A 115,343-nucleotide genomic window follows, 5' to 3' on the forward strand; every position below is an offset into this window, starting at 1 on the left:
TGCTTCTGCGTGAAATAGGAACTTCCTATGCTTACCCGGCAGAGCTTGATTTCTTTGATGAAGACCGGGAGGTGTAAGAATGATTCATATCGGTGTGCTTGGAGAACAGCTTTCTCATTCATTGTCGCCCGACATTCACCGGTATCTGATGAAAGAAGAGCGGCTTCCATGCAGCTATCATGTGCTGGAAATGGAGAAGGAGAATATACCGAAGGTTCCGGAGCTTATGAAGATGCTGAATATCCGGGGGTTAAATGTGACGATTCCATATAAGGAAACTATGATGGAATATGTGGATGAGGTCAGCCCTCCGGCAAAGGAGATTGGAGCGCTGAATACCATTTGCTTGAAGGATGGACGGACATACGGCTATAATACGGACTATATTGGAATATTGAGAATGTTCCGGCAGAGCAGAATTTCTTTGAAGGGGAAACGTGTGCTGATATTAGGAAACGGCGGGGCGGCGAGAGCGGCAGCCGTGGCGGTACATCATGCCGGAGCGGCCAAGATTACAGTGGCAGGAAGAAGAAAAGATGCATTGGATGAACTTAGGACACAGTTTCCTTTTATAGAAACGGTAACCTACGACGCGATTGACCGTGGCGATATTATTATCAATACAACACCTGTGGGCATGTACCCCAAGGTGGGGGTGAGCGCAGTTGGGAAGGAAGTGCTGCGGAGGTTCCGGGTGGCTGCCGACATCGTGTATAATCCACTTGAGACAGAGTTCTTAAGGCTGGCCAAAGAGGAAGGGCTCCAAGTGGTCACGGGACTGCGGATGCTGATAGATCAGGCAATCGGTTCCCATGAAATTTGGTTTGGACATCAGATGAAAGCTGAAGTAAGCGATGCACTGCACCGACAGCTGGCAGCCACCGTGAAGGCAGTGTAACGATTGAGATGGGCATGTTAAGAGAAAAAACACCGGGACAACCGAACGGCAAATTGAATGCCGCCGGACGGTCCCGGTGTTTTATAACATAGGAAACTTTATCTGCGGTTCTGACGCTTTGCCAGAAGCTCATGAATCTTGTCCGTAGGATTCAGTACGGCGCTGATTGACATATCATGATTTAAGGAATCAATGATTAGTGCGAGGAATTTGCTCATGTCGGCCTTGACAAAATACGGTTTGTCATACAATTCCGGCGGGAGATAAGTCAGATTGGTGGTAATCAGCCTGTCCAGATATCCCTTTTCATAGTATTCGTCAAACTTCGCAAAACCGTCTGTAAAAAGTCCGAAAGTGGTACAAACAAACACCTGTGAGGCGCCGCGGTCTTTTAACTGCTTGGTAACATCCAGCATACTTTCGCCGGAAGAAATCATATCGTCCACGATAATTACGGTCTTCCCCTTAACATCATCACCAAGGAACTCATGCGCTACGATTGGGTTTTTGCCGTTGATGATAGTAGAATAGTCACGGCGCTTGTAGAACATGCCCATATCGACGCCGAGGACATTGGAAAAATAAACAGCCCGCTGCATAGCGCCCTCATCGGGGCTTACAATCATCAGATGGTCTTTGTCCACCAGTAAGTCCGGCTCTGCCCGTAGCAGGGCTTTCATGAACTGATAGGGCGGGTTAAAGTTGTCAAATCCTTTCAGCGGGATGGCATTCTGTACCCGTGGGTCATGGGCGTCAAAGGTAATGATGTTGGACACGCCCATCTCCACCAGCTCTTCAAGGGCCAGTGCGCAGTCAAGGGATTCCCTCTTGGTACGCTTATGCTGACGGCCTTCGTATAAGAAGGGCATGATTACATTGAGACGGTGGGCCTTCCCGGTGGAAGCCGAAATAATACGCTTCAAATCCTGATAGTGGTCGTCCGGCGACATGTGGTTCAAGTGGCCGTTTACATTATAAGTCAGGCTGTAATTGCATACATCTACCATTATAAATAAATCTTTTCCACGGATACTTTCTCCAAAGATGCCCTTGGCTTCGCCCGAGCCAAAACGGGGGCAGGAACTCTTTGCCAGATAACTGTCTGCCTTGTAAGAAGAATAAATCTCAGGATCAAGGAAATCATTTAAAGATTCCTGACGGAATTTTACGATGTAGTTATCTACCTTTTCTCCCAATTTCCGGCAGCTTTCCAAAGCCGCAATTTTTAACGGTGCAACAGGCAGAGCCTGCTCCATAATTTCTATATTTGTCATGTGTGCCTCCCAAGTGAAACTTGTCTTCTGTTACTTTTATACCATTATTTCGCCCGTAAGGCAAGAAAGAGCGTGTAAAAAATTGCATTTTCCACTCAAATTTAGTATGATAACCTTACAGTAGAAAAGATAGGGAGTTTAAGCCATGAAGCACGAGCATATCATAAGCACAGTGGAAGAGGGCAGTATTGCATGGGAGCTGGGAATCGAACCCGGGGACAAGCTGCTGCAGATTAACGATGAAGTGATAGAAGATGTATTTGATTATCACTATTATATAAATGATGAAGAACTGACAGTTTTAATAGAAAAAGTGGACGGAGAAGAGTGGGAGCTTGAGATCGAGAAGGACTGTGAGGAGGATTTGGGCATCGAATTTGAGCAGGGACTGATGGATGAATACCGCTCCTGCAGAAATAAGTGCATGTTCTGCTTTATCGATCAGATGCCAAAGGGAATGCGGGAGACGCTGTACTTCAAGGATGATGATTCCCGCCTCTCTTTTCTGCAAGGCAATTATGTGACACTTACCAATATGAGCGACCACGACATCGACCGGATCATCAGATACCATTTGGAGCCGATCAATGTGTCTATCCATACGACAAATCCTGAACTGCGGTGCAAGATGCTCCACAATCGATTTGCGGGAGAGGCCCTTCAAAAGGTACAGAGGCTCTATGAAGCCGGGATTACGATGAATGGGCAGATTGTACTGTGCAAGGGCGTCAATGACGGTGAGGAGCTGGAGCGGAGCATCCGTGATATGAGCAGGTGGCTTCCGGTACTGCAGAGCGTGTCCATCGTTCCGGTAGGACTTACAAAGTTCCGGGAGGGATTGTATCCGCTGGAATCCTTTACGAAAGAGGATGCCCGGAGCGTGCTGCGCACCATCCACAGCTGGCAGGACAAGTTTTTTGAGGAGTATGGCATGCACTTTATTCAGGCCGGGGACGAATGGTACATTCTGGCGGAGGAGGAACTGCCCCCGGAAGAGCGCTATGACGGTTATCTGCAGTTGGAGAATGGTGTGGGGATGCTGCGCCTGCTTCTCGATGAATTTGAAGAAGTGTACGCGCATCTGGAGGGGGACGACAGGACTCGCCACATATCTCTGGCTACAGGAAAGCTTGCCTATCCTTATTTGAAGCAGATGCTGGATAAGATTGGAAGAAAATATCCAAAGCTTCAGACAGAGCTTTATCCTATTGACAATGAATTTTTTGGAGAGAAGATTACCGTATCCGGCCTGATTACCGGTCAGGACTTGACTGCGCAGCTGAAAGGAAAAGAATTAGGAGAACGGCTGCTCCTGCCGGCAAATATGCTGCGCAGCGGTGAGGACGTATTTTTGGATGATATAACGGTGGAGCAGGTCACTAGGACTTTACAAGTGGAGATAGATATTGTAAAATCAAGCGGTCAGGATTTTATAGAAGCAGTATTAGGTGAACGGATGGACGATATCCGCTTAACAGCGAAGGAGATAGAATATGAGTAAACCAGTAGTTGCCATCGTTGGGCGTCCCAATGTAGGGAAATCAACGCTTTTTAACGCATTGGCAGGAGAAAAGATTTCAATTGTAAAAGATACACCCGGAGTTACACGAGACCGGATATATGCAGAGGTAAACTGGCTTGACAGAGAGTTTACCCTGATTGACACGGGCGGTATTGAGCCGGACAGCAACGATGTGATTCTCTCACAGATGCGTGAGCAGGCGCAGATCGCAATCGACACGGCGGACGTCATTTTGTTTATGACAGATGTAAAACAAGGCCTTGTGGATTCGGATTCCAAGGTGGCGGACATGCTGAGACGTTCACAGAAGCCGGTCATCCTCGTAGTCAACAAAGTGGATAATTTTAAGAAACTGATGCCCGATGTCTATGAGTTTTATAATCTTGGTATCGGTGACCCGGTACCTATTTCTTCGGCGGAACGGATAGGAATCGGCGATATGCTTGACAAGGTCGTGGAATTTTTCCCGGAGGCAGACGGAGAGGAAGAAGAGGATGAGCGTCCGAGGATTGCCATTGTGGGTAAGCCGAATGTCGGGAAGTCTTCTATTATCAATAAACTGATAGGAGAAGACCGTGTAATCGTCTCAGACATTGCCGGGACGACCAGAGACGCCATCGACACGAATGTGGTGCATAATGGCAAAGAGTATGTGTTCATTGATACAGCAGGACTCCGGCGCAAGAATAAAATCAAAGAAGAACTGGAGCGTTACAGCATCATCCGTACGGTCACCGCGGTAGAACGGGCAGACGTGGTGCTTGTAGTGATTGACGCCGAGGAGGGCGTGACCGAGCAGGATGCTAAGATCGCAGGGATTGCCCATGAGCGGGGCAAGGGTGTAATCATCGTAGTCAACAAATGGGACGCCATTGAAAAGAATGACAAGACAGTCAAAGAGTATGAACATCAAGTGAGGCTGATACTATCTTTTATGCCGTACGCGGAGATTATGTATGTGTCCGCTGTGACCGGACAGAGGCTGCCCAAACTGTTCGATATGATAGACGTTGTCATCCAGAACCAGACGCTGCGTGTGGCCACCGGTGTCCTCAATGAGATAATGACCGAGGCTGTTGCCATGCAGCAGCCCCCGTCAGACAAGGGAAAGAGATTAAAACTTTATTATATTACGCAGGTGGCGGTAAAGCCGCCGACATTTGTCATTTTTGTCAATGATAAGGAACTGATGCACTTTTCTTATACCAGATATCTGGAAAATAAAATCAGAGAGGCATTTGGCTTTAAGGGAACTTCTTTGAAATTCTTTATCAGAGAGAGAAAGGAGAAGGACCGGTAATCATGGAGCGAGTTATCTGTTTGGTGATAGGCTATGTCTTTGGATTATTCCAGACAGGCTATATATATGGGAGAATGAACAATATTGATATCCGTAAACATGGGAGCGGCAATGCAGGTTCCACGAACGCGCTGCGTACCATGGGGGTCAAGGCGGGGGCGATTACGCTTTTGGGGGATTGTTTTAAGTGTATCGCGGCCGTGCTGGTCGTAAGAGGGATTTATGCGGGAAGCCATGCGGCTATTCTGCCGCTTCTGTCACTGTATGCAGGCTTCGGCGCGGTTTTAGGGCATAATTACCCGTTCTATCTTGGATTCAAGGGTGGAAAAGGGATTGCGGCTACAGGCGGCATGATTCTTGCCACCGATTTGCGCATGGCCGCACTGTGCCTGATAGTATTTGTCGTGATCGTGGCCGTGACGCGTTATGTTTCGCTGGCGTCTTTGACAGTGACGGTACTTTTTGTTGTGGAACTTGTGATTGCGGGCCAGCTGGGCGAATTCGCCATGAGTCAGGCGCATTTATTTGAAATGTATGGAATCGGAGTCCTGTTTATGGCTTCGGCATTTTTTCAGCACCGGGCGAATATCAAACGTCTCAGAGAAGGGACGGAGAATAAAATCGGTTCTAAGAAAAAAGAAAAATAAGGATGCTGTGAGGACATCCGGTATAGAAAGAAGGAGAATGATATGGCAAAAATTGGAGTAATGGGTGCAGGAAGCTGGGGAACCGCACTTGCTCTGCTGCTTGACAAAAACGGCCACGAGGTTACGGTCTGGTCGATCGATAAGGCAGAGGTGGAGATGCTGGCGTCAAAGCGGGAGCATGAAAGCAAGCTTCCGGGAGTGAAGATTCCGGAAAGCATTGTTTTTACCAATGAACTGGCAGAAGGAGTAGAAGGTAAGGATGTGGTCGTTCTGGCGGTACCGTCTCCCTTTACAAGAAGCACGGCCCGTAGCATGAGCCCCTTTGTAAAAGAAGGCCAGCTACTGGTCAACGTGGCAAAGGGAATCGAGGAGACAACGCTTATGCCTCTCTCAGACCAGATAGAGGAGGAGATTCCGCAGGCGGATGTGGCAGTGCTTTCAGGCCCCAGCCATGCCGAGGAGGTAGGAAGAGGCCTGCCCACTACGGTTGTTGTCGGCGCGAAGAAGCGGGCCACCGCAGAGTACCTTCAGAAGATATTTATGAACGAAGTCTTCCGGGTATATACGAGTCCGGATATTCTTGGCATAGAGCTTGGCGGCTCATTGAAGAATGTCATCGCGCTTGCGGCGGGAATCGCTGACGGTCTCGGCTATGGGGATAATACAAAGGCGGCTCTGATTACCCGCGGTATTGCGGAGATATCCAGATTGGGCGTGAAGATGGGCGGTAAGATAGAGTCCTTTACCGGGCTGACCGGAATCGGGGATTTGATTGTTACCTGCGCCAGTGTGCACAGCCGTAACCGGAAAGCCGGTTTTCTGATCGGACAGGGAAAAACAATGCAGGAAGCTATGGATGAGGTTAAGATGGTCGTTGAAGGAGTCTATTCCGCGAAGGCGGCTAAGAAGCTGGCGGCAAAATATGATGTCTATATGCCGATAGTGGATGAGGTGAACAAGGTGCTTTTTGAGGATAAGAAGGCGGAGGATGCCGTGAAGGAACTGATGCTCAGAGACGGAAGGATTGAACATCCGGATCTGCCTTGGACGGAGTAACGGTATGGATGGCGCAGGGTGTTCCCTGCGCCTTATCGCTTGTCAGGAAGGAGTGGGAAGGTCATGCTGGGACAGAGAGTCACAGTTACGGTGGACAGGCCCTTGGGCAGTGCGCATCCGGAGTATCCAGATGTGGTTTACCCTGTGAATTATGGATATATTGAAGGAATAACCGCAGGCGACGGTGAAGAACAGGATGCCTATGTCCTAGGATTGGATATGCCGGTGGGGGCTGTGGACGGTACGGTCATAGCGATTATTCACAGAGAAAATGACGTGGAGGATAAGTGGGTGGTGTCACCCGGAGATGTCAGATTCACAAAAACGGAGATTGCGGAGAAGGTTGCCTTTATAGAGCGATTTTTTCAATCTTGGATTGAGGTGCTGGACGAAGCTGTGACAGAAGGCATGGAGGCGCGTCAGAAGTGGAAATATGCGTTTGTAAATATAGAGTATGACGGTGAGGGCAGGCTGCTGCTTGGCGGGAATATGACGGAACACAGAGACGTCATTCAAGAATATGCCAGACGGGGGTACCGGTATGTTGGGATGGTGCCCACGACTTTGAACACATCGGGTTATTTTCGCAGAATGGATCTCATATTTGAAAAAGAATGTTTGAAATAATTATAGATTTAGGACAGCCGTTACGGCTGTCCTAAATCTATTTTTGAGATATTTTCTGGAAGACGCAAGTTATAATGCCTATAAGGCAAGGCGTGAATAATCTAGGATAGAGAGAGCTGAACATCATAAGACCACCTCTGATTCCGTCCAGAACAGCTAAACCTTCCGGTATAAGACCGGAAAAAAGACTGACGGCATAGGAACAGGCATATATCAGGATGAAAAATGTGATTCCTCTTCCGGTCTTAGACCATATGCCTCCCAATATAAAGAAAAAGGAACACAGTTCCCAGAGCACAACAACCGCACTAACCGCAAGATAGAGGATAAGCGTAAGGTTCTGCTCCTCGGATATAGAGCTTAATTCCCCGTAGGAGCCGTGCTCTGTCCACACGACGAATAATGTGAGCAGAATAATCAGTGCACTCATGACGACGGGAGCTATCCGCAGAACGGCTGAAACAACCTTCTCTACCAGTTTGGTTCCGGCGCGCATGGGAGCGCGCAAGGGGGAAGCCAGATCTGACGCAGGAGGGCGATCTGTGGCAGGGTTCCTTGGAGGTTCCCGGCGGACCGCTTTGGGCGAAGCTTTTTGTCGTTTGCGGCGTGGGGATTCGTATGGTTCTTCCTCATCAAAATCCAGAGAAATCTCAGGTAGTTCTTCTGAGTAAGTCACCTCAAAATTATCATCAAAATAATCTTCGTCAAATTTTCTGTTATGCACAATAAAAGTCTCCTTATTTGTTCATATCACCCCTCAAGTACATAGTATCTTACTATTTTCAAAGAGGAATGTCAACCGTTTCCACGCCGCACTTATTGTGCTTTAGTATGCTTCATATCAATAAATTCGATTTCCGGGAGAAGTTCAAAATAAAAATCTGAATAGACTGCCGCAAGCGCCTGAATACAAAAGTTTTGTACAATCTTGAATCGGTGTAAAGATACCTCATCTTTATCAAAGGTAATATAGACACTGATCCAAAGCTTACGGCCGGTACGGACAATATCGTAATGGAGTTTCTGATAGCCATATGCCTCCAATATGGGCCCTACAGTCTGTTTGATTTCCTCAACAGTCTCCTCTTCCGGGGGAATTAGAAATAAATCCCGTAGTCCTGTGATTACGGCTTTTATAGGAGTCGGTATCATAAAAATAGAAAGGACTATCGTTACGATCTGATCCAGATAAGGAATGAATCTTTCGAAGGGCCCGAAGGGGAGGAGAACCGGCGCGAAGAAGGCCAGCGCCATCCCCATAGAGGCAACGCTGTCAATCCGCCACCCGTTCATTTCCATTTCCACCAGAGGAGAGTTCATAATTTTGTTTTTTTGTCTCAGGTAGATGGACACCGAAACCCCTATGACACATGCAATCAGCTCGAACCATGCGATAGTGCCGAAGGATACGGTGCGCCCGCCGTGGAGCATAATTTCGATATTATTGACAATCAGGCCGATAGTTACAGCGGCCATTGTGGTTCCTTTTACTACCACGAACATAGACTCAATCTGCATATATCCGAACGGGTGCTTTTCATTGGATGGTTTGTAGAGGAGAGGTATCAGGAAAATGGAAGGAAGCAGCATGACAAATTCTACGCCGTCGTAGACCGCGTCCAAAAGTACCGCCTGAGAGCTTGTATAAATTGCCATGATAAGTTCGATGATTACGAAAAACATATTTCCGTAAAGGGAGACTGACATGGCGGATTTTTCTTTTTTTTGAGCTTTTGTGCCCACGTGCATAATTTCACCTCAATGTTTTTTGTATTGCAGGAATTGTGCTGTTATTCCCTACTTTTGTAATATATTTTACGATATTTCGGCGGGATTGACAAGAAAGTGAAACTAAACTGAAGGTTCAGTGTTTCTAAACTAATATGTTGGTCTAAAACACGAAAAGAGGACATAGACTGTATCAGCAGTCAAAGGGGGATATCTTATGAATACATTTCACTTATACAACGACATGAAAACGAGAACGAACGGAGAAATCTACATTGGGATTGTCGGGCCGGTGCGAACAGGTAAATCTACATTTATCAAACGTTTCATGGATGTACTGGTCCTTCCAAAGATGAAAGACGAGCATGCAAAAGCACGCACGCAGGACGAACTGCCACAGTCTGCGTCCGGGAAGACGATTATGACGACGGAGCCTAAGTTTGTGCCTAAGGAAGCCGCGGAGATAAAGCTTGCGGACGATGTGAACGTAAAAGTACGCCTGATTGATTGTGTGGGCTATATGGTGGAAGGCGCGGCGGGCCATATCGAAAACGATGAGGAGCGGCAGGTCAAAACGCCATGGTTTGATTATGAGATTCCGTTTACCAAGGCAGCCACCATAGGGACAAGGAAAGTCATCCATGACCACTCTACAATAGGAATTGTAATTACTACGGACGGAAGTTTTGGAGAACTGCCGAGAGAGAACTATAAGGCCGCGGAGGAGCGGACGATTCAGGAATTAAAAAGTATCGGGAAACCTTTTATCGTTCTCGTAAATACACAAAAACCTTATAGCGATGAGGCAAAGCAGGTGGCGGATTCTATCCAGCAGGAGTATGGTGTGATTGCTATGCCTGTGAATTGTGAGCAGCTCCGGGAGGAAGATATCAACCGGATTATGGAGCAGGTACTTTTTGCGTTCCCGGTATCGGAGCTTCGTTTCTTTATCCCGAAATGGGTGGAGATGCTGCCCAGAGACCATAAAATCAAAGCCGATATTTTGACATATGTCAGACAGCTGCTGGAGAATACGACGGAAATCCGGGACGCGGCTACGGGGTATGAGAAACCGGAAAGTCCATACATAACCGATGTGAAGGTCGCCGATATTTCTATGGATACTGGCTGCGTCAGCGTAGATATCCGTGTGGACGAATCTTACTATTATGAGGTCTTGAGTGAATTGACTGGAACGGAAATTTCCGGCGAATACGAATTGATCAGTACACTGAGGCAGTTGTCCCTGCTTCGAAATGAATATGAGGGAGTGAAAGATGCGTTTGATTCAGTAAAGATGAAAGGGTATGGAGTGGTCAGCCCTGTGCGGGAAGAGATTCATCTGGACGAACCTGCAATTATCAAACAGGGAAGCAAATATGGTGTGAAGATTCATTCTGAAGCACCGTCAATCCATATGATAAGGGCCAATATTGAGACGGAGATTGCTCCGATTGTAGGAAGCGAGCAGCAGGCGGAGGACTTGATCAAGTATATTAAAGAAGCTGCTGATTCACCGGAAGGAGTCTGGGGGACCAACATTTTTGGTAAATCCATTGAAGAGCTGGTGATGGATGGAATGAAAAACAAAATCACGATGATAAATGATGAGAGTCAGGTGAAGCTTCAGGATACGATGCAGAAAATAGTCAATGACTCTAACGGCGGATTAGTCTGTATTATAATATAAATTTATTTTTTGCTCATATTATGCACATAATATGGTGGAGGAACATAAGATAAATAAAAAAGGGGTTTCTGTCATGAATGGAGTATTTTGGGCATCGTGCGGTACCGGGTTTGCGTTTCTTATGACAACGCTCGGCGCCGCTACGGTGTTTTTCTTCCGCCGTAAAATCAGTGATACCCTTCAGAGAGTATTTATGGGATTTGCCGCCGGAGTCATGATCGCCGCATCGGTGTGGTCACTGCTGCTTCCGGCCATTGAAGACGCCAAAGGGCAGGGAGGTCTGGGCTGGACGGCTGCTTCCGGTGGATTTATCATTGGTGTTGTTTTCTTAATAGTACTGGATAAAAAGGTTTCCATGCTATATAAAATGAATGTGCATGCGCAGGACAATGGCTCGAGACAGACGACACTTTTGATTACCGCCGTCACGATTCACAATATCCCAGAGGGTATGGCGGTAGGTTTGGCATTTGCGCTGGCGGCTCAATTTCAGAATGATACGATGCTGTATGCCTCGGCTATGGCGCTGGCCATCGGTATCGGGGTCCAGAATTTCCCGGAAGGGGCGGCCATATCCCTGCCTTTGAAGCAGGAGGGGTTTACGGCGAAAAAGGCGTTTGTCTGCGGCAGCATGTCGGGAATCGTGGAGCCTTTGTTCGGAATAGGAGCCGTTCTGCTCGCGCAGAACATCAAGCCCTATATGCCGTGGCTTCTCTCTTTCGCCGCGGGAGCCATGATGTATGTGGTGGCAAAGGAATTGATTCCCGCGTCCGCGTCGGAGGATAATGACAAGGGAACGGTGGGGGTTATGGTAGGATTTTTGGTAATGATGATTTTGGACGTAGCGCTTGGATAAAAAAAGAGATATACTTATAATTAAAAGTAGGACGGCGGTCAATGAGCCGGGAAGGCAGGAGGAAGAGGATGAAGAAAGAATACGAAATGCTGAAGCGTTGCTGCGAATACTGCAGGACAAAGACGGACTTTATTCCAAGAATAGGTTTGGTGCTGGGCAGCGGTCTGGGAGATTTTGCGAAATGTGTACAGGTAGAATGCGAGATTCCTTATAAGGATATCCCGGGATTTCCGGTGTCAACGGTAGCCGGGCACGATGGCAGATATATTTTTGGCTGGATTGAGGATGTCCCGGTCGTCCTGATGAAAGGGAGAGTTCACTATTACGAAGGGTATTCTATGGAAGAGGTGGTAAGGCCAATTCGCCTTCTCAAGCTGTTTGGAGTAGAGATTCTCTTTTTGACCAACGCAGCGGGAGGAATTAATCTGGAATTTTCGGCCGGTGATTTTATGTTGATTACAGATCAGATATCCCAGTTTATTCCGTCACCTCTGCGTGGAACGAATTTGGAGGAGATGGGGGCTCGTTTCCCTGACATGAGCGAGATTTATAATAAGGAGCTCTGCGATATCATCAGACAGACTGCAAAGGCGGAGCAGATCAATTTGAAGGAAGGGGTCTATATTCAATTCCCGGGACCGAACTTCGAATCGCCGGCTGAAGTAAGGATGGCCGGGATTTTGGGGGCTGACGCGGTCGGCATGAGTACTGCGTGTGAAGGGATTGCGGCCAGACATATGGGGATGAAGACATGTGGAATTTCCTGTGTAGTCAATATGGGCTGTGGGATTCAAAAGACTCCGCTCAATCACGAGGAGGTGCAGGCCATGGGAAGAAAGCGTGCGCCTGAATTCCAGAGGCTTGTGAGGCAGTCTATCCTTAGTATGGGGAAATAGGGGGCAAATACATGAGACTCCGATTATATAATGCAAGAATTTTGACAATGGAGGAAGCGCGTCCCGTGTTTACGGGGGAAGTGCATGTGGAAGGGAGCCGGATCACCTGTGTGAAGCCGGTCCCTTCCGAAAAGGCGCAAACTGTCTCAGATATGTCCGGTGAGGGCAGCTTGAGTAGTAGAAGGGAAGAATGGGATAGGGAGATTGACTGTGAGGGGAACCTCCTTATGCCGGGATTTAAAAATTCGCACACTCATTCTCCCATGACTTTCCTGCGCTCAAGGGCAGATGACATGGAGTTGTCGGAATGGCTGAATGAGGTAGTATTTCCGGCGGAGGCCTGCCTGAATGATGAAGATGTTTACTGGTGCAGCCGTCTGGCTTTTTTGGAATATCTTACCAGCGGGACAACGGCTGTATTTGACATGTATTTTTATAGGGAACCTGTAATCAAGGCGGCAAGGGATGTGGGATACCGGGTGGTCTTTTGTGGGGCGGCAAATGATTTCTGCGAGTCGGAGCAGGAGATGAACCGGATGTTCGAACGTCTTGCGGGGGATGAACTGCTGCGTTTTCAGTATGGTTTTCATGCAGAGTACACAACAAGTGAACCGCTTCTCCGACGGATAGCGGCGGCAGCGAGGGCACGGAGCGCTCCGGTGTACACACATTGTGCGGAGACAAAGGCGGAGGTGGAAGAGTGCCGGCAAAAGACGGGGATGTCACCTCTTGCATATTTGGATTCGCTGGGCATGTTTGAAAACGGCGGGGGCGTGTTCCACATGGTTCATCCGGATGAATCGGATTATGAGATTCTGAAGGAAAGAGGATTGTATGTAATTACCAATCCGGCGTCCAACTTGAAGCTGGGAAGCGGCATTGCCCCGGTGGCGAGGATGCTGGAAATGGGGATACCGGTGGCGCTTGGGACGGACGGACCGGCCAGCAATAATTGTCTGGACATGTTTCGGGAGATGTTTTTGGCGACAGGGCTTCAGAAGGGGATAAGACATGACGCGAGAGCGGTGGACGCCAGAGAAGTGCTTAAAATGGCTACCATAAATGGCTCGTATGCGATGGGAATCAGAGACACGGATATATTGGCGGAAGGTAAGGCCGCGGATATGGTGTTGATTAATCTGGACAGGCCTAACATGCAGCCGCTTGCGGATATTACTAAGAATTTGGTCTACAGCGGTAGCAAGGAAAATGTAAAGATGACGGTAGTCGGAGGGAAAATACTGTACGAGGACGGTGAATTTCCCGGGCAGGATACAAGGGAAATCTACAGAAAAGTAAAGGAAACGGCAAACCGTATTGCATAAATAATTTGGAATGTGCTATACTGAGTAACACAAAAGAGAGGAGACAGGTCCATGAAAGTAGCAATTATTCCAGTGGATACATTAATATACCAGAAGTTAAAAGAGGATGTGGGATCTCCGGTCGTGAAGCGGATGATGGGGCAGGTCAGTTTTCGGACAGAACTTATACAGCCCGTTCCTAATGATAAAGAAGTTATACGAAAGATCTTAGCGAGAGTGGCGGATGCAGGGATTGCGGATTTAGTCCTGACAATAGGGGGGATTGGATGCCGTGAGAACGACTGGGTGCCGGAGGCGACGAAGGCGATTATAGAGAAGGAGATTCCGGGGATGGCGGAAGCTATGCGCCTTTATATGGTCAGAACAAGGAAACGCGCCATGCTTACCAGAGGGGTTGCGGGAATCAGGAGGAATACTTTGATTGTGAATCTTCCCGGCAGTCCTAAAGTCATCAAAGAATGTCTGGAGTACATATTGCCGGAGATTGTTTACACGGTAGAGGTGCTGCTGGGCGAACACGACGATATTAATGAATAAAAAGAACAGTCAGGACAGGGACAGTATGAAAGTAACGTATATTTACCATAGTGGGTTTGCGGTAGAGCTTGAGGAGCACATTTTTTTGTTTGATTATTTCAAGGGGAGTATCCCGGAATTTGACACGAATAAGAAATTGATTGTCTGTGCAAGTCATTTTCATCAGGATCATTATTCCAGAGAGATATGGAATCTTCGTGAGAAGTACCATAATATACAATACATTATGGCGAAGGATATACGAAGACTCGTGCCGAAGGAAGAGCAGCTTGGAGACATCATTTTCATGAAAAAGAGGGATTGCTTCGAAGGGGAAGGGTTTCGTATACAGACGCTCCGCTCTACGGATGAAGGCTCTGCGTTTCTTATCGAGTGTGAAGGAGAGACGATATACCATGCCGGAGATTTGAACTGGTGGCATTGGGAAGAGGAGAGTGACAAATATAATGCCGTGATGAAGCGGGCTTATCAGGATGAGGTTGCGGTGTTGAAGGATAGAGAGATAAGCGCTGCCTTTGTAGTGCTGGATCCCAGACAGGAGGAACAGTTCTTCTGGGGGCTGGACTGGTTTATGAGGCACACGGAGACGCAGCATGTTTTCCCCATGCATATGTGGGATAAATATGAAGTATACGATTGGCTGATGGAGAAAGAAGAATCAGCACCTTATCGGGATAAAGTTATCCGGATTGACAGGGAAGGACAGATATTTGAACTATAAAGGGCAGAGAAGGTAAGACAGTTATGAAAGTAAAGATATATACAGACGGCGCGGCCCGCGGGAATCCGGACGGACCGGGGGGCTATGGCACAGTATTGGAATATGTGGACGGCAGAGGAGAGCTTCACACAAAGGAGCTTTCACAGGGATATGTGAAGACGACCAATAACCGGATGGAGCTCATGGCGGTCATAGCCGGGCTTGAAGCTCTGAACAGGCCATGTGAGATTGAATTATACTCCGATTCGAAATACGTAGTAGACGCATTTAATCAGCATTGGATTGACGGCTGGCTGAAAAAGGGATGGAAGCGTGGAAAGAACGAACCAGTTAAAAACGTGGATTTGTGGAAACGATTATTAAAGGCTAAAGAGCCCCATAAAGTGACATTTATCTGGGTCAAAGGCCATGACGGACACCCACAGAACGAACGCTGCGATACACTGGCCACAACGGCGGCGGACAGCGGACAACTTATTGAAGACATATAGGGGACAGGTCCCAACGCGTTGGGACCTGTCCCCTTTGACAAGTTGAAGGTTTTGTGTTAAAGTATTCTGAGCAAGTAAGACAAGCGTTCGCGGCTGCAAGTGCCGAAAGGCCGCAGGCGAGGAAAGTCCGGGCTTCATAGGGCAGGATGCCGGATAACGTCCGGTGGAGGCGACTCCAAGGCTAGTGCAACAGAAATAAACCGCCTGTACAGGTAAGGGTGGAAGGGCAGTGTAAGAGACTACCGCCTGCACGGTAACGTGCGGGGCATATGTAAACCCCATCCGAAGCAAGACCGAAGGAAAACGATGTGGCGGCCCGTCACGTTTTAGGTAGGTCGCTTGAACCTGCCGGCGACGGCAGGTCTGGATAGATGAACGTTCAACGACATAACCCGGCTTACCGTCTTGCTTGCGCCCAACCCTAAGATTAATTCATTTGCATAAACGCTTCGATATCCTCTACGGTTTTTGGAATATTGCCGCTCAATACTTCACAGCCGTCCTTTGTCACAACTAAAGTATCTTCGATTCTAATTCCAATCTTTAAGTCATCAAAATACAATCCGGGTTCTAAGGTAAATACCATATCTTCCTCCAGAACAGCGTTGTCGTCACCGACGTCGTGAGTATAGAGACCGATGTAGTGGCCAGAACCGTGGAAATAATATTTCATAATATCCTCAGGCTTTTCAATCATTCCAAGTTTCATAAGCTCTTCGGCCATCACCTTCTTGCTCAACAGTTCCAGTTCATTTTTTGGCTGCCCCGGCTTTGTCGCTTCAATGGCGGCATCTAATCCTTTGAGCACAACATTATAAAGTGCTTTCTGCTGTTCTGTGAAATGTCCGTTGACCGGATAAGTCCTGCTGACATCGGACGCATAATACTTCCATTCGGCGCCCAAATCAAACAATATCATGTCACCGTCGGCCATCTTTCTGTCGTTAGCAGAATAGTGCATGGAGCATGCATTGATCTCAGAGGCGGCGATGGTGTCAAATGCGTGTTTGGCATTGTTCATCTTTAAGGAAAAATCAAAATACGCCTCCGCTTCATATTCATACATATCAGGTTTGATGTGACGCAGCATATTTTTAACGCCCTCTTCCGTAATCTCACATGCCCTGCGGTGGAGCGCAATCTCCTCGGCAGATTTTACCTGCCTCATCAATGCCAGATTATGGAAGGTATTGTGCATATGAATCGCCGGGTAGCTCTTCTGGATACGTGCCGCAAATTCCTGAGCAGGGCTCTGGTAAAATGGTACGCCCCAGGAAGCCAGATCCACATAGACATGTTCAATACGGTCCGGCCCTTTGAACAGAGGAATGGAGCCTTCAAACTTCTCCAGATACTGTACATTTTCTATGCCTGTCTCTTCCTGAACGCTTTCGGCAGTGTAAAAGATTCCCAGCCAACGTTTTGACCGTTCATCAGGATGGTCGATAAATAACGTCTCAGAAACCTTGCCCCCCATCTTTGTTATCATCAGAATGGCCTCATGCTGCGTAAAGCCCGTCAGATAATAGAAGTTAGCGTAGGGAGTAAAAGGATATACCTGATCCCCTTTGTCGCTTTTTTCTTTTCCAGAAAACACAAAGCCCATAGAATTATCCTGTAACAGCTCTGCATACCGCATCCGTCTGGACGCATGAAATTCTTTACTAATCATTGCATGTACCTCCTACATTATTATTTGTATAATTGTTAAAATATTTTTTCGCTATCTGAATGAAGTCCAAGGAATACGGGCTCAGATATGCGCCCTTACGGTATGCCAGCGTCGTGGCAGTGAAGGCTTCTTCGTCCCCCAGAGAGAAGCATACGGGGGGCTTTTGAAAAGTCATGCTGCGAATATAAGTTTCAGGCGCGAAACATATTCCTTGGTTCTCTTGAACAAGCAAGAGAGCCGCCTGCGTATTGCGGGTATAAAAAGGAACGCGGGGGTGGATGTGATGCTTTGCCAGCAAACGCTCGGTAATCGCTCCGGTCGTCTGCTCGGGAAAATGGAGTATTAGATTTTCCCCTTCTAACTTATCCCATGTAATGCGGGGATAAGAATCTTCAATATGGTGCAGATCAGGAAATCCTGCAGACAGTGGGTGGGATGGAGAGACGGCCAGAAGAATTTCTTCAGTCCCCAGTGTTTCGTATTCTAATTTGGGATTGGGACTGCATTCACTGAATATGGCAAAATCTATCTTCGTGTCCTCAAGAAGACGCTCTTGAATTCCGTAAGTCTCTTCAAAAAAATTCACTTGTATTCCGGGGTGAAGCTTATGGAAAGCAGGGAAAATCTGAGGAATCATACAGGAACTCCTCATCAACGGAAAGGCGATATTAATTTCACCTGCGTTAGATGTCACCAGATCCGACAATTCTTTCTCCCAATCCTTTGTAAGTGCCAGAACCTTAGAAGCATACTTCATATAACGCCGGCCCGCGTGGGTTGGAATATAACAGTTATCAATACGGTTGAACAGCTTAATATCCAAATCACGCTCCAGCTTTTTAAGATGCTTGCTGAGTGTGGGCTGGGAAATGTAAAGTTCCTGCGCTGCTTTGGTGATATTTTGATGTTTGGCGATGCATAGCACATAGTTCAATTCATGTATATTCATAAGGGTTCTCCTGTCAGGCGGTCTCCGATAATCCATACTAAGTCAAGTAAGTGGTTCCGGAAGGGGTATATTCTCTTTTGGAATGGATATCATAGTCAAGAGGAATTAGACTTTATATTGAGATTATCATACAATGAAAAGCGGAAAGAAGCAAGAAATACATAGGAAAAAAGAGGAGTGCAGCTTTATGAAAAACTGGATAGAAAGACAGTTCCGCTTATCGGAATTTCACACGAATGTAAAAACAGAATTACTTGCAGGTATTACAACGTTTGTGACCATGGCATATGTATTGGCGACGGTGCCTAATATGCTGGAATCTGCTGGGCTGGATAAACATGTAATGTTTACCGTTTTGATACTACTAATTATCGTGACGACCTGTGCCATGGCGCTCTACACAAACCGCCCCTTCGCGCTGGCCCCGGGACTTGGGAGCGTAGGAATCGTTACGGCGATGATGGCAAATGACGGAATTGCGCCCAATATTACGGCAGGCGTTATTTTCTGGAGCGGTGTACTTTTTATACTGATATCCTTTTTGGGACTCAGGGAAGCCGTTGTAAAAGTAATCCCGGTCAGCTTAAAACATGCTGTCAGCGCAGGGATTGGCCTGTTCATCGCACTTTTGGGGGCAAAAAGCTGCGGCCTGATTATTGCAAATGAGGCAAAAAAGAGTCTGGGATTTGGCGACCTGACTTCCCCCACCGTCATAGTGGCAGTGCTCGGGTTCGTCGTGCTTTTGATTTTAAAGACGCGCAAGGTTCCGGGAGACATGATTCTGGCAATCATAATAACTACGGTGATAGGGATTCCCTTCGGAGTAACTAAAATACCGGAGAGCTTTTTCACTATGCCGGCAGGTATCGGCGGCCAGTTTTTCAAAGTTGATTTTCTGGGAGCACTTGATTTCGCCTATATACCCTTTTTAATCGCTCTTTTTGTCCCGGATTTTTTCTCCACATTCGGGACGGTTCTTGGAGTGGGAGCGAAAGCCGGGTATTTGGATGAAGAAGGAAACCTTCCGGGGATAGACAAATGCTTTAAAGTGGACGCGCTTGCGACAAGTTTTGGGGCACTGTTCGGAATGCCGAGTATGACAACTTATCTGGAGTCGTCGGCGGGAGTAGAAGCCGGTGGAAAGACCGGGCTTACGGTCGTATTTACTTCCATTCTATTTGGACTCGCGCTGTTCTTAGCGCCGGCAGCGCTGATGATACCTTCTGCGGCTACCGCACCGGTGTTGATGTATATCGGCATCAATATGTTAGGGGCCATGAGAAATATCAAGTTCGATGAAACGACGGAGGCGTTTCCGGCCTATGTCTGTATCGCCTTCACGATATTTGGGAATAACATTGCGAACGGTATCTGCGCCGCACTGCCGACTTACGCAGTCATGAAAGTGGCGTCCGGGAAGGGGAAAGAAATCCGCCCGGTAATGTGGGTTCTTGTTGCTGTGTGCATTTTGTATTTTTATTCCATCCTCTGATAAGAAAAGGAGCTGTGAAATGGAAAAAGTAGACTTACTGATTAAAGATACAGAAATATTCAATGCCTATCTGAAAAAGTTTCTTCCGGCCGATGTCTACATTCTGGAAGACAAAATATATTTTGTCCATATGGAAAGCATCGCCGGAGAAAACTGTGGGCAGGAAACCTTGGAGGCTGAGCGGGTTATCGATGGCAGGGGCTACCGTATGATTCCCGGGTTTATCGATATACACATGCATATTGAGAGTTCTATGATGACGCCTGTCTCTTTCGGGGAGCGGGCGGCGCAGTGCGGTGTGACGACACTTGTCTCGGAACCACATGAGATTGCGAATGTGATGGGGATTCAAGGGGTTCATGAGATGATCAATGGGGCGAAGGACTCCCCCATTGATATTTTCTATGGGATTCCCAGCAGTGTACCCTCTACAAATGAAGAGCTGGAGACCACAGGGGGCAGAATCGGCCTTGAGGAGATGAAGCGCCTGATGGAGGAGGATGGAGTCGTCTGTGTAGGGGAAGTCATGAATTACCGCAAAATCGTTCAGGGAGAGGAACTGGAAATCACACGTTTTCTGGATTACCTGCAGGAAGAAAAGCCGCAGGCCGTGGTGGAAGGGCATTGTCCCACACTGAAAGGGCTGGAGCTCGCTAAATTCCTTTACAGGGGCATTGACGCAGACCACACAGAGCATACCCTTCAGGAAATCAAAGAGCGGTTTGCAAGTGGGATGTTCGTGGAACTGCAGGAGAAGATGCTGAAGCCCGAGATTATAAAATATATTGTAGAAAACCGATTGTACGAACATTGCTGTTTTGTGACGGACGACACGATGGCCGATGAGCTAAAAGAAAAGGGACAGCTGAATCATATTGTAAGAAAAGCGGCTTCTTTGGGATTCCCGGCCGAGGAGGCGGTCTACTGCGCCACCTATACTCCGGCAGTGAGAATGAATTTAAAGGACAGAGGAGCGCTGGCTCCGGGAAGGAAAGCGGACTTTCAACTTCTTAAAGCGGAAGAGTTCGAACAGTTTGAGCCGGCAGCCGTATTCAAGGACGGCAGGGAAGTCTACCGGAAAGGAGTATGTGAGCCTAGAAAAAAATTGTATGAATTTCCAAATGAGTTCTACCACAGTGTGAAGATACGGCAAACCAGCTTGGCCGATTTGGAGCCACACATTGAAACAGAGTGTGGGCAGGTCATGGTGCGGGTCATCGAAGTCAGTGATGGGTGTACACAGACAAAGGAAAAGCTGGTCCGTATGGAAGTAAAGGACGGCAGGCTCAGATGGGAGGACAGTGGCTGCATGCTGGCTGCGGTGCTGGAACGCCACGGGAAGAACGGTAATATAGGATACGGATTTGTGACGGGGGACTGCATAAAACGGGGAGCGGCAGCGACCACCTATTTCCACGATCATCACAACCTGCTGGTTCTCGGTGAAAACCGGCAGGATATGCGGATCGCGGCAGAACGTATTCTGCAAATGCAGGGTGGAATATGCACCGTGCTCGACGGCAGGGTTTCAGCCGAGCTGCCTCTTCCTGTCTGCGGCATATTGTCAGAGCTTCCTGCCGATGAAATCGGTGAGAAACTGGGGCAGGTAAGAAAGGGGCTGGAAGATTTGGGATATAAGCACTATAATCCTATTATGTCGCTCTGTACATTAGGACTTCCGGTAAGCCCGGCGTTGAAGCTTACAGATCGTGGACTCATTGATGTGGTAGCTGGAAGTACGGTACCCCTCATTGTGGAAGAAGCAGCGGGGTAACCTTGGAGATCTGCCTCAGGGACATATCCATGACTTACCATATCTCGACAAATTTCGTATATTCTATACCGATATTGTAGTTGTGTAAACTGAGCAAAGAATCATATAATTTTCTTGAGAAGAACCGGGCAGGTCCAGCTGCCCGGTTTTTGAATGTGACAAAGCCGAAGGGCTGTTGCTCAAAGAGGAATTGGAAGGAGACGAATGATGAAGAGAGTAAAAACAGCAGTGTCTTTCGTGCTGGCAATGACCGTTTTGCTGTCGGCTGCAGCGTCCGCGTGTGGGAAGGAGTCAAAGTCCGGCACATTGAAAGTGGGAGTCCGCGATGACGTTATGAATCTAGGGTATCTGAATCCGACGACGGGCCAGTATTATGGAATGGAGATTGATCTTGCGAGACTTCTTGCGGAGGATTTGGGATATGCAGAGGCAGAGTTTGTAACAGTGAAGCCAGATACGAGGAAGGACATGCTTCTCAATGGGGATGTGGACTGCCTGATAGCAGCGTATTCTATATCGGAGACCCGCTTGGAAAATTTTGATTTTTCGCCTGCGTATTATTCAGATTACACTAGGATTATGGTCGAGAAGACTTCTATGATAGGCAGTATCGAGGAGCTGGTAGGAAAGAAAATAGGTGTTCTCGACGGCGCTAATACAGCGCCGGAGCTTGCACAGAAGATGACGGGGATGGGACTCATAACAGCGGAGGATCCAAAAGGTACATCTCTGTTGAAAAAAGGTACATATGCGGAGCTCAGTCAGGCGTTGGAAGAAGGCACCGCGGACGCGGTGTGTATGGATGGCTGCATTGCCATAGCATATATGAATGATGATCGGGTATTCCTTGAGGATACGATTTATCAGGAAGATTATGGCGTGGCTACACAGAAGGATTCCAAACTAAGCAAACCTGTTGCTGAATCCATACAGAAGATGCTGGATGACGGCACGATTGCCAAATTGATAGATAAGTGGGATTAGGGGGAGCGCAGAATGTCTAAAAATTTAAGAAAAAAAGCAGTCGTCATGTTCTTGGTGGAGGCGGTATGTCTTGTCGTGCTTGGAGTCTTCTTGACCGTGATGCAGACAAATCTTTCTATCAGGAATCAGGGCAGAGATACAAAGGAAAAGATTCAGCAGATGCAGGGACTGATTGACGAAGCAGACAAAAAGGCAGTACAAAATGTGGAAAGCTACGATGAAGTATATCGCTCAAAGGCTGCCAGCATCGCTTATATGGCAAATAAAGACAAAAACTTTGCTTATACAGATGCCAAAATGAAAGAATTGGCTGACATGATGAATATAAGCAACATTATTATTATTGATAGGGAGGGTACTCCAATCGTTCAAGCTCACAACTCTAAGGCCGATTTTTCCTTCCAGCGTTTCAATCAGCTTAGAACGGTGTTTGAGACAGGGGAGCCATCAGAAGCGTTTGAGGTGGAAATAGGCGGGGATGTACGCCGGTATTATAGCGCCAAAATTGATGATGAGCGGGAGGCTGTAATCGAGCATGACCCGGAAGAGCTTCATCAGCTTCAGGATAATACATCTTCTTGGGAGAGTATTTTGAGTAAAGTGAGTGTGGGTCTGGATGGGTACACCTTTGCCGTCTCCAGTCAGGATTATACATTCCAGTATCATCCCGATAAGGATATGATAGGACAGGATGCCTTGATTGCGGGGCTTGATGTGGCAGATTTGGAGGATAATCATTACGGGTGGATGGAGATTGACGGTGAACGGTTCTATTGCGGAGTCAAACAAATCGACACCGACAATGCCTACGTTATCTGTGCGGTTCCAGAAAAAGAGATTGCTGCGTCTAGGAATATTACTGTAGGGATTGTGTTGTTTATCTTTTTTATTGTCATGACCATAGTAGTCATCTATGCGATTCTGCTTTTGAATGAGCAGGAGCAAGAGGGTGGGACTGGTACAAAAGACTTCAAGGTCTTAGGAGGTATCTATTTTAACAAGTTACTTTCCAAAAAACTTGCTTCCATAATGGTGGTGGGACTAATCTTTGTGCTGATTGTTTCCTTCTATATGCAGACATTGTTCTCACTGTCGCTGCATTCTATGAGCAACAATAAAAGAGTGCAGGATGTGCAGGAAACACTGGAACATAATGCAGACGACATTGAGCTTATCACTTCGCAATATAATAGACGTTATCTGAACAAGTGCCAAGTCGCGGCTTATATACTTGGAGGCAATCCACAGCTTCAGACAAGAGAAGAGCTGCAAGAGCTGAGCAAAGTTCTCGGAGTAGAATTTCTCATTGTTTTTGATAAGGATGGAAAAGAAGAGGTTACGGATTCTAATTATATTGATTTTGAAATCAGCGACGATCCGAAGGAGCAGTCGTACGAATTCAGAAAACTACTTCAGGGCGTGGAGTATGAGATTCAGGAGGCGCAGCCCGATGAAGTCTCAGGGGAGTATCATCAGTATATCGGCGTTGTAATGTACAGCGGGGACGGGGAGCCTGATGGGTTTGTCCAGATTTCTATTGTCCCGGATAAGCTGGAGGAGGCGTTGGCAGCCACGAAGCTTTCTTCTGTGCTGGACGGGGTGAAGACGGGAGTCAACGGTTTTGCTTTCGCGGTCGATAAAAAGGATAAGATTTTCACACACTATCCCAAGAAACGAATGGATGGGAAGAATGCTCTTCAATATGGAATGGAAGAGAAACAGTTCCGTGACGGATACAATGACTATATAACAATTGACGGACAGAAGTATTATGGCTCCTGTTTAGAGACGAGCACAGATTATGTGTATGTGGTAATACCAGATAAAGAGATGACAGGAACACGTCTTCCGGTTGCAATTGCAAGTACCGGGGTTGGCCTGCTCTGCCTGCTTCTTATTTTTGCGCTTTTAGCGTTCAGTCCTGAGAAAAAAGCCGGGGAAGAAAAAAATCAGGAGCACGGTGATGACGGCCCTATGGTTGATGTGGTGATGCCGGACGGAAGTGTGAGAAAGACAGAGGCGGCGGCAAGCCGCTGGGCAAATATCACCGTTAAATGGGGAGAGAGGACGCCGGAACAGCAAGTTGCAGCTGTGATGAAAGGGATGCTCGGGATTCTGGCGCTGGTTATCTGTGTGGCAGTCCTCTTTAAAGACAACTTTTTCGGGGAGGATTCGATTTTTCTCTATGTGCTGAACGGGAAATGGGAAAAGAGCGTCAATGTATTTGCTATAACAGGCTGTATCATGATTATCTGTGTGGTCAGTGTGGCGGTGATGCTCATACGCAAGGTATTGAAAATGCTATCCAGAACGTTCGGGGCCAGAGGGGAAACTGTGTGCAGGCTGATCAGCAGCTTCACAAAATACCTCGCAGTCATTGCGATTTTGTATTATTGTTTTGCCCTATTTGGAGTGGACACTAAGACGCTGCTAGCTTCTGCTGGGATTTTGTCGCTGGTAATCGGCCTTGGAGCCAGAACCTTAGTTTCCGATATTCTTGCTGGACTGTTCATCATCTTTGAAGGAGAATTCCAAGTCGGAGATATTGTTACGATTGGAGATTGGAGGGGAACGGTACTTGAGATAGGTGTGCGTACCACGAAGATTGAAGACCCGGGCAATAATGTCAAAATTATAAGCAACAGCGAAGTCAGTGGAGTCATCAATATGACAAGACGTAATTCCTTTACATCCTGTGATGTGGGAATTGAATACGGAGAGTCTTTGGAGAAGGTGGAAAATATTCTGGCCAAAGAGCTCCCGAATATTAAGAAAAGAGTTCCCACCATCAAGGAGGGACCATTCTACAAAGGGGTGGTATCTCTTGGAGATAACAGTGTCAATATACGTATTGTGGCACAGTGTAAGGAGGCTGACAGGATACAGCTTGCCAGAGATCTGAATAGAGAGATGAAGATTCTTTTCGACAAATATGAGATTAACATCCCATATCCACAGGTTGTTATCAATCATCCCAAAGAGCATGAAAAGGCGACAGAATGGGAAAAGATGCGCGCGGATGCATTCAACAAATCTCAGAAGGAAATGTCCAAAGCTCTGGGGGAAGAGAGTGAGGAACGTAATTAAAATTTAAAAGAACGACCCATAAGCCTGCAGGCTTGCGGGTCGTTCTTTTATGTGAGAAGACTTAGGACTGACTGCTGTCATATTTTTCCTCACAATATTTACAGCGGTACACTTCGTTTTCCTCATCGGTCAGAACAAAGACATGATCCAGCTCTTGTTCTATAGAAGTGATGCAGCGGGGGTTTTTACATTTTATTACATTCTTTATTTCCTTGGGAAGCCTCAGTTCTTTTTTTGATACAATCTGCTCATCGGAAATAATGTTCACGGTGATATTGTGATCTATGAAGCCGAGAATATCAAGATCAATGATATCGATAGGACATTCAATTTTGATAATGTCTTTTTTCCCCATTTTGCTGCTTTTCGCATTCTTAATAATGGCCACGCAGCAGTCCAGTTTATCGAGCCGGAGATGTTTATAAATCTCCATGCTCTTTCCGGCCTGTATATGATCTAATACGAACCCTTCCGATATTTTTCCGATATTCAATGTGTTTTTTACCACGAAAGGCACCTCCTTTTATTCTACTTTGATATTCAGTAAAGTGAGTATCAGTGCCATACGCACATATACCCCATATTGTACTTGCTTGAAATAGACAGCTCTTGGGTCTTCATCCACTTCAACGGATATCTCGTTTACTCTTGGGAGTGGATGCAGGACAAGCATATCTTCCGGCGCAAGCGTCATTTTTTTCTTGTCCAGAATGTAGAAATCCTTCATGCGAACATAATCTTCCTCATTGAAGAAACGTTCCTTCTGCACCCGGGTCATGTATAGCAGGTCCAGTTCTGGAAGCGCGTCTTCCAGACGCACGACTTCCTCATAAGGAATATGCTGTTTGTCCAGAACATCCTTTCTGACATAGCTGGGAAGGCGCAGTTCTTCCGGGGAGATTAATACAAATTCAATATTATCATAGCGAACGAGGGCATTAATCAAAGAATGAACGGTACGGCCGAATTTTAAATCGCCGCAAAGACCGATTTTTAAATGGTCAAGACGCCCTTTTAAAGAGCGGATAGTAAGTAAATCTGTTAAAGTCTGGGTTGGATGCTGGTGTCCACCGTCTCCGGCATTGATAACAGGTATCGTTGCGTGCTGGCAGGCTACCATAGGTGCTCCTTCTTTAGGATGGCGGATAGCACAGATATCTGCATAGCAGGAAATCATTCTTATAGTGTCAGAGACGCTCTCACCTTTTGTAGCAGAACTGGACGCCGCGGAAGAAAATCCCATAATGTTTCCCCCTAGATTCAGCATGGCAGCTTCATGGCTTAAACGGGTTCGTGTGCTCGGCTCATAAAATAGTGTGGCAAGCTTTTTTCCGGCACAGGCATGCGCGTATTTTTCCGGATGTGCCTCAATGTCGTTAGCCAAGTCCATAAGCTGGTTCAATTCCTCTACGGAAAAATCCAAAGGACTCATTAAATGTCTCATGAAAGAAACCTCCTTTATCTTATAATGACAATATATCATTATGTTGTTATTTCCTTTTACTATCATATACTAATTCAAGTATCATTTCAATAAAATTGTCATCAGTATAGATAAGAATTGTAGATTTTGCAGGAAAAATGTACTATAATAATATATTAGCGTATGAGAAAAGGAGAGAGACGATGGCCACGTTGGAAGAGATGAGAAAAGAACTGGATGTTATCGACGGGCAGATTACCTCGCTTTATGAAAAGCGTATGGAGATATGTGCCGAGGTGGCAGATTACAAGATAAAGAACGGCAGGAAGGTATTTGACCGGACGAGGGAGAACGAAAAATTGGCGGCGGTGGCGGCCGGGATGTCCACGGAATTTAATAAAAAAGGCATTAAAGAGTTGTTTGAGCAGATTATGTCTATGAGCAGGAAGCTGCAGTATCAGCGGCTGACCGATGCGGGGGCTCTGGGAAAGCTGCCCTTTATCGGTCTGGATAAACTAGACATGGAAGGTGTCCGTGTAGTGTTCCAAGGTGTAGAAGGCGCCAACAATCAGGCGGCGATGGAACAGTACTTCGGCAAAGATGTCAATTATTTTCATGTGGCAGCCTTCCGTGACGCCATGGAGGCCATAGAGGAAGGGAGCGCAGATTATGCGGTGCTTCCTATAGAGAACTCGTCTGCCGGTGCTGTCGTGCAGGTTTACGACCTGCTGGTAGAATTTGAAAATTATATCGTCGGGGAGACGGTCCTTCCGATTAGGCACATGCTGGCGGGAGTGAAGGGGACGACACTTTCCAGTATCGAGAGAGTGTACTCTCACCCGCAGGGATTGATGCAGACTTCCCGCTACTTAGACGCCCACGCCGGGTGGCAGCAGATTAGTATCGCCAACACGGCCGTGGCAGCAAAGAAGATGCTAGAGGACAAGGATGTTACGCAGGCGGCCGTGTGCAATGAATATGCCGCCAATCTGTATGGACTGGATATTCTGGCCCGCAATATCAACGATGAGACGGACAACAGTACTCGGTTCATCATTGTGACCAACCAGAAAGTGTTTTTGAAAAATGCCTCCAAAATCAGCATTTGTTTTGAAGTGCCCCACGAGAGCGGCTCTCTGTACCACCTGCTTTCCCATTTTATTTACAATGACCTCAATATGACGAAGATTGAATCACGCCCGGTGGAAGGAAGAAGCTGGGAATATAGATTTTTTGTGGATTTTGAGGGGAATATGGCAGATCCGGCCGTGAAAAATGCAATCCGAGGCCTCCGGGAAGAGGCGATGAACCTGAAAATTCTTGGTAATTATTAAAGATGGATGAAAGACGAAAGGGAGCAGGCATGAGAACAAATGAATTAGTATTGTATAAGTATATGGACCACGAAAATATTCTCAAAGACATGACCTTTTTGATGGAAAATGCGGATAATGGATATTATAATAAAGAAGATTTAAAAGGGCTGCTTTTTGAATGTGTGAGCGAAATTATTGATATGGCAAGCAGCTATGGATTCGAGGGGAACCTCTGGCACAACTATCTGACCTATCTTCTTGCGAACAGCGAAAATGCTTACAGCACGGCCTGCGAGATCGTGGGCGGGGTGGACGGGAGCATCAATAAAGCGGCGCTCCATGATTTTGAGATATTTAAGGAATTGTTCGACTATGAACTGGAAGAGATGGAGAGGCAGATTGGTGTGGAATGTATGGGGATGATTACCGATTACCACCACACGAATGGCCATGGGAAAGTGTTCAATACGCGAATCCGCAACCGCATCTGTGACTTGAGCAGGGCGCTGGGAAACGCAGGGAGTGCAGAAGAATTCAAAAAAATCGTGACCCAGTTCTATAAGGAATTCGGCGTTGGAAAATTCGGGCTTCATAAGGCCTTCCGGGTGGAACGGACAGAGGAGGGAGCGGAGATTATCCCTATCACTAAGATTGCCCACGTCCATTTGGATGATCTGGTCGGATATGAAAGAGCGAAGAAAAAACTGATTGATAATACGGAAGCATTTGTGAAAGGAAGACGGGCCAACAATTGTCTTTTATTCGGGGACGCGGGGACAGGCAAATCTTCCTCCATCAAGGCGATTCTCAATCAGTATTATGAGCAGGGACTGCGGATGATAGAAGTGTATAAACACCAGTTTCAAGACTTGAACGATATCATTGCCCAGATTAAGAACCGCAATTATAAATTCATCATTTATATGGATGATTTATCCTTCGAAGAATTTGAAATTGAATATAAATACCTCAAAGCTGTTATCGAGGGCGGCTTGGAGAGGAAACCCGATAATATACTGATTTATGCCACCTCGAACCGCCGCCACCTTGTCAGGGAGACATTTAAGGATAAGGCAGACCGTGATGAAGAGCTGCATACCAACGATACCGTGCAGGAAAAGCTTTCACTGGTGGCAAGGTTTGGAGTGACCATATATTTTGGCAAACCGGACAAGAAGGAATTTCAGAAAATTGTCAAGGCGCTGGCCCAAAAGAATGGGATACATATGCCGGAGGAAGAACTCCTTCTTGAGGCAAATAAATGGGAGTTAAGCCATGGCGGCTTAAGTGGAAGGACGGCACAACAGTTCGTCGATTACTTGCTGGGGCAGGAAATATGAAAAAGTATACAGCGCTGTTCCTTATGCTGACACTGATGCTGGCTGGCTGTACAGGGTGTGAAAAGTCTGAGAAAGTGCCGGCGCCGGAAACGGAAGAGAAAAAAGAGGACGTGGAAGAAACAGAGACCTATACCTTTGTGGATGTGCTCGGGGAATCATATGTAGCCGAGTTGAGGGAAGATGTCCCCGCCTGTACTTATGATTATGAGTACTTGACATGGGAGAATGGATACCCCTATTATAAGGATGAGGACGGCAAGGTGCTGTCAGAGCTCGGGGTGGATGTCTCAAAGTATCAGGAGGCCGTAGACTGGAATCAAGTGAGGGAGGCCGGAATGAGCTTTGCGATTGTCCGTCTGGGATTCCGTGGATACGGGGAAGAGGGAAAGCTTGTTCTGGATGAATATTATGAGCAGAATGTTCAGGCTGCGGCTGCCGCAGGTTTAAAAGTGGGCGTATATTTCTTTTCGCAGGCGGTGACCGAGGAGGAAGCCAGAGAAGAAGCGCAGTTTGTTTTGGAGCATACTGCCGGGTATACGATAGAAGGCCCCATCGTTTTTGATACGGAGGAAATCAAGGATGATACGGCAAGGACAGACAATCTTACCAGAGAAGAGATTACCCGCCACTGCATTGCCTTCTGCGAGGCGGTGGAAGAAGCGGGGAGGGAGCCGATGATCTATGCCAATATGAAATGGATGGCATTTACGCTGGAGCTTGAGAAGTTAACAAAATATGATAAATGGTATGCTGATTATGAAGCGGCACCTCAGTGTCCGTATGAATTTACTATCTGGCAGTACACAGAGAGCGGGACTGTCCCGGGGATTCAGGGGAATGCGGACATCAATGTGTGGTTTCATACATTATAAATGACAAAGAGAGGGAAAATTTATGAAGAAAACAGATGAGAAGTATGGCGCCTATGTGCAAATACTAAAAGAAGAGCTGGTTCCTGCAATGGGGTGTACGGAGCCGATTGCGCTGGCTTACGCGGCCGCGAAGGCGCGAGAAGTACTTGGAGCAATGCCGGACAAGGTCATGATTGATGCCAGCGGCAGTATTATCAAAAATGTAAAATCCGTCATCGTACCCAATACAAATCATCTAAAAGGGATTCCGGCGGCTGCAGTGGCGGGAATCATTGCGGGGAAGGCGGAAAAGGAACTGGAGGTCATCGCTTCGGTTTCGGAAGCGGAAATCGCGGCTATGAAAAAGTTCCTTGAAGAGGTTCCGGTACAAGTCCGCCATATAGACAACGGAATCACATTTGAGATTATCGTTACAGAATACAACGGTGAAGATTATGCAAAGGTAAGAATTGCCAACTATCATACGAATATCGTGCTCATAGAGAAAAACGGAGAAGTCCTTCTGGAGAAAGAAGTGCAGGGAGAGAGTGAAGAGGGGCTTACCGACCGCTCTCTTCTTGACATGGAGAGTATATGGGATTTTGTGAACACCGTGGATATTGAAGACGTGCGTGAAGTAATCGGAAGGCAGATTGCATATAATACGGCAATAGCGGAGGAAGGGCTTCGGGGCAACTACGGTGCCAATATTGGAAGTGTCCTTCTGGATATGGAGGGAGATAACCTCCGCACCCGTGCGAAGGCAAAAGCGGCTGCCGGCTCGGACGCAAGGATGAATGGCTGTGAACTTCCGGTCATTATCAATTCGGGAAGCGGAAATCAGGGAATGACCTGTTCCCTGCCGGTCATCGAATACGCAGAGGATATGGAGGCGGGCGAGGAGAAGCTCTACCGTGCCCTGACGCTTTCCAATCTCGTTGCCATCCACCAGAAGACAGGAATCGGACGCCTCAGTGCTTACTGCGGAGCAGTGTGCGCCGGCGCGGCGGCAGGGGCAGGGATTGCCTATCTCTGCGGTGGTACATATGAAGACATTACGCACACGGTAGTCAATGCACTTGCCATTGTTTCCGGTATTGTCTGTGACGGCGCCAAAGCGTCCTGCGCGGCCAAGATAGCGGCTGCAGTCGACGCGGGGATCTTGGGATTCAATATGTATAAGAGAGGCCAGCAGTTCTATGCCGGGGACGGAATTGTGACAAAAGGAGCGGATTCCACAATACGAAATGTAGGACGGCTAGGCAAAGAAGGTATGCGGGAGACAAATGAAGAAATTATTGAAATCATGGTAGGGGAAGACTGCTAAAGTGATAAAACTTCTCGAAAAGATGTTGACAAGAGAAAAAGTGCCCGATATAATAGCACTAGCTGATAAGGGAGTAGTTGGCGCGGCAGCGCAGTATTGTCAACATACTGATGAGCAGATCATCTGGCATTACTTTAAATAATGAGACTTATCCGTGGAACGCCACGGATAGGTCTTTTTTTGTAACGCTAGGAAACTTCGTTCCCTAGCGTTACAAAAACCCTCCGGGGGGGATGCGCACAATGTGCAGAGGAAAGCTGCTTCGCAGCCGCACATTGGCGCGCAAAGTGTACAAGTCCCTCATGAGGGAGGGATACAGGGAGGTGAAGTGGACTTGTCCACTTTATTCGAACGTAGGAAACTTCATTTAGAATTACAAGGAAGGATAAAGAATCATGAATTTAGTTGAATTGTTTTTAATTGCAGTAGGGTTGTCTATGGATGCATTTGCGGTATCTGTCTGTAAGGGGCTGGCCATGAAAAAATGTACGTGGGGGAAATCAATGATAGTTGGACTCTGGTTTGGCGTTTTTCAGGCGGGGATGCCATTGATTGGCTATGTACTGGGGGTGCAGTTCAAGGATGTGATTACATCGATAGACCACTGGATTGCGTTTATCCTTCTGGGCATCATCGGTGGCAATATGGTCAGGGAGGCGCTGAAGCCGGAGTGTGAATGTGAAGAAGAAGCGGACGAGGCCTTGGATATGCGGACTATGTTTGCGCTGGCAGTGGCCACCAGCATTGACGCATTGGCCATAGGTGTGACATTTGCGTTCCTCCGGGTCGACATTGTGCCGGCAGTAAGCTTTATCGGTGTTGTGACTTTGATGATTTCTATGATTGGAGTGAAAATCGGCAATGTGTTCGGCGGGAAATATAAAAATAAGGCAGAACTGGCGGGAGGCGTGATATTGATTCTTCTCGGAGCCAAAATCCTTTTGGAACATCTGGGTCTATTCTAAGCGTTTTTCGGGCGGATTTTGCATTGCATTTCATCGGTGGAATTGGTATACTGACAATTGGTAAAGTATGTGAATACAGGAGATTGAAATATGAAGTGGAATAAATTTAGATTAAAGACAACTACAGAGGCGGAAGATATCGTCAGCAGCATGTTGATGGATTTAGGTATTCAAGGGATTGAGATTGAGGACAGGCTTCCTATGACGGAGGAAGAAAAGGAGCAGATGTTTGTGGATATTCTGCCCGAGACCGGCGTGGACGACGGGGTAGCTTATATCAGTTTCTACTTGGAGGAAGACGATGACAAGGAGCGGATGCTGGCCGATGTCAAACGAGAATTAGAAGAGATGCGCTCCTACGTGGATGCGGGCGAATGCACAATTGAAGAATCCCAGACGGAGGATGTGGACTGGGTAAACAATTGGAAACAGTATTTCCACCAATTTTGTGTGGATGACATATTGATTATACCTTCATGGGAGGAGGTAAAACCGGAAGACGAGGGGAAGATGATTATTCATATTGATCCGGGGACTGCCTTCGGAACTGGTATGCATGAGACGACTCAGCTCTGTATCCGGCAGCTTCGCAAGTATGTGACAACGGATACAACGATTCTGGATGTCGGGTGTGGAAGCGGAATTCTGGGAATGCTGGCTCTGAAGTTCGGGGCTGCGTCTTCGGTAGGCACCGATTTGGATCCTTGTGCTATCGAAGCGACTCATGAAAATATGAAGGCCAATGGAATTTCTGGAGATAAATATGAGGTCATGATCGGGAATATTATCGATGACAAGACTATTCAGGATAAAGTAGGATATGAGGCTTACGATATTGTAGTTGCCAATATTCTGGCCGATGTGCTCGTACCTCTCACTCCGGTGATTGTGAATCACTTAAAAGAAGGCGGTATCTATATTACAAGCGGAATCATCGAGGACAAGGAAGAAACTGTCGTGGAAGCCGTAAAAGCGTCCGGTTTGAATGTGGTTTCCGTAAATCATCAGGGAGAATGGGTGTCGGTCACAGCCAGAAAGAGTCGGAAGGGGTAGAAGATGCATCATTTTTTTGTGACGCCGGAGCAAGTAATAGAAGACAGAGTTTATATCGTTGGTTCTGATGTGAATCACATGAAAAATGTGCTCCGCATGAAGACAGGTGAGCGGACAGAAGTCAGCGACGGCAATAACTGCAGGTATTTGTGCGAGATAACGGGATACGAAGACGATAAAGCTGTCCTGTCTATTCTGGAGAAAAAAGAAGCTGACACAGAGCTGGCTTCGCGACTATACCTTTTTCAAGGACTGCCCAAAAGTGATAAGATGGATTTGATCGTGCAAAAAGCGGTGGAGCTAGGGGCGTATGAGGTGATACCGGTCGCCACTAAGCGCTCTGTAGTAAAACTTGATGACAAGAAGGCGGCAAAAAAGGTAGAGCGCTGGAACAGCATAGCCGAGAGTGCGGCGAAGCAGGCCGGACGGGGAATCATTCCTAAGGTGAAACAGGTGATGTCCTACCCGGAGGCTTTGAAGTATGCGGAAATGCTTGACGTAACATTGATTCCTTATGAGCTGGCCCAAGGCATGCAGGAGACAAAAGCACAGATTGAGGCGATAAAAAGCGGGCAGTCGATTGGAATCTTTATCGGTCCGGAGGGCGGTTTTGAGGCGGCGGAGGTTTCGGCGGCGGTTGAATCCGGAGCGGCGGCAATCACCCTTGGGAGGAGAATACTGAGGACGGAGACGGCAGGACTGGCCATGTTGTCGGTGCTGATGTTCGTATTGGAAACATAGGGCGGAAGGAATAACAGGTGTTATTTTTCGGCATAAGATATAGAGAGGAATCGTTTAGGAGACAATAGAATGGAAATTTATCTGGATAATTCAGCTACGACCAAAGCTTATGAAAGCGTTCGGGATATAGTAGGAAAAGTGATGTGCGAAGACTATGGGAACCCTTCATCCATGCACCGCAAGGGCGTGGAGGCCGAGAGGTATGTCAAGGATGCACAGGAGACTTTTGCAAAACTGCTCAAGGTACAGGAAAAGGAGATATATTTTACTTCCTGCGGGACGGAGAGCGATAATTTAGCGTTGATTGGCGGAGCATGGGCAAACTGCCGCGCAGGCAAACATTTGATTACCACAGTGATCGAGCATCCTGCCATACTCAATGCCATGCGCTATCTTGAGGAAGAAGAGGGGTTCCGGGTAACCTATCTCCCGGTCGACGAGTATGGGAGAGTGCGTCTGAGTGCCTTGAAGCAGGCATTGTGCAAGGAGACCATTTTAGTGTCGATCATGTATGTGAATAACGAGGTCGGTTCTGTACAGCCGATCATGGAGGCTGCCAGTATAGTGAAGGCGTATAACCGCAATATTCTTTTCCATGTAGATGCGGTGCAGGGATTCGGCAAATACAGGATTTATCCTAAGAAAACCGGAATAGATATGCTTTCTCTGAGCGGGCATAAGATTCACGGGCCAAAAGGAGTGGGTGTTCTCTATATCAGTGAAAAAGCGAAGGTGAAACCGATTATATTCGGTGGAGGGCAGCAGAAGAATATGCGCTCCGGCACGGAAAATGTTCCGGGGATTGCAGGAATTGCGCAGGCGGCAAGGGAAATCTATACAGGGCTCGATGAGAAAGTAGCCCGGATGCGCGCGCTGAAACGGCGGTTCATAGAAGGAGTGGGGGAAATCGAAGACACCACAATCCATGGATTGTATGACGAGACCAGCGCACCACACATTATCAGTGTAGGCTTTGCAGGAATCCGGAGCGAGGTGCTTCTGCACGCGCTGGAAGAGAAAGGGATTTATGTGTCTTCCGGTTCGGCATGTTCTTCGAATCATCCGTCTGTCAGCGGTGTGCTGAAGGGGATCGGGGCAAAAAAGGAATATCTGGATGCCACGCTCCGGTTCAGTATGTCGGAATTTACCACACAAGAAGAAATTGACTATACGCTGGAATCATTATATAATTGTGTACCAATGCTGAGAAAATACACACGCCATTAACAGGAGGAAACAATGAAATTTCAAACTTTTTTGATAAAATACGGAGAGATAGGAATCAAGGGTAAGAACCGCTACATGTTTGAGGATGCGCTGGTAAGGCAGATTCGGTTCGCACTGAAGGACGTGGAAGGAGAGTTCCATGTATACAAATCTCAGGCGAGAGTGTATGTGGATTGTGAAGGAATCTATGACTGTGACGATGTGACCGAGGCTTTGAAAAGAGTGTTCGGAATTGTAGGTATCTGCCCGGTAGTGCGTGCGGAGGACAAGGGATTTGAACAATTAAAAAAAGATGTGACAGCTTATATGGATGAAGTGTATCCTGATAAGAATATCACATTTAAAGTGGATTCAAGAAGAGCAAAGAAAACATATCCAAAGACTTCAACTGAAATTAACAGAGATTTGGGGGAAGCGATACTGGAAGCGTTCCCGGAAATTCGTGTGGATGTACACAAACCGGACGTTATGCTGCGGGTGGAAGTGCGAGACGAGATTTACATTTATTCAGAGATTATTCCGGGGCCGGGAGGGATGCCGGTAGGTACGAACGGAAAGGCCATGCTGCTCTTGTCGGGCGGTATCGACAGCCCGGTGGCAGGATATATGATTTCAAAGCGGGGCGTGGGACTGGAAGCCACGTATTTTCATGCGCCGCCCTACACAAGTGAGCGGGCAAAACAGAAGGTAATCGATCTGGCAAAGCTGGTTTCACGGTACACGGGGCCGATTAAGCTTCATATCGTTAATTTTACGGATATTCAGCTCTATATTTACGAGGCGTGCCCGCATGATGAATTGACGATTATCATGCGCCGTTATATGATGCGGATTGCCGAGCACTTTGCCAAACAGGATGACTGCCTTGGACTGATCACGGGAGAGAGTATCGGTCAGGTGGCAAGCCAGACGATGCAGAGCCTGACCGCAACTAACGATGTCTGTACGCTGCCTGTTTACCGCCCTCTTATTGGGTTTGACAAGCAGGAAATCGTGGAGGTGGCAGAAAAAATCAACACCTACGAGACATCTATTTTACCGTATGAAGACTGCTGTACTATATTTGTGGCGAAGCATCCGGTGACAAAGCCGAATGTGGAGAGAATCAGAAAATCTGAAGAGAAACTTCAGGAAAAGATTGAGGAACTGTTTAAGACTGCGGTAGAGACAACGGAGACGATGGTTATTAAATAGTAAATAAGACTGCACTTTATGTGATGGGGAATTCCCTATCACATAACAAGAGAGAGCCTGACAATGTCAGGCTCTCGCATGGTTTCATTATTGAATGATGTATGGACTTAAGAGTGTCATGATCTCGTCCAGATTGTTGTCAGCATGGATATTCAAATCAATTGGTTTAGATAAATCCAGACTAAAGATACCCATAATAGATTTTGCGTCAATTACGTATCTTCCGGATACTAAATCAAATTCAGTATCAAATTTTGTAATATCGTTTACAAAAGATTTTACTTTGTCAATTGAGTTTAAAGAAATTTGAACAGTTTTCATTGGAAACTACCTCCTTGATTTCGTTGTCTATAGTTATATTACGGTGTGAGGGGTAAAAAGTCAAGGAACAAAACGCCGAAGAATGGGTTAATTTTTCGTTAAATGTTATAAAAAACAGAGGTATATATAAATGAGTACAACAAAGGAAGGATGGAAGATGAGAAAAGCAGCATTGCACAATCTGGGATGCAAAGTGAACTCCTATGAGACGGAGGCTATGCAGGAAATTTTAGAAAAAAAGGGATACGAGATTGTCTCCTTCCACGATGAGGCAGATGTATATATCATCAATACTTGTTCTGTTACAAATATGGCGGACAGAAAGTCCCGGCAGATGATACACAGGGCCCGCAGACAGAATCCGCAGGCAGTCATTGTCGCGGCGGGCTGTTATGTACAAGCTCTGACCGATGCGGGGGAAGTAGATGATAATATTGATATAGTGATAGGGAATAATAAGAAAAAAGACCTTGCGGAGATTCTGGAAGCTTATTTCTGTGAGCAGAAAGCCGCGCCAAGGACAGAGGTCATAGATATCAATCATACAGCAGAATATGAAGAGCTGCATCTTACTAAGACTGCAGAGCATACAAGGGCATACTTAAAGGTTCAGGATGGATGCAACCAGTTCTGTACCTACTGCATTATCCCATACGCCAGAGGGCGGGTCAGAAGCCGGGCAAAGGCGGAAGTCGTACAGGAAGTGTCTGCGCTTGCGGCTAACGGATATCAGGAGGTCGTACTGACTGGTATTCACCTGAGTTCCTACGGTCTGGACTTAAAAGGAGAGAATGAAAGCCTCCTGTCGCTGATTCAGGCGGTACATGAAGTGGAAGGAATCGAGCGCATCCGTCTGGGGTCTTTGGAGCCGCGTATCATAACGGAGGAATTTGCGGAGACAATTTCACAGATGAGAAAAATCTGTCCGCATTTTCATCTTTCGCTGCAGAGTGGATGCAACGCGACACTGCGGAGGATGAACCGCAGATACACAGCGGAAGAATACTATGAGAAATGCCAGCTTTTGCGGAAATATTTTCAGAATCCGGCCATCACGACTGATGTGATCGTAGGATTTCCGGGAGAGACACAGGAGGAATTCGAAGAATCTTTGGCGTTTGTCGATAAAGTAGATTTTTATGAGACTCATATTTTCAAATACTCCAGACGACGGGGAACAAAAGCGGCGGATATGGAGCATCAGGTGCCGGAGCAGCAAAAGGCCGCAAGGAGCGCGGTGATGCTGGAACTAAATGAAGAAAAACAGAGGAAATATGAGGAAAAATGGCTTGGGAAAACGGTGGAGGTTCTCTTTGAAGAGACAATCGTGCGGGACAACAAGACATATCAAGTGGGACATACGAAAGAGTATTTAAAAGTTGCTGTTGAATCTGAAAAATCATGGGAAAATCAGAGGAAAGAAGTGGAAATTGTGAATCTTTCACAAATTATACATTGAATTTTTTGGCATTTTATATTAGAATAAGAGTGAAGTATTGGAGGTCGTAAGATGAAAGATTTAACAAATACACAATTTTTTCAGGTTGAAACAGGGCCGCAGATTCAGGCTAAGGACATTCTGGAAATTGTTTATAACGCACTGGTCGAGAAGGGATACAATCCAGTGAACCAGATTGTAGGGTATATAATGTCAGGTGACCCTACATACATCACAAGCTATAACGGGGCAAGAAGTCTGGTTATGAAGGTTGAGCGTGATGAGATTGTAGAAGAATTGTTAAAAGCGTATATTAAGCATGAATTGTAGGAATACTGTGAATATGCGTATTATGGGGCTGGACTACGGAACGAAGACTGTAGGGGTTGCGGTGAGCGACCCACTTGGCATTACAGCTCAGGCCGTAGAGACGATTGCAAGAAAGTCGGAGAACAAGCTTCGCCAGACGCTGGCAAGAATTGAAGAGCTTGCAGAAGAATATGGTGTGGAGAAGTTTGTAGTAGGACTGCCGAAACACATGAACAATGATATCGGAGAACGTGCAGAGAAAGCTATGGAGTTCGGTGAGATGCTGCGTCGGCGGACCGGTCGTGAGGTCGTGATGTGGGACGAGCGTCTGACTACAGTAGAAGCAGAGCGGACACTAATTGAATCAGGAGTCAGGAGAGAGAACCGCAAGCAGTATGTGGATAAGATTGCGGCTGTTTTTATATTGCAGGGATATCTGGATTCGCTCGGCATGTAATGATGTCCGGAAGGTTTCCGGACAGGAAACGGGGCAAGGTATGAATAGTGAAAGGCTAATATTTACGTATGAGGATACCGGTGAACAGGTAGAGTTCTATATCGTAGAACAGACGAAAGTGAACGGTATTTCATATATACTTGTGACAGATTCGGAGGAAGAGGACGCGGAGTGCCTGATTTTGAAAGACACAAGCGCGCCGCAGGATACGGACAGCATATACGAGATCGTAGAGAACGAGACGGAACTGCTGGCTGTTTTAAAGGTGTTTGAAGAACTGTTGGAAGATGTTGACATTGAAATGTAAAGGGTGAGAACCTTTTTGTAAATAGAGCGTTACTGTCTGAAGAATTAAAGTTTGCGGTTTTGTGCAGGAGTTTCATGAAGGGAACTCTTTGTTCTCGTGCGGAAAAATGTGTAAGAGAACCGTGAATTAAAGTTCTTTTTACAGAACTGTTTCTATTTATCAGGTGTGAGGTACGAACGATTACATAAAAATTATTGGAGGTGTAAATTTGAAACGAACAAACAATTCAAAATTGAAAATCATTCCGCTGGGAGGTCTGGAAAAAATCGGAATGAATATTACTGTCTTTGAATATGAGGACAGTATTATTGTTGTGGACTGCGGGCTGTCATTCCCGGAGGATGATATGCTGGGAATCGATCTTGTTATACCAGATATCACGTATTTAAAGAATAATATTGAGAAGGTAAAGGGTGTAGTTATCACCCATGGTCATGAAGACCATATCGGGGCACTGTCTTATGTGCTGAAGGAAGTGAATATGCCTATCTATACTACAAAGCTTACGATGGGCATTATCGAGAAGAAGCTGACCGAGCATAATCTGCTGCGCACGACCAAACGAAAAGTGGTGCGCCACGGACAGTCGATCAATCTGGGAAAATTCCGGATTGAGTTTATTAAGACGAACCACAGCATTCAGGATGCGTCTGCGCTGGCCATATATTCTCCGGCCGGTATCGTAGTGCATACAGGAGATTTTAAGGTGGATTATACACCGGTATTCGGTGACGCCATAGATTTGCAGCGCTTTGCGGAGATTGGAAAGAAGGGGGTTCTGGCTTTGATGTCAGACAGTACCAACGCGGAGCGTCCGGGCTTTACACAGTCTGAACGCACGGTTGGAGCGACCTTTGACCGAATCTTTGCAGAACACAGTAACACCAGAATTATCATCGCTACTTTTGCGTCCAACGTGGACCGTGTCCAGCAGATTATTTCTTCTGCCTGCAAATACGGAAGAAAGGTGGTCGTGGAAGGGCGCAGTATGGTAAATATCGTATCCGTAGCCTCTGAGCTGGGATACTTGAATGTGCCTGAGAATACGCTGATCGAGATAGACCAGCTGAAGAATTATCCGCCGGAGAAGACTACAATTATCACAACAGGAAGTCAGGGAGAGTCGATGGCCGCCCTGTCAAGAATGTCCGCAGATATTCATAAAAAGATTACCATTATGCCGGGGGATACTATCATATTCAGTTCCAACCCTATACCGGGCAATGAAAAGGCCGTTTCCCACGTGATCAATGAGCTTTCCGCGAAGGGAGCAGACGTGATTTTTCAGGATGCCCATGTTTCGGGACATGCCTGTCAGGAAGAATTGAAGCTGATTTATTCTTTGGTGAAGCCGAAGTATGCGATTCCTGTCCATGGTGAATACCGCCACTTGAAAGCCAATGCCACTTTGGCCAAGTCTCTCGGTGTTCCGAAGGACAATGTATTTATTATGCAGTCAGGGGATGTACTCGCGCTGGACGACGACGGTGCGGAGATCGTGGATAAAGTCCATACAGGAGAGATTCTTGTGGACGGACTTGGAGTAGGAGATGTAGGGAACATCGTGCTCAGGGACAGACAGCATCTGGCAGAGGACGGTATCCTGATCGTAGTCCTCTCACTGGAGAAGGGAACGAACCAGCTTCTGGCGGGGCCGGATATTGTTTCCAGAGGTTTTGTCTATGTAAGAGAGTCCGAGGGACTGATGGAAGAAGCGAGACAGGTGGTGACCGAGGCAGTAGAAAAATGCCTGATGAGCCGTCACGCGGATTGGAGCAAGATTAAGCTTGTTATCCGGGATACTATGAACGATTTTATATGGAAGCGTACGAAGAGAAAACCGATGATTCTACCGATCATCATGGATGTATAGCAGAAAAGCGCAGGCCGGTGCGGCAGAAGAGATTCTGCTCCCGGCCTATTTATATCATAGGGAACTCTGTTCCTTTGTTATAAGAACCCTCCGGGGGGGATGCACACAATGTGCAGAAAGGATATCACATAATGATAGTAGAAGAACGCATGGTGTCGTATATCTGCTCCTTAGAACAAGAAAATAGCGAGATACTGGAGACGATAGAGAAGGAAGCATTGGATGCCAACGTGCCCATCATACGAAAGGAGATGCAGAGCTTTCTGAAGGTGCTCCTAGGAATCAAGCGTCCGGCTTCTGTGCTGGAGGTGGGCGCGGCGGTCGGTTTCTCGGCTATTTTGATGAGCGAACACGTACCGGCAGATACGAAAATTACAACGATTGAAAATTACGAGAAACGTATTCCTATCGCCAGAAATAATTTTAAAAGAGCGGGCAAGGAAGAGCAGATTACCCTAATAGAGGGGGATGCTATGGAGATATTGAAGACTTTGGACGGCCCCTTTGACTTTATTTTTATGGACGCGGCCAAGGGACAGTATCCGGCATACCTGCCGGAGATCCTGCGTATTTTGCAGGACGGGGGCGTGCTGGTATCTGACAATGTGCTGCAGGACGGAGACATTATTGAATCCCGTTTTGCGGTGGAGAGAAGAGACAGGACTATCCACAGCCGCATGCGGGAGTATCTGTATACTTTGAAGCATCATCCACAGCTTGAATCCTCTGTGATTCCGCTGGGGGACGGCGTGGCAGTGAGCGTGAAGAAAGGAAAAGAATATGGCGAGACATCCTGAATTATTGATTCCGGCAAGTAGTCTGGAAGTGTTGAAAACAGCAGTTATTTTTGGGGCTGATGCGGTCTATATCGGCGGGGAGGCGTTCGGGCTCCGTGCCAAGGCGAAGAATTTTTCGAGAGAGGATATGGTGGAAGGCATTGCTTTTGCGCATGAACACGATGTGAAAGTATATGTGACGGCCAACATTCTGGCGCATAATTATGATTTGGATGGCGTGAGAAAGTATTTTGAAGAATTGCGGGAGATAAAGCCGGACGCACTGATCATCGCAGACCCGGGAGTGTTTGATATCGCAAAGGAAGTGTGCCCGGAAATAGAACGTCATATCAGTACACAGGCCAATAATACGAATTATGGAACCTATAATTTTTGGTATCGGCAGGGGGCGAGCAGAGTCGTGTCGGCGAGAGAGCTTTCACTTCGGGAAATCAAGGAGCTTCGGCAGCATATTCCTGAGGACTTGGAAATCGAGACTTTTGTCCATGGGGCGATGTGCATTTCTTATTCGGGAAGGTGCCTTCTGAGCAACTATTTTACAGGGCGGGACGCCAATCATGGGGCGTGCACACATCCCTGCCGGTGGAAGTACGCGGTGGTGGAGGAGACAAGGCCCGGAGAATATATGCCGGTGTATGAGAATGAGCGGGGGACTTATATTTTCAATTCTAAGGATCTCTGTATGATTGAGCATATCCCGGAGCTGCTTGACGCGGGAATAGACAGTCTTAAGATTGAGGGCAGAATGAAGACGGCCCTCTATGTGGCCACAGTGGCGAGGACATACAGAAAAGCCATAGATGACTATCAGAAAGATCCGGAGCTTTACAGACAGAATATGCCGTGGTATCTGGACCAGATATCAAACTGTACCTACAGACAGTTCACGACAGGATTTTTCTTCGGAAAGCCGGATGAGAGTACTCAGATTTATGACAGCAACACATATGTGAAGGAATATACGTATCTGGGCATTGCGGAGGAGAGTACAGAGGGATTGATCAAGCTTTCCCAGCGGAATAAGTTTTCTGTGGGTGAAGAGATTGAAATTATGAAACCGGACGGAAGAAATGTGGCCGCGGTGGTGGAGCGGATACTGGACGAGGAGGGAAAGGAACAGGAAAGTGCGCCTCATCCTAAGCAGACACTGTATGTAAAGCTGAGTGCGAATGCAGAGACATTTGACATTCTTAGAAGAAAAGAGATGGATGAAAATGAATAAAAAAACGTTGAAACCCTATGTGGGAGTTTTACTTGTTATTCTTTGCGCGGCAGATATTTTCTGGCTGTCGGATCTCATTGGCAGACATTCCTACTATGCTCAGACAATTGTAGGCGAGCTGCTTTTAGCTGTGATAGCAGTCGTGCTCGTATTGCTTTTTCGGGCAGATATCAAAAAAGTGTTTCCGTTTGGAAAACCGGAGACAGAAAAAGCGGCCGGGACGCTGGTATTTTGGCTGGGGTGCTTCATTATAGCCATTGTGGCAAGTTCTATTCTTCTCGTCCTTTTTCCGGAGCAGATGCTGGAGACATCCCAGCAGAGTGGGATGTCCATGGGGAGCGGTTTCTTTATAGTGGAGTTTATATTGATTTGTGTACTTCCGGGAATCTGCGAAGAGCTGGCATTTAGAGGGGGGCTTCAGGGAAGCCTTGGAAGCATTAAGAATAAGTGGATTGTTATTGCCATCGTGTCGGTGATATTCGGAGCGTTTCACGGAAGCGTCTGGAGATTTGTGCCGACAGCAATTCTGGGGGCAGGCATGGCCTATCTATTGTATGAGACAGGAAACATGATATATAATATGATGTTTCATATGATAAATAATCTGATGCCGCTGCTCCTTCTCCGGGGATTATCCGGCCTGTTCGATATTTACAATGCTCCGGGACTGCGTAATATATCAGAAATGCCGGCGATGACAGGCGTTGAGTCTATGGGACAGTTGTCCTTGATGATTGTGGGCATGTATATAGTCTATGGGGCAGGCGCGCCTTTATTGATTTATATGGGGAATTATCTGATTCACGCCGGAGAACCGGGTTACCGAAAAGGACTGTTTCCGAAAGAAAAGAATCCACTGTTTACAGCACTAACAGTTTCTTGTTTTGGATTGATGGGATTTGGTATGATGCTGATGCTAGTGTTTGTAGTGAGGAATATGTAGCAGGAGGACTAAGGCGGTCCTCCTTTTTAGTTGTTGCGTGCGGCCGTCAGAAGAAAGGACGGAGTTTTTCGATAGCGCCTTTTTCAATGCGGGATACATAGGAGCGGGATATGCCAAGCTGTTTGGCGATTTCACGCTGTGTGTATTCTTCTTCATTATATAGGCCATACCGCATTTTTAGAACCATGCGTTCTCTGGCTGTCAGCTCTGACTCAACTTTAGAATAGAGAAGCCGGATATCATTTTTTTCTGCAATCCGCGTGCAGGCGTCGGTTTCTTCTGCCTCAATTATGTCGTAAAGTTGAATTTCATTTCCCTCTCTGTCGGTACCGATCGGCTCATACAGAGAGGTCTCACGGTTGGTCTTGCGCTTGCCTCTGAGCATCATGAGAATTTCATTTTCAATGCAGCGGCATGCGTAGGTGGCAAGCCGAGTGTTTTTGCCTGCGTTGAATGTTGTGACAGCTTTGATCAGCCCGATGGTGCCGATAGAGATGAGATCTTCGGTATCGTCTTCCAGATGCTGATACTTTTTTATCACGTGTGCTACAAGCCGGAGGTTCCGTTCGATCAGGATATGCTTGGCTTCTAAGTCTCCCTCTGTATATTTTTGCATATAATATCTTTCTTCTTCCGCACTGAGGGGTGGAGGAAATGATTTCAAGAGAAGCACCTCACAGCATATTTACTATAGTGTATGAAGGGACAAATTTCTACGTGCTTTTCCACTTAAGGAAATTTTAATAAAGAGGGTGCACTTGTATTCGGCGGAAGAATCCGATACAATATCTATACGAATCAGTATAAGAGAAAAGGGGGATGGGAGTGAAAAAGAAACAGATTGTCATTGGAAGTATATTGGCTTTGGCTGCCGCCATTTTAGTATGCGCGGTCATCCTAATTTACAGATATAGTAAAAAGGACGAAGACAGCAGGGCCCTGACAGCATCAGCAGGGAGGGAATCCATGGGTGTAAAGCATGCCAAAAGGAATATAGAGAAGATTACAGAAGTTACAAAAGCAAAGGACGAGGAGCGCAGGCGGGCGGAGGAAGAAAGGCTGGAGGCAGAGGCGGCTAAAAAGGCACAGGCAGCCTCAAAGATAGTGGCACTTGATCCGGGGCACCAGAGTTTTGCGATAGATATGAGCGCCAAGGAACCCAATGGGCCGGGCTCACAAGAAATGAAAGCTAAATGTACTAGTGGGACGACAGGTAAATATACCGGGATTCCGGAATATCAGCTGACACTCGATATTTCATTGTTGCTCCGCACCGAGCTGGAGAGCCGGGGATATCAGGTAGTGTTGACAAGAGAGGACAATGAGACGGCTATCAGCAATTCAGAGAGGGCCCTTATGGCCGCGGACTCCGGGGCGGATATTTATGTGCGGATTCATGCCAACGGTAGTGAGAACACCGGTGTAAGCGGCGCCCTTGCGCTCGTTCCGAGTGCGTCCAACCCCTATGTAGGGAGCCTTGCTGGCGACAGCTACACGCTTGCCGAGCTGGTGTTAAATGCATACTGCGGACAGACCGGATTCGCCAATAAAGGCATACAGATGAACGACACGATGACCGGGATGAACTGGAGCCGGGTTCCTGTCATGATACTGGAGATGGGATTTATGAGCAATGAGAATGATGATTACAGCATGGCGGATCGACAATTCAGGAGACAAATGGTGACAGGGATTGCCGATGGAATCGATCAATATTTTGGGATTAACTGACAGAAGCAGGGATTGACAAGTCCCTGCTTTTTCGATATGATAATTTTACAATTTCTAAAGGATTTCGGTTTTCTTTTAGCAAATCACAAGGCATATCGCCTAGTTTTCTAAGATTGGAATTAATGAGAAGCTGCACTTTTACGTCAAGTAAAGGAGCGAATATATGGGATTTTGCAGGGTGATTTCTGCGTCAGTGCAGGGATTTTGTGTGGAATTTGTGCAGGTGGAGGCCGACGTGAGCAATGGGCTTCCTGTGTTTCATATGGTGGGATATCTTTCTTCGGAGGTAAAAGAAGCGGCAGAACGGGTGAGAACTGCCATCCGTAATACAGGTATCCTGCTGCCGGCGAAAAAAGTGATTGTCAATATTTCTCCGGCAGACAGGCGAAAAAAAGGGACGGCGTTCGACCTTCCGGTGGCCGCCGCTGTGTTGGCCGCGCTGGAAGTAGTGCCTTCCGGGCAGTTTGACAAAGTACTGCTTTTAGGGGAGCTGGGGCTGGATGGAAGGCTGTGCCCGGTAGAAGGAGTGCTGCCCATCGTGATGGAAGCGGCAGGCCACGGATATGAGACGTGCATATTACCGGCTGCCAACATGAAGGAGGGGGCCTTGGCAGGAAGTATGGAGATATTAGGGGCTGAAAACCTTGCGCAGGTAATCGCGTGGGCAAGGGGGAAGAAGCCACTGAAAAGGCCCGAAAAAACAGCATGGGAAAATCATGTTCATGAGAGACAAGTATATGACATAGACTATAGTGATATTCAAGGACAAGAAGGGGTGAAGCGTGCCACCTTGGTGGCCGTTGCGGGAAATCACAATCTGCTCTATATCGGTCCGCCCGGTGCGGGGAAAACAATGATGGCCAAACGAGTCCCCACTATATTACCTGTGCTGACCAAGGAAGAGAGCATGGAGATAACAAAAATATACAGCGTGGCGGGAGGGCTGCGGCACGACAGCCCGATGGCGGTGCAGCGGCCTTACAGGGAGGTGCATCACACAGTGACCCGTCAGGCGCTTGCCGGAGGGGGGAGGATTCCATCCCCCGGCGAATGCACCCTCGCACACAACGGAGTCTTATTTTTGGATGAGCTGGCTGAATTTCCACGGCATGTGCTGGAAGCCCTGCGGCAGCCGTTGGAGGAGCGCAAGGTACGCCTTACGAGGCAGCGGGGAGCCTATGAGTTCCCGGCAGATTTCATGCTGGTGGCGGCAAGTAATCCTTGTCCCTGCGGTTATTATCCGGATTTGAACAAATGCACCTGCACGGACTATCAAGTACAGAGTTATTTGGGACGTGTCAGCCAGCCTTTCTTGGACAGGATAGATATCTGCTCGGAAGTTCCACGAGTGGGGTACGAAGCGCTTGCCGGTGCGAGTAAAGGACAGTGCTCTGCGAATATGCGCGCTCAGGTGGAAGCGGCAAGGGAACGGCAGCGTTACCGCTTTGCCGAGGAGTCCATCAGAACCAACACGCAGATGAATCAGGAACAGATTGAGAAATACTGTATGCTCACGCCGGCAGGAAAGAGGATGATGAGTCAGGCTTTTGAGATTATGGGACTGACGGCCCGGACTTACTATAAAACGCTGAAGGTCGCCAGAACGGCAGCTGATCTGGATGATACCGACACAATAAAGGAAGAACACTTGGCGGAAGCATTGAGCTACCGTACGATAGAGAAAACATTCGGAAAAGGATAGGAGGGGCAGAAGACTGACGATGCCAGAAAACAGAAGAGAAGAAGATTCATATGAGTATTGGCTTGCATGCCTGCACGGGGTAGGAAATCAGAAAAAGCGGTATCTAAGAGAACGGTGGAGAGGGGCCGCAGAGCTATATAATATAGAAGAAACAAGAATACGCTCAGAGGAGCTATTAGATGATAAAGAAATGGAAGCATTCCAAAAAAGCCGCAGAAATTGGAAAATCAAAGAAAATTATGAAAGATTCTGCGAGGGGGACATACGGTTCATACCCTATTATTCCGGCGAGTATCCGCAAAAGCTGAAGGAGCTGCCGGCAATGCCGTATGCGCTGTTTGTAAAGGGCCGGATCCCGGCGGCAGACTGCCCCGCAGCCGCCATTGTGGGGGCCAGAAGGTGCAGTGGGTATGGGGAGCAGATGGCTCTTTCTTTCGGGGAGGAGCTGGCGAAAAATGGATTCATCATCGTGAGCGGTATGGCGAAGGGAGTCGACGGAATCGCCCACAGGGGAGCGTTGAACGGTGGAGGACTCACCTATGCGGTGCTTGGCTGCGGCCCGGACATCTGTTACCCGAGGGAGAACAAAGGCTTGTACAGGGATATTCTGAAAAAAGGCGGGATTCTATCCGAATATCCGCCCGGTACGATGCCCCTGCCAATCCATTTCCCGGCCAGAAACCGCATTATCAGCGGCCTTTCTGATATCGTGCTGGTGATAGAAGCACGGGAGAGAAGCGGGTCACTGATTACGGCGGATATGGCGCTGGAGCAAGGACGGGACGTTTATGCCCTTCCCGGGCCGGTGACCAGCGAGCTGAGCAGGGGGTGCAATTGCCTGATTAAACAGGGAGCGGAGGTGCTTTTGAGCCCGGATGAACTGCTGCGGGAGAGCGGGATTTGGCAAAGAATATCGAAGAGCGATAACAGTAAAAATTCTCTTAAAAATAAAATAATGCTTGAAAGTACAGAAAATTTGGTGTATAGTAAGCTCGATTTGTATCCGAAAAGTAAAGAGAAGATTTTGCAAGAAACAGGACTTGGAGCGGCAGAAGTTATAAGGGCGCTGGTTGCTCTGGAGCTGAAAGGATATATTCATGAAATATCAAAAAACTACTATGTAAGGCATAAATGATAAAAGGACAGCATTAGTATGGAGGAGTATGTATGGCACGTTATCTAGTAATTGTGGAGTCACCGACCAAGGTGAAGACAATAAAAAAATTTCTCGGAAGTAATTACGTTGTAGTTGCATCCAACGGACATGTGAGGGATTTGCCGAAGAGTCAGCTTGGCATCGATGTGGAACACGATTTTGAACCAAAATATATCACAATACGCGGGAAAGGAGAGATTCTGGCAAATATCAGGAAAGAAGTAAAAAAGGCGGATAAGATTTATCTTGCAACTGACCCTGACCGCGAAGGTGAGGCGATTTCATGGCATTTGACAAAGGCGCTTAAGCTGGAAAATAAAAAAGTGTACCGTATTAGTTTTAACGAGATTACGAAAAATGCGGTAAAAGCATCGTTGAAGAACGCCAGAGAAATCGATATGGATCTGGTAGATGCGCAGCAGGCGAGGCGTGCCCTTGACCGTATTGTGGGGTACCGTATCAGCCCGATTTTATGGGCGAAGGTAAAGCGGGGATTAAGCGCAGGGCGTGTACAGTCGGTCGCTCTTCGTATTATTGCTGACCGCGAGGAAGAAATCAACGCATTTATACCGGAAGAGTATTGGTCATTGGATGCAAGCTTCAAAGTAGAGGGGGAGAAGAAACCTCTTCTTGCCAAATTCTACGGGACAAAAGATAAAAAAATAACGATACGGAATAAAGAGGAGCTGGATGAGATTCTCAAGGCGCTGGAGGGAGTATCCTACGAGGTTGCAGAGATTAAGCGTGGAGAGAGGACAAAGAAGGCGCCGCTTCCGTTTACTACCAGTACATTGCAGCAGGAGGCATCGAAAGCGTTAAATTTTGCTACTTCTAAGACGATGAGGATAGCCCAGCAGTTGTACGAAGGTATCGATATCAAAGGAAATGGTACCGTCGGTCTGATTACCTATCTGCGTACGGATTCTACCCGTATTTCCGAAGAGGCGGATGAGAGCGCCAAGGAATTTATCCGCCAGTCTTACGGGGATGAGTATGCGGCAGTGAAAGAAACTGTTAAAAAGAATGACGGTAAAAATATTCAGGATGCCCATGAAGCCATTCGTCCGTCCGATGTGACGAGAACACCGGCGGCTATGAAGGACTCATTGACAAGGGACCAGTTCAGGCTCTATCAGCTTATCTGGAAAAGATTTGTGGCAAGCCGTATGGCGCCGGCAAAGTATGAGACCACTTCTATTAAAATAGGGGCGGGAGAGTATCGTTTCTCCGTCTCCGCCTCAAAGGTAATCTTCGAAGGATTCCGTCAGGTGTATGTGGAGGCCGACGAAGAGAAAGAAGGAAGCAACCTGCTGATGAAGGGGCTGGACAAGGATTCACGCCTCACAAAGGAAGCATTTGATTATAAGCAGCATTTCACACAGCCGCCTGCACATTATACAGAAGCGGCGCTTGTAAAGACCTTGGAAGAGCTGGGAATTGGACGGCCAAGTACCTACGCTCCGACTATTTCCACAATCATTGCAAGACGGTATGTGGCAAAAGAGAACAAAAACCTTTACCTGACGGAGCTGGGAGAGGTAGTCAATAATATGATGAAGCAGTCTTTTGAAAGTATTGTCGATGTGAACTTTACCGCCAACATGGAAGGGTTGCTTGACATGATTGCCGAAGGCAAGGTGGAATGGAAAACGGTAATAAGCAATTTCTATCCGGATTTGGAAGAAGCGGTGGAGAAGGCAGAAAAGGAGCTGGAGACCGTAAAAATAGAGGATGAGGTTACCGATGTTATCTGCGAATTATGCGGACGGAACATGGTTATCAAATATGGCCCGCATGGACGTTTTCTGGCCTGCCCCGGATTCCCGGAATGTAAAAATACCAAACCGTATTTGGAAAAAATCGGCGTTAAATGCCCGAAGTGCGGAAAAGACATCGTGCTTCGCAAGACGAAAAAGGGTAGAAAATATTATGGATGTGAGGATAATCCGGACTGTGATTTCATGTCCTGGCAGAAACCGTCCGACAGGCCGTGCCCGAAGTGCGGGAATTTTATGGTAGAAAAAGGAAATAAATTGGTCTGCGGGGATGAAAAATGCGGTTATGTGGAAAATAAAAAAAATAATGAATAAATTCGTTGAGTTTATTAGAATTGTATGATAACATATTTTTATACACAATTTTTTGTTTATTTGTGTGCATAATTGCAACAATACCTGTGTGATGGAGCAGGAAGATAATTTTCATAGTTCAATGGAGGCAGAGATGAGCGTACAATTATTAGATAAAACCAGAAAAATCAACAAGCTGCTTCACAATAATAATTCCAGTAAAGTGGTGTTCAATGATATTTGTGAAGTATTGACGGAGATTTTGTTGTCAAACGTTCTTGTTGTCAGTAAGAAGGGAAAGGTACTCGGAGTCAGTGGATGCGCAGGGGTACCCGTGATTAAAGAACTGCTGAAAGGAGAAGTGGGCGGACATATAGATGAGATGCTGAATGAAAGATTATTGAGCATTTTGTCTACGAAAGAAAATGTTAACCTGCAGACACTGGGATTTACACCCGAAGTAGTCAAAGGGTATCAGGCAATCATCACACCGATTGACATTGCCGGCGAGCGTCTGGGCACCTTATTTATCTATAAGAAGAATGCTCTGTATGAGATAGACGATATTATTTTAAGTGAATATGGTACCACTGTGGTAGGGCTTGAAATGCTCCGCTCCGTAAATGAAGAGAGCGCGGAGGAGACGAGAAAAGAACAGATTGTGCAGTCTGCCATCAGTACACTTTCCTTCTCAGAATTAGAAGCCATCATTCATATTTTTGATGAGCTTGACGGGATGGAAGGAATCCTTGTGGCGAGTAAAATAGCTGACCGCGTGGGAATCACACGTTCTGTTATTGTAAATGCACTGCGCAAATTTGAAAGCGCGGGTGTTATTGAGTCACGTTCTTCTGGGATGAAGGGCACATATATTAAGGTCGTAAATGACTATGTGTTCAAAGAACTGGATAAAATAAAAAAAGAAAAGATGAGTTAAGTTCTTGAACGGAAGAAAAAGGGTGTCAGAAAATCTGATGCCCTTTCTTTTGGAAAAGACAGCAAGCACAGGAAAGGAGAAAGCAAAATGTACGATGGTGATAAAGCGGTACTCTCTATGATTCAATGTCAGGAGGAAGATAGAGAAATTGACGGGACAGTCTACAAATGTGCGGTAATAGAGTATCAGAAGGAACTGGAGCAGGTGCATCTGTTGATGCGTACAGGAGAGCTTACGGATATTTCTTTGGATGCGGTCTATGAATGCAGGATTCAGACACTTCAAGGGGAATCTGTGTGTACCGGAAGGATTAAGGAGCGCTATGAAAACAGAGCGGGAATGATACTGATTCTTCAGATCGTGAATGGATTTTATGAAATAAATGTAAAGTAATTATAAACTTTAAAAAGGATGTTGACAAATAAAAGTCATAGTGCTATTTTATATCTAGACAGTTTTTAGCACTCGTTTTAATTGAGTGCTAACAAAATAGAGAAACAAGGAGGAATCACAATGAAATTAGTACCATTAGGTGACAGAGTTGTATTAAAACAGTTAGTAGCAGAAGAGACTACAAAGTCCGGGATTGTATTGCCGGGACAGAACAAAGAGAAGCCGCAGCAGGCGGAAGTCGTAGCGGTAGGACCCGGAGGAATGGTCGACGGTAAGGAAGTTACAATGAATGTTGCTGTGGGAAATCAAGTTATTTATTCCAAATACGCAGGAACAGATGTAGAGGTGGACGATGAAGAATACATCATCGTTAAGCAGAGCGATATTTTGGCAGTAATTGAAAAATAATTTGAGAGGTGATTAGAAATGGCAAAAGAAATTAAATACGGCGCAGACGCCAGAGCAGCATTAGAATCAGGAGTAAACCAGCTTGCGGACACAGTCAGAGTAACGCTGGGACCAAAAGGAAGAAACGTAGTACTTGATAAATCTTTCGGAGCACCGCTTATCACGAACGACGGTGTGACAATAGCAAAAGAAATTGAATTGGAAGATGCTTTTGAGAATATGGGAGCACAGCTGATTCGTGAAGTTGCATCCAAGACAAACGACGTAGCAGGCGATGGCACCACAACGGCGACAGTACTTGCTCAGGCAATGGTACATGAAGGAATGAAGAATCTGGCGGCAGGGGCAAATCCGATTGTACTCAGAAAGGGTATGAAGAAAGCGACAGATGTTGCAGTTGAAGCAATTGCTAAAATGAGCAGCAAGGTAACAGGTAAGGACCAGATGGCAAGAGTCGCAGCCATTTCAGCCGGCGATGACGAAGTGGGTGAGATGGTTTCCAACGCTATGGAAAAGGTTTCCAACGATGGAGTCATCACGATTGAAGAATCAAAGACAATGAAAACAGAACTTGATTTAGTAGAAGGCATGCAGTTCGACCGTGGATATGTATCCGCATATATGTGTACAGACATGGAAAAGATGGAAGCAAATCTGGAAGATCCGTACATTCTGATTACAGATAAGAAGATTTCTAATATTCAGGAATTACTTCCGCTTTTGGAGCAGGTAGTACAGTCTGGCGCTAAGCTTCTTATCGTGGCGGAAGATGTTGAGGGTGAAGCTCTTACAACATTGATTGTAAATAAACTGCGCGGAACATTCAATGTAGTTGCTGTCAAAGCTCCTGGATATGGTGACAGAAGAAAAGCTATGCTTGAAGATATTGCGGTTCTGACAGGCGGACAGGTAATTTCCGATGAACTCGGTCTTGACTTGAAAGAGACAACTCTTGATCAGCTGGGCCGCGCGAAGTCCGTAAAGGTACAGAAAGAAAATACAGTGATTGTTGACGGTATGGGAGAGAAAGCTGCAATAGAAGCAAGAATCGGACAGATCAAGGCACAGATTGAAGAGACTACATCTGACTTTGACAGAGAGAAGCTTCAGGAGAGACTTGCCAAGCTGGCAGGCGGTGTAGCGGTTATCCGTGTAGGCGCTGCTACTGAGACAGAGATGAAGGAAGCAAAACTCCGCATGGAAGACGCATTGGCGGCTACAAAAGCGGCAGTAGAAGAAGGCATCGTTGCAGGTGGTGGTTCCGCTTATATTCACGCGGCTAAAGAAGTAGAAAAGCTTGCGGACACACTGGACGGCGACGAAAAGACAGGAGCCAAAGTAGTCCTCAAGGCTCTGGAAGCCCCGCTTTACCACATCGTAGCAAATGCAGGACTTGAAGGCTCTGTAGTTATCAACAAAGTAAGAGAGTCTGCAGAGGGCGAAGGTTTTGACGCATATACAGAAGAATATGTAAACATGGTAACGGCAGGTATCCTTGACCCTGCAAAGGTTACAAGAAGTGCACTGCAGAACGCTACAAGTGTTGCTTCCACATTGCTTACAACAGAATCTGTTGTGGCTAACATCAAAGAAGATATTCCGGCCATGCCGGCAGGCGGCGCTCCGGGAATGGGCATGATGTAAATAGTACGGTCAATGAAAGATTATGAAAAATTTGAAAACTCCTCGCAAGAGGAGTTTTCTTTTTGTATTAAAGATGTTACAATAAATAGAAACAAACAAAAGATTGCGGAGGTTTGGTATGAGTGATTTTTATACAGAACAATTGGTTAAAAGAAAGACGCCCGGAAGTGCGGCCGCGCTGAAAGTGCTGCTCATTTTAGTGACAGTACTCAGCGTTGCGCTGGTCTTCATTATACCATTTGCCATTATAGCACCGGTCATCATGGTCTGTGTCGATTTCTTTTTGTTCAGGAATATGGATTTAGAGTACGAGTATCTGTATGTGAACGGGAATCTTGATATCGATAAGATTATGGCCAAGGCTAAGAGAAAAAGAGTGTTTGAGATGAATGTCAATGATATGGAAGTAATCGCACCGGCAGGAGCGCCGGAGCTCAGACAGTATCAAGGACTCAAATCTGAGAATTACAGTTCCTGTACGGCAGGAGCAAAGCTTTATGAAATGGTCGTCATCCAGAACGGCACAAAGAAAAGAATCATATTTGAGCCCAATTCGGTAATTCTTGACGGCCTTCGTATGCTGGCTCCGAGAAAAGTATTTCTTTCATAGGAGAATTGAAAAAGGGGTTGACACCCGACTGCGTTCTATTGTATGATAACGGATAAAATATATGTTTACTTACGAGAAAGAGAGGAAGAAAAAATCATGGGAAAGATTATCGGAGAAGGAATTACATTTGATGATGTACTTTTAGTACCGGGTTATTCAGAAGTGATTCCGAATCAGGTAGATTTGTCAACTTATCTGACAAAGAACATTAAATTAAACATACCAATGATGAGCGCGGGGATGGACACAGTCACGGAACATAGAATGGCCATTGCGATGGCGCGTCAGGGCGGCATTGGTATTATTCATAAAAACATGTCTATTGAGGCTCAGGCCGAAGAAGTCGATAAGGTAAAGCGTTCTGAGAATGGGGTAATCACAGATCCGTTTTATCTTTCACCAGAGCATACGCTGGCGGATGCCAATGAATTGATGGCGAAGTTCCGCATCTCGGGTGTGCCGATTACAGAAGGGAAGAAGCTGGTCGGCATCATCACAAATCGTGATTTAAAGTTTGAAGAAGATTTCTCAAAGAAAATTAAAGAATCTATGACATCGGATGGCCTGATTACGGCGCCGGAGGGTATTACTTTGGAGGAAGCCAAGCAAATTCTTGCAAAGGCCAGAAAAGAAAAACTTCCGATTGTGGACAAGGACGGCAACTTAAAGGGACTTATCACAATCAAAGATATTGAGAAGCAGATTAAATATCCGCTGTCCGCAAAGGATTCTCAGGGACGCCTGCTCTGCGGAGCGGCCATTGGTATTACCGCCAATTGTCTGGAGCGTGCGGAGGCACTGGTGAATGCCAAGGTTGATGTTGTAGTGCTCGATTCTGCCCACGGACATTCTGCGAATGTACTTCATACGGTGGATATGATTAAGAGTAAATTCCCAGAACTGCAGGTGATTGCAGGAAACGTTGCCACAGGTGAGGCTGCGGAGGCTCTTATTAAGGCAGGAGCAGATGCGGTAAAAGTCGGCATTGGCCCGGGATCAATCTGTACAACACGAGTTGTAGCGGGAATTGGGGTTCCTCAGATTACTGCGGTAATGAACTGTTATGAAGCTGCCAACAAATATGGGGTGCCAATTATCGCCGACGGTGGAATCAAATACTCAGGCGATATGACAAAGGCCATCGCTGCGGGAGCGAATGTCTGCATGATGGGAAGTATTTTTGCCGGATGTGATGAAAGCCCGGGAACTTTTGAATTGTATCAGGGAAGAAAGTATAAAGTGTATCGTGGCATGGGTTCTATCGCGGCTATGGAGAACGGAAGTAAAGACCGTTATTTCCAGAGCGACGCAAAGAAATTGGTTCCTGAAGGGGTAGAAGGACGTGTGGCCTATAAGGGAACGGTGGAAGATACGGTGTTCCAGCTCATGGGCGGCCTGCGTTCCGGTATGGGATACTGCGGCGCGGCGGACATCGAGACTTTGAAGGAGAACGGACAGTTTGTTAAGATTTCTTCCGCATCTTTGAAGGAAAGCCATCCTCATGATATTCATATCACAAAAGAGGCTCCGAACTATAGTGTAGATGAGTAAGTAGAATGAAGCAGTTTATAAGGGTGTCGCAAAATCATCAAAATAGATGATTGAGCGATACCCTCTTATTTTTGAGGCAATTGGAGGATAAAAGTTTAAGAAAATTCTAATGAATTGTTCAATAACTCTTCACCGATTATATGATAAGATATATTATGTGCTGATCAAGTTGGATGGAGGCCGCAAGAAAGCCTTTAGGGACGGCACATAATCTAAACGGAAGATGGATGAGTAGTTATGGGGTACAGAAGAAATAGGGATATGTTTACAGCCAGACGGGATGGTAAAAGCTATTATACAAACAGACAGCGTAAAAAGTTGAGAAAATATATGATTCTAGGTGGAATCATACTGGCTGTTTTGACCATACTGCTTGTTGTAGTTAAAATTGTCAAACCATTGTTTTTTGAGTCCGATAAATATGTGGAGCTTTCGGACAGTGAGATTACGGCAGCAAAGCCGGAATTGAATGTACAGCTTTTGGACGTGAATGAGTATTCAAGGCCGGGGAATGAGGCCGATAAGATTACCGGAATTGTAATCCATTATACGGCGAATCCCGGGGCTACGGCAAAGCAGAACAGGGATTATTTTAATGGGCTTAAAGACAGCCACGAGACAAAGGCAAGCAGCCATTTTATCATAGGTCTGGACGGGGAGGTTATTCAATGTGTGCCAACCTGGGAAATTGCCTATGCATCCAATGACAGGAATCATGATACGGTATCCATTGAGTGCTGCCATCCGGACGAGAGCGGCAGATTCAACAAAGAGACTTATCAGTCCATGGTGCAGCTCACTGCATGGCTTTGCCAAAAATTTAAGTTAGATGAAAACGATGTAATCAGACACTATGATGTTACTGGCAAAAATTGTCCCAAATATTTTGTGGAGGATGAAGAGGCTTGGAATGAATTTAAGGACAATGTAAAAAGAGCGCTTGAGAAGGCATCTTGATTGTTTTCATATTCCCTATTGATAAAGGACTTTAGTCTCTGGTATAATACCCAATGGAAGTTATAGAAAATTCCACATGACTAAAATACATATGCCTAGAAAAGAGGGATTTACATAATGAATGATTTAGAGATGTTCAGAGAAGAGCTTGCCCACTGTGACGATAAGCTTTTGGATGCACTGATGGAGCGTTATACTATAATAGAAAAAATCATGGTCTATAAAGAGCAGTATGGTATGCCGATTCTTCAGCCTGCACAGGAGGAAAAGCAGAAACGTCAGATGTTGAAGAAGCTGCACAGCAACAAGCACAGGGAAGAAATCTATGATGTGTTTGAAAGCATTATGCGCAACAGCAAGAAGATACAGGCGAGGAAGCTCTTTGACTATAATATTGTGCTGATAGGATTTATGGGTGCGGGAAAGAGTACGATTTCAGATTATTTGAGCGCTATGTTCGCCATGGATGTGGTGGAGATGGATCAGGTCATTGCAGAGCGGGAGGAGATGAGTATCTCCGATATTTTTGAGACATACGGAGAAGAATACTTTCGGACGAGGGAGACCGAACTCTTGATAGAGATGCAGGCCAGACAGAATGTGATTGTCTCATGTGGCGGAGGGGTCGCCATGAGAGAACGCAATGTCGAGGAGATGAAGAAGAATGGCCGCGTAGTCCTTCTAAAAGCTGCGCCAGAAACCATTTTGAACAGAGTGAAGGATAGTGACGAACGCCCGCTTCTTAACGGGCATAAGAATGTAGAATACATTGAGAATTTGATGGAAGCAAGACGTGATAAATATGAAGCAGCCGCAGATATCATAGTACATACGGACAATAAGACGGTGCTGCAGATATGCGAAGAATTAATTCAGAAGCTGCTGGAAATGGATGGGGAGTATGTTTAAGATTTTTTATCCGGACGATTATAAGGCGTCCACCTATTTGATTGACTTTGAAGATTTATATCATCTGGGATATAGAGGCTTGATTTTTGATATAGATAATACACTGGTACCCCACGGAGCGCCTGCTGATGTGCGTTCTATGGCTCTGTTCGGCCGGTTGAGGGACATTGGTTTCGATACCTGCCTTATTTCTAACAATCAAGAGCCAAGGGTGAAGCCCTTTGCCGAGAGTGTGAAAAGTAAATACATTTTTAATGCACACAAGCCCTCCACGAAGAATTATAAAAAGGCGATGGAGCTGATGGGAACTGAAAAGGACACCACCATCTTTATCGGCGATCAACTTTTTACGGACGTCTGGGGAGCAAAACGTACAGGAATCATGAGTATTCTTGTTAAGCCGATTCATCCCAAAGAAGAGATACAGATTGTTTTAAAAAGATATTTGGAGAAGATTGTGTTACATTCATATAAAAAAAGTAAGAAAAAGAAATAACAGGCAGGCCGCCTGTTATTTCTTTATTCTATATTTCCAAATAAATGCTTTCCGGTACAGGCATATTCACTGCTGCTGTCAAGAAGTCCTTTGATTTCCGACTCCGTAAGCGGCCTTTTTACTTTAGCCGGGCTGCCCATAACCAACATACCGTCAGGTATTTGTGTGTGTTTCGTGACAAGACTGCCGGCAGCAATCAGGCAGCGGCGGCCGACGACCGCTCCGTCCAGAATAATAGCCCCCATACCGATTAGCGACTCGTCGCCAATCGTGCAGGCATGGATTACGGCATTATGGCCTATCGTAACTCTGTCTCCGATAACGGTGGGTGAGTCGGTACTTGTATGGACAGTACAGTTTTCTTGGATATTTGTACCGGAGCCTACGGTAATGGGCGCATCGTCCCCGCGGAGGACTGAATAGTAGAAGATACTAGTATTTTCACCAATAGTAATATCGCCGACAATCACGGACTGTGGGGCTATGTGTGCAGTAGGCGCTATTTGTGGAATCTGGTTATTCGTCATATTTTATACTCCTTTTTAATTACTGATTATAGTATACAGAGGAGAGCCGGCAAATACAAGACTGTCCATGTGGCAAAATTAAGAAGAGAGACCCATTAAAAGTGTGGGCCTCTCTTTTTGGAATATCCTATTATTAAATTATAGATAGTCATGTTTTTCCAGAATATTGAGGATATTACGTCCTTCTTCTGTTCCTTCGATAATTCTTCGTGCGCGGACGCTGTCACCGATATTCATGATTTCAACGTCTTTATCTTCAAATTCATCGCGTATTTGTTCGAGAATCGGAGCGTTTGCTTTCATGCCAAGGCAGACGAAGCCGTAGTCGAAGGGCATTTCTTCTTCATTGCCTTCTGGATTTTTTACGAGGAAGCAATCGGGTCTTACTTCAAGAAGGGCTGTGTTCGGGCATTGCTTTACACCGTGCTTCTCCATCAAGGTGAAAGTCCCGACCTTGGATACCGGATCGATGCCGTTTCCTATGGCCGGCATCATCTCTACAATGCTGACATCCGCGCCTCTGGGAGCGAAGAATTCCACGACATCAAGTCCCACGGCGCCGCCGCCGATGACTACGACCTTCTTGTCTTTCATATCTTCCGGATACTCATCCACATGGGCAATCATATTTAAAATGGACGATACTTTGCTTTCTTCTTTGTCTATGTTTTCGTGCAGCCCCTTGATTGGCGGGAGAAGAGGGTTTGAACCGGTGGCGTTTACGATGATATCAGGATTCATGCTCTTTACCATTTCTATAGATGCCTCAGTTCCTGTAAATATAAATAAGTTGTGGAGCTTATTTGCACGATGGATTAAATAGTTGGGAAAGTCGGCAAGTCTTTTTTTATCCGGGATTTGAGAAATAACCGCTGCCAACCCGCCTAATTGTGGTTTCCGCTCAATAAGAAACGTAGTACAGCCTACTTCTGCGGCGGTACACGCAGCTTCTAAGCCAGCGGTTCCTCCGCCTATAACAACAACATTGCAAGGTTTTAAGATTCTTCTCTTTTTATAGTCCTCACCGCCGTTGACGGAAGGATTCACTGTGCAGCGGATAGGGCGGTTGATGCCGATGCGGTGGCCTGCGCAGCCGATATTACAGGATATACATTTGCGAATGTCCGCCTCGTCACCGAATTCTACTTTATTTACCCATTCTGGATCTGCAATAAGTCCACGGCCCATACCGATTAAGTCTGCGTCACCTTTCGCTAGAATGTCTTCCGCCACTTGTGGATCGCGAATGTTGCCCATAGTCATGCAGGGCTTGCCGTACCGCTCTTTGACTGCCTTAGCCATGTAAGAACGCCAGCCGTCCGGCAGATAATTGGCGTCGATCTGATACTGTATGGAGCCGTTTAATCCGGCGGACACATCAAAGACATCCACTTCTTCTTGAAAATACTGTAGGTAATCAAGGCAATCATCCAATGTATTTCCGCCTTCTAGGAATTCATCGGCACTGATACGGACAAAAATAGGGAAGAATGGACCTACCTGTCTGCGGACTTCCTCAATGACCAGTTTGGCGAACCGGGTACGGTTCTCGGCGCTGCCGCCGAATTCATCGGTCCTCTTATTTGTGAGAGGAGAGATGAACTGACTGATTAAATAAGAGTGTCCCGCATGGATTTCTACAGCGTCAAAGCCTGCTATCTGTGCCCGTTTGGCCGCTTCGCCGTATTTTTTTACTATTTGATAGATTTCTTCTTTTGCAAGTGGGCGGGGAATCTCGCCCCCGTCTTTTGACGGGATATTGGAAGCAGAAACAGGCTGCATATTCGTTCTCGCAGATTGGGCGGAAGCTCCGGCATGATTGATTTGAATTGCGATGCAGGAACCGTGTTTGTGTACCGTCTCACATAATTTAAATAATCTTGGGATATAATTGTCATGGTCGATGCGAAGCTGCGTAGTTCCGTTGGATCCCTGAGGAGAGTCCACACTGGCATTTTCCACAATCAGAAGGCCGGTGCCGCCTTTTGCGCGCTGCTCGTAATAATTGATGTGAAGAAAACTCATCTCACCATTTTGTTCACCATAGTTCGTGCCCATGGGTGTCATGACCACTCTGTTCTTCAGTGTCATATGTTTGATGGTAAGCGGTTGAAAAATGTGTTTGTATTTACTTTTCATAAGAAAATCCCTCCGTGAAATCATATGGTTTCGCGAGGCTGCCGGAAACAGGCTTGGGCATACCTTTTTCCTTTGCCTTATTATAACGGGGAAAGGGCAAAAAAACAAATTGAAAATTTACTGAAAAAGCATAGAAAATACCTATAAATTGTGCTATGTTATGTTTAGGAAAGAAGGTGGTGGGTCTATGAACCTCAATCAGTTGCATTACTTTGTGACACTGGCGCATATGGAGCATTATACAAAAGCTGCGGAGCAGCTCTCCATTACCCAGCCGAGTCTCAGCCACGCCATCAGTATGTTGGAACAAGAACTGGAAACAAGTCTTTTTGAAAAAAGAGGAAGGAATGTTGTTTTAACCAAGTACGGCAGAATTTTTTTGGAGTATGTGGAAGAGGCACTTGGAATTCTGGAGTCCGGTATAAAAAAGACCAAAGCCCTGACAAGTGAAACGAGCGGAGTGATTGATTTAGCGTACATTTACACACTTGGAAGTGTTTTTGTGCCGCAGCTGGTCGGTGAATTTTTAAGACAGCATGAAGAATGGGATGTAAAATTCCATTTTACGGTTGGCAACACGACAGACATTATTCAGGGATTAAAAGAAGAAAAGTACGATCTTGCGTTCTGCTCCAGAAAAGCAAAAGAGCCAAATGTGGAGTTTGTACCAATCGGAAAGGAGAAGTTAGTGGTGGTCGTGCCGAAAGGGCACGAGCTGGGCCGGAAAAAATCGGTGAACTTACAGGATACTCTAAAATACCCGCAGGTATATTTCACTAAGACAAGTGGGTTAAGGCCTGTGATCGACGCGCTTTTCGAAAAAATAGGCGGACAGCCTAAGATAGCGTATGAGATTGAGGAGGATGCGTCCATGGCGGGGCTGGTCTCACAAAATTTTGGGATTGCAGTGATGCCAAAGATTCCGATACTAAAAAATCTGGCGGTCGAGGTACTGGATATCGGGAGTCCGTCCTATGAGCGCTACATTTATATGGCACAGTTGAAGAATAAATACCTTGCGCCGGTTACGAAAGAATTTGTGGAATATATCATGAGCAAATATTATAAGAAATAACAGGCAGTGGGAAGGGAAAGCTTAATAGGCTTTCCCTTCTCTTTTTACGAATTGGATAAAACGTTTCACGGCTGGGATTTGATACTTGTCTTTGAGATATCCCATATATACAGTATGTGTGAGCTGTGTGTCTGAGAGTGGGATGATCCGTACATTATTATGTTCGACAGCGTCTACGTGAGCCACAAGGGCGATGCCAAAGTTCTCGGCGACCAGTGAGGCGATGGCGTTTTCATCGGGGCATTCGCACACGATATTTACGGACATATTGTGCTCTTTATAGAAGCGGCTGGTGAATCCCCCCAGACCTGAATAGCGGTCATATCCGATGACTGGATAGTCAGAGAGCACCTCGTAGCTTGCCTCGGTACATGAGGCGAGAGGATGGGAGAGGGGAGTAATTATGACCATGTCCTGCCTGAGAATAGGAAGGAAAGATATCTCTGGTTCGTCCGGAACATAGGAGCCAAAGATAACATCATGCCGGTCGGCTTTAAGTCCGGAGACCATACCTGCGGTGTGAGTCTGGTTAAAATTAAAGGTTACATGCTTGTTTTTATCGATATCCAGAAAGGTGCGCACTGTGTGAGGGATGTAATAATTGGCCAGTGGAAAGACATATGCGATATCGATGTGGCCTCCGCTTCCGGACAACTGCTTCATCTTATACTCGGCTGTATGGACTTCGTCGAGTATTTTGTTCACATGTTCAAGAAATACACGTCCCGGCTTTGTGAGCACCACATTCCGCCCCTGCCGTTCAAAGAGGACAAGATTGAGTTCCTGTTCCAGTGCGGCCATAGAGCGGCTCAGGCTGGGTTGAGAAATCTTTAACAATTCCGCGGCCTGGCGAAAGTGCTGAAGCCTTGCCACCGACTGGAAATATTCTAGTTGGTTCAGAGTCATAATAAAATCCTTTCTATAATTATATTGGTCTGATTATACCATAAATGATACTTAAAAGCTATCAATAAATAACAAAACATGTATTTGAAGTATCAAATAACTTCGTTTATAATTTAACTAACAAGAGGTTGTTTAAAATTTAACAAATTGGGCAAAGGGTTGATTTAACAACAGTATATAAGGAAAAGGAGAAATAACAATGGCAGAAAGAATTACAGGTCACACAGAATTAATCGGACTTATGGCATATCCTATCAGACATTCCAGCTCACCGGCCATGCATAATGAAGCATTCGCCTATCTTGGTCTGGATTATGCTTATCTTGCGTTCGAGGTGGATAACAGCACGCTGGAGGATGCAGTAAAAGGGTTGCGCGCGCTGAAACTAGTTGGTTCTAATGTTTCTATGCCGAACAAGACGGTAGTACATAAATATTTGGATGAGCTCTCACCGGCGGCGGAGATGTGCGGAGCTGTCAACACGATTGTAAATGACAACGGAAAGTTAATCGGCCATATCACAGACGGTACCGGGTTCATGCAGGCGCTGAAGGATAATGATATCGATGTGATTGGGAAGAAAATGACTATAGCGGGTGCAGGCGGAGCGGCGACTGCCATTGAGATTCAGGCGGCGCTGGACGGTGTGAAGGAGATGTCCATTTTCAATATAAAGGATAAATTTTGGGATAACGCAGTGAATACTGTAGAGAAAATCAATACGAATACGAACTGCAGGGCAACACTTTATGATTTGAATGACCTTGACGCGCTTAAAAAGGAAATCGCAGATTCCTATATGTTTACCAATGCTACAGGTGTGGGAATGAAACCGCTGGAAGGAAAAGCAGTGATACCGGATACCTCCTTTTTGAGACCTGATCTCATCGTGACAGACACGGTATATTCTCCGGCCGAGACAGAACTCTTGAGAATGGCAAAAGAGGTGGGATGTAAACGGATGAATGGATTCGGCATGATGCTTTTTCAGGGTGCGGCGGCATTTAAGCTGTGGACAGGAAAAGAGATGCCTATCGCCCACATGAAAGAGGTTCTTGGAATCAGCTACGAAGATTAACAAATGAATAATCTGGGAAAGAGAGGACGTTAAATGAATAAGAAATATTTGCCAAGTGTTATTATCTTATATTTGAATTACTTTATACATGGTATTGGATGCTCCATCTTAAGCCAGCAGGTAGTGAAGGAGCTTCTGGTCCAGCAGTGGGGAATCGACGATGTCATGAAGGTTACCGCGATTGCCGCGGCGCTGGGGCTGGGACGGCTTATCTCCCTCCCGTTTGCCGGGCCGCTTTCCGATAAACTGGGACGCCGGATTTCTGTACTTATCGGTGTAGCGTCCTATGTGATTTTCTTTGTAGGTATCGCTTTTTCACCCAATATGACAATCGCGTATATTGCGGCTGTTCTTGGAGGCATTGCCAATTCATTTCTTGACACGGCCACCTATCCGGCGGTTGCTGAGATTATTTATAAATACACAGGGATTGCGACGATGGGAATCAAGTTCTTCATATCAGTAGCCCAGCTCTTGATGCCGTTTTTCTTAGGACTGGCTGCGGGCAGCGCAATGTCTTATCTTATGCTTCCACTTGTAGCAGGCATTGTCATCGCGGTTCTTGGCGTACTGGCAATTTTCGCACCGTTTCCGCAGATATCGGAGAACGGAAAGTCGGAATCTTTTTTGACAAATTTGAAAAATGCCAGATTTTCAGCGGAAAGTGTTGCATTGATTTTGATTGGTTTCACCAGCACCGCCACCTTTCAGCTGTGGCTGAACTGTGCGCAGACCTTTGGAAAGGACGTGGCAGGGATTTCCTCAGAAGCGGTGTCCATGATGCAGACTTACTATTCGGCGGGAACCATGGCAGCGCTTGTTGTGACGAGCCTCTTGATTACCAAGTTCAAACAGGTGCGTTTCCTTGTGATCTATCCGGCTGTTTCCACTGTTATGCTTGTGCTCGTCTATTTGATCAAGACACCGATGATCTGCTATGTGGGAGCGTTTGTCATCGGTTATGCGGCAGCAGGCGGCGTGCTGCAGATGGCGACGGCCACTGTAAATGACTTGTTCCCGAAAATCAAGGGAACTATTACCAGTTTAGTGATGATAGCGTCAAGTTTATGTAATTATACAATTTTAAGTGCGGCTTCCAAAATGTCGTCTACCAATGTTATAATGATGAATATCGTGATTACAATAGTCGGTGTACTGCTTGCGTTATTTGTAAATTTGCGCTATGGCGTTTTAGTAAAGCGCACATCGGAAGAATAAGGAGGAGCATATTATGGGCAATGTTATAGAGGTCAGAGGTGTAAAGATTGGAGAGGGAATCCCCAAAATCTGTGTTCCCATTGTAGGGAAGACAAAAGAGGAGATTCTGAATTCAGCAAGGTCTTTTGAAAATGCCGCGCCCGACATAGTAGAATGGCGGGTGGACTGGTTCGAGGGAGTGTTCGATTTTCAGCAGGTGGAGGACGTGCTGAAAGAGCTGCGCGGGGTATTGGCGGAAACGCCGATTCTGTTCACATTCCGCACATCAAAGGAAGGCGGAGAGAAGTCTATTGACGTTTCCGACTATGTTGAATTAAATAAAATGGCGACGGCCACCGGACTGGCAGACTTGGTGGATGTGGAAGTATTTACCGGCGATGAGGTGGTAAAAGACATTGTCAAGTGCGCTCATGAACACGGTGTCAAAGTGGTTGCCTCAAATCATGATTTTGATAAGACACCAGAGAAGGATGATATCGTGGGACGTCTGTGCAAGATGCAGGAGCTGGGGGCTGATATCCCGAAGATTGCGGTGATGCCGCAGTCGAAGAGAGATGTACTTACCTTGCTCGCGGCTACGGAGGAGATGGTTTCGGAATATGCGAAGCGTCCGATTATCACCATGTCAATGGCAGGGACAGGGCTCATCAGCCGCCTGTGCGGAGAAGTATTCGGCTCAACCCTGACTTTTGGGGCAGTCGGGAAGGCATCCGCCCCGGGGCAGATGAATGCACTGCAGCTAAGAGAGATTTTAAGCATGATACATGAGAGTATGTAGGAAAACGATGTGGGAGAAAGTCCGGATATAACTGGAAGGGAGAGCAGGGAAGCGGATGAAAAGAGTGTGGAATTGGCTGAATGAAAGTCTGGAAGAATTTCTGATGGCAGCCAGCTTGATTTTGATGACTGTTATTATGGGAATACAAGTGTTTTCAAGATATGTACTGGGTGCATCACTTTCATGGTCTGAAGAAGTGACACGGTATTTGTTCGTGTGGGCTGGATTTATAAGTGTCAGCTATTGCACGAAAAAATGTATCTCTATAAAGATAGAACAGTTCGTGGCTGTTTTCCCAAGAAAGGGGAAGGCAATCTTTAAGCTGGTCAACCATACGATGGAGTTGTTGTTCTTTTTCTACTTAATACCGTTTGCGTTTCGGTATATGCTTTCCGCTTATGTGAGCGGACAGGTGAGTCCGGCTTGCGGTATCCCTATGTATTATGTGCAGGCAGCTCCCTTCGTCAGCTTTCTCCTTGTTTCTTTTCGAATCATCCAGAGATGGTGGATCGAGTTTCAGACCGTGCGTGGAAAGAGGGGGGAGTAGAAGATGCCGGCAGTAGTCGTATTTATAATATTTGTAGTATGTCTGGTGACTGCCATACCTGTTTCCATTACGCTTGGTATTGCTTCGATTCTTCCGGGGGCGTTTGATTCTTCTTTTACAGCTACCGGACAATTCATTGTGCGCTCTATGCTGGGGGGAATCGACAGCTTCCCTTTGCTTGCGGTTCCCATGTTCGTACTTTCCGGAATTGTGATGGCAAAGGGGGGAATCTCCAGAAAACTATTTGATGTGTTTGCATATTTTTTGGGAAAACTGACGGCAGGAATGCCTTGTGCAGTCATTGTGACATGCCTTTTTTATGGGGCAATCTCCGGGTCTGCCCCGGCCACGGTGGCGGCGGTGGGAAGTATGACGATTCCAATTCTCACAAAGCTGGGATATGACAAAAAGTTCTCCACGGCTGTGGTCGCCGTGGCGGGCGGTCTGGGAGTCATAATTCCACCCAGTATCCCTTTTATTATGTACGGCATGGCTTCAGGAGAATCTGTGAGTGATCTGTTTATCTCAGGCATTATCCCCGGAATTTTAATAGGCGCTTTATTGATGGCTTATACTGTATTCTACTGCAGAAAGCACGGGGAGGACAAAGAAAAGATTCACGCGGTTGTGGATGAACTGCATGACAAAGGATTTTGGGCGGTGCTGAGGGAGAGTTTTTTTGCACTGTTAAGCCCGGTCATTATTCTTGGATGTATTTATTCCGGTGTCGCGTCCCCCACGGAGGCGGCGGTCATATCGGTATTCTATGCGGCTGCTGTGAGCCTCCTTATTTATAAGACCATTAAGCTGAAAGATATATGGGGGATTCTTGTAGAGACAGTCCGTACGTATGCGCCCATCCTTTTTATACTGGCGGCTTCGGTCGCATTTTCACGGGTGCTGACTTTGATGCAGGTGCCGCAGACGGTGAGTGAATGGATATTGACTCATTTCAGCAATAAAATCATGATTCTTCTGGTCATCAATATTTTCCTGCTGATTGTGGGCATGGTGATGGATACGACTCCGGCTATTCTTATTTTGACGCCGATTCTCCTGCCGATCGTCACTGCGATAGGGATGAATCCTATTCATTTCGGAATCATGATGGTGGTGAATCTTGCCATCGGCTTTGTGACGCCTCCGATAGGTGTCAACTTGTTCGTGGCCAGCTCCTTGACCGGGATTCCGGTAGTGGAATTGGCAAAAAAGGCGATGCCTATGATTGTCTATTTTTTGGCGGCACTGCTGGCGATAACATTTATTCCGGCTATTAGTACGGCATTTATTTAGGGAGGTAGAAGATGGGGAAAACAAAAATGAGAATCGTGATTTTATTCTTCTCATTCTGCCTTCTGGACGGATGCCAGAGAAGAGAGGAAGACGGTGTTCAGCGGTATGCGTGGCCTCTGGCCACTGCCAGCCCGGAAGACACCGTGACCCAGATTTATGCGGAAGAATTCGCGGCCGCGGTGGAGAACTTGAGTGATGGAAAGATGAAGATTCAGGTCTATCCCAACAGTACGCTGGGAGGGGACAGGGAGCTTCTTGAGACGTGCGCGGATGGAGATATCCCCTTTGTTATACAGAATACGGCGCCTCAAGTTGGATTCATGCCGGATTTAGCCATTTTTGATACCCCCTGCCTGTTCGATACGATTGAGGAGGCAAGAGCGGCGGTCGACGACCCGGTTTTTTATAATTTGATGGAATCGGTGTATACAGAGGGAGGATATAAGCTTCTTGGTTACGCAGACCAAGGGTTTCGAGTAATGTCTACAAATAAGAAAGTAGAGAGTTTGAATGATTTCAAGGGCCAGAAAATCAGGACAATGGAAAATTCTTATCACATGGATTTCTGGAAATCATTGAAAGCAAGCCCGACGCCTATGACATTCAGTGAGGTCTATATCGGCCTCCAGCAGGGGACCATTGATGCACAGGAGAATCCTTACGAGGTCATCGTCTCCAACCGCTTATATGAACAACAGGATTATGTGGTGGAGACTAACCACCTTCCACATTTTATTTCACTGATTGTAAGTGATGATTTTTATCAGGAACTGCCAAAAGAGAAGCAGGAAATTATCAAAACGGCCGCCGAGACTGCCAAGGAAGCGGCAAGAAAAGCTTCCGATGAGCGTATAGCGGATAAGATAGAAGAGATAGAAAATAGTGGCACGGAGATCGTTGTTTTAACCGAGGAAGTGAAAGAAAAGATGCGTGAAGCCGCATTGCCGGTATATGAAGAAATCAGGAAAAACGTGAGTCCTGAAATCGTGGATGCGTATCTGAAGGGAAACTAAAGGACAGAATTAGTAGGGAAATCCTCAGGAAAACTCTAAAAGTTCGGCAAATATGCAAAGTTTCGGTTGAAAAAAAGAGAAATTTATTATAGAATTATTAGCAGTGAATAATTTTATGATGAAAAAGGAATGCCTAAGGCATATATAAGGAGGATTACAATGATTTCAGCAGGAGATTTTAGAAATGGTCTTACCGTTCTGATCGAGGGAAATATCTTTCAGATTTTGGAGTTCCAGCATGTTAAACCGGGTAAAGGCGCCGCATTTGTAAGAACAAAGATGAAGAATATTATCAATGGTGGTGTGGTAGAGAAGACATTCCGCCCGACAGAGAAATTCGATACGGCTCATATTGACAGAAAAGATATGCAGTACTTATACTCTGACGGTGAGCTTTATCACTTTATGGATGTTGAGACTTATGACCAGATCGCTTTGAATGAAGACACCATCGGCGATGCGTTGAAGTTTGTAAAAGAAAATGAAATGGTCAAAGTATGTTCACATCAGGGAAATGTATTTTCTGTTGAGCCGCCTCTTAATGTGGAGCTGGAGATTACAGAGACAGAACCGGGTGTAAAGGGCGATACAGCCACAGGTGCTACCAAGCCGGCTATCGTTGAGACGGGAGCAAGCGTATTGGTGCCGCTGTTCGTCAATCAGGGAGACAGAATCAAAATTGACACACGTACAGGGGATTATCTCTCCAGAGCATAGATTTACCTGTAGTCATATTTCACAAAGTTTATAGTTCAGACAAGCCCGGATGAAGGTACAAAACCTTTAATTCCGGGCTTTTTTGATGTCAAACTACTTGGACAACAACCAAAAAAACACTTGCAGAGAGCAGAGAGGCTTAGTATAATCAATTCACATACCTTATCAGGTATTTTGTCCAAAATCATTTGGGTATCCATATAACCTTTGGCTGGCAGTCCAAATAAAATATATGTACAAAAGAAAGGAAAACTACTATGAATTACACAGAATTTATAAATGCCGTCAAAGAAGAGGTCAAGGAGCATCTGGAGCCAGATATCATTGTGGAACTGCACACCGCGATGAAGAATAACGGCACAATCAGAAAAGGTCTGATGATAGGCAGAAGAGGTGTCAATGTTTCCCCTGCTATCTATTTAGAAGAATTCTATGAGCAGTATCTGAAGGGGAAAAGCATTTCGCTATTAGCAGAGACTATCCAGCAAATCTATGAACAAGTCAAAGTACAAAATTCTTATTCCTGCGATAATATATTTTCCTATGAAAAAGTGAAAGAAAAAATCGTTTATAAGTTGATTCAACGCGAAGCAAATGAGAATCTTTTAGGGGAAGTTCCGTATGAAGAGTTTCTTGATTTGGCATTGGTATTTTATGTGCTGTTGGAGGCTACTCCTTTCGGAAATGCGACGCTGCTTGTCAAGAATGAGCATCTCGGTGAATGGGGAGTGTCGAAGGAGGAAATTATGAAAGCGGCGGAGAAGAACACGCCGAAGCTGCTGCCCCTGCGGTTTGAGAAGTTGGCGAATTTTATGTATGTGATGACAAATCAACCGCAGAATCTGGGAGCCTGCACGGTATGTTATCCGGAGGCATGTAAAAAGGCCAGAGAGACGATTGGTGAGAATTTTTATGTTATACCAAGCAGTATACATGAAATGATATTGATTCCCGAGAGCTATGGGCTTAACCGGCTCCAGCTTGAGATTATGGCTGGGGAGATTAACAGTGAAGACGTTGAGGAGGAAGAAGTGCTTTCAGGTAACGTATATTACTATAGCGGGAAAGAGGGCAGATTGATTTTGTAGGAGAGTCCGTAAGAATTTCCTATATCATAAAAGACAGCCGCAGACGTGAATCATGTCTGCGGCTGACTGCTCTAAACGTCTCTGATCAGAATCGAACTGACGCACCCGCCTCCGGAGGGCGGTGCTCTATCCACTGAGCTACAGAGACAAGTATAAATATAGCACGTGTCAGCAGAAAAATCAAGAAAAATATTTAGACAAAACTAGTCTTTTTTTGCTATTGACTTGAGAAACAGCCGGAGGTTATTATAGGGGGGAATAGGAGGTTGTATCATGGCAGAAAGGAAAAAAAGCCGCTGCCGCTGGATATTGGAAAACAGACGTGCCAACATGGTCGTTGGAGTGCTGTTTCTGATTGTGGCCGGCATGGCAGCTTTGTTTTTTCTGACCAATGATAAAAAGCCGCTTGCAGTCTCTGCGCCGGTAATCGCGATATGCGAAGAATATAATGTGGCAGAGATGAACCCTCTGACGGAGAATCTGGATGAAGAGGTTACAGAGGCAGTAACAAAATACTATGAACGGCAGAAAGAAAACTCTGACTATGTGGAAGCATATGGAAATCTTTCTGTGTTTATGAAAAGAGGAAAATATCAAGATACATATGTGGTATTTGCTAAGTATGATATGAAGATAAAGGATATCTACACAGCCGTCCCGGGGTTGGGGACTTTGTTCGTAGATAAAGACGCAAAAGGAAAGATAAGGGTGAATGCTAAGGCCGAGGATGTGGAGACACAGAAATGTATTGCCGACATTACTGCTCATGAAGATGTACAGGCCTTGTTTCAGAATGTTGAGACAGCGTACGCCAAGGCGGTCAAATCGGACGCTATGCTGGCGGAAGCATTGAATGATCTGCAGAATGCCATGGCAGAGTAACGGACATATGAAATCTGGGAACAGAAATTCGAAGCATCAGAATATCCTGTTCCCAGATTTTGTACATTATTATGTTGATTAATCTAAGTTCACCCGTTTTTTCAGTACATGACAGCTAAAGATAAAGCTGGCTATACTGAAAATGATCATAAGTACCATGGTGATGCCGAACAAGCTGTGGTAGAAATTGAATATGGCGCTGTCAGGCATCTGCTGTCCGGTTGCTTCCAGATACTGAAAATTCCGGATAGATGCGGCGGCTCCGATGGCGCCTCCGACCATTTGGTTTATCGCCAGAAATCCACAGTAGCTTAGAATGGATATGAGCACCCGGTGTTTTCTGAAGCAATGTCCCAATGAGAGAGAGCCTAAGATGATTGCCATGTTCCCGAATGCGCCCACGAGAGTGAGAGCCGCCATGACCCAGCCTAAGGCACTGGGACTGCTGAACTGGAACAAGGCCAATACTGCCGGCATCGATTCTTGCATTACAGCTAATAATTCGGGCACAGATGCGACAATGATGAGAGACACATATAATATAAGCGAATCAATCAAGATCCACAGCGCTCCGGACAATAGCTTTGCCCACAATTGTGTACTTGTTTTCACGGGCAGCGTTAAGGTAAGATAACCTTCGTGCATAAAGAGATTGCGGTATGTGTAGACCGCCGCATATAAAAGTGTAAATATACTGATAAAAGACCAGTAGATAATACACAACAGTAGTGAAAGCACGGAAGGAAGCTCTGGCTTTCCTACGGCTAGTATTCGTTCTACACCGAAATATCTGCCGATGATGGCCAGAATAATCATCGGAATATGAATCAGGACTAAAAACCGGGAGAGGGTTTTCATATCGTATTTAATTAATTTTCCTAGCATCTGAATACCTCCCTGAAATATACATCCACCGATTTGCCGTTTGCTGTACGGATATCATCCACAGTTTCATTCATGATAAGCCGTCCATTTTGAAGAAACAGCACACGGTCCAGAACATTTTCAATGTCGGCTATTAAATGTGTGGAAATGAGTACGGTTGCATTCTCATCATAGTTTCCGATAATCGTGCGCAGAATATAATCTCTGGCCGCTGGATCTACACCACCTATAGGCTCGTCCAGTACATATAATTCAGCTTTGCGGCTCATGACAAGAATAAGCTGTACCTTCTCCTTGTCTCCCTTGGAGAGTGTGCCAAGCCTTGCCTTAGGATTGATAGAAAGTGATGCAAGCATCTCATAAGCCCGCTCAGATATAAAATTATCATAAAAGTCACAAAAGTATTTGATGATATCATCCACTTTCATTTTATCCCGGAGATAGCTGTGGTCGGGCAGATAGGAGACAATGCTTTTGGTATAAGCGCCCGGATGCTGACCCGATATCAGTATTTCTCCCTGAGTGGGTGTCAGAAGTCCATTGATTAGTTTTATTAATGTGGTCTTGCCACTGCCGTTCGGTCCCAAAAGAGCGACGATCTGTCCCCGTCCCAACGTCAGATTCAGGTCAGTAAGCGCGGAGAAATCACCATATTTTTTCGTTAAGCCGTGGCATTCTAGTATTGGATTCATAGTTCCTCCCCCTTCAGAATTTCCTGCAGAAGCTCTAGTGCCTCCCTCTTATTAAAGCCCAGCTGCTGCATTGCTTCCATAAAATTTTTAATGTTTTCTTTTGCAAGTTCTCGTTTCATCTTCTTCAACATGTCCTCATCCTCCGTTATGAAACGGCCGCTCGTCCGTCTTGCGTAGACGAGGCCGTCCCTCTCCAATTCAGATAAGGCCTTCTGCATCGTGTTGGGATTCACAGAAGCCTCCATTGCCAGTTCCCTGACAGAGGGGAGCTTGTCCCCCGGAGAATACCTGCCGGAGATGATGTCCGCTTTAATACGATCCATTAACTGGAGGTATATTGGTCTGTCATTGTCCAAGTCCCATGGCATTTAATTGCACCTCTTTCTTCTTTTATGACATACAGCGGCCTTCCCCCTAAAGTCACCGCATATTTCAAGACTAACTGTATTATGAATATAATACAATAGTACATGCCAATCATATAAATGTCAAGTGAAAACCCGTTGTTTTGCACATTTAAAAAGGAAGGACTTAAGATTCCTGATCTGCAACTATCCGCTCTAAAAGGCCGGGGTCAAAGTGATTTTCCCTGAGCATTTCAATTTCATACCGGTAAGGCGGATATGACTTTTTGGGCAGGGTGGGCGACGGTACATAAGGTGTTTCAAGTATTTTGGGCACAGACATAAAATCGGGGTGGTGGACTACATAGGAGAGCGCCTCAAATCCCAAAGCTCCGAATCCTAGGTTAGAGTGCCTGTCCTTGGCGGCGCCGGGGACATTTTTACTGTCATTTATATGGAAGACCGCTATCTGCTCTTTTCCAAGAATGCGGTCAAATTCATCCAACACACCGTCAAAATCGTGTATGATATCGTAACCGCTGTCACTTGTGTGGCAGGTGTCGAAACAGACACGCAGTTTGTCGTTATGGATGACGCCGTCGTAGATTCTTGCCAGTTCTTCAAAGCTTCTTCCAATCTCGGAGCCTTTGCCAGCCATCGTCTCAAGGGCGATGTGGCAGGGGGTGTCCTTGGTCAGGACTTCATTCAGCCCCTTGATAATCTGTGCAGTCCCCACCTCTGCTCCCTCGCCCACATGTGCGCCGGGATGTAGAATCAGGGTATGAGAGCGGCATGCTGCCGTGCGCTCTATTTCCAAATTCAAAAAATCGACAGCCAGCTGGTAAGTTTCTGGCTTCACAGCGTTTCCCAGATTGATGATATAGGGTGCATGTACCACGATTTCTTTGATGCCGTGCTCTGACATATAGTCCCAGGCAGCATCAATATTCAATTCACTGACAGCCTTGCGCCGAGTGTTCTGAGGCGCGCCTGTATAAAACATAAAGGTGTTTGCCCCGTAGGAGACGGCTTCCTTGGCGGAGCCGAGGAGCATTTCTTTTCCACTCATTCCTACGTGAGAGCCAAGTAATAATTCCATAGATTTTCCTCCTGAAATAATCTGATATTCACTGTAGATTATACATGATTCTGAAAAAGAAGCAATATGAACGGTTGCACTTGGAAAAGGATTCCTATATAATAGAGAATAGTCTATCGTCGGAAAGTACAGTAATTTCTCGATGTGAATACTAAAATTAGAGAGGGACGGATATACAATGAAGACAATCTTGGATTTAATAACGGATGAACTGGAGCAGGCGTTTGAAGAAGCCGGATATGATAAAGAATTGGCAAAAGTGACTTTGTCCAACCGCCCGGACTTATGTGAATACCAGTGCAACGGCGCTATGGCGGGAGCAAAGAAATATCACAAGGCTCCAATCATGATAGCCAATGATGTTGTGGAAAAACTTTCGTTAAATAATAGTATAAAAGAAGCGGAGGCGGTGAATCCCGGTTTCATCAATTTAAGGACGAACCCGGAATTTGTGGCACATTTCCTGAATCTTATGTCGGGTGATAAGAAGCTGGGCGTGGAAGAAGAAAAGACGCCCAAGAACATTATTATAGATTATGGCGGGCCGAATGTGGCCAAGCCGCTGCATGTAGGACATCTGCGCTCCGCGATTATCGGCGAGAGCCTGAAGCGGATCAACCGCTTTATGGGGAATCATGTGACGGGAGATATCCATCTGGGCGATTGGGGATATCAGATGGGCCTGATCATCACAGAGATTAAAAAGCGTCAGCCTGAACTGCCTTATTTTGACGATGAATATACCGGAGAATACCCGGAAGAGGCGCCCTTTACTATCGGGGATCTTGAGGAGATATACCCGACTGCCAGCGCGTATGCCAAAGAACATGAGGAATACAGGGATGCAGCGCTTCAGGCTACCTTTGAGCTTCAGAACGGCAAGAGAGGTTATCGTGCGTTGTGGAATCACATTATGAATGTATCTGTCAATGACCTGAAAAAGAACTATTCCAATTTGAATGTGGAGTTTGATTTGTGGAAGGGAGAGGCAGATGCCCAAAAATATATTCCCGATATGGTCGAACGCTTGAAAGCAGAGGGATATGCGCATCTGGACGAGGGAGCTCTTGTCGTTGATGTCAAGGAAGATGCGGACACGAAGGAAGTACCTCCCTGCATGATTCTGAAGTCCGACGGGGCGGCGCTCTATGATACGACAGATTTAGCTACTTTGGTGGAAAGAGAAGAATTGTTCCGGCCGGACGAGGTGATCTATGTGGTGGATAAGCGTCAGGAGCTTCATTTTGTACAAGTATTCCGCTGCGCCAAGAAGACCGGAATCGTGCGCGAGGAGACGAAGCTTTCTTTTCTTGGGTTCGGTACGATGAACGGCAAGGACGGCAAGCCCTTTAAGACAAGAGAAGGCGGCATCATGAGGCTGGAACACCTGATTGCGGATATTACGGGGAAAATGTATGAAAAGATTACAGACAACCGCACCGTATCGGATGAAGAGGCAGAAGCAACGGCGAAGGTTGTCGGACTTGCAGCCATAAAGTATGGCGATCTATCCAATCAGGCGTCCAAGGACTATGTATTTGACATCGACCGTTTTATCTCCTTTGAAGGGAACACAGGCCCTTATATCTTATATACAATTGTACGAATTAAATCCATTCTTGCTAAGTATGAGCAGGCGGGCAATACAATTGATGATACTAAGATTTTGGCTGCCCGGTCAGAGAGCGAAAAGGCATTGATGCTGGAAGCATGCAGGTTCAATAGTATGATGGAGACGGTTTATGAGGAATTGGCGCCCCACAAGATTTGCGCGTATGTCTATGAGCTGGCCAATGCGTTCAACCGCTTTTATCATGAGACAAAGATTCTTGCAGAGGAAGATGCGCAGAAGCAGAAGAGTTATATAGGTATGCTCAAACTGACAAGAGATATATTGAATACGTGTATTGACCTTTTAGGGTTTGAAGCACCGGAGAGAATGTAGAGGATTATTATGACGGAAAAGATATTTTATAGAGACAGCCATCAGAAGGCATTTACGGCCACGGTTATCTCATGTGAGCCGTCAGGAAAGATGTTTGAGGTAGTTCTTGACAGAACTGCCTTTTTTCCTGAGGGAGGAGGACAGGCGGCGGATACAGGTACGCTGGATAATGTACGAGTGACTGACGTGCAGGAGAGAGGGGAGTCTATCCTCCATATGACGGAGAAGCCTTTGGCGGCGGGAAGCAGGGTAAAAGGGGAAATCGACTGGGACAAACGTTTCTCCAGAATGCAGCAGCACACCGGAGAGCACATCGTGTCAGGACTGATTCACAGCCGCTTTGGCTATGACAATGTGGGATTTCATCTGAACGATGAGATATGTACTCTGGATTTGAGCGGAGCTCTTTCAAAAGAGGAATTGGATGAGATTGAGTATGCGGCAAATGAAGTGATAGCCGCAAACCTCCCAGTGGAGGTGTCTTATCCGGACAAAGAGCAGTTAGCCAAAATGGAATACCGCAGTAAGATTGAGATAGAGGGGCAGGTCCGCATCATCACCATCCCGGATGTGGACGTCTGCGCATGCTGTGCGCCACATATGAGCTATACTGGAGAAATCGTACTGCTTAAATTTATTCAAGCACAGAATTATAAAGGCGGAGTGCGTATCACTATGGTATGCGGATTCAGGGCTCTTCGAGACTACCGGGCAAAAGAGGCAAGTGTGAAGTCGATCATGCGCAGTTTATCTGCCAAGGAGGAGTTGATTGCGGACGCGGTGGAACGCCTCAAGGACGAGTGTTTAGAGTTAAAGGGGCAGCTGGCTCAGATACAGAGAAAAATTCTCAAATACCGGGCCGGAGAGGTACCGGAGGACGAGGCGGTGGTCTGCCTGTTCGAACAAGAACTTGCAGGAAACGGAGCCAGAGAACTGATGAATTTGATTCTTGACAGAGGAGCCGGCATCTGTGCGGTCTTTACAAGAGATACAAAGGAAGGTTACCGCTATGTTTTAGGAAGCCGGTCGCAGGATGTGAGAGAATTGTGCAGAAGCCTCAACGCAGCCTTTTCAGGACGAGGGGGCGGTAAGCCAGAGATGACACAAGGCTCTGTGTCAGGAGTAGAAGAGGAAATCAGGGAGTTCATTTTGGGAGCGGCAGAAGAAAGGAAGTAAAAAAATGCAGCAGAAACGTACAAGGAATCAATTCTGGTATTTGTTCGGCCCCTTATTGATAAAGTGGGTGATTGACTTTGTCGTGGAGGGGGCGGCAGGCGCAGCCTATATTGTATTGAACAGGTCAAGGCTGAATCTGGGCGGCACACAGGAGAACTTGATGGAGCAGGCGATGAATTTGTCTTTAGAGCTGTCGCAGTATTCGGTGGAGATAGCGACGGTTTCTGCTGTGATTACTTTGGCAGTGCTGGGGTATATATATCACCGTGACCGGGTAAATGAAAAGCAGAAGGGAATGGCTGCCCATCAGGAGATGCCCTTTTTCAAATATGGGGTGATTGCCGTGATGGGAATCGGTGCATGCATTGCCCTTAATAATCTATTGATTCTGAGCAGCATATCATCAGTGAGCCAGACTTATCAGGACACATCCCAGCTGATTTACCAGTCTCCGCTGTGGGTACAGATCGTCGGTCTGGGCATACTTCTTCCGATTGCGGAAGAACTGGTCTATAGGGGACTGCTCTATAAGCGTATGCGGGAGAATATGCCAGTGGTGATATCCATGGTATTTTCAGCGGTGATATTTGGGGTGACCCACGGCAATCTTGTACAGTTCATCTATGCAGGGGTGCTGGGCCTTCTGCTTGCGTACACCTATGAAAAGACGGGGACGCTCAAGGCGCCTGCCCTTCTCCATATAGTGATGAATTTAACTTCGGTTGTGGGGACAAAGGCAAAAATATTTGATTGGATGTTTACAAATATGTTCTGGTTAAGTATCAGCACAGCGGCTGCTGCGGCTGTTGCTGCGGCAATGTTCTTGATGATTCGTAATATTAAAGGGAATCAAGAAGAAGAGACGGACATGAAAAATAACGGATAATTTAGTAAAAGTTTCTGTTTACTTTTTGAAGGAAATGCTGTATAGTGATAAATCATAAAAGTAATCTATGGTATATCAATTCAGAAAGGGCGGAACTTATGAGCAGGCAAAAATTGAATAGGCAATGCAGTTTATACGGCCCGGATTTCGAGCATGACAACTGCGGAATTGGTGCTGTTGTGAATATCAAGGGGCGTAAGACCCACGAGACAGTCACAGATGCATTGAAGATAGTAGAAAATTTAGAACATAGAGCTGGCAAGGATGCCGAAGGTGAGACCGGAGACGGAGTTGGAATCTTATTACAGATATCCCACAAGTTTTTCTCCAAAGTCTGTAAACCTCTCGGCATCTTTTTATGTTCTGAAAAAGATTACGGGGTGGGTATGTTTTTCTTCCCTCAGGATGAATTAAAGCGGAATCAGGCAAAAAATATTTTTGAAGTCATCACCGAAAGAGAAGGGTTAAAATTTTTGGGATGGAGAGAAGTCCCTGTTCATCAAGGGATATTAGGAAAGAAGGCGCTGGACTGTATGCCTTGTATCATGCAGGCGTTTATCGAAAGACCTGAAAAAATTGAGAGAGGGTTAGAGTTTGACAGAAGACTGTATGTAGTGAGGAGAATTTTCGAACAGAGTAGTGACGATACCTATGTCGCTTCACTTTCAAGCCGTACGATTGTATATAAAGGGATGTTTCTTGTTCAGCAGCTCCGTATGTTCTATGAGGATTTACAGAGCCCTGAATATGAATCGTCTATTGCAGTGGTGCATTCTCGATTCAGCACGAACACGAATCCCAGCTGGGAGAGGGCACATCCGAATCGTTATATCGTACATAACGGCGAGATAAACACGATACGGGGCAATGCGGATAAGATGCGCGCAAGAGAAGAGAACATGGAATCGGAATATCTAAAAGGGGAATTGTATAAAGTGCTTCCGGCTATCAATATTGAGGGCTCGGATTCGGCGATGCTGGATAATGCGCTGGAATTTATGGTGATGAGCGGGATGCCTCTTCCTCTGGCAGTCATGATATCTATACCAGAGCCGTGGGAGAATAATCGGACTATGCCTCAGAAGAAGAAGGATTTCTACCAGTATTACGCTACTATGATGGAGCCTTGGGATGGCCCTGCTTCTATTTTGTTTTCTGACGGAGAAATTTTGGGAGCGGTTCTGGATAGAAATGGCCTGCGGCCTTCCCGGTATTATATCACTGATGATGACAGGTTGATTCTTTCTTCAGAGGTGGGGGTTCTTGACATTGAACCTTCCAAGATTCTGGTAAAAGAACGTCTGTACCCGGGAAAAATGCTTTTGGTCGATACGGTGAAGGGAAAAGTGCTGGATGACGACGAGCTGAAAGATATGTATGCTTTTTCCCGGCCTTATGGTGAGTGGCTGGATAACAATTTGATAGAATTAGAAGCACTCAGGATTCCTAATCAAAAAGCAATCCAATACACAAAAGAAGAATGTCAAAAGCTACAGAAGGCATTTGGATATTCTTATGAGGAAGTAAAGACATCCATTCTTAATATGGCGAAGAATGGGACGGAAAGTATTGGTGCAATGGGGGCCGATAATCCATTGGATGTACTTTCTGAGAAACATAGGCCTCTGTTCGGATATTTCAAACAACTGTTTGCGCAAGTCACTAATCCACCGATTGATGCGATAAGAGAAAAAATCGTGACATCTGCCAGCGTTTATGTGGGAAAAGACGGCAACCTTTTGGAGGAGAAAGAAGAGAACTGCCGGATGCTGAAGATAAAGAATCCGATTCTAACAAATACGGATTTGCTGAAACTTAAGAACTTAAATAAAAAAGGGTTTAAAATCTCTGAGCTGTCTATTACTTACTATAAAAGCTCCAGTCTGGAGAAAGCTATTGAACATTTGTTTATTCAAGTAGACAGAGCCATAAGAGAACAAGTCAATCTGTTAATTTTAAGTGACAGAGGAGTAGATGAATACCATGTGCCGATACCTTCTCTTCTTGCCACAAGTGCCGTGCACCAGCATCTTGTCCGTACAAAAAAACGAACGGCTGTCGCACTGATTCTGGAGACGGGGGAACCAAGGGAGGTCCACCATTTCGCGGCCCTTCTCGGCTATGGCGCTTCTGCGGTGAATCCCTATTTAGCTCATGAATCTATTAGGCAATTGATAGACACGAATATGCTGCAGAAAGATTACTATGCGGCAGTGGATGATTATAATGAAGCAGTCATTGGCGGTATCGTTAAAATAGCTTCCAAGATGGGCATCTCCACGATACAGTCCTATCAAGGGGCGATGATATTTGAGGCGATAGGCCTGAGGACAGAGTTCATTGAGAAATACTTCACAGGGACAGTGAGCCGGGTGGGCGGTATTGGAATTGAGGAGATTGCTTCGGATTACATGGAACATCATTTGGAAGCATTTGACCCGCTGGGACTTACCGTAGATTTAACATTGAACAGTGAGGGACAGCATAAAGCTAAGAGCGGGGGTGAAAGGCATCTCTATAATCCCCGGACAATACATATGCTTCAGCAGTCGTCCAGACGTGGAGACTATAATATGTTCAAACAGTATACAAGGATGGTAGATGAAGAAGCGAAATATATTACACTGAGAGGGCAGATGGATTTTGCGTATCCTAAAAAAGGAATTCCGTTGTCGGAAGTAGAGAGTGTAGATACAATCGTGACACGATTTAAGACCGGAGCGATGTCCTACGGCTCTATTTCTAAAGAGGCACATGAGACATTGGCGCTTGCAATGAATACATTACATGGAAAATCCAATAGTGGGGAGGGAGGCGAAGATGTGGAGCGTCTAGACAGTGACAGATGTTCCGCTATCAAGCAGATTGCCAGTGGCCGGTTCGGCGTAACGTCCCGATATCTAGTGAGCGCAAAGGAAATTCAAATAAAAATGGCGCAGGGGGCTAAACCGGGAGAGGGTGGGCATCTGCCCGGAATAAAAGTTTATCCATGGATTGCGAAAACACGGCATTCCACACCGGGAGTTGGACTGATATCTCCGCCGCCCCATCATGATATTTATTCTATTGAAGATTTGGCACAGCTCATCTATGATTGTAAAAATGCCAATAAGGATGCGAGGATTTCGGTGAAACTTGTATCGGAGGCTGGAGTAGGGACTGTTGCGGCCGGAGTGGCTAAGGCAGGCGCAGGACTCATTCTTATATCCGGCTGTGATGGAGGTACGGGGGCGGCGCCGAGGAGTTCTATACACAATGCGGGACTGCCGTGGGAGCTGGGATTGGCGGAGGCACATCAAACTTTGATTCAGAATGGCCTCAGAGAGCAAGTTCGTCTTGAAACTGACGGGAAATTGATGAGCGGGCGCGACGTGGCAATCGCAGCGCTTCTGGGGGCGGAAGAGTTCGGCTTTGCGACGGCTCCACTTGTGACAATGGGATGCGTCATGATGCGGGTCTGCAATCTGGATACATGCCCTGTGGGAGTGGCCACCCAAAATCCTGAACTGCGTAAACGATTTACAGGCCGGCCGGAGTACGTAATAAACTTCATGAAGTTTATAGCGGAGGAATTGCGTGAATATATGGCTAAGCTGGGAGTGCGCACCGTGGATGAGCTTGTTGGCCGTACAGATTTACTGAAGATAAGAGATGTCCCGAGTTCAAATCGTGCGGCAGTTTTGAATCTGTCTCCTATTTTAAATAACCCCTATGCGAAGCGGGAAAAGGGGATGATTTATCGTGCGGAGAAGGCCTTTGACTTTAAATTAGAAAATACGCTTGATTTTAAAGTGCTTCTAAAAGCACTTCGCCCTTCGCTGGAAAAGAAACAAAGAAAGAGCATGGAGATAGATGTGAGCAACACGGATCGGGCCTTCGGAACGATGTTAGGCTCTGAGATAACAAGAATGTACCCGGAAGGGCTGCCGGAAGACAGCTTCGTACTAAAATGCCGGGGGGCCGGAGGACAGTCGTTCGGTGCATTTATACCGAGAGGTCTTACACTGAAACTTACTGGAGACAGCAATGACTATTTTGGAAAGGGACTTTCAGGGGGAAAACTGATTGTGAATCCACCTCAAGGAGTGCGGTACAGATCAGATGAAAATATTATTATTGGGAATGTAGCGCTCTATGGAGCTACCAGTGGAAAGGCTTTTGTGAGCGGAATTGCGGGCGAGCGGTTTTGCGTGAGGAATTCAGGGGCAACAGCGGTCGTTGAGGGCGTGGGCGACCATGGATGTGAGTATATGACCGGTGGCCGAGTTGTGGTGCTTGGTAAAATAGGTAAGAATTTTGCAGCCGGAATGAGCGGGGGAGTAGCCTATGTTTTGGATATGGACAGTGATTTGTATACAAAAGTGAATAAACAGCTTGTCAATATTGAGCGGGTCTCAGCAAAGCTGGATGTTACAGAGTTGAAGACCATGATTGAAGAGCATGTGGCATATACGGCTTCGGCAATCGGAAAAGAAATTCTTGGCAATTTTAAAGAGTACCTTCCTCGATTTAAAAAAATCATACCTTATGATTATGAGAAGATGCTGACATTGATATTTCAGCTGGAAGAAAAGGGATATAGCAGTGAGCAGGCCAGAATTGAAGCATTTTACGAAATGGCAAAGAATGGATAGGGATGGTGTATATGGGAAAAGCAACAGGATTTATGGAATATGAAAGGAAAGATCAGAAAACAGATAAGCCTGAACAGCGGATAAAGCATTTTCAGGAATTTCACACCCCGCTGTCCAGAGAGGAGCAGGAACTTCAGGGGGCAAGATGCATGGGGTGCGGGGTCCCCTTCTGCCAGTCGGGACAAATGATTATGGGAATGGCCAGTGGATGCCCACTTCACAATCTGATACCCGAGTGGAATGATTTGATATACCACGGCAACTGGGAGGAAGCGTACTATCGTCTTATAAAGACCAACAATTTCCCGGAATTCACTTCCCGGGTCTGCCCGGCCTTGTGCGAGGCATCCTGTACCTGCAGTCTGCATGACAGGGCTGTCTCTGCAAAAGGCAACGAGTTTGGAATCATAGAAAATGCTTATGCTATGGGGTACGCAAAAGCAGAGCCGCCGAGGGTACGGACCGGCAGGAAGGTGGCGGTCATTGGTTCTGGGCCTGCAGGACTTGCGGCGGCCGACCAGTTAAACCGCAGAGGCCATTTGGTAACTGTCTATGAACGCGAAGACAGGGTGGGTGGGTTACTGCGCTATGGTATTCCGAATATGAAGCTGGAGAAGCAGGTCATCGACCGAAAGATTGCGGTGATGGAAGAGGAAGGGGTAATCTTTAAGCCTGACTGTGATGTGGGGAAGGATATCCGGGTTTCCTCTATATTAAGAGAATACGACAAGGTAATCCTTGCCTGTGGGGCATCGAATCCCAGAGACATTAAGGCTGCGGGAAGGGATGCCAAAGGGATTTATTTTGCGGTGGATTTTCTGAAGTCTACCACGAAATGCATCTGGAGGCATAATATGAGTCTTAAGGAAGGAGAATATTTGTCCGCAAAAGGGAAAAAAGTGTTAGTGATCGGGGGTGGGGATACAGGAAATGATTGTGTAGGTACTTGCATCCGGCACGGGGCAGAATCTGTTATGCAGATAGAAATGATGCCGAAGCTTCCAAGTGAAAGAGCCTGTGACAATCCGTGGCCGGAATGGCCCAAGGTACACAAGACAGATTATGGACAGGAAGAAGCTGCTGTGATATTTGGCAAAGATTCAAGAATATATCAGACGACAGTCAAAGAGTTCATCAAAGACGAATCCGGAAATCTTTACAAAGTGGTGCTTGTAAATCTAAAGAGTAAGAAGGACGAAAAAAGCGGGAAGTTTTTTATGGAGCAAGTACAGGGCAGTGAGTATACGGTTGAAGCAAATCTAGTCTTGATAGCCGCTGGATTTTTGGGGGCGGAAGAATATGCGCCCAAAGCATTCGGTACGGACTTAAATGAGAGGACTCAAGTATGGACAGAATCCGGTAGTTATAAGACAAGCGTGAAAAACGTATATACAGCAGGAGATATGCATCGAGGGCAGTCATTAGTCGTGTGGGCAATCCGAGAAGGAAGAGAGGCAGCACGGGAGGTGGATATGGATTTGATGGGATATACGAATCTGTCTGTACAGTGAGAATTATACGGGAACAGCGCCCTCACCATAGCGGACGGCGCTGTTTCTATATCATTCACTTTATTTGGCAGGAACTATTTCCAGCCAGTAGCCGTCTGGATCTTCTATGAAGTAGATTCCCATATCCTTATTTTCAAAACATACACAATTCATTTCTTTGTGAAGTGCCAGAGCGGCGTCCATATCATCTACTGTAAATGCAAGATGAAATTCATTGTCACCTAGATTATAAGGCCGGTCCATATCCCGCAGCCATGTGAGTTCTAATTGATGTCCGGTAGTTCCGTCGCCTAAAAAAGCGAGCTTGAAACTAGAATCGTCAGCTTCCTTGATGCGCTCTACCTTGAGGCCGAGAGCCTTTTCGTAAAATTGAATAGATTTTTCTAGATCCAGCACGTTAAGATTGTTGTGGTTAAATGTAAAATTCATAAAGTATTCTCCTCTCTTGGTTTTATTTCAGTTTAGCATAAATATGGTAAGGTTTAAAGTGAAAAACGTATATATTGTATGCATAAAACAGTGGACTGAGAATAAAAAAATCAAAATAATTGTTACAAAATTGTTAAAAAATATTGCAAAATGGACTAAAGTACTATATAATCGATTTAGGTGCTGGGAGAGTAAATAAGAAAATAAGAAAATCTACATAAAAAAATAAGAAGTTAGGGTAGGTGGATTATGAGAAAATTTGGAAAAGCGCTGGTGGCGTCCTTGATGGCGAGTGCATTGGTGGTAAGTCCTGTTTTTGCAGAACCAAGTGTCAATGACTTGGAAAATAGCAAGAGCGCAGCTCAGAGTGAAGTGAATTCGCTGCAGGCTGAGTTACAGACTCTTCTGGAGAAAATCAATCAGTTGGAAGGCGATTTGATTGAAAAGGGGAAAGAGATTGGTCAGGCCGAGGAAGATTTGAAGGCGGCTGAAGAGAAGGAAAGACAGCAGTATGAGGACATGAAGCTGAGGATAAAGTTCATGTATGAGGGCGGGGAGTCAGGTATGCTGGAGACAATTCTCACAGCACAGAATTTCTCGGATCTTTTGAATAAAGCAGAGTATGTACAGAACGTACATAGCTATGATAGAAAGATGTTAGAAGAATATGTTGCGACAAAGCAGCAGATTGCAGACCTTAAGTCTACGCTTGAGACGGAAGCGGCTAACATGGAGAAGATGCAGACAGAATATGCGGCGGAAGAGACTAGTCTGAACGATACACTGGCATCAAAGCAGGCCGAGGTCGCAGACTTGGATGCCCAGCTGCAGGCGGCAGCCGAAGCGGCGGCCCAGAAGCAGTTGGAGGAAGCGGCGGCAGCAGAGACAGTGGCAGCCGGCGGTGGTCAGGGAAATGGTGTCAGCGGCAATCAGGACAAAGGCCAGAATAGCAATCCGGGCAATAACAGCGGTGGAAATGTGAGTACAGGAGATTCTTCCAAAGCAGGAATTATTGTGAGTGCGGCTTCCAGCTATCTGGGGGTTCCGTATGTATATGGAGGGGCTTCCTACAGTGGTATTGACTGCTCAGGACTTGTCATGAGAGCGCATCAAGCCGCGGGGATTTCGCTATCTCACAGTTCCGGTGCGATTGGAGGAGGCGGACGTTCTGTCAGCGCCTCAGAAGCATTGCCGGGCGATGTAGTCTGTTATGCCGGTCATGTGGGCATCTATGTGGGCGGCGGCCAGATGATACACGCGCCGCAGCCGGGACAGTCTGTATGTTATACTAGTGTGAATTATGCGTCACATTGGTTCAGAAGATATTGGTAAAAATAAAAGCAAGCGGGAAAAGACCAATTGTGTCAGCTCCCGCTTCTTATATCTATATGTAGTGGAGGCTGGATAATGAAGGCGGAAATTACAGGAAAAAGGGAAAAAAGCTTGAAAATACGCGGAATTTGGTGTATGCTTAAGCCAATATGTGGGGGCATATAAATAACAAAATAATTGATAAGGCAGGTAAGGTTATGAAGAGAAGGTACGTACGCGGGCTCATAGCATCACTTGTTATGAGCACTTTTATTGCAACAACAGTAATGGCGGCTCCTGACACAGATGCTATTCAGCAGCAGAAAGACGAAGCGCAGAGTCAGGTGAACTCTCTGCAGTCTCAGTTGACGGAAGTACTGGGGAAAATCAATGATTTGGAGACGAAATTGATTTCCAAAGGTGAAGAGATCACTCAGGCGACAGAAGATTTGGCGGCGGCTGAAGAGAAGGAAAAAGAACAGTATGAAGCGATGAAGCTTCGTATTAAATATATGTATGAGCAGGGAACTAACACTGCGATTGAAAAGGTGTTTTCTTCTGGGAGCATAAGTGAATTGCTCAATCAGGCTGAATATGTTCAGAACGTACATAATTATGACAGAAATCAATTGGATGAATATGTCGCAACAAAGGAAAAAATTGCTACATTAAAAGATACTCTTGAGAAAGAGCAGAAAGAGCTGGAAGAGACCCAGCAGGAGTTCGCTTCTGAGAAAGAGAACTTGAATTCCACATTGGAATCAAAGCAGGCTGAGGTCGCAGACCTTGACCAGCAGCTTCAGGCGGCGGTGGAAGCTGCGGCCAGAGAAGCGGAAGAAAAAGCGGCGGCAGAAGCTGCAGCAGCGGCTCAGGCCAGCGCTCAACAGAGCGGCGGAAGCAGCAGCCAAGGCGGCGGCTCAGGCAGCAGCGGCGGAACGAGTAATCAAGGCGGCGGCTCAGGCAGCGGCGGCGGAAGCAGCAGCCAAGGCGGCGGCTCAGGCAGTGGTGGTACAAGCAGCAGCCAAGGCGGCGGTTCAAGCAGCAACAATACAAGTGCTGCAAGTGCGATTGTCAGTGCGGCCTACAGCCAGCTGGGCACACCTTATGTATGGGGTGGAACGACGCCTTATAAGGCGCTTGACTGCTCAGGCCTTACACAGTATTGCCACAGGGTAGCGGGAATTTCTATTCCAAGAACTTCTGGTCCTCAGGGAGCCGGCGGACAGTATGTGTCCAGTCCGCAGCCGGGCGATATTGTCTGTTATTCTGGCCATGTTGGAATTTATATTGGAGGCGGCCAGATGATACATGCGCCACAGCCGGGCGATGTTGTGCGGGTTGCCAGTGTATATGGAAGTCCATGGTATAGAAGATATTGGTAAAAGCATATTGAAAAAAGAAAAGAGTCCTGATGGCAGATGCTCCATCAGGACTTTTTAGAATTAAGGAGGAGCTAAAAGAAATTGAAGATAATCAGAGCTAAAAGCGCTGGATTTTGTTTTGGTGTAAAGCGTGCGGTAGACACCGTCTATGAGCAGGTTGAAAAGGAAAAAGAGAAGCAGATATACACCTACGGACCGATTATACATAACGAGGAAGTGGTGAAGGACTTGGAACAGCACGGAGTGAAGGTGCTGCGGGAGGAAAGAGAGCTTGATGCTCTTACGGACGGACTCGTCATTATTCGCTCACACGGTGTGCCCAAGCGTATCTGCGATAAACTGGATGGTAAAGGAATTGTCTATGTAGATGCCACCTGCCCTTTCGTCAAGCGCATTCACAAGATTGTAAAAGAAGAGAGCGAGAAAGGCAGCCACATTATTATTATAGGAAATCCGGAACACCCTGAAGTAGAAGGAATCCGGGGCTGGGCGGCGAACGATGCGACGGTAATCAAGACACCGGAGGAAGCGAAAGAATTCTCTTGTGAAGACGTCAGGAAAATCTGTATTGTTGCACAGACGACATTTAATTACAATAAATTCAAAGAATTAGTTGAAATTATTTCGGAAAAGGGTTATTATATAAGTGTTTTAAATACAATCTGCAATGCTACGAAGGAACGCCAGACAGAGGCGGGAGAGATTGCAGGAGCGGTGGATGCTATGATTGTTATAGGTGACAAGCATAGTTCGAACACGCAAAAGTTATTTGAAATTTGCAGAGATGCATGTAACAATACGTACTATATACAGACACTTGGCGATTTGGATACGAATCAATTAAGGTCCGTGGAAACAGTAGGTATTACAGCAGGGGCATCCACGCCCAACAATATAATTGAGGAGGTTCAAAACAATGTCAGAATTAACTTTTGAACAAATGTTAGAGGAGTCATTCAAAACAATACATAACGGAGAGGTTGTAGATGGTACTGTAATCGACGTTAAGCCGGACGAAATCATTTTAAATATAGGGTACAAAGCAGATGGTATCATTACAAGAAGTGAGTATACCAACGAACCGAATGTGGATTTGACAACTGTTGTATCTGTTGGTGATTCGATGACTGTTAAAGTATTGAAGGTGAACGACGGAGAAGGACAGGTACTTCTTACCTACAAACGGCTGGCTGCTGAAAAAGGCAATGAGAGACTGAGAGAAGCTTTTGAGAACAAAGAAGTGCTGAAAGCTCCGGTTACTCAGATTCTCGGAGGAGGATTGAGCGTAGTCGTTGATGAGGCCAGAGTATTTATTCCGGCAAGTCTGGTGTCTGATACCTATGAGAAAGATTTATCTAAATATCAGGATCAGGAAATTGAATTTGTTATCAGTGAGTTCAATCCGAGAAGGAATCGTGTGATTGGCGACAGAAGACAGCTTCTGGTGGCAGAGCGTGCTGAGAAGCAGAAAGAGCTTTTTGCTAAGCTTAACATCGGTGACACGGTAGAAGGTACTGTTAAAAATGTCACAGACTTTGGCGCATTTATCGACCTTGGTGGAGTAGACGGACTCCTTCATATCTCTGAGATGTCCTGGGGCAGAGTAGAGAATCCGAAGAAGGTGTTTACCGTAGGCGAGGAAGTGAAAGTACTTGTGAAGGATATCCATGATACAAAGATTGCGTTAAGTTTGAAGTTCCCGGAGACGAATCCGTGGGCTAACGCTGCAGAGGATTATGCAGTGGGTACAGAAGTGACAGGTAAAGTTGCGAGAATGACCGATTTTGGCGCATTTGTTGAGCTTGCTCCGGGAGTAGACGCACTGCTTCATGTGTCACAGATTTCTAAGGCACACGTGGAGAAACCATCTGATGTACTGTCAGTAGGACAGATGATCACAGCTAAGATTGTTGACTTGAACGAGGCAGAAAAGAAAATCAGCCTGAGCATGAAGGCGCTTGAGCCGGCACAGGTAGAAGCAGCGGAAGTCGAGGAGACTGAGGCTGAATAGTTCATAGAAATCACGAGGGGATAGAGGCTAGAGATAGTCTCTATCCCTATTTTTAAGCGTTAAAAAAAAGTCAAGATGTACTGCGAAATGTACAATAAATTATCGTACAGCTATGGATTTATGCCGTGATTTTTTGTATAGTTATAAAAGATAATAAAGGAAGGAAGGAAGAGAAAATGGGACTTTTAACATTTAAAGGTGGAGTTCACCCGAATGACGGTAAAAGCTTGTCAAAGGATAAAGCCATCATAACGCTTTTGCCTCAGGGCGATCTTGTATACCCACTTTCACAGCACATAGGCGCGCCGGCGAATCCGGTTGTCGCAAAAGGCGACCGCGTACTGAAGGGCCAGAAGATTGCAGAAGCGGGAGGATTTGTGTCCGCTCCGATTTATTCTTCAGTATCCGGCACGGTAAAGGCGATTGAACCTCACATCAATCCTACCGGTGCAAAGGTGAATAGTATTGTAGTGGAGAACGACGGGGAATATGAAGAGGCAGAACATCCACAGGTTAAGCCCTTGGAAGAACTTACAAAAGAAGAGATTCTCAATATGATCGCAGATGCGGGAATTGTAGGTATGGGGGGCGCAGGCTTTCCTACCCGCGTGAAACTGTCTCCGAAAGAGCCGGAAAAGATTGATTACATCATCGCCAACTGCGCGGAATGTGAGCCTTACATTACGGCCGATTACCGGAGGATGATGGAATCGCCTGAGCTTCTTGTGGGCGGGATGAAAGTCATTTTAAAGTTATTCGACAATGCGAAAGGAATCTTTGGTGTTGAAGATAATAAACCGGATTGTATTGAAAAATTAAAGGCTCTTGTAAAAGGTGAACCACGCATGGAAGTTGTCACACTGATGACCAAGTATCCGCAGGGCGCTGAACGCCAGTTGATCTATGCGACAACGAAGCGCGCCATCAATTCGTCTATGCTTCCGGCAGACGCCGGCTGTGTGGTGGATAATGTTGAGACGATTATCAGCATTTACAATGCGGTTGTAAAGGGAATTCCTTCTATGGAAAGAGTAGTGACCGTAAGTGGCGACGGTGTTGAGAATCCGGGGAACTATAAAGTTCTGTTCGGTACGAACCAGAAAGAGCTGGTCGAGGCTGCTGGCGGATTGAAAGAAGGCACCGAGAAAGTGATTTCAGGCGGCCCCATGATGGGCTTTGCCATGTATACACTAGATACACCAATTACGAAAACATCTTCTTCTATTCTTTGTTTGACGAAAGATGAAGTTGCTGCATGCGAGCCGACGGCCTGCATTAACTGCGGCAGATGCGTGGAAGCTTGCCCGAGCAGGATTATTCCGTCTAGGCTTGCAGATATGGCGGAGCGTCACGATGAAGAAGCTTTCGTGAAGCAGAATGGACTGGAATGCGTGGAATGCGGTTCCTGCAGCTATGTGTGCCCGGCTAAGAGGCATCTGAAACAGTCCATCGGCTCCATGAGAAAGACGGCGCTTGCCAATAAGAAGAAAAAGTAGAAGAACAGAGAGGAAGAGGTGAACAGACGTGAGTGAACAATTGAGAGTATCATCTTCACCACATATTCGTTCCAGGGCGACCACAAGTAATATTATGCTGTGGGTTGTGATTGCATTATTGCCGGCAACTGCCTTCGGAATCTATAATTTCAGAGATACCCATGCTTGGCTTGTCGTACTTGTGACGACGCTGACTGCGGTGCTGACGGAATACATATATGAAAAATTAATGAAAAAGCCTGTGACTATTAAGGATTTGAGCGCGGTAGTGACCGGACTGCTGCTGGCGCTTAACCTGCCGCCAAACGCGCCCTTATGGATGGGAGCTTTGGGAAGTGTTTTTGCCATACTCATCGTGAAGCAGCTCTTTGGCGGTCTGGGGCAGAATTTCATGAACCCGGCTTTGGGAGCAAGATGTTTTCTCCTGATATCCTTCACCGGAAGAATGACAAGCTTTGTATATGACGGTGTATCCGGAGCAACACCTCTTGCTGCTATCCGCGCCAATGTGGCAGCGGGAAGCGAGCCACTTGCAGGGGTCAATACTATGGATATGCTGCTGGGGAATATCGGAGGCACCATAGGGGAGACTTCCGTGATTGCCATTATGATAGGAGCCATCATACTGATTCTTATGGGAATCATTGATCTTCGGATCCCGGGGACTTACATAGTAACGTTTGCGTTGTTTATCGGTATTTTCGGAGGAACTCTTGACGGAGTCGGATTCTTTAACATCCAGTATATGACGGCAGAAATCTGTGGAGGCGGCTTAATGCTGGGCGCATGGTTCATGGCGACGGACTATGTGACATCTCCGATCACTAAGAGTGGACAGATTGTGTACGGCGCACTGCTGGGAATATTGACCGGCATATTCCGGATGTTCGGCGGATCGGCAGAGGGAGTGTCCTACGCGATTATTTTCAGTAACCTTCTTGTTCCGTTGATTGAAAGAGTAACTCTTCCAAAACCATTTGGTAAAGGAGGAGAGAAATAATGAAGAAAATTATAAAAAATACATTGATTCTAACTGTGATCACATTGATTGCGGGTCTGGCGCTGGGGGTAGTATACGAGATTACAAAAGCTCCCATTGCTCAGGTTCAGGCAGAGGAGAAGCAGGAGGCCTGCCAGCAGGTGTTCCCGGAAGCAGATGAGTTCGAACTGCAGGATATAGACGGGGCAGCCGCGAAGCAGGCTGTCAAAGACATGGGAACCAATGCCACCATCGATGAGGTATATTTTGCGAAGATGGGCGGCAGTGAGGTTGGATATGTTATTACTGCCACTGACAAAGACGGATATGGCGGAAATATAAAGATAACTGTCGGAATCATGAAAGACGGTACGGTCAATGGAATTTCTATTCTCGAAATCAGCGAGACGGCGGGACTGGGCATGCGCGCTACGGAGCCGGAGTTCTACGGACAGTTCCGTGATAAGAAGACAGACAAATTTGCAGTGAATAAGGACGGCCAAGAGGGCGAGCAGATTGACGCGCTCAGCGGCGCCACCATCACTTCAAGAGCAGTAACGGGGGCTGTAAATACGGCGCTTGGTTACTATCAGAATGCGTTAGGAGGTAGTGGAAATGAGTAAATATACCGAACGATTATATAATGGTATTATTAAGGAAAATCCCACCTTCGTTATGATGCTGGGAATGTGTCCGACCCTCGCGGTCACGACGTCTGCAATCAATGGTATTGGTATGGGGCTATCAACGACAGTGGTACTTGTTCTGTCCAATATGCTGATTTCTATGTTGCGGAAAATCATTCCCGATTCCGTCAGGATGCCGGCTTTCATCGTTGTGGTAGCGTCCTTCGTAACCATGGTGCAATTCCTTCTGCAAGGTTTTGTGCCGAGTCTTTACTCATCACTTGGAATCTACATTCCGCTGATTGTAGTAAACTGTATCATTCTGGGCCGTGCGGAGAGCTATGCTTCCAAGAACCCGGTGATGCCTTCCATTTTTGATGGAATCGGTATGGGGCTTGGGTTTACTTTCGGATTGACTTGTATCGGTGTCGTGAGAGAGCTGATCGGCGCCGGAAAAGTGTTCGGTCTTCAGATCATGCCGGACGCTTACGAGCCGGTCACAATCTTTATCCTTGCGCCGGGGGCCTTCCTTGTACTGGCGTTTCTTGTGGCTGCCCGCAACAAGATTATGAACAACATGGAGAAAAAAGGAAAAGAAGTAGTTAGAGCGAAGGGTTGTGCAGAGGGCGGCTGTGGTTCCTGCTCAGGCTGTGACGGGAAAGTATTTCCGACAGGTCAGGAAAAAGAATAGGAGGAGTACGAGATGAAAGAATTACTTATTATTGCAGTTGGTTCCGCACTTGTAAATAACGTAGTCCTCAGCCAGTTTCTTGGAATTTGTCCATTTCTCGGCGTATCGAAAAAGATTGATACTGCCGCAGGTATGGGGGGCGCGGTTGTATTTGTTATTACGATTGCATCATTTTTTACCAGCTTGATTTATCAGTTTATATTAGTGCCGACAGGGTTTCAATATCTTCAGACAATCGTGTTTATCCTTGTCATCGCCGCGTTAGTCCAGTTCGTTGAGATGTTCTTGAAGAAGGTGATGCCTCCTCTTTATAATGCTCTGGGGGTGTACCTTCCCCTGATTACGACAAACTGTGCGGTGCTGGGTGTGGCGCTTACCAATGTTCAGAAAGAGTACAACGTCCTTGAGGGCGTTGTGAATGGATTTGCCACCGCAATTGGGTTTACGGTTGCCATCGTTATTATGGCAGGTATCCGTGAAAAAACAGAATACAATGATATCTCCGAGTCGTTTCAGGGAATGCCCATCGTGCTCCTCACCGCAGCACTGATGTCCATCGCGTTCTTTGGCTTCTCAGGAATTATTTAGAAGGAGGACCGGATTATGAGTATAACAGGAATATTGATTGCCGCGCTTATCGTGGGCGGGACCGGTCTGTTCATCGGTGTCTTCCTCGGTGTGGCGGGCAAGAAGTTCGCAGTGAGAGTGGATGAGACAGAAGCTGCAATTTTAGAAGTTCTGCCAGGAAATAACTGTGGAGGCTGCGGATATGCGGGCTGTGCAGGTCTTGCGGCAGCAATCGCGCAGGGAAAGGCGATGCCGAACCGTTGCCCGGTAGGCGGAGCGCCTGTGGCGGAGAAGATTGCCGCTATCGTCGGCACGGAAGCTACGGAATCCATTCGAGTGACCGCCTTTGTAAAGTGTGCCGGAACTTGTGATAAGACAAAGCAGGCCTATGAATATACGGGGGTCGAAGACTGTGTGATGGCCAACATGATGCAGAATAACGGTCCCAAGGGCTGTACATACGGCTGTCTTGGATTTGGCAATTGCGTTAAGGCCTGTCCTTTCGACGCACTCCATATTATTGACGGAGTCGCGGTCGTCGATGAAGAGGCATGTAAAGCATGTGGAAATTGTACATACGCATGTCCTAAGGGACTGATTGAGATGGTTCCTTATGAGCAAAAGCACAGAGTACAGTGCAGCTCCAGAGATAAAGGAAAAGATGTGATGAGTGTTTGCTCGGTAGGCTGTATCGGCTGTAAGATGTGTGAAAAGGTCTGCGAGTTCGACGCTATCAAGGTAGTGGATAATATTGCCCATATCGATGCAGAAAAGTGTACGAATTGTGGAAAGTGTGCGGAAAAATGCCCGAAAAAAATCATTAAATAGGCACTGATATAGTTGGACGCCCGGTCTTCCGGGCGTCCTTTTATTAAATTTTGCTGTATAAATATCGTGTATTATGATAAAATAGGGTAAAATGATGAAAAACAAGAGATAAAGCGAGGATATGAAGATGTTAAAAGAAATCAAGTGGAGCGCAATTCTGCGGTCGGTTATCTATCTTGTACTGGGTGCCATACTGATTGTTTTTCCTGACACAACAGCACGGACATTGTGCTATATTGGAGGCGGCGCGGTTGTAGTGATAGGAGTGACCACACTGATTGCCTATCAATTCAGAGAACTGAAAATAAGATATTATAGAAATGATTTTGTAATTGGCCTGATAGAGGTGCTCCTTGGTCTGTTTTGTATTTATAAGGCAGAATTGCTCATAGCGCTTCTTCCCTTTCTGCTTGGCATCTTTGTGGTAATAAGTGGATTCTGTAAATTACAGAATGGGCTGGATGTGAAGAGGATGGGATATGCCAATTGGTATGTTTTTGTTCTCCTTGCGGCCGTGAATATTGTTTTCGGCATGATTCTGCTCTGGAATCCTTTTACAGCGGCGATCGTAATGTATATTGTGATCGGGGCGGGGCTGGTGTTCAGCGGTGCGACGGATTTAGTTCTAACAATTTTAATTTCCAGACAGATTCATCAATTTTTTACCGCAGTGGAAGAACACAGAGAGGACTCTATTGCTGAAGTATTGGACGACAGTGATGGAGATACGGAGGTTTGAATTTGATGTTATATTGGCCGCTGCTTACAGAGATTATTGCACTGCTGCTTGTTTGTGTACTGCTGCTCAGCCTGTCTTCCTATAATAAGCCGATAAACCACTCGCTCAAAATGTACTGGTTCTGTCTTGTTTTTTCAGGCTTATCCATTATTCTAAATATTGTCTGTACTATTCTGCTGGGTTATCCGGGACAGGTTCCTTTAGTGGTAAATTTGGTTGCAAATTCCATATACTTTTTGCTTGTGGTCGTGCTCTGTTCTACAATTGCCATGTACATATTTGAAAAAATGCTGGAGCATGTCTACGAACAATATTGTATTACCCGTGTAAGGATAATGCTGGCATCATCGACCAGTATTTATGCATTGCTTGTAGCTGTGAATCTAAAATCGGGTATTCTATTCTGGTTCGATCAGGACGGACAATACCATCGTGGAATTCTCAATTGGTCAGGTTATGCAATCATGGCGGTTGAGATGGCGTTTTTAGTATATTGTTTTATGCGCCACCATTCTAGCGTGGCGAAGGAAATGAAGCATGCACTGAAGATAATCCTTCCGCTTTCGACAGCGCTTATGATTATTCAGGTGATAGAAAAGCGGCTTCTGTTAAATGGAACGATAGCGGCACTTGTGGACATTGTTTTGTTCATCAGCTTTTTTAGTTACCGCAGAGAAGAGGATAGTGTGACGGGAATTGGAAACAGAGATGGATTTTTCTCTGAGCTGTCGCTGAGGCTTGCGGGAAAGCAGAGATTTCAAATACTGCTTTTATTTACAAGGGATTTTGCGTCTATCAATCAGCGGTACGGTTACCAGACGGGCAACGAATTTCTCTATTCTATCGCTTTATGGATTGAGAACAATTTTAAAGAAGCCGTAGCGTTTCGTTATATTGGGGTAACATTTGCAGTGATTCTTCCCTACCCGGATGAAGGGCAGAAAGATATCTTTGTGTACAAGCTGGAAGAAAGAGCAAAGGGGCCGTGGGTAGTGGGAAAGAGCAGCGCGGTGCTGACACCGGCTGTCGCCAGCTATGTTTATGATGGAGAAAATCTGGAAGAAGACCAGATAATGGAGATTCTGGACTATATGTTATCTATTCTGAAGCGCTCAGGGAAAAAATATGTAGAATACGATGAAAGAGCTGCTGTTGATTTTTACCGAAGAAGAAGAACGATGGATTGTCTGAGAAGGGCTATTCAGGAGCAGTTGTTTGAAGTGTGGTATCAGCCGGTATACGCTCCTGACAGGGGGAAATTTGTTTCTGCGGAGGCCCTGGTACGTCTCAGGGACGACAAGGGGAGAATGATATCGCCGGGCAGGTTCATCCCTGTCGCGGAAGAAATGGGAAATGTGGGCGAGGTGTTCTGGCAGGTTCTTGCACAGGTCTGCTGCTTTATCAGTAACCATAAGCAGATACCAATCGATACTATTTCCGTGAATATTTCTTTAGAGCAATTTGAAGATTCACATTTGCCGGAAAAAATACGGACAGTGTTGGAAATGTGGAATGTTGAACCGGAAAAATTAAGGCTGGAAATCACAGAGCGGGCAATTGCAGGTGATGCATATCAATCAAGAGAAATTATCAGAATCATGGAAGAGGACGGGTTCCGTTTCTATTTAGACGATTTTGGAACCGGATACTCTAATTTTGCCACGCTGGCCCAATATCATTTTGAGTGTATTAAACTGGATAAAAGCTTGATTGGCATAGTAGATTCAGACCAGAAGGGATATAACATGGTACGTGGCCTGATACGCCTGATTCATGAATTGGGTATCAAGGTGATAGCAGAGGGGACTGAGACGAAGGAGCAGGTAGAAAAGCTTTTGGAACTTGGAGCGGATAAGATTCAAGGATTTTATTATGCAAAGCCCATGGATGGGGAAGAGCTCAGTGAGCTGTTAGTCAGAGATATTGAGGTATGTAATATTAAAGAAGAGGTTACGTAAAAGAAGGAGGCGCAGGTTTGCGGAGAGGAATACGACAGATTGTGGAGGAGACATGGCTGCTGCTCTGGAAGGATATCCGGGATTTTTGGATTGGAGGGGCCGTGTTTGCAGGGTATTTCCTGATTGGCAGACTTTTCTTGTACAGCCTTTGCCCTATGGTGACGCTGACGGGTTTCCCTTGTCCTGCCTGTGGAATGACAAGAGCGGTTCTGGCAATATTGAAAGGTGATTTTGCCGCTGCATGGCATCTTCATCCTTTTTCCTATGCGTTTCTCTTTCTGGTATTGCTCTTTGCCGTCAGAAGATATATTCTGAAAAAGGATGTGAAGTGCCTTATTAAATACGCGGCGGCAGGAATGGCCGCGCTTATTCTATTTTATATTTACCGTATGATACGCTATTTTCCCGGAGAGCCGCCCATGACTTATTACTATGGCAGCCTCGGATACCGGATATTTTCGGTTGTTTTTCACTAAGCATTATGTTATGATAAATGGAAATAAGGGCATAACACAGGAGGAGCAGACATGGATAATAACTATGAAAACAATACGCCGGATACGGTTGAAGATGTAAAGCCGGAAACAACTTATACAGACCCTAATGCCGGTGCTACCTATACTTATGGCTCGGTTCCGAAGCCAAATGATAATGCAGAAAAGGAAGACCCCGCTCAAGCGGAAGAAAAAGCGTATGCCGCAGGGAACTCCGAAGCTGATAGTGCGTCGGCAGATGCCGGGTACCGGCAGCCGGAGGAACGGAGCGCACAGACAGGTACCGGTTATTATCAGCCAGGACAAAATTACAGCCAGCCCAATAATGGGTATCAGCAGAATTATCAACACAATAACTACAGTGCCAATTACAACAGTGGCTACAATAATAATTACCAGAATATACAGGCGGACGGAATGGACACTTCGCCGCTTTCTATGGGCGAATGGTTGCTCACGCTTTTAGCGGCGCTCATCCCCTGTGCCGGCCTGATTCTATATTGTATTTGGGCATTCGGTAAGACAGGTAACATCCATAGAAGGAACTTCTGCCGTGCATCTTTGATTTTGCAGGCCATTTCCATAGTGCTTTCCATAGTATTTGTGATTTTTATTGCAGTTGCAGGTGTCAGCAGCTACTCTTATTACTATTAAAATATAGACAGAAAAGCATCCGCTTCATCGGCGGATGCTTTTCTGTCTGTTGCGATTCTATTTTTTAAAACCGCTTGTATAATGAAGTTTGTAATCATCGGTGATGAATACGGCCTCGACACCGGAGATTTTGTTGATAAGCTCCATCCCCTTCTTTCGCCCCAGAATAAAACAGGTGGTGCTCAAACCGTCTGCGTCTGCGGAAGAGCCGGCTACGATTGTGACGCCAAGGAGATTGTTCTCACAGGGATAGCCCGTAGCGGGATTCAAAATATGATGGTAGATTTTATCGTCTACCTTAAAATAACGCTGATAAATGCCGGAAGAGACAACGGACTTATCCTTTATTTTAACGGAAGTAATCGGAGTCCCTTGTTCCGCAAAAGGCTTTTGGATTCCAATATTGAAGCTATCGCCACCCGGCTTGCCGCCTATGGCGAGGACGTTGCCGCCCAAATCGATGATCGCGCTTGTCACTCCCTGCTGTTTCATAAAAGACTTGAGCTTATCTGCAATGTATCCCTTTGCCACGCCTCCCAGATCGATCTGGGCAGCCGGATCAGTGAGCTGGACTTGGTTGCCGTTCACCACGACTGTATGATAATTTACATGGCTTTTAGCCTCTGCGATTGCGGCCGGATCAGGGACAGTGCCTGCATTTTCCTTGAAATTCCAAACATCATCGAGCGGGGCCACGGTTATATCAAAACTTCCCTCGGAGAGCTCACAGTATTTGAGCCCAAGATTGATCAGCTCTACGGTGTCAGGCGACAATTCAACGGCCTGTCCTCCAGCGTGATTGAGCTGATATATTTCGCTGCCTTCCAGAGTACGGCTGAAGCGGCTTTCGTAGTCTTTACATTTTTCGATGCAGGCGTTGAGGACATCTTCTGCATCTTTGTCATATATTTTGATTGTAATTACCGTGTCGAAAAAGGTGGCCGTTCTGGAAACCGGGGTGTCGGAGACAGAAGAGCAGCCGGATAGAAGAAGCAGTGCGGGTAACAGGACTCCTAGTAATCTGAATTTTTTCATAGATTCCTCCAAAATGTCGTTTTATATATCTTCTATATTATACGTGGGCACATTAGAAAAATCAAGGCATGATAAGAAAACTAATCGAACGTTTGGTTGCATTTGCCAAATCATTGTGCTAGAATAGAACGAAGAGAGGGTAAGGGTATGGAAAAAGAAAAGACAATGAAAAAAAACGACTGGCTCTTGCTGTTTGTTATATTGCTTACAGCGGCGCTTATATTTTTTATTCGATATTTTGTCGGGGATGAGCATCCGGGGTATGTGACCGTCAGAGTCGGCGGAGAAATCACGGAGACTTATGATTTGTCCGAAGATCAGACCGTCAAGATCAATGAAGGCACCAATGTCATGAAGATAGAGGATAAGACAGTGAATATGATAGACGCCAACTGCCCGGATAAGCTGTGCGTACATCAGAAGCCGATTTCAAAAAATAATGAAAGCATTATCTGCCTTCCTAACAATGTGGTGGTTCAGATTGTGAGCCAAGACGAATCTGAGCTCGATGCGGTGACGAACTAGGAGGCGGATTTTTTGAAACATAAAGTAGCATATTTCGGAGTCTTTGCGGCGCTGGCTTTGATATTCAGTTATGTGGAATCTTTGATTCCCTTTCAGATAGGAATTCCTGGTGTGAAATTGGGGTTTGCTAATTTGATAACGGTGACGGCCCTCTATAAGATGGGAGTAAAGGAAGCGGCGTGCCTGTCGGTTCTTCGAATCGTGTTGTCCGGCTTCCTCTTTGCCAATTTATTCAGTATTATTTACAGTATGGCGGGCGCCGGTCTCAGCCTTCTGGCGATGGCCCTGTTAAAGCGGAGAGGTTCTTTCAGCGTTTTCGGTGTCAGCATGGCGGGAGGTGTGGCCCATAATATCGGGCAGATTATTGTTGCCATGCTTGTGGTAGAGACATTCAGTGTCATCTATTATGTTCCGGTTCTTATGGTCGCCGGTCTCATCACGGGGCTCCTGATCGGAGTGCTTGCCCGGGAGATGCTGAAAAGGCTCGCAAAATTAGAACTTAGGCTGTAAAGGAGGAAGACAGAGGATGATTTCATATATAAGAGGAGAGCTGGCGGCTCTTGAGACGGATAAAGTGGTTGTGGATGTAGGCGGTGTCGGATATGGTATCTACATGTCCTCTGAGGCTATGGGGATGCTTCCATCTGCAGGACATGAGGTAAAGATTCATACTTATCTCAATGTAAAGGAAGACGCGATGCAGTTATTCGGCTTTTTGACGCGGGACGATTTGGAAGTATTCAAATTGATTATCGGGGTGAACGGTATTGGGCCTAAGGGAGGCCTGAGCATTCTCTCACAGCTGACGCCGGATGACTTGCGGTTTGCCGTGATGGCGAATGATGTCAAAGCGATTTCCGCGGCGCCGGGAGTCGGCAGGAAGACTGCGGAAAAGCTGATCTTGGAGCTGAAGGATAAACTAAGTATAGAAGATGCCCTGAGCCATTCGGAGGAGTCGGATTTCCTTCCGGCCGGCGGCGCCGGGCAGGAGGTACAGGCAGACGCCGTGCAGGCGCTGGTGGCTCTGGGATATGGAAGCACGGAAGCACTGCGGGCAGTTAAAAAGATTGATTCGAGTGACGGGGTGACTGTGGAAGAAATTTTGAAGCAGGCCTTAAAATATTTGATGTAGCAGAGGTAGCACTATGGGAAAGCGGATTATTACCACAGAGAATCTGGAAGAAGACATAAGGATAGAGAATAATCTAAGGCCTCAGATGCTCTGCGATTATATCGGACAAGAAAAGGCGAAGGAAACATTAAAGATTTATATTGAGGCGGCAAAGTCTAGGTCAGAATCACTGGATCATGTATTGTTCTATGGCCCCCCGGGGCTGGGGAAAACGACCCTTGCGGGAATTATTGCCAATGAGATGGGAGTGAATATGAAGATTACGTCTGGCCCGGCTATCGAGAAACCGGGAGAGATAGCAGCAATCTTGAATAACCTTCAGGAAGGCGATGTCCTGTTCGTGGATGAGATCCACCGGCTGAACCGTCAGGTGGAGGAGGTGCTCTATCCTGCCATGGAAGATTACGCCATCGATATTATGATTGGCAAGGGCGCTTCTGCCCGGTCGATACGTCTTGACCTGCCGCATTTTACATTGGTGGGAGCGACCACAAGGGCGGGGATGCTGACGGCGCCGCTCAGGGATAGGTTCGGTGTGGTCAACCGTCTCGAATTCTATACGGAGCAGGAATTGACAACTATCATTATGCGCTCTGCGAAGGTACTCGAGGTGGAAATCGAAAAAGCAGGGGCGCTGGAGCTTGCCAAACGCTCACGTGGGACGCCCAGACTTGCTAACCGTCTATTAAAGCGTGTGCGGGATTTTGCTCAGGTTAAATACGACGGTATCATCACAAAGGAAGTTGCGGCCTACGCGCTGGATCTGCTGGACGTGGACAGACTGGGCTTAGACCATGTGGACCGGAACATTTTACTGACTATGATACAAAAATTTCAGGGAGGCCCGGTAGGATTGGATACACTGGCGGCATCAATTGGAGAGGACGCGGGCACAATAGAAGACGTGTATGAACCGTATTTATTGAAGAACGGATTTATACAAAGAACTCCCCGGGGGAGGGTCGTCACGGAACGCTCATACCATCATTTAGGAATTTCTGTTGAAAATCTTGAAAAATAGTTGGTTTTTGTCTTAAGATAGTTTATAATGTAATGAGGAATTGAAGAGCGGGTAAGGAGGTTCTTTATGGCATCGTCAAAAAATTACACAGAAGTTCTAATAGGTGGAAAGGTTTTTACGCTCAGTGGTTTTGAGAGCGAAGATTATTTACAGAAAGTATCCACCTACCTGAACCATAAGATTGAAGAGTGTACAAGCAGTGAGGGGTACCGTAAGCAGAGCGCCGAAGCGAGGAGCGTGCTGCTTGCCCTTAATATTGCGGACGACTATTTCAAGGCTAAAAAGCAGGGCGGGGCGCTGGAGAGTGACATTGAGTCGAAAGACAAAGAGATGTACGACTTGAAGCATGAACTGATTTCCATTCAAATAAAGTATGAAAATGCTGAAAAGGCATTAGAGAAACTAAAAGAAGAGAATCAGGAACTGCAGATGAAAATTGTGCAGCTTGAAACAGAGATGAAGAATCATCGCAAAAAATAGACTGTCTTAGGACAGTCTTTTTTCACTTACAGGGCCAGCCATAGGTCTGACAGGGAAGATAAAGGGGACAGTATGAGAGGATTAACAGAGATATTGGCGCCTGCGGGTTCCATGGATAGTTTGAAAGCGGCGGTAGCGGCGGGGGCTGATGCCGTATATGCAGGAGGCAGCCGTTTCGGGGCCAGAGCGTATGCGGACAATTTTGATGAGACAGGTCTTATGGACGCCATTGATTATGTGCACCTGCATGGCAGAAAATTATACTTGACCGTGAATACATTATTGAAGGAACAGGAGCTGGAGGGGCAATTATACGATTATCTTATGCCTTATTACAAGCAGGGGCTTGACGCGGTAATCGTACAGGATATCGGTGTGCTTCACTATATAAGGAAGTATTTTCCCGAACTTCCGATTCATGCGAGCACCCAGATGACCATTACCGGGATAGACGGCGCCAGACTGCTGGAGGCAGAGGGCGTGGAGCGTGTTGTGACGGCGAGAGAACTTCATATAGACGAGATTCAAAAAATCTCGAGGGAGACGGGGCTTGAGATTGAGAGCTTTGTGCATGGAGCCCTTTGTTACTGTTATTCGGGACAATGCCTGTTCAGCAGCTTTTTAGGAGGCCGCAGCGGCAACCGAGGCCAGTGCGCCCAGCCCTGCAGACTGAAATACCGGGCGGAGGGGCAGAGGGAGGAGCAGTATCTCCTGAGCCTGAAAGACATCTGTACGCTTGAGTCCATTCCCGAGCTGATAGAAGCGGGAATCGATTCTTTTAAAATCGAAGGCCGTATGAAGAAGCCGGAATATGTGGCAGGTGTGACGGCCATGTACCGGAAATATACGGATTTATATTACAACCTGAAGGAGGAATGCCCAGATGGAACGAAGACGGCAGCATTTATAAAGGAAAAGTTCCGGATAGAAGATAGGGACAGGGAGATGCTGCTGGATTTGTATAACAGAGGAGGATTTCACGGCGGATATTATTATACAGCCAATGGCAGGGAGATGATGGCGCTGGACCGTCCGAATCACGCAGGTGTGCCAGCGGTGCGTCTGGAGCAGAGGCAGGGGAGAAAGTGGTGTGGAACTGTCCTGACAGACTTGAACCCACAGGATGTTCTGGAGCTGCCCGTGACAAAAGGGCAAGAGAAAGCAGGAAATTATACCTGTGGTTTTTCCGCGCTTAAAGGGACGAAGATTCAATTGTCATTATCGGCAGCTTGTCCGCTGAAACCGGGAATGATACTCAACAGGACGAGAAACGACAGGCTGATTCAATCACTGCGGGATCAGTATGTGGATAGAAAAATAAAAGAAAAAATTAATGGAAAATTCACTCTTTCTGCGGGTGAAATTGCTACACTTAGTATAAGCTGTGGGGAAGTGTCGGTTACGGTACAGGGTGAAATGGCACAGGAAGCTTTGAATCAGCCGATGGATGCGCAGCGGATAAGAAAGCAGCTGCAGAAAACTGGTAATACAGCATTTGAATTTGAAGAATTGGAAATCGGAATAGAAGGTAAACCGTTCATGCCTCTGCAAAGTATCAATGAGATGAGACGGGAAGCACTGGAGAAGCTTGAGCGGGCTATGGTGGAAACATTTAGAAGAACAATGCCGCAGCAGATTTCCCGGAAGCTGTCATGGACAGAGGAAGAAAAAGGACCACAGGGCAGGATACCTGAACTCTATGCGACAGCCAGTACCAGAGAGCAGCTGAGCGTACTATTTGATTCGCAGGAAGTTTCCAGAATCTATGCAGATTGCACAGTGTTCCCCACAATCTGGGAAAATCAGGATATTGTGAATCTTACGGCGCAGGCACATCGGAAGGGAAAAGAAATTTATCTTTGTATGCCTCATATTTTCCGGGAAAAGACGAGAAAACAATTTGCACAGGGGTGGGATTTGATTGAGAACGCCGGTTTTGACGGCATGCTGGTAAGAAATTATGAAAGTTTTCAATTCCTTTCCCAGAGAGGGTTTGCAAAATCTGTGATTACAGACTATAATCTATATCAGTTCAACCGGTGGGCCAAGGCATTCTGGAAGGAAAGGGGCGCCGCAGGCTTTACAGCGCCGCTGGAGCTGAATGCAGCGGAACTTAGAGAATTAGGCATATCTGCCGGCGAATTGCTTGTCTATGGATTTGTGCCTATGATAGTATCTGCCGGCTGCGTGAAGAAAACGCTGGGAAAATGTGGCAAGGGAGTCGATATTGTCGGCATTACCGACCGGTATCATAAAAAGTTTCCGGTGAAAGCAAATTGTGATTACTGTTATAATATTATGTACAACTATGCTCCGGTCTATCTCGGAGATAAGCTGGAGGAAGTATATGCACTGAATCCGGCCGCCATGCGCCTCGGTTTTACCGTGGAGAGCCGGGATGAGACAAGACAGGTGCTGGAGCTCTTTAAAAAGGCTGCGGCGGGGGACGTGGCAGAGTTTACAGGCAGGGATTTTACCAGAGGGCATTTTAAAAGAGGAATAAAGTAGGTGGAGAATTGGTAAATATTGTTGTTGAGTTGTCAAAATACTTGATGATTATTATGATTGCTATTTATACATTCGAGTGTTTTGCTGTATTTAATTTTTCGGATGAACATACGAAGCGCAGTATTATGAGGCGTCAGAATGTATTGATGTTCATGATACACTTTATCGCGTTTCTAGTCATGTATCTTCAGACGGAAGAGAAGAAGATGATAGGCTTCTATGCCATGCAGGTCGTGCTGTTTCTGGCAATTATACTGCTGTACACGAAAGTCTATCCAAAAGTATCCCGTTTGGTCGTCAATAATATGTGTATGCTGATGAGCATCGGGTTCATCATGATTACGAGACTGTCCTACAATAAGGCGGTAAAACAGCTGGTTATTGTAGCCGGTTCTGTGGCTCTGAGCCTGCTGGTACCGATTATTATCCGGAAGGTCAAGGTACTTTCTGAATGGAGGAAGTTTTACGCGGCGGCAGGTGTCGTACTGCTGGGCGTAGTATTGGTTCTGGGACAGGTAACCGGGGGGGCCATGCTCGGGTTTTCTATCGCCGGCATCAACATCCAGCCCTCCGAGTTGGTAAAGTTGATCTTTGTATTTTTTGTAGCGGCAAGCTTGAAGAAGGATACCAGCTTCCGAAACGTGGTAATTACGACCGTGATAGCGGCGGGGCATGTACTAATTTTGGTGATTTCAAAAGATTTAGGTGCGGCCCTGATTATTTTTGCGGTATATCTGGTTATGCTTTATGTAGCAACGAGGCAGCCATTGTATGTCGCCGCCGGACTTGGCGCGGGCAGTGTGGCTTCCGTGGCTGCTTATTACCTGTTCAGCCATGTGCGGGTCAGAGTTGTTGTCTGGAAGGATCCTTTCGCCGTCTATGACAGCGGAGGTTACCAGATGGCGCAGTCATTGATGGCAATCGGCACCGGCAGCTGGTTCGGTATGGGGCTTTTCCAAGGGGCAGCCGATAAAATTCCGGTAGGGGATACCGATTTTATCTTTTCATCAATCGCAGAAGAGCTGGGATTGATATTTGCCCTCTGTTTAATTTTAATCTGTGTCAGTGTATATGTGATGTTCTTGAATATTGCCATGCAGCTGCATGACAGGTTCTACAAATTAGTAGCGCTGGGACTTGGCACCTGTTATATTTTCCAGTCATTTTTGAATATTGGCGGTGTGATTAATTTTATACCTTCCACGGGTGTTACGCTGCCGCTGGTTAGTTATGGGGGAAGCTCTCTGCTCAGCACAGTGCTTATGTTCGCGACTATTCAAGGATTGTATATATTAAGAGAAGACGAGGAAGAGGATATTGAAAGAAAGAAAGAGCAGCAGTTACGGTCAAGACGATCTGGATCTCGAACTTCAGAACCTTCCGGACGAAAGCGGGCGCCGGAAGCAAAGAAAGCCTCAGCCGCAAGAAAGAGCGCAGGGGCAAAAAAGGCGCCGTCCGCAGGAAGAGCAGAAGCGGCCAAAGGCCGCAGAGCGTCCGATAAGCGCACGTCAGGAGGAGAAAGACCGCAGACGTCTCGAAAAACAAGAAGCTAAGAAAAAGAAAAGAACGAATAAAGAATTTGCCAGAGTGACCTATATGTTCGTTGTCCTGTTCTTAGTCATGGGCGGATATCTGGTCTATTTCAATGTGGTGAAAAGCAGGGAAGTGGTCAATAGTACTTACAATGTCCGGCAGGATTTGATGGCGGAGCGCGTTGTGCGGGGAAAAATACTGGACAGCGAAGGTGAAGTGCTTGCAGAGACAGTGACGGAGGAGGACGGAAGCGAGAGCAGGGAATATCCCTACGGTGACTTGTTCGCCCACGCGGTAGGGTTTGCGGACAAGGGGAAATCCGGGCTGGAGTCTGTACAGAATTTTAACCTGCTCACGTCCAACGCTTTTTTCTTGGAAAAGCTTGCCAAGGAATTCCGAGGAGAGAAAAATGTGGGGGACAACGTGGTAACTACATTGAATACCACGCTCCAACAGGCGGCCTCAGACGCTCTGGGGAACAATAAGGGCGCGGCAGTCGTCATGGAGGCCAGCACGGGAAAGATACTTGCCATGGTCTCGAAGCCTTCTTTTGATGCCAATGCAGTGGCGGCCAATTGGGAGGCACTGAACAATGACGAGAACAGTGCACTGCTGAACAGGGCCATGCTGGGGCAGTATGCGCCAGGTTCTACGTTCAAAGTTGTGACTGCGCTGGAATACATTAGGGAGCATTCGGATTACAGTAATTATACATTTGACTGTACGGGTGAATTCACGCAGGACGGTACGACCATCCACTGTTACGACAGTCAGGTGCACGGAAGCGAGGATCTTGGAGACTCCGTGGCCAATTCCTGCAACTCATCTTTTTCCAATATTGGGCTTGGGCTTGATAAAACAAAATGGAAGAACACGACGAAGGATCTGCTGTTCGACTCTAAGCTGCCCAGCGATTTGAAATACAGACAGAGCAGGTTCCGTTTAGATAAGAAGGATAGCAGCGCACAGACAATGATGACTGCCATAGGGCAGGGGGAGACGCAGGTCAGCCCTTACCACATGGCTATGATTACGGCGGCCATAGCAAATGGCGGAACATTGATGAAGCCCTATCTTGTGGATAAGATTACAAATTATACCGGAACGACGGTGAAGAAATATATGCCTGAGAAGTATGACACACTCATGACGTCCGCAGAGGCGGCACAGCTCACGGAATATATGAAGGGCGTGGTTGACTATGGGACAGGGGCGTCACTTGGGGGCGAGTCTTACACGGTGGCAGGCAAGACCGGGACCGCGGAGGTCAGTGTAGATAAACAGATGGTACATTCGTGGTTTGTTGGATTTTCTAATGTGGATAATCCGGAGCTGGTAGTCAGCGTTGTGGTGGAAGATGCCGACACGGCAAGCATCACAGGAACCAGCGTGGCGAAACAAATTTTCAATGCTTATTACTATTAAAGGCAGAAAAGGCGGCGCTTATGAGGTTTTACAAATATTTGTATGTCAGCGACAGTATGGTAAAGAGAAAAAAGAAGACAGTGAAACATCTGAGAAGCGGTAAATATCCAATAGGAACTTATATTATCGTTTTGATTGAAGAGGGGCCGAATCAGCTGGAATTCTACAACACTGCACTTCTGAAACAAAAGCTTTTAGATGACAGGCGGCAGTTTGTTGTAGGACTGGCCTCAGGATATGACGACGCGGTCTATCTGGTGGAGGAAATTGTGCGTGATGTATTTGAAAATACCGGGGATGCTGATATCCGTGCGTATATTATGAAACAAGAAGGCAGGGAGAAATAGGATATGCTACATATTATCGGGATGATTTTGAAAATCATAGGGATTATACTGGCAGTGATACTGGGAATACTAGTATTATTGATTTGTATTGTTCTCTTTGTCCCGTTGAAATATGAGATAAAGGCAAAATTCGAAGGGACTCTGGACAGCGTCAATGTTAAGTTTCGATGTTCTTGGCTACTGCATTTGCTCGCTGCCTCGTTTTCCTTTGAAGACAGAGAATTCACGTGGAAGGCAAGAGTTGTCCACAAAGTATTTGGAAGTGAAGAAACCGTATCAAAGGCTGAAGAGACGCTGAAGACCGATGTGGAAGAAGTATATAAAAAGGAGCCGGAAGTCAAGAAAGCTAAACTGCCTAAGGAAACTAGAATAGATGAGTCGGCCGTAACAATCCAAGAACGAAGGATAGAAGCGGCAGAAGACGAGAGCGAAGAAAAGGCCGGAGAAAAGACGGAAGAAAAGACGGAGAAAGAGGGTTTTTGGGTTCGGATTGAAGGTAAGTGTAAAGCACTCTGGAATAAAATCAAAACATTTTTTGAGAATATAAAATATACATTCGGGAAAATATGTGATAAGATAAAGTTATTATTGGAAAAGAAAGAGATTATTGCTGCGTTCGTCGAAGATGAGGTTCACAGGCTGGCTTTTGCTAGACTTAAAAAAGAAGCGTTCCGGCTTCTTAAATTTTTAAGACCTAAGAAATTTATGCTTAGAACTCGGTTTGGCTTCGAGGATCCCTATCATACAGGGCAGGCGCTTGCGGTTTTGAGCGTGATTTACCCGTTTTGGGGCGGACAGTTGTCGGTTGAGCCGGATTTTGAGAAAAGAATATTGGAAGGCGAACTGCTCATAAACGGGAAAATCAGGACAGTATACGCGCTGATCGCGGCGTGGAATCTCTTTTGGGATAAGAATGTGAGAAAGCTCTATACGGATGTAAAAAGTATGGGCAATAAGGTATAAACAGAATCAGTAAAGTAGGAGGAAAGTCAGATGTCAGCAGATAATCAGTTCAAGGAAACAATGGATTCCCTGTTCCAAGGGATGAATGGAGTCGTTTCATCAAAAACAGTCGTGGGAGACGCGATTCATATAGGGGATACCATTCTCTTACCTCTCGTAGATGTCTCATTCGCGGTTGGGGCAGGCGCTTTTAATGCGGAGAAGAAGGAGCGGGGAGCCGGGGGACTGGGCGGTAAGATGACGCCTTGTGCGGTTCTTGTCATTCAAAATGGAAGTACGAAACTTGTCAATATCAAGAATCAGGACACTATGACAAAGATACTTGACATGGTTCCGGATGTAATCGATAAGTTCCGTTCACCAAAAGAGGAAAAGATGACGGAGCAGGATGTGGCAGATATTCTTAACGATGCGGATATAGCCGCGGAGGCGGCAGCAGAAGCTGCGTACACAGAGACCGCGGCGGAAGATTAAAAGAATCTAGGAATAATGTGTCTGGCTGTTCATATACTGTATAAAAGACAGTGAAGGCGGAACAGGGCGTTTTGAAGCGGGTAATTGGTTTTGCGTTATTCTTTATAGCAGTGGGGATGGTAATCATGATGTTCCTGCCGAATATATTGATAGGTATTTTGATTGTAGGAGTGTGCCTTCTGGTTGGTTATCAGCTGTTCTGTGGAAGTTAGAGTTGATAGAATGATTAATTATGTTAAATTATGCTCAAAATAGAAATAATAAAGAAAAAAGCCTTGCGGTACGCAGGGCTTTTGTGTTATACTACTAACGTTGCAAAAAAACACGTATGTGGTTTATCTCAACGGTGCCAACGCATAAATGCACGGCTTTGAGACATAAGCATACGGAAGCTAAAAACCAAATGGAGGAAAGAAACATGAGCGTTATTTCAATGAAACAACTTTTAGAAGCAGGTGTTCATTTCGGACATCAGACAAGAAGATGGAACCCTAAAATGGCAGAGTACATCTACACAGAGAGAAACGGTATTTACATTATTGACTTACAGAAATCCGTTGGCAAAGTAGATGAGGCATATCAGGCAGTAGCTGATATCGCGGCTGAAGGCGGCACAATCCTTTTTGTTGGTACTAAGAAACAGGCTCAGGACGCTATCAGAACAGAAGCTGAGCGCTGCGGAATGTTCTATGTAAATGAGAGATGGCTTGGCGGTATGCTCACAAACTTCAAGACAATCCAGAGCAGAATCAACCGTCTGAAAGATATCGAGAGAATGGCAGAAGACGGAACATTTGACGTACTTCCTAAGAAAGAAGTTATCGCTCTCAAGAAAGAATGGGAAAAATTAGAAAAGAACCTTGGTGGAATCAAGGATATGAAGAGAATACCGGATGCAATCTTCGTAGTTGACCCGAAGAAAGAAAGAATCTGTATTCAGGAAGCACACACACTTGGAATTCCGCTTATCGGTATTGCAGATACAAACTGTGACCCGGAAGAACTTGATTATGTTATCCCGGGAAATGACGACGCTATCAGAGCAGTTAAGCTTATCGTATCTAAGATGGCTGATGCTGTAATCGAAGCTAATCAGGGAGCAGCAGAAGAATATTACGAAGAAGCTGAAGCAGTAGAAGAAACTGTAGAAGCATAGTCAGTAATTTCTAGTAAAATATAGATGGAGGATACAATCATGGCAATCACAGCAAGCATGGTAAAAGAATTAAGAGAAATGACCGGAGCAGGTATGATGGACTGCAAGAAGGCTCTTAACGAGACGAACGGAAATATGGACGAAGCTGTTGAATACCTCAGAAAGAACGGACAGGCTAAAGCTGAGAAAAAGGCTGGAAGAATCGCAGCTGAAGGTATCGTTATGGCTGAAGTAAAAGATGACAAGACAGCGGCAATCGTAGAGGTTAACTCTGAGACAGACTTTGTTGCCAAGAACGCAGAATTTCAGGGATTTGTTAAAGCGGTTGTTAATCAGGCTCTGGCTACAGACGCAGCAGATATGGATGCTTTCTTCGCAGAAGCATGGAATGAAGACGCGTCCAAGACAGTGAAGGACGTTCTTACAGAAAAGATTTCTGTAATCGGTGAGAACTTAAATATCAGAAGATTTGAAAAAGTAGTGACAGACGGATGTGTAGTTTCTTATATTCATGGCGGCGGACGTATCGGCGTTCTCGTAGAAGCTTCTACAGATATAGTGAACGACGAAATCAAAACCTGTCTGAAGAATGTGGCTATGCAGGTTGCAGCTATGTCACCGAAATATGTATCCCGCGATGAAGTATCTCAGGAATACATGGAGCATGAAAAAGAAATCCTTCTTGCACAGGCTAAGCTTGAGAATCCGAACAAGCCGGACAATATTATTGAGAAGATGATTATCGGACGTCTCAACAAAGAGATGAAAGAAATCTGCCTTCTGGATCAGGTTTATGTTCAGGACAGCGAATTGACTGTTGCTAAATATGTAGAGAAGGTAGCAAAAGAAAACGGAGCTAACGTAGCAGTTAAGAGATTTGTTCGTTTTGAGACAGGCGAAGGTCTGGAAAAGAAAAATGAAGATTTCGCTGCTGAAGTGGCTGCTCAGATGGGAAACTAATCTGAATTATATCTTTAACCTTTATAAGCCCCACAAATGGCGTGTATGCGTTATTTGTGGGGCTTTTTTGCAACTTAAGACAAATAAGTGAGGAAAGGCTGTTATGAAAATCAAAGAGCGGGCAGTAAAATTAAAGTTACAGATTCCGGCAGTATTTTTAGCACTAAAGGATAGGCGGACCCCTTGGTATGCGAAAGTATTGGCAGGGATAACCGTTGCGTATGCGTTTTCACCGGAACAAAGTATGGAACGTGCCCAAAATCTGTGGAGTGGCGGGAAACCGAAAAAATGGTATTTTGCGATTCCTATTGTACTCATTTGGGGGATAATCATATTGCTCATCATAAAACTATTTGCGTAATCAATAGCGTCTCACAGCGGTATATGCTACAATAAAAGTAGTACTATGAACGTGAGATTTATAAGAAATGCGTAAAAGGAGGAATGAGGATGGATGCAAGATTAGAACCGTTGTTTACACCTTGGAAAATCGGAAACTGTGAGATTAAGAACCGGATTGTGTTGACATCGATGGGAGGAACCAATCTCCTAGGCTGGATGGAAAAGAACCATTTTGATGAGGACGGGGCGCGCTTTATCATGGAGGTCGCTAGGAATCATGCGGGGCTGGTCCTGCCGGGATGCCAGCCGGTCTACAATCCTATGTTCGGGCAATGGCTTTACAAGAACAAGAAAATGTATGAAGATTTGAAAAACTGGATGCCGGAGTTTCATAAGACAGGAGCTAAATTGTTCGTCCAGCTGACAGCGGGATTTGGCCGGTCATTTACAATCAGTGAGCTGATGGAGAAGCTCTACACGAACAAGTTCCTGCGTGTGGTGTCCAAGCCTTTTATGAATCTGGATAAAATAACTGCATCCGCAAGTCCGTCTCCAAACCGTTGGTCAGACAAGGTACCGTCAAGGGAGATGACGGTGGAAGAGATTCATGAATTCGTAGATGCCTTTGCCAAATGTGCGAAACTGCTTCAGGACGCGGGGGTGGACGGCGTGGAGATTCATGCGGTCCACGAGGGATATCTTCTGGATCAGTTTACGTTAAAATATGTGAATCACCGTACGGACGAATACGGGGGTTCCTTTGAAAACCGCTACCGCTTTGCCGTGGAGACCGTGCAGGCCATCAAAAAAGTGTGCGGGAAAGAGTTTCCGGTATCCCTGCGTTACAGTGTGCGCTCCATGACGAAGGGATTCCGGGAGGGGGCTCTGCCCGGAGAGACTTTTACCGAGGCGGGGAGAGATATGGAGGAGTCCCAGAAGGCTGCTAAATACCTGCAGGAGGCTGGATATGATATGCTGAACTGCGACAATGGAACATACGACGCGTGGTACTGGGCACATCCGCCTATCTACATGCCGGAGAACTGCAATCTGCAGGATGTAGAACATATCAGGAAGTATGTAGATATTCCCGTTGTATGTGCAGGACGGATGGAGCCGAGAACGGCAGCGGATTCTATTGCGGCGGGAAAGATAGACGGGGCCGGGTTTGCCCGTCAGTTTTTGGCAGACCAAGCATGGGTCACAAAGATGATGGAGGGGAGAGAGGAAGATATCCGTCCCTGTATACTATGTCATAACGGCTGTTTTAATATGTGCCATTATAAAGGGGTACCCAATGACCAAGAACTCTCTGACAGTCTTCATTTGGCGCGCTGTGCGGTCAATGCGGAGGTCATGCAGTGGAATAAACATTACATAAAAAAGGCCGATTCTTCTAAAAAAGTGCACATTATCGGCGGCGGTCTGGGCGGCATGGAGGCAGCCAGAGTGTTGAAGATGAGAGGGCATGAGCCAGTCATCTATGAGAAGGGCAGTGTGCTCGGCGGGACATTTATTCCGGCAAGTGCAGAATCTTACAAAGATAAGCTGAGAAGCCTTCTTGTCTGGTACAGAAGGCAGATGGAGACAATGGGCATAGAAGTCCATCTAAATGAAGAGATTAAAGATACGGCACAGTTCGGCAGTGACC

General features: G+C 46.2%; 111 protein-coding genes, 1 tRNA gene and 1 other RNA gene (2 of these 113 only partly in view). 94 read left to right on the forward strand and 19 right to left on the reverse strand.

The genetic code is table 11. The features are described 5' to 3' along the window. Together aroB and aroE are read left to right on the forward strand one after the other, a co-directional pair. Positions 1-77, forward strand: the end of a protein-coding gene (gene aroB, locus BN6465_RS03455) for a 3-dehydroquinate synthase (protein WP_066731730.1). Its footprint begins 982 nt before the window's first position; the window shows 77 of its 1,059 coding nt (coding positions 983-1,059); the start codon falls outside the window, past its left edge; the stop codon is at positions 75-77. Positions 78-79: 2 nt separating this feature from the next. Then, positions 80-898 (forward strand): shikimate dehydrogenase, encoded by an 819-nt coding sequence (gene aroE / locus BN6465_RS03460; protein WP_066731731.1) that lies wholly within the window; start codon positions 80-82, stop codon positions 896-898. Positions 899-996: 98 nt separating this feature from the next. Here aroE and BN6465_RS03465 read toward each other — a convergent pair whose 3' ends face one another. Beyond that, positions 997-2,172 (reverse strand): ribose-phosphate pyrophosphokinase, encoded by a 1,176-nt coding sequence (locus BN6465_RS03465; RefSeq protein ID WP_066731733.1) that lies wholly within the window; start codon positions 2,170-2,172, stop codon positions 997-999. A gap of 145 nt (positions 2,173-2,317) precedes the next feature. Here BN6465_RS03465 and BN6465_RS03470 point away from each other — a divergent pair, with 145 nt between their 5' ends. The 5 genes from BN6465_RS03470 to BN6465_RS21400 all read left to right on the forward strand — a co-directional run bounded on the left by BN6465_RS03470 (position 2,318) and on the right by BN6465_RS21400 (position 7,324). After that, positions 2,318-3,673 carry a DUF512 domain-containing protein gene (locus BN6465_RS03470; RefSeq protein WP_066731735.1) on the forward strand — a complete coding sequence of 452 codons (1,356 nt, stop codon included), beginning with the start codon at positions 2,318-2,320 and terminating at the stop codon, positions 3,671-3,673. Then, entirely contained in the window at positions 3,666-4,994 is a 1,329-nt protein-coding gene (gene der, locus BN6465_RS03475; protein ID WP_066731739.1) for a ribosome biogenesis GTPase Der, read from the forward strand. The genes BN6465_RS03470 and der overlap by 8 nt, the downstream gene beginning before the upstream one ends. A gap of 2 nt (positions 4,995-4,996) precedes the next feature. Continuing rightward, entirely contained in the window at positions 4,997-5,641 is a 645-nt protein-coding gene (gene plsY, locus BN6465_RS03480; RefSeq protein ID WP_066731741.1) for a glycerol-3-phosphate 1-O-acyltransferase PlsY, read from the forward strand. Between the two features lie 42 nt (positions 5,642-5,683). Beyond that, positions 5,684-6,697, forward strand: a complete 1,014-nt coding sequence (locus tag BN6465_RS03485; protein WP_066731742.1) for an NAD(P)H-dependent glycerol-3-phosphate dehydrogenase — start codon at positions 5,684-5,686, stop codon at positions 6,695-6,697. Positions 6,698-6,760: 63 nt separating this feature from the next. Continuing rightward, complete coding sequence (locus BN6465_RS21400; RefSeq protein WP_066731744.1) at positions 6,761-7,324, forward strand: DUF4177 domain-containing protein; 564 nt, start codon at positions 6,761-6,763, stop codon at positions 7,322-7,324. 37 nt (positions 7,325-7,361) lie between these two features. Here BN6465_RS21400 and BN6465_RS03495 read toward each other — a convergent pair whose 3' ends face one another. After that, a complete protein-coding gene (locus BN6465_RS03495; RefSeq protein ID WP_066731746.1) occupies positions 7,362-8,048 on the reverse strand; it encodes a hypothetical protein in 687 nt (228 codons plus the stop codon). A gap of 92 nt (positions 8,049-8,140) precedes the next feature. After that, the gene (locus BN6465_RS03500) at positions 8,141-9,073 is read right to left on the reverse strand and encodes a cation diffusion facilitator family transporter (RefSeq protein WP_066731747.1); all 933 of its coding nucleotides are present in this window, start codon (positions 9,071-9,073) and stop codon (positions 8,141-8,143) included. Between the two features lie 196 nt (positions 9,074-9,269). Here BN6465_RS03500 and spoIVA point away from each other — a divergent pair, with 196 nt between their 5' ends. The 8 genes from spoIVA (at position 9,270) to rnpB (ending at position 15,984) form a co-directional block, all read left to right on the forward strand. After that, the gene (spoIVA, locus tag BN6465_RS03505; RefSeq protein ID WP_066731749.1) at positions 9,270-10,742 is read left to right on the forward strand and encodes a stage IV sporulation protein A; all 1,473 of its coding nucleotides are present in this window, start codon (positions 9,270-9,272) and stop codon (positions 10,740-10,742) included. A 73-nt stretch (positions 10,743-10,815) separates the two neighbouring features. Beyond that, positions 10,816-11,598, forward strand: coding sequence for a ZIP family metal transporter (locus BN6465_RS03510; RefSeq protein WP_066731751.1), 783 nt, complete (start codon positions 10,816-10,818; stop codon positions 11,596-11,598). A 68-nt stretch (positions 11,599-11,666) separates the two neighbouring features. After that, positions 11,667-12,494, forward strand: a complete 828-nt coding sequence (locus BN6465_RS03515; protein WP_066731753.1) for a purine-nucleoside phosphorylase — start codon at positions 11,667-11,669, stop codon at positions 12,492-12,494. 11 nt (positions 12,495-12,505) lie between these two features. Beyond that, positions 12,506-13,819, forward strand: coding sequence for an amidohydrolase (locus BN6465_RS03520; protein WP_066731754.1), 1,314 nt, complete (start codon positions 12,506-12,508; stop codon positions 13,817-13,819). 51 nt (positions 13,820-13,870) lie between these two features. Continuing rightward, a complete protein-coding gene (locus BN6465_RS03525; protein WP_066731756.1) occupies positions 13,871-14,356 on the forward strand; it encodes a MogA/MoaB family molybdenum cofactor biosynthesis protein in 486 nt (161 codons plus the stop codon). 25 nt (positions 14,357-14,381) lie between these two features. After that, complete coding sequence (locus tag BN6465_RS03530; protein WP_066732750.1) at positions 14,382-15,077, forward strand: MBL fold metallo-hydrolase; 696 nt, start codon at positions 14,382-14,384, stop codon at positions 15,075-15,077. 23 nt (positions 15,078-15,100) lie between these two features. Further along, positions 15,101-15,568: a ribonuclease HI gene (rnhA, locus tag BN6465_RS03535; RefSeq protein WP_066731758.1), complete on the forward strand. Its 468-nt coding sequence runs from the start codon at positions 15,101-15,103 to the stop codon at positions 15,566-15,568. 71 nt (positions 15,569-15,639) lie between these two features. Further along, an RNA gene (gene rnpB / locus BN6465_RS03540) (RNase P RNA component class A) lies at positions 15,640-15,984 on the forward strand. An 11-nt stretch (positions 15,985-15,995) separates the two neighbouring features. On the opposite strand, the gene BN6465_RS03545 is transcribed toward rnpB, so the two are convergent. Both BN6465_RS03545 and BN6465_RS03550 read right to left on the reverse strand, forming a co-directional pair. After that, entirely contained in the window at positions 15,996-17,240 is a 1,245-nt protein-coding gene (locus BN6465_RS03545) for an aminopeptidase P family protein (RefSeq protein WP_066731760.1), read from the reverse strand. Further along, positions 17,233-18,189 carry a LysR family transcriptional regulator gene (locus BN6465_RS03550; protein WP_066731762.1) on the reverse strand — a complete coding sequence of 319 codons (957 nt, stop codon included), beginning with the start codon at positions 18,187-18,189 and terminating at the stop codon, positions 17,233-17,235. Before BN6465_RS03550 ends, BN6465_RS03545 begins: the two co-directional genes overlap by 8 nt. A 187-nt stretch (positions 18,190-18,376) precedes the next feature. Between BN6465_RS03550 and BN6465_RS03555 the strand changes: the two genes are divergently transcribed. The 4 genes from BN6465_RS03555 to BN6465_RS03570 all read left to right on the forward strand — a co-directional run bounded on the left by BN6465_RS03555 (position 18,377) and on the right by BN6465_RS03570 (position 25,526). Further along, positions 18,377-19,681, forward strand: coding sequence for an NCS2 family permease (locus BN6465_RS03555; RefSeq protein WP_066732752.1), 1,305 nt, complete (start codon positions 18,377-18,379; stop codon positions 19,679-19,681). A gap of 19 nt (positions 19,682-19,700) precedes the next feature. Further along, on the forward strand, positions 19,701-21,455 hold the full coding sequence (locus BN6465_RS03560; RefSeq protein WP_066731764.1) for an adenine deaminase C-terminal domain-containing protein: 1,755 nt from the start codon (positions 19,701-19,703) through the stop codon (positions 21,453-21,455). A 204-nt stretch (positions 21,456-21,659) separates the two neighbouring features. After that, the gene (locus BN6465_RS03565; RefSeq protein WP_066731765.1) at positions 21,660-22,439 is read left to right on the forward strand and encodes a transporter substrate-binding domain-containing protein; all 780 of its coding nucleotides are present in this window, start codon (positions 21,660-21,662) and stop codon (positions 22,437-22,439) included. 12 nt (positions 22,440-22,451) lie between these two features. After that, entirely contained in the window at positions 22,452-25,526 is a 3,075-nt protein-coding gene (locus tag BN6465_RS03570; protein WP_066731767.1) for a mechanosensitive ion channel domain-containing protein, read from the forward strand. A 61-nt stretch (positions 25,527-25,587) separates the two neighbouring features. Here BN6465_RS03570 and BN6465_RS03575 read toward each other — a convergent pair whose 3' ends face one another. Further along, on the reverse strand, positions 25,588-26,034 hold the full coding sequence (locus BN6465_RS03575) for an aspartate carbamoyltransferase regulatory subunit (RefSeq protein ID WP_066731768.1): 447 nt from the start codon (positions 26,032-26,034) through the stop codon (positions 25,588-25,590). Between the two features lie 15 nt (positions 26,035-26,049). Next, positions 26,050-26,970: an aspartate carbamoyltransferase gene (gene pyrB, locus BN6465_RS03580; RefSeq protein ID WP_066731769.1), complete on the reverse strand. Its 921-nt coding sequence runs from the start codon at positions 26,968-26,970 to the stop codon at positions 26,050-26,052. A gap of 182 nt (positions 26,971-27,152) precedes the next feature. Here pyrB and pheA point away from each other — a divergent pair, with 182 nt between their 5' ends. The 9 genes from pheA (at position 27,153) to thiI (ending at position 36,963) form a co-directional block, all read left to right on the forward strand. Beyond that, positions 27,153-28,283: a prephenate dehydratase gene (gene pheA, locus BN6465_RS03585; RefSeq protein ID WP_066731770.1), complete on the forward strand. Its 1,131-nt coding sequence runs from the start codon at positions 27,153-27,155 to the stop codon at positions 28,281-28,283. A 29-nt stretch (positions 28,284-28,312) separates the two neighbouring features. Beyond that, positions 28,313-29,605, forward strand: coding sequence for an ATP-binding protein (locus BN6465_RS03590; protein ID WP_066732754.1), 1,293 nt, complete (start codon positions 28,313-28,315; stop codon positions 29,603-29,605). Continuing rightward, complete coding sequence (locus BN6465_RS03595; RefSeq protein ID WP_074017761.1) at positions 29,602-30,477, forward strand: glycoside hydrolase family 25 protein; 876 nt, start codon at positions 29,602-29,604, stop codon at positions 30,475-30,477. Before BN6465_RS03590 ends, BN6465_RS03595 begins: the two co-directional genes overlap by 4 nt. 22 nt (positions 30,478-30,499) lie before the next feature. After that, positions 30,500-31,783, forward strand: coding sequence for an L-cysteine desulfidase family protein (locus tag BN6465_RS03600; protein WP_066731771.1), 1,284 nt, complete (start codon positions 30,500-30,502; stop codon positions 31,781-31,783). Between the two features lie 395 nt (positions 31,784-32,178). Then, the gene (locus BN6465_RS03605; RefSeq protein ID WP_066731773.1) at positions 32,179-32,748 is read left to right on the forward strand and encodes a manganese efflux pump MntP; all 570 of its coding nucleotides are present in this window, start codon (positions 32,179-32,181) and stop codon (positions 32,746-32,748) included. 90 nt (positions 32,749-32,838) lie between these two features. Continuing rightward, the gene (prmA, locus tag BN6465_RS03610) at positions 32,839-33,801 is read left to right on the forward strand and encodes a 50S ribosomal protein L11 methyltransferase (RefSeq protein WP_066731775.1); all 963 of its coding nucleotides are present in this window, start codon (positions 32,839-32,841) and stop codon (positions 33,799-33,801) included. A gap of 3 nt (positions 33,802-33,804) precedes the next feature. Beyond that, positions 33,805-34,542 carry a 16S rRNA (uracil(1498)-N(3))-methyltransferase gene (locus BN6465_RS03615; RefSeq protein ID WP_066731777.1) on the forward strand — a complete coding sequence of 246 codons (738 nt, stop codon included), beginning with the start codon at positions 33,805-33,807 and terminating at the stop codon, positions 34,540-34,542. Positions 34,543-34,611: 69 nt separating this feature from the next. Then, positions 34,612-35,769, forward strand: a complete 1,158-nt coding sequence (locus tag BN6465_RS03620) for a cysteine desulfurase family protein (protein ID WP_066731779.1) — start codon at positions 34,612-34,614, stop codon at positions 35,767-35,769. Positions 35,770-35,781: 12 nt separating this feature from the next. Further along, positions 35,782-36,963 carry a tRNA uracil 4-sulfurtransferase ThiI gene (thiI, locus tag BN6465_RS03625; RefSeq protein ID WP_066731781.1) on the forward strand — a complete coding sequence of 394 codons (1,182 nt, stop codon included), beginning with the start codon at positions 35,782-35,784 and terminating at the stop codon, positions 36,961-36,963. 87 nt (positions 36,964-37,050) lie between these two features. Here the strand turns inward: thiI and BN6465_RS03630 are convergent, their stop codons facing one another. Continuing rightward, positions 37,051-37,284 carry an HPr family phosphocarrier protein gene (locus tag BN6465_RS03630; RefSeq protein ID WP_066731783.1) on the reverse strand — a complete coding sequence of 78 codons (234 nt, stop codon included), beginning with the start codon at positions 37,282-37,284 and terminating at the stop codon, positions 37,051-37,053. Between the two features lie 157 nt (positions 37,285-37,441). Between BN6465_RS03630 and mtaB the strand changes: the two genes are divergently transcribed. The 8 genes from mtaB to BN6465_RS03670 all read left to right on the forward strand — a co-directional run bounded on the left by mtaB (position 37,442) and on the right by BN6465_RS03670 (position 44,630). Beyond that, positions 37,442-38,743 carry a tRNA (N(6)-L-threonylcarbamoyladenosine(37)-C(2))-methylthiotransferase MtaB gene (gene mtaB / locus BN6465_RS03635; RefSeq protein WP_066731785.1) on the forward strand — a complete coding sequence of 434 codons (1,302 nt, stop codon included), beginning with the start codon at positions 37,442-37,444 and terminating at the stop codon, positions 38,741-38,743. A 51-nt stretch (positions 38,744-38,794) separates the two neighbouring features. Continuing rightward, a complete protein-coding gene (locus BN6465_RS03640; RefSeq protein ID WP_066731787.1) occupies positions 38,795-39,052 on the forward strand; it encodes an IreB family regulatory phosphoprotein in 258 nt (85 codons plus the stop codon). Between the two features lie 13 nt (positions 39,053-39,065). Beyond that, a complete protein-coding gene (gene ruvX, locus BN6465_RS03645; RefSeq protein ID WP_066731789.1) occupies positions 39,066-39,488 on the forward strand; it encodes a Holliday junction resolvase RuvX in 423 nt (140 codons plus the stop codon). 40 nt (positions 39,489-39,528) lie between these two features. Further along, a complete protein-coding gene (locus BN6465_RS03650; RefSeq protein WP_066731791.1) occupies positions 39,529-39,795 on the forward strand; it encodes a DUF1292 domain-containing protein in 267 nt (88 codons plus the stop codon). Positions 39,796-40,003: 208 nt separating this feature from the next. After that, positions 40,004-41,668 carry a ribonuclease J gene (locus BN6465_RS03655; RefSeq protein ID WP_066731793.1) on the forward strand — a complete coding sequence of 555 codons (1,665 nt, stop codon included), beginning with the start codon at positions 40,004-40,006 and terminating at the stop codon, positions 41,666-41,668. A 131-nt stretch (positions 41,669-41,799) separates the two neighbouring features. After that, complete coding sequence (locus tag BN6465_RS03660; protein ID WP_066731795.1) at positions 41,800-42,465, forward strand: O-methyltransferase; 666 nt, start codon at positions 41,800-41,802, stop codon at positions 42,463-42,465. Next, the gene (locus tag BN6465_RS03665) at positions 42,449-43,687 is read left to right on the forward strand and encodes a peptidase U32 family protein (protein ID WP_066731797.1); all 1,239 of its coding nucleotides are present in this window, start codon (positions 42,449-42,451) and stop codon (positions 43,685-43,687) included. The genes BN6465_RS03660 and BN6465_RS03665 overlap by 17 nt, the downstream gene beginning before the upstream one ends. Next, positions 43,680-44,630, forward strand: coding sequence for a type II CAAX endopeptidase family protein (locus tag BN6465_RS03670; RefSeq protein ID WP_066731799.1), 951 nt, complete (start codon positions 43,680-43,682; stop codon positions 44,628-44,630). The genes BN6465_RS03665 and BN6465_RS03670 overlap by 8 nt, the downstream gene beginning before the upstream one ends. Positions 44,631-44,676: 46 nt before the next feature. Here BN6465_RS03670 and sigK read toward each other — a convergent pair whose 3' ends face one another. Beyond that, entirely contained in the window at positions 44,677-45,294 is a 618-nt protein-coding gene (gene sigK, locus BN6465_RS03675; protein WP_066731801.1) for an RNA polymerase sporulation sigma factor SigK, read from the reverse strand. A 155-nt stretch (positions 45,295-45,449) separates the two neighbouring features. On the opposite strand from sigK, the gene BN6465_RS03680 reads away from it, so the two are divergent. From BN6465_RS03680 to BN6465_RS03740, 13 genes are all read left to right on the forward strand, one after another. Further along, a complete protein-coding gene (locus tag BN6465_RS03680; RefSeq protein WP_082891580.1) occupies positions 45,450-46,361 on the forward strand; it encodes an N-acetylmuramoyl-L-alanine amidase family protein in 912 nt (303 codons plus the stop codon). A gap of 163 nt (positions 46,362-46,524) precedes the next feature. Then, a complete protein-coding gene (locus tag BN6465_RS03685) occupies positions 46,525-48,063 on the forward strand; it encodes a YifB family Mg chelatase-like AAA ATPase (RefSeq protein ID WP_066731803.1) in 1,539 nt (512 codons plus the stop codon). Between the two features lie 19 nt (positions 48,064-48,082). After that, positions 48,083-49,198, forward strand: coding sequence for a DNA-processing protein DprA (gene dprA, locus BN6465_RS03690; RefSeq protein ID WP_066731805.1), 1,116 nt, complete (start codon positions 48,083-48,085; stop codon positions 49,196-49,198). 32 nt (positions 49,199-49,230) lie between these two features. Next, entirely contained in the window at positions 49,231-51,309 is a 2,079-nt protein-coding gene (topA, locus tag BN6465_RS03695) for a type I DNA topoisomerase (protein WP_066731807.1), read from the forward strand. A gap of 133 nt (positions 51,310-51,442) precedes the next feature. Continuing rightward, positions 51,443-52,225, forward strand: a complete 783-nt coding sequence (codY, locus tag BN6465_RS03700) for a GTP-sensing pleiotropic transcriptional regulator CodY (RefSeq protein ID WP_066732762.1) — start codon at positions 51,443-51,445, stop codon at positions 52,223-52,225. 87 nt (positions 52,226-52,312) lie between these two features. Then, positions 52,313-52,618 (forward strand): hypothetical protein, encoded by a 306-nt coding sequence (locus tag BN6465_RS03705; protein ID WP_066731809.1) that lies wholly within the window; start codon positions 52,313-52,315, stop codon positions 52,616-52,618. Between the two features lie 120 nt (positions 52,619-52,738). Next, positions 52,739-53,026: a co-chaperone GroES gene (locus BN6465_RS03710; protein ID WP_066731811.1), complete on the forward strand. Its 288-nt coding sequence runs from the start codon at positions 52,739-52,741 to the stop codon at positions 53,024-53,026. A gap of 18 nt (positions 53,027-53,044) precedes the next feature. Beyond that, positions 53,045-54,670, forward strand: a complete 1,626-nt coding sequence (gene groL / locus BN6465_RS03715) for a chaperonin GroEL (RefSeq protein ID WP_066731812.1) — start codon at positions 53,045-53,047, stop codon at positions 54,668-54,670. 118 nt (positions 54,671-54,788) lie between these two features. Next, the gene (locus BN6465_RS03720; protein ID WP_066731816.1) at positions 54,789-55,280 is read left to right on the forward strand and encodes a DUF6106 family protein; all 492 of its coding nucleotides are present in this window, start codon (positions 54,789-54,791) and stop codon (positions 55,278-55,280) included. A 96-nt stretch (positions 55,281-55,376) separates the two neighbouring features. Continuing rightward, positions 55,377-56,831: an IMP dehydrogenase gene (gene guaB / locus BN6465_RS03725; RefSeq protein ID WP_066731818.1), complete on the forward strand. Its 1,455-nt coding sequence runs from the start codon at positions 55,377-55,379 to the stop codon at positions 56,829-56,831. A gap of 237 nt (positions 56,832-57,068) precedes the next feature. Next, positions 57,069-57,788 (forward strand): peptidoglycan recognition protein family protein, encoded by a 720-nt coding sequence (locus BN6465_RS03730; protein ID WP_227183192.1) that lies wholly within the window; start codon positions 57,069-57,071, stop codon positions 57,786-57,788. A 117-nt stretch (positions 57,789-57,905) separates the two neighbouring features. Then, a complete protein-coding gene (locus tag BN6465_RS03735) occupies positions 57,906-58,697 on the forward strand; it encodes a shikimate kinase (RefSeq protein ID WP_066731822.1) in 792 nt (263 codons plus the stop codon). After that, the gene (locus BN6465_RS03740; RefSeq protein WP_066731824.1) at positions 58,690-59,193 is read left to right on the forward strand and encodes a YqeG family HAD IIIA-type phosphatase; all 504 of its coding nucleotides are present in this window, start codon (positions 58,690-58,692) and stop codon (positions 59,191-59,193) included. The genes BN6465_RS03735 and BN6465_RS03740 overlap by 8 nt, the downstream gene beginning before the upstream one ends. A 23-nt stretch (positions 59,194-59,216) precedes the next feature. Here the strand turns inward: BN6465_RS03740 and BN6465_RS03745 are convergent, their stop codons facing one another. Then, the gene (locus tag BN6465_RS03745; RefSeq protein WP_066731825.1) at positions 59,217-59,720 is read right to left on the reverse strand and encodes a gamma carbonic anhydrase family protein; all 504 of its coding nucleotides are present in this window, start codon (positions 59,718-59,720) and stop codon (positions 59,217-59,219) included. 138 nt (positions 59,721-59,858) lie between these two features. Continuing rightward, the gene (locus tag BN6465_RS03750) at positions 59,859-61,859 is read right to left on the reverse strand and encodes an oxidoreductase (protein ID WP_066731826.1); all 2,001 of its coding nucleotides are present in this window, start codon (positions 61,857-61,859) and stop codon (positions 59,859-59,861) included. Positions 61,860-62,046: 187 nt separating this feature from the next. Between BN6465_RS03750 and BN6465_RS03755 the strand changes: the two genes are divergently transcribed. Then, positions 62,047-62,934 (forward strand): LysR family transcriptional regulator, encoded by an 888-nt coding sequence (locus tag BN6465_RS03755; RefSeq protein ID WP_066731827.1) that lies wholly within the window; start codon positions 62,047-62,049, stop codon positions 62,932-62,934. 21 nt (positions 62,935-62,955) lie between these two features. Here BN6465_RS03755 and BN6465_RS03760 read toward each other — a convergent pair whose 3' ends face one another. Continuing rightward, on the reverse strand, positions 62,956-63,840 hold the full coding sequence (locus tag BN6465_RS03760; protein WP_066731828.1) for a LysR family transcriptional regulator: 885 nt from the start codon (positions 63,838-63,840) through the stop codon (positions 62,956-62,958). A 199-nt stretch (positions 63,841-64,039) separates the two neighbouring features. On the opposite strand from BN6465_RS03760, the gene BN6465_RS03765 reads away from it, so the two are divergent. The 8 genes from BN6465_RS03765 to BN6465_RS03800 all read left to right on the forward strand — a co-directional run bounded on the left by BN6465_RS03765 (position 64,040) and on the right by BN6465_RS03800 (position 71,572). Beyond that, positions 64,040-64,918, forward strand: a complete 879-nt coding sequence (locus BN6465_RS03765; RefSeq protein ID WP_066731831.1) for a shikimate dehydrogenase — start codon at positions 64,040-64,042, stop codon at positions 64,916-64,918. A 33-nt stretch (positions 64,919-64,951) separates the two neighbouring features. Beyond that, complete coding sequence (locus BN6465_RS03770) at positions 64,952-66,136, forward strand: MFS transporter (RefSeq protein WP_066731833.1); 1,185 nt, start codon at positions 64,952-64,954, stop codon at positions 66,134-66,136. Positions 66,137-66,149: 13 nt separating this feature from the next. Continuing rightward, positions 66,150-66,914, forward strand: a complete 765-nt coding sequence (gene aroD, locus BN6465_RS03775) for a type I 3-dehydroquinate dehydratase (RefSeq protein ID WP_066731834.1) — start codon at positions 66,150-66,152, stop codon at positions 66,912-66,914. A 55-nt stretch (positions 66,915-66,969) separates the two neighbouring features. Further along, a complete protein-coding gene (locus BN6465_RS03780; RefSeq protein ID WP_066731836.1) occupies positions 66,970-67,461 on the forward strand; it encodes a TRAP transporter small permease in 492 nt (163 codons plus the stop codon). Between the two features lie 3 nt (positions 67,462-67,464). Continuing rightward, a complete protein-coding gene (locus BN6465_RS03785; RefSeq protein WP_066731839.1) occupies positions 67,465-68,754 on the forward strand; it encodes a TRAP transporter large permease in 1,290 nt (429 codons plus the stop codon). Positions 68,755-68,765: 11 nt separating this feature from the next. After that, positions 68,766-69,767 (forward strand): TRAP transporter substrate-binding protein, encoded by a 1,002-nt coding sequence (locus BN6465_RS03790; RefSeq protein ID WP_066731841.1) that lies wholly within the window; start codon positions 68,766-68,768, stop codon positions 69,765-69,767. Positions 69,768-69,926: 159 nt separating this feature from the next. Further along, entirely contained in the window at positions 69,927-70,484 is a 558-nt protein-coding gene (gene efp, locus BN6465_RS03795; protein ID WP_066731843.1) for an elongation factor P, read from the forward strand. Between the two features lie 257 nt (positions 70,485-70,741). Beyond that, complete coding sequence (locus BN6465_RS03800) at positions 70,742-71,572, forward strand: DUF5688 family protein (RefSeq protein ID WP_066731845.1); 831 nt, start codon at positions 70,742-70,744, stop codon at positions 71,570-71,572. A gap of 76 nt (positions 71,573-71,648) precedes the next feature. Here the strand turns inward: BN6465_RS03800 and BN6465_RS03805 are convergent. Further along, a tRNA-Arg gene (locus BN6465_RS03805) sits at positions 71,649-71,720 on the reverse strand. 125 nt (positions 71,721-71,845) lie between these two features. On the opposite strand from BN6465_RS03805, the gene BN6465_RS03810 reads away from it, so the two are divergent. Next, positions 71,846-72,454 (forward strand): hypothetical protein, encoded by a 609-nt coding sequence (locus BN6465_RS03810; RefSeq protein ID WP_066731847.1) that lies wholly within the window; start codon positions 71,846-71,848, stop codon positions 72,452-72,454. A 78-nt stretch (positions 72,455-72,532) separates the two neighbouring features. On the opposite strand, the gene BN6465_RS03815 is transcribed toward BN6465_RS03810, so the two are convergent. From BN6465_RS03815 to BN6465_RS03830, 4 genes are all read right to left on the reverse strand, one after another. Continuing rightward, positions 72,533-73,339 carry a hypothetical protein gene (locus BN6465_RS03815; RefSeq protein ID WP_066731849.1) on the reverse strand — a complete coding sequence of 269 codons (807 nt, stop codon included), beginning with the start codon at positions 73,337-73,339 and terminating at the stop codon, positions 72,533-72,535. Continuing rightward, positions 73,333-74,031 carry an ABC transporter ATP-binding protein gene (locus BN6465_RS03820; protein WP_066731851.1) on the reverse strand — a complete coding sequence of 233 codons (699 nt, stop codon included), beginning with the start codon at positions 74,029-74,031 and terminating at the stop codon, positions 73,333-73,335. Before BN6465_RS03820 ends, BN6465_RS03815 begins: the two co-directional genes overlap by 7 nt. After that, entirely contained in the window at positions 74,028-74,399 is a 372-nt protein-coding gene (locus BN6465_RS03825; protein ID WP_066731853.1) for a GntR family transcriptional regulator, read from the reverse strand. Before BN6465_RS03825 ends, BN6465_RS03820 begins: the two co-directional genes overlap by 4 nt. A gap of 163 nt (positions 74,400-74,562) precedes the next feature. Next, on the reverse strand, positions 74,563-75,474 hold the full coding sequence (locus tag BN6465_RS03830) for a deoxyribonuclease IV (RefSeq protein ID WP_066731854.1): 912 nt from the start codon (positions 75,472-75,474) through the stop codon (positions 74,563-74,565). Between the two features lie 178 nt (positions 75,475-75,652). Here BN6465_RS03830 and argS point away from each other — a divergent pair, with 178 nt between their 5' ends. From argS to BN6465_RS03855, 5 genes are all read left to right on the forward strand, one after another. Then, positions 75,653-77,419, forward strand: coding sequence for an arginine--tRNA ligase (gene argS / locus BN6465_RS03835; protein WP_066731855.1), 1,767 nt, complete (start codon positions 75,653-75,655; stop codon positions 77,417-77,419). A 9-nt stretch (positions 77,420-77,428) separates the two neighbouring features. Continuing rightward, positions 77,429-78,595, forward strand: coding sequence for an alanyl-tRNA editing protein (locus BN6465_RS03840; protein WP_066731860.1), 1,167 nt, complete (start codon positions 77,429-77,431; stop codon positions 78,593-78,595). A gap of 4 nt (positions 78,596-78,599) precedes the next feature. Further along, positions 78,600-79,481 (forward strand): CPBP family intramembrane glutamic endopeptidase, encoded by an 882-nt coding sequence (locus tag BN6465_RS03845; RefSeq protein ID WP_066731862.1) that lies wholly within the window; start codon positions 78,600-78,602, stop codon positions 79,479-79,481. Between the two features lie 98 nt (positions 79,482-79,579). Then, positions 79,580-84,115 carry a glutamate synthase large subunit gene (gene gltB / locus BN6465_RS03850; protein WP_066732764.1) on the forward strand — a complete coding sequence of 1,512 codons (4,536 nt, stop codon included), beginning with the start codon at positions 79,580-79,582 and terminating at the stop codon, positions 84,113-84,115. An 11-nt stretch (positions 84,116-84,126) separates the two neighbouring features. Beyond that, positions 84,127-85,626 (forward strand): glutamate synthase subunit beta, encoded by a 1,500-nt coding sequence (locus BN6465_RS03855; protein ID WP_066732765.1) that lies wholly within the window; start codon positions 84,127-84,129, stop codon positions 85,624-85,626. Positions 85,627-85,686: 60 nt separating this feature from the next. On the opposite strand, the gene BN6465_RS03860 is transcribed toward BN6465_RS03855, so the two are convergent. Beyond that, on the reverse strand, positions 85,687-86,055 hold the full coding sequence (locus BN6465_RS03860; protein WP_066731864.1) for a VOC family protein: 369 nt from the start codon (positions 86,053-86,055) through the stop codon (positions 85,687-85,689). A 249-nt stretch (positions 86,056-86,304) separates the two neighbouring features. On the opposite strand from BN6465_RS03860, the gene BN6465_RS03865 reads away from it, so the two are divergent. The 14 genes from BN6465_RS03865 to BN6465_RS21155 all read left to right on the forward strand — a co-directional run bounded on the left by BN6465_RS03865 (position 86,305) and on the right by BN6465_RS21155 (position 99,791). After that, positions 86,305-87,387: a C40 family peptidase gene (locus BN6465_RS03865; RefSeq protein ID WP_066731866.1), complete on the forward strand. Its 1,083-nt coding sequence runs from the start codon at positions 86,305-86,307 to the stop codon at positions 87,385-87,387. A 197-nt stretch (positions 87,388-87,584) separates the two neighbouring features. Further along, on the forward strand, positions 87,585-88,748 hold the full coding sequence (locus BN6465_RS03870; RefSeq protein ID WP_066731867.1) for a C40 family peptidase: 1,164 nt from the start codon (positions 87,585-87,587) through the stop codon (positions 88,746-88,748). Positions 88,749-88,829: 81 nt separating this feature from the next. Further along, positions 88,830-89,684 (forward strand): 4-hydroxy-3-methylbut-2-enyl diphosphate reductase, encoded by an 855-nt coding sequence (gene ispH / locus BN6465_RS03875; protein ID WP_066731868.1) that lies wholly within the window; start codon positions 88,830-88,832, stop codon positions 89,682-89,684. After that, the gene (gene rpsA, locus BN6465_RS03880; protein ID WP_066731869.1) at positions 89,665-90,759 is read left to right on the forward strand and encodes a 30S ribosomal protein S1; all 1,095 of its coding nucleotides are present in this window, start codon (positions 89,665-89,667) and stop codon (positions 90,757-90,759) included. Before ispH ends, rpsA begins: the two co-directional genes overlap by 20 nt. A 176-nt stretch (positions 90,760-90,935) precedes the next feature. After that, entirely contained in the window at positions 90,936-92,255 is a 1,320-nt protein-coding gene (rsxC, locus tag BN6465_RS03885; RefSeq protein ID WP_066731871.1) for an electron transport complex subunit RsxC, read from the forward strand. 28 nt (positions 92,256-92,283) lie between these two features. Then, positions 92,284-93,255 carry an RnfABCDGE type electron transport complex subunit D gene (locus BN6465_RS03890; protein ID WP_066731873.1) on the forward strand — a complete coding sequence of 324 codons (972 nt, stop codon included), beginning with the start codon at positions 92,284-92,286 and terminating at the stop codon, positions 93,253-93,255. After that, on the forward strand, positions 93,255-93,857 hold the full coding sequence (locus BN6465_RS03895) for an RnfABCDGE type electron transport complex subunit G (RefSeq protein WP_066731875.1): 603 nt from the start codon (positions 93,255-93,257) through the stop codon (positions 93,855-93,857). Before BN6465_RS03890 ends, BN6465_RS03895 begins: the two co-directional genes overlap by 1 nt. Then, entirely contained in the window at positions 93,850-94,551 is a 702-nt protein-coding gene (gene rsxE / locus BN6465_RS03900) for an electron transport complex subunit RsxE (RefSeq protein WP_066731877.1), read from the forward strand. The genes BN6465_RS03895 and rsxE overlap by 8 nt, the downstream gene beginning before the upstream one ends. A 12-nt stretch (positions 94,552-94,563) precedes the next feature. Then, entirely contained in the window at positions 94,564-95,139 is a 576-nt protein-coding gene (locus BN6465_RS03905; protein WP_066731879.1) for an electron transport complex protein RnfA, read from the forward strand. Between the two features lie 15 nt (positions 95,140-95,154). Further along, positions 95,155-95,946, forward strand: coding sequence for an RnfABCDGE type electron transport complex subunit B (locus BN6465_RS03910; protein ID WP_066731881.1), 792 nt, complete (start codon positions 95,155-95,157; stop codon positions 95,944-95,946). 121 nt (positions 95,947-96,067) lie between these two features. After that, positions 96,068-96,685, forward strand: coding sequence for an HdeD family acid-resistance protein (locus BN6465_RS03915; protein ID WP_066731883.1), 618 nt, complete (start codon positions 96,068-96,070; stop codon positions 96,683-96,685). 5 nt (positions 96,686-96,690) lie between these two features. Further along, positions 96,691-98,643 (forward strand): EAL domain-containing protein, encoded by a 1,953-nt coding sequence (locus BN6465_RS03920; RefSeq protein WP_066731885.1) that lies wholly within the window; start codon positions 96,691-96,693, stop codon positions 98,641-98,643. A gap of 17 nt (positions 98,644-98,660) precedes the next feature. Further along, a complete protein-coding gene (locus BN6465_RS03925) occupies positions 98,661-99,119 on the forward strand; it encodes a DUF2752 domain-containing protein (protein ID WP_066731887.1) in 459 nt (152 codons plus the stop codon). Positions 99,120-99,170: 51 nt separating this feature from the next. Then, a complete protein-coding gene (locus BN6465_RS21155; protein WP_227183196.1) occupies positions 99,171-99,791 on the forward strand; it encodes a hypothetical protein in 621 nt (206 codons plus the stop codon). A gap of 57 nt (positions 99,792-99,848) precedes the next feature. Here the strand turns inward: BN6465_RS21155 and BN6465_RS03935 are convergent, their stop codons facing one another. Further along, positions 99,849-100,826: an FAD:protein FMN transferase gene (locus BN6465_RS03935; RefSeq protein ID WP_066731889.1), complete on the reverse strand. Its 978-nt coding sequence runs from the start codon at positions 100,824-100,826 to the stop codon at positions 99,849-99,851. Between the two features lie 147 nt (positions 100,827-100,973). Between BN6465_RS03935 and BN6465_RS03940 the strand changes: the two genes are divergently transcribed. From BN6465_RS03940 to BN6465_RS04010, 16 genes are all read left to right on the forward strand, one after another. Further along, a complete protein-coding gene (locus BN6465_RS03940) occupies positions 100,974-101,351 on the forward strand; it encodes a NusG domain II-containing protein (protein ID WP_227183198.1) in 378 nt (125 codons plus the stop codon). A gap of 12 nt (positions 101,352-101,363) precedes the next feature. Further along, positions 101,364-101,861: a Gx transporter family protein gene (locus tag BN6465_RS03945; protein WP_066731891.1), complete on the forward strand. Its 498-nt coding sequence runs from the start codon at positions 101,364-101,366 to the stop codon at positions 101,859-101,861. A 16-nt stretch (positions 101,862-101,877) separates the two neighbouring features. Then, positions 101,878-102,483, forward strand: coding sequence for a Holliday junction branch migration protein RuvA (gene ruvA, locus BN6465_RS03950; RefSeq protein WP_066731893.1), 606 nt, complete (start codon positions 101,878-101,880; stop codon positions 102,481-102,483). Positions 102,484-102,496: 13 nt separating this feature from the next. Beyond that, positions 102,497-103,504, forward strand: a complete 1,008-nt coding sequence (gene ruvB / locus BN6465_RS03955) for a Holliday junction branch migration DNA helicase RuvB (protein WP_066731894.1) — start codon at positions 102,497-102,499, stop codon at positions 103,502-103,504. A gap of 66 nt (positions 103,505-103,570) precedes the next feature. Next, a complete protein-coding gene (zapA, locus tag BN6465_RS03960; protein ID WP_066731896.1) occupies positions 103,571-103,984 on the forward strand; it encodes a cell division protein ZapA in 414 nt (137 codons plus the stop codon). A 72-nt stretch (positions 103,985-104,056) separates the two neighbouring features. Continuing rightward, positions 104,057-106,492 (forward strand): U32 family peptidase, encoded by a 2,436-nt coding sequence (locus tag BN6465_RS03965; RefSeq protein WP_066731897.1) that lies wholly within the window; start codon positions 104,057-104,059, stop codon positions 106,490-106,492. Between the two features lie 8 nt (positions 106,493-106,500). Then, the gene (locus tag BN6465_RS03970; protein WP_082891581.1) at positions 106,501-108,045 is read left to right on the forward strand and encodes an FtsW/RodA/SpoVE family cell cycle protein; all 1,545 of its coding nucleotides are present in this window, start codon (positions 106,501-106,503) and stop codon (positions 108,043-108,045) included. A gap of 43 nt (positions 108,046-108,088) precedes the next feature. Further along, a complete protein-coding gene (locus BN6465_RS03975) occupies positions 108,089-109,450 on the forward strand; it encodes a peptidoglycan D,D-transpeptidase FtsI family protein (RefSeq protein WP_066731898.1) in 1,362 nt (453 codons plus the stop codon). A 20-nt stretch (positions 109,451-109,470) separates the two neighbouring features. Then, on the forward strand, positions 109,471-109,797 hold the full coding sequence (locus BN6465_RS03980; RefSeq protein ID WP_066731899.1) for a hypothetical protein: 327 nt from the start codon (positions 109,471-109,473) through the stop codon (positions 109,795-109,797). Between the two features lie 3 nt (positions 109,798-109,800). Continuing rightward, positions 109,801-110,760 carry a DUF2953 domain-containing protein gene (locus BN6465_RS03985; RefSeq protein WP_066731901.1) on the forward strand — a complete coding sequence of 320 codons (960 nt, stop codon included), beginning with the start codon at positions 109,801-109,803 and terminating at the stop codon, positions 110,758-110,760. A 30-nt stretch (positions 110,761-110,790) separates the two neighbouring features. After that, complete coding sequence (locus tag BN6465_RS03990; RefSeq protein ID WP_066731903.1) at positions 110,791-111,234, forward strand: GerW family sporulation protein; 444 nt, start codon at positions 110,791-110,793, stop codon at positions 111,232-111,234. Positions 111,235-111,305: 71 nt separating this feature from the next. Next, entirely contained in the window at positions 111,306-111,446 is a 141-nt protein-coding gene (locus tag BN6465_RS20925) for a hypothetical protein (protein ID WP_199882787.1), read from the forward strand. Positions 111,447-111,652: 206 nt separating this feature from the next. Further along, a complete protein-coding gene (gene rpsB / locus BN6465_RS03995; RefSeq protein ID WP_066731907.1) occupies positions 111,653-112,390 on the forward strand; it encodes a 30S ribosomal protein S2 in 738 nt (245 codons plus the stop codon). A gap of 39 nt (positions 112,391-112,429) precedes the next feature. Further along, positions 112,430-113,350, forward strand: coding sequence for a translation elongation factor Ts (tsf, locus tag BN6465_RS04000; RefSeq protein WP_066731908.1), 921 nt, complete (start codon positions 112,430-112,432; stop codon positions 113,348-113,350). Positions 113,351-113,453: 103 nt separating this feature from the next. Beyond that, positions 113,454-113,711 (forward strand): YkvA family protein, encoded by a 258-nt coding sequence (locus BN6465_RS04005; protein WP_066731910.1) that lies wholly within the window; start codon positions 113,454-113,456, stop codon positions 113,709-113,711. Between the two features lie 89 nt (positions 113,712-113,800). Beyond that, on the forward strand, positions 113,801-115,343 hold the 5' portion of the coding sequence (locus BN6465_RS04010; protein WP_066731912.1) for an oxidoreductase. 512 nt of this gene lie beyond the right edge of the window; the window shows 1,543 of its 2,055 coding nt (coding positions 1-1,543); the start codon lies at positions 113,801-113,803; its stop codon lies beyond the right edge, outside the window.

This window comes from Bariatricus massiliensis, from assembly GCF_900086725.1.
In the GTDB taxonomy this organism is placed as follows: domain Bacteria; phylum Bacillota; class Clostridia; order Lachnospirales; family Lachnospiraceae; genus Allocoprococcus; species Allocoprococcus massiliensis.

Coding starts and splice junctions, on each gene's coding strand:
- ruvA (WP_066731893.1), top strand. CDS start 101,878: ATGATTTCATATATAAGAGGAGAGCTGGCGGCTCTTGAGACGGATAAA.
- BN6465_RS03910 (WP_066731881.1), top strand. CDS start 95,155: ATGAGTATAACAGGAATATTGATTGCCGCGCTTATCGTGGGCGGGACC.
- BN6465_RS03660 (WP_066731795.1), top strand. CDS start 41,800: ATGATAGTAGAAGAACGCATGGTGTCGTATATCTGCTCCTTAGAACAA.
- BN6465_RS03745 (WP_066731825.1), bottom strand. CDS start 59,720: ATGACGAATAACCAGATTCCACAAATAGCGCCTACTGCACACATAGCC.
- BN6465_RS03810 (WP_066731847.1), top strand. CDS start 71,846: ATGGCAGAAAGGAAAAAAAGCCGCTGCCGCTGGATATTGGAAAACAGA.
- BN6465_RS03590 (WP_066732754.1), top strand. CDS start 28,313: ATGAGAACAAATGAATTAGTATTGTATAAGTATATGGACCACGAAAAT.
- BN6465_RS03605 (WP_066731773.1), top strand. CDS start 32,179: ATGAATTTAGTTGAATTGTTTTTAATTGCAGTAGGGTTGTCTATGGAT.
- BN6465_RS03895 (WP_066731875.1), top strand. CDS start 93,255: ATGAAGAAAATTATAAAAAATACATTGATTCTAACTGTGATCACATTG.
- BN6465_RS03710 (WP_066731811.1), top strand. CDS start 52,739: ATGAAATTAGTACCATTAGGTGACAGAGTTGTATTAAAACAGTTAGTA.
- BN6465_RS03785 (WP_066731839.1), top strand. CDS start 67,465: ATGCCGGCAGTAGTCGTATTTATAATATTTGTAGTATGTCTGGTGACT.
- BN6465_RS03830 (WP_066731854.1), bottom strand. CDS start 75,474: ATGGAATTATTACTTGGCTCTCACGTAGGAATGAGTGGAAAAGAAATG.
- BN6465_RS03755 (WP_066731827.1), top strand. CDS start 62,047: ATGAACCTCAATCAGTTGCATTACTTTGTGACACTGGCGCATATGGAG.
- rpsB (WP_066731907.1), top strand. CDS start 111,653: ATGAGCGTTATTTCAATGAAACAACTTTTAGAAGCAGGTGTTCATTTC.
- aroE (WP_066731731.1), top strand. CDS start 80: ATGATTCATATCGGTGTGCTTGGAGAACAGCTTTCTCATTCATTGTCG.
- BN6465_RS03840 (WP_066731860.1), top strand. CDS start 77,429: ATGACGGAAAAGATATTTTATAGAGACAGCCATCAGAAGGCATTTACG.
- der (WP_066731739.1), top strand. CDS start 3,666: ATGAGTAAACCAGTAGTTGCCATCGTTGGGCGTCCCAATGTAGGGAAA.
- rsxE (WP_066731877.1), top strand. CDS start 93,850: ATGAGTAAATATACCGAACGATTATATAATGGTATTATTAAGGAAAAT.
- BN6465_RS03740 (WP_066731824.1), top strand. CDS start 58,690: ATGTTTAAGATTTTTTATCCGGACGATTATAAGGCGTCCACCTATTTG.
- BN6465_RS03935 (WP_066731889.1), bottom strand. CDS start 100,826: ATGAAAAAATTCAGATTACTAGGAGTCCTGTTACCCGCACTGCTTCTT.
- BN6465_RS03940 (WP_227183198.1), top strand. CDS start 100,974: ATGGAAAAAGAAAAGACAATGAAAAAAAACGACTGGCTCTTGCTGTTT.
- BN6465_RS03800 (WP_066731845.1), top strand. CDS start 70,742: ATGAATTACACAGAATTTATAAATGCCGTCAAAGAAGAGGTCAAGGAG.
- BN6465_RS04005 (WP_066731910.1), top strand. CDS start 113,454: ATGAAAATCAAAGAGCGGGCAGTAAAATTAAAGTTACAGATTCCGGCA.
- topA (WP_066731807.1), top strand. CDS start 49,231: ATGGCACGTTATCTAGTAATTGTGGAGTCACCGACCAAGGTGAAGACA.
- BN6465_RS03980 (WP_066731899.1), top strand. CDS start 109,471: ATGAGGTTTTACAAATATTTGTATGTCAGCGACAGTATGGTAAAGAGA.
- BN6465_RS03680 (WP_082891580.1), top strand. CDS start 45,450: ATGGGAGTGAAAAAGAAACAGATTGTCATTGGAAGTATATTGGCTTTG.
- aroD (WP_066731834.1), top strand. CDS start 66,150: ATGGGCAATGTTATAGAGGTCAGAGGTGTAAAGATTGGAGAGGGAATC.
- plsY (WP_066731741.1), top strand. CDS start 4,997: ATGGAGCGAGTTATCTGTTTGGTGATAGGCTATGTCTTTGGATTATTC.
- BN6465_RS03965 (WP_066731897.1), top strand. CDS start 104,057: ATGAGAGGATTAACAGAGATATTGGCGCCTGCGGGTTCCATGGATAGT.
- BN6465_RS03705 (WP_066731809.1), top strand. CDS start 52,313: ATGTACGATGGTGATAAAGCGGTACTCTCTATGATTCAATGTCAGGAG.
- BN6465_RS03510 (WP_066731751.1), top strand. CDS start 10,816: ATGAATGGAGTATTTTGGGCATCGTGCGGTACCGGGTTTGCGTTTCTT.
- BN6465_RS03990 (WP_066731903.1), top strand. CDS start 110,791: ATGTCAGCAGATAATCAGTTCAAGGAAACAATGGATTCCCTGTTCCAA.
- BN6465_RS03920 (WP_066731885.1), top strand. CDS start 96,691: ATGTTATATTGGCCGCTGCTTACAGAGATTATTGCACTGCTGCTTGTT.
- pheA (WP_066731770.1), top strand. CDS start 27,153: ATGGCCACGTTGGAAGAGATGAGAAAAGAACTGGATGTTATCGACGGG.
- rsxC (WP_066731871.1), top strand. CDS start 90,936: ATGGGACTTTTAACATTTAAAGGTGGAGTTCACCCGAATGACGGTAAA.
- prmA (WP_066731775.1), top strand. CDS start 32,839: ATGAAGTGGAATAAATTTAGATTAAAGACAACTACAGAGGCGGAAGAT.
- pyrB (WP_066731769.1), bottom strand. CDS start 26,970: ATGAGACATTTAATGAGTCCTTTGGATTTTTCCGTAGAGGAATTGAAC.
- argS (WP_066731855.1), top strand. CDS start 75,653: ATGAAGACAATCTTGGATTTAATAACGGATGAACTGGAGCAGGCGTTT.
- BN6465_RS03820 (WP_066731851.1), bottom strand. CDS start 74,031: ATGAATCCAATACTAGAATGCCACGGCTTAACGAAAAAATATGGTGAT.
- efp (WP_066731843.1), top strand. CDS start 69,927: ATGATTTCAGCAGGAGATTTTAGAAATGGTCTTACCGTTCTGATCGAG.
- BN6465_RS03545 (WP_066731760.1), bottom strand. CDS start 17,240: ATGATTAGTAAAGAATTTCATGCGTCCAGACGGATGCGGTATGCAGAG.
- BN6465_RS03865 (WP_066731866.1), top strand. CDS start 86,305: ATGAGAAAATTTGGAAAAGCGCTGGTGGCGTCCTTGATGGCGAGTGCA.
- dprA (WP_066731805.1), top strand. CDS start 48,083: ATGCCAGAAAACAGAAGAGAAGAAGATTCATATGAGTATTGGCTTGCA.
- BN6465_RS03630 (WP_066731783.1), bottom strand. CDS start 37,284: ATGAAAACTGTTCAAATTTCTTTAAACTCAATTGACAAAGTAAAATCT.
- BN6465_RS03520 (WP_066731754.1), top strand. CDS start 12,506: ATGAGACTCCGATTATATAATGCAAGAATTTTGACAATGGAGGAAGCG.
- BN6465_RS03640 (WP_066731787.1), top strand. CDS start 38,795: ATGAAAGATTTAACAAATACACAATTTTTTCAGGTTGAAACAGGGCCG.
- rnhA (WP_066731758.1), top strand. CDS start 15,101: ATGAAAGTAAAGATATATACAGACGGCGCGGCCCGCGGGAATCCGGAC.
- BN6465_RS03595 (WP_074017761.1), top strand. CDS start 29,602: ATGAAAAAGTATACAGCGCTGTTCCTTATGCTGACACTGATGCTGGCT.
- BN6465_RS03975 (WP_066731898.1), top strand. CDS start 108,089: ATGTTCGTTGTCCTGTTCTTAGTCATGGGCGGATATCTGGTCTATTTC.
- rpsA (WP_066731869.1), top strand. CDS start 89,665: ATGTCAGAATTAACTTTTGAACAAATGTTAGAGGAGTCATTCAAAACA.
- groL (WP_066731812.1), top strand. CDS start 53,045: ATGGCAAAAGAAATTAAATACGGCGCAGACGCCAGAGCAGCATTAGAA.
- BN6465_RS03555 (WP_066732752.1), top strand. CDS start 18,377: ATGAAAAACTGGATAGAAAGACAGTTCCGCTTATCGGAATTTCACACG.
- BN6465_RS03550 (WP_066731762.1), bottom strand. CDS start 18,189: ATGAATATACATGAATTGAACTATGTGCTATGCATCGCCAAACATCAA.
- BN6465_RS21400 (WP_066731744.1), top strand. CDS start 6,761: ATGCTGGGACAGAGAGTCACAGTTACGGTGGACAGGCCCTTGGGCAGT.
- spoIVA (WP_066731749.1), top strand. CDS start 9,270: ATGAATACATTTCACTTATACAACGACATGAAAACGAGAACGAACGGA.
- gltB (WP_066732764.1), top strand. CDS start 79,580: ATGAGCAGGCAAAAATTGAATAGGCAATGCAGTTTATACGGCCCGGAT.
- zapA (WP_066731896.1), top strand. CDS start 103,571: ATGGCATCGTCAAAAAATTACACAGAAGTTCTAATAGGTGGAAAGGTT.
- BN6465_RS03845 (WP_066731862.1), top strand. CDS start 78,600: ATGCAGCAGAAACGTACAAGGAATCAATTCTGGTATTTGTTCGGCCCC.
- BN6465_RS03825 (WP_066731853.1), bottom strand. CDS start 74,399: ATGCCATGGGACTTGGACAATGACAGACCAATATACCTCCAGTTAATG.
- BN6465_RS03770 (WP_066731833.1), top strand. CDS start 64,952: ATGAATAAGAAATATTTGCCAAGTGTTATTATCTTATATTTGAATTAC.
- BN6465_RS03620 (WP_066731779.1), top strand. CDS start 34,612: ATGGAAATTTATCTGGATAATTCAGCTACGACCAAAGCTTATGAAAGC.
- BN6465_RS03985 (WP_066731901.1), top strand. CDS start 109,801: ATGCTACATATTATCGGGATGATTTTGAAAATCATAGGGATTATACTG.
- BN6465_RS03735 (WP_066731822.1), top strand. CDS start 57,906: ATGAATGATTTAGAGATGTTCAGAGAAGAGCTTGCCCACTGTGACGAT.
- BN6465_RS21155 (WP_227183196.1), top strand. CDS start 99,171: ATGGATAATAACTATGAAAACAATACGCCGGATACGGTTGAAGATGTA.
- guaB (WP_066731818.1), top strand. CDS start 55,377: ATGGGAAAGATTATCGGAGAAGGAATTACATTTGATGATGTACTTTTA.
- BN6465_RS03855 (WP_066732765.1), top strand. CDS start 84,127: ATGGGAAAAGCAACAGGATTTATGGAATATGAAAGGAAAGATCAGAAA.
- BN6465_RS03485 (WP_066731742.1), top strand. CDS start 5,684: ATGGCAAAAATTGGAGTAATGGGTGCAGGAAGCTGGGGAACCGCACTT.
- BN6465_RS03915 (WP_066731883.1), top strand. CDS start 96,068: ATGAAGATGTTAAAAGAAATCAAGTGGAGCGCAATTCTGCGGTCGGTT.
- BN6465_RS03560 (WP_066731764.1), top strand. CDS start 19,701: ATGGAAAAAGTAGACTTACTGATTAAAGATACAGAAATATTCAATGCC.
- tsf (WP_066731908.1), top strand. CDS start 112,430: ATGGCAATCACAGCAAGCATGGTAAAAGAATTAAGAGAAATGACCGGA.
- BN6465_RS03765 (WP_066731831.1), top strand. CDS start 64,040: ATGGCAGAAAGAATTACAGGTCACACAGAATTAATCGGACTTATGGCA.
- codY (WP_066732762.1), top strand. CDS start 51,443: ATGAGCGTACAATTATTAGATAAAACCAGAAAAATCAACAAGCTGCTT.
- BN6465_RS03570 (WP_066731767.1), top strand. CDS start 22,452: ATGTCTAAAAATTTAAGAAAAAAAGCAGTCGTCATGTTCTTGGTGGAG.
- BN6465_RS03665 (WP_066731797.1), top strand. CDS start 42,449: ATGGCGAGACATCCTGAATTATTGATTCCGGCAAGTAGTCTGGAAGTG.
- BN6465_RS03685 (WP_066731803.1), top strand. CDS start 46,525: ATGGGATTTTGCAGGGTGATTTCTGCGTCAGTGCAGGGATTTTGTGTG.
- BN6465_RS03600 (WP_066731771.1), top strand. CDS start 30,500: ATGAAGAAAACAGATGAGAAGTATGGCGCCTATGTGCAAATACTAAAA.
- BN6465_RS03905 (WP_066731879.1), top strand. CDS start 94,564: ATGAAAGAATTACTTATTATTGCAGTTGGTTCCGCACTTGTAAATAAC.
- mtaB (WP_066731785.1), top strand. CDS start 37,442: ATGAGAAAAGCAGCATTGCACAATCTGGGATGCAAAGTGAACTCCTAT.
- BN6465_RS03650 (WP_066731791.1), top strand. CDS start 39,529: ATGAATAGTGAAAGGCTAATATTTACGTATGAGGATACCGGTGAACAG.
- BN6465_RS03525 (WP_066731756.1), top strand. CDS start 13,871: ATGAAAGTAGCAATTATTCCAGTGGATACATTAATATACCAGAAGTTA.
- BN6465_RS03500 (WP_066731747.1), bottom strand. CDS start 9,073: ATGCACGTGGGCACAAAAGCTCAAAAAAAAGAAAAATCCGCCATGTCA.
- BN6465_RS03465 (WP_066731733.1), bottom strand. CDS start 2,172: ATGACAAATATAGAAATTATGGAGCAGGCTCTGCCTGTTGCACCGTTA.
- BN6465_RS03760 (WP_066731828.1), bottom strand. CDS start 63,840: ATGACTCTGAACCAACTAGAATATTTCCAGTCGGTGGCAAGGCTTCAG.
- BN6465_RS03615 (WP_066731777.1), top strand. CDS start 33,805: ATGCATCATTTTTTTGTGACGCCGGAGCAAGTAATAGAAGACAGAGTT.
- BN6465_RS03750 (WP_066731826.1), bottom strand. CDS start 61,859: ATGAAAAGTAAATACAAACACATTTTTCAACCGCTTACCATCAAACAT.
- BN6465_RS03815 (WP_066731849.1), bottom strand. CDS start 73,339: ATGCTAGGAAAATTAATTAAATACGATATGAAAACCCTCTCCCGGTTT.
- BN6465_RS03790 (WP_066731841.1), top strand. CDS start 68,766: ATGGGGAAAACAAAAATGAGAATCGTGATTTTATTCTTCTCATTCTGC.
- BN6465_RS03730 (WP_227183192.1), top strand. CDS start 57,069: ATGGGGTACAGAAGAAATAGGGATATGTTTACAGCCAGACGGGATGGT.
- BN6465_RS03470 (WP_066731735.1), top strand. CDS start 2,318: ATGAAGCACGAGCATATCATAAGCACAGTGGAAGAGGGCAGTATTGCA.
- ruvB (WP_066731894.1), top strand. CDS start 102,497: ATGGGAAAGCGGATTATTACCACAGAGAATCTGGAAGAAGACATAAGG.
- BN6465_RS03870 (WP_066731867.1), top strand. CDS start 87,585: ATGAAGAGAAGGTACGTACGCGGGCTCATAGCATCACTTGTTATGAGC.
- ruvX (WP_066731789.1), top strand. CDS start 39,066: ATGCGTATTATGGGGCTGGACTACGGAACGAAGACTGTAGGGGTTGCG.
- BN6465_RS03515 (WP_066731753.1), top strand. CDS start 11,667: ATGAAGAAAGAATACGAAATGCTGAAGCGTTGCTGCGAATACTGCAGG.
- BN6465_RS03670 (WP_066731799.1), top strand. CDS start 43,680: ATGAATAAAAAAACGTTGAAACCCTATGTGGGAGTTTTACTTGTTATT.
- BN6465_RS03780 (WP_066731836.1), top strand. CDS start 66,970: ATGAAAAGAGTGTGGAATTGGCTGAATGAAAGTCTGGAAGAATTTCTG.
- BN6465_RS03530 (WP_066732750.1), top strand. CDS start 14,382: ATGAAAGTAACGTATATTTACCATAGTGGGTTTGCGGTAGAGCTTGAG.
- thiI (WP_066731781.1), top strand. CDS start 35,782: ATGAAATTTCAAACTTTTTTGATAAAATACGGAGAGATAGGAATCAAG.
- BN6465_RS03860 (WP_066731864.1), bottom strand. CDS start 86,055: ATGAATTTTACATTTAACCACAACAATCTTAACGTGCTGGATCTAGAA.
- BN6465_RS03720 (WP_066731816.1), top strand. CDS start 54,789: ATGAGTGATTTTTATACAGAACAATTGGTTAAAAGAAAGACGCCCGGA.
- BN6465_RS03565 (WP_066731765.1), top strand. CDS start 21,660: ATGATGAAGAGAGTAAAAACAGCAGTGTCTTTCGTGCTGGCAATGACC.